This is a genomic window from Massilia sp. H6, from assembly GCF_024802625.1.
GTDB lineage: Bacteria > Pseudomonadota > Gammaproteobacteria > Burkholderiales > Burkholderiaceae_D > Telluria.
On the sequence record NZ_CP103371.1, the window covers coordinates 115,344 to 229,313 of the forward strand.

Annotated in this window: 102 protein-coding genes, 1 tRNA gene and 1 pseudogene (2 of these 104 running past the window's edge); 53 read left to right on the plus strand and 51 right to left on the minus strand. The window is 64.2% G+C overall.

From position 1 onward, the window contains the following. From NRS07_RS00505 to NRS07_RS00525, 5 genes are all read right to left on the minus strand, one after another. Window positions 1-540, minus strand: the start of a protein-coding gene (locus tag NRS07_RS00505) for a glutamate synthase subunit beta (RefSeq protein WP_259209951.1). 924 nt of this gene lie to the left of the window's left edge; only the first 540 of its 1,464 coding nucleotides appear in the window; it begins with the start codon at window positions 538-540; its stop codon lies beyond the left edge, outside the window. Window positions 541-569: 29 nt separating this feature from the next. After that, window positions 570-5,285, minus strand: a complete 4,716-nt coding sequence (locus tag NRS07_RS00510; RefSeq protein WP_259209952.1) for a glutamate synthase-related protein — start codon at window positions 5,283-5,285, stop codon at window positions 570-572. Between the two features lie 310 nt (window positions 5,286-5,595). Then, window positions 5,596-6,306 carry a transposase gene (locus NRS07_RS00515; RefSeq protein ID WP_259209955.1) on the minus strand — a complete coding sequence of 237 codons (711 nt, stop codon included), beginning with the start codon at window positions 6,304-6,306 and terminating at the stop codon, window positions 5,596-5,598. A gap of 284 nt (window positions 6,307-6,590) precedes the next feature. Beyond that, on the minus strand, window positions 6,591-7,271 hold the full coding sequence (locus NRS07_RS00520) for a response regulator transcription factor (RefSeq protein WP_259209957.1): 681 nt from the start codon (window positions 7,269-7,271) through the stop codon (window positions 6,591-6,593). 11 nt (window positions 7,272-7,282) lie between these two features. Further along, a complete protein-coding gene (locus NRS07_RS00525) occupies window positions 7,283-8,464 on the minus strand; it encodes a HAMP domain-containing sensor histidine kinase (RefSeq protein ID WP_259209959.1) in 1,182 nt (393 codons plus the stop codon). A gap of 152 nt (window positions 8,465-8,616) precedes the next feature. On the opposite strand from NRS07_RS00525, the gene NRS07_RS00530 reads away from it, so the two are divergent. Then, a complete protein-coding gene (locus tag NRS07_RS00530) occupies window positions 8,617-8,865 on the plus strand; it encodes a DUF3297 family protein (protein WP_259209961.1) in 249 nt (82 codons plus the stop codon). 96 nt (window positions 8,866-8,961) lie between these two features. Here the strand turns inward: NRS07_RS00530 and NRS07_RS00535 are convergent, their stop codons facing one another. After that, on the minus strand, window positions 8,962-12,075 hold the full coding sequence (locus NRS07_RS00535) for a DEAD/DEAH box helicase (RefSeq protein WP_259209963.1): 3,114 nt from the start codon (window positions 12,073-12,075) through the stop codon (window positions 8,962-8,964). 250 nt (window positions 12,076-12,325) lie between these two features. On the opposite strand from NRS07_RS00535, the gene NRS07_RS00540 reads away from it, so the two are divergent. Continuing rightward, the gene (locus tag NRS07_RS00540; protein WP_259209965.1) at window positions 12,326-14,677 is read left to right on the plus strand and encodes a Tex family protein; all 2,352 of its coding nucleotides are present in this window, start codon (window positions 12,326-12,328) and stop codon (window positions 14,675-14,677) included. Window positions 14,678-14,693: 16 nt separating this feature from the next. Here NRS07_RS00540 and NRS07_RS00545 read toward each other — a convergent pair whose 3' ends face one another. After that, on the minus strand, window positions 14,694-14,978 hold the full coding sequence (locus NRS07_RS00545) for a hypothetical protein (protein WP_259209968.1): 285 nt from the start codon (window positions 14,976-14,978) through the stop codon (window positions 14,694-14,696). Window positions 14,979-15,173: 195 nt separating this feature from the next. Here NRS07_RS00545 and grxD point away from each other — a divergent pair, with 195 nt between their 5' ends. Next, on the plus strand, window positions 15,174-15,488 hold the full coding sequence (gene grxD / locus NRS07_RS00550; protein WP_259209970.1) for a Grx4 family monothiol glutaredoxin: 315 nt from the start codon (window positions 15,174-15,176) through the stop codon (window positions 15,486-15,488). Window positions 15,489-15,502: 14 nt separating this feature from the next. After that, entirely contained in the window at window positions 15,503-16,111 is a 609-nt protein-coding gene (locus tag NRS07_RS00555) for a UbiX family flavin prenyltransferase (RefSeq protein WP_259209971.1), read from the plus strand. Between the two features lie 18 nt (window positions 16,112-16,129). Here NRS07_RS00555 and NRS07_RS00560 read toward each other — a convergent pair whose 3' ends face one another. The 3 genes from NRS07_RS00560 to NRS07_RS00570 form a co-directional block, all read right to left on the minus strand. Continuing rightward, the gene (locus NRS07_RS00560; protein WP_171087040.1) at window positions 16,130-16,303 is read right to left on the minus strand and encodes a hypothetical protein; all 174 of its coding nucleotides are present in this window, start codon (window positions 16,301-16,303) and stop codon (window positions 16,130-16,132) included. Window positions 16,304-16,420: 117 nt separating this feature from the next. Next, window positions 16,421-16,837 carry a hypothetical protein gene (locus NRS07_RS00565; RefSeq protein ID WP_259209977.1) on the minus strand — a complete coding sequence of 139 codons (417 nt, stop codon included), beginning with the start codon at window positions 16,835-16,837 and terminating at the stop codon, window positions 16,421-16,423. A gap of 256 nt (window positions 16,838-17,093) precedes the next feature. Continuing rightward, a complete protein-coding gene (locus NRS07_RS00570) occupies window positions 17,094-18,146 on the minus strand; it encodes an MBL fold metallo-hydrolase (protein WP_259209978.1) in 1,053 nt (350 codons plus the stop codon). Window positions 18,147-18,267: 121 nt separating this feature from the next. Between NRS07_RS00570 and NRS07_RS00575 the strand changes: the two genes are divergently transcribed. The 7 genes from NRS07_RS00575 to NRS07_RS00605 all read left to right on the plus strand — a co-directional run bounded on the left by NRS07_RS00575 (window position 18,268) and on the right by NRS07_RS00605 (window position 25,625). After that, on the plus strand, window positions 18,268-18,669 hold the full coding sequence (locus NRS07_RS00575) for a MerR family DNA-binding transcriptional regulator (protein WP_259209979.1): 402 nt from the start codon (window positions 18,268-18,270) through the stop codon (window positions 18,667-18,669). Between the two features lie 173 nt (window positions 18,670-18,842). Beyond that, a complete protein-coding gene (locus tag NRS07_RS00580; RefSeq protein ID WP_259209981.1) occupies window positions 18,843-20,027 on the plus strand; it encodes an isovaleryl-CoA dehydrogenase in 1,185 nt (394 codons plus the stop codon). 122 nt (window positions 20,028-20,149) lie between these two features. Then, window positions 20,150-21,985, plus strand: coding sequence for a bifunctional isocitrate dehydrogenase kinase/phosphatase (gene aceK / locus NRS07_RS00585; protein ID WP_259209983.1), 1,836 nt, complete (start codon window positions 20,150-20,152; stop codon window positions 21,983-21,985). Beyond that, a complete protein-coding gene (locus NRS07_RS00590) occupies window positions 21,978-23,177 on the plus strand; it encodes an acetyl-CoA C-acyltransferase (RefSeq protein ID WP_259209985.1) in 1,200 nt (399 codons plus the stop codon). Before aceK ends, NRS07_RS00590 begins: the two co-directional genes overlap by 8 nt. A gap of 81 nt (window positions 23,178-23,258) precedes the next feature. Further along, a complete protein-coding gene (locus NRS07_RS00595) occupies window positions 23,259-23,927 on the plus strand; it encodes an SDR family oxidoreductase (protein WP_259209986.1) in 669 nt (222 codons plus the stop codon). A 34-nt stretch (window positions 23,928-23,961) separates the two neighbouring features. Then, on the plus strand, window positions 23,962-25,089 hold the full coding sequence (locus tag NRS07_RS00600) for an acyl-CoA dehydrogenase family protein (RefSeq protein ID WP_259209987.1): 1,128 nt from the start codon (window positions 23,962-23,964) through the stop codon (window positions 25,087-25,089). Next, complete coding sequence (locus tag NRS07_RS00605; protein ID WP_259209991.1) at window positions 25,086-25,625, plus strand: GNAT family N-acetyltransferase; 540 nt, start codon at window positions 25,086-25,088, stop codon at window positions 25,623-25,625. The genes NRS07_RS00600 and NRS07_RS00605 overlap by 4 nt, the downstream gene beginning before the upstream one ends. Window positions 25,626-25,636: 11 nt before the next feature. Here NRS07_RS00605 and NRS07_RS00610 read toward each other — a convergent pair whose 3' ends face one another. The 3 genes from NRS07_RS00610 to NRS07_RS00620 all read right to left on the minus strand — a co-directional run bounded on the left by NRS07_RS00610 (window position 25,637) and on the right by NRS07_RS00620 (window position 31,609). After that, window positions 25,637-26,686, minus strand: coding sequence for an LD-carboxypeptidase (locus NRS07_RS00610; RefSeq protein WP_259209993.1), 1,050 nt, complete (start codon window positions 26,684-26,686; stop codon window positions 25,637-25,639). Between the two features lie 111 nt (window positions 26,687-26,797). Then, the gene (locus NRS07_RS00615) at window positions 26,798-29,647 is read right to left on the minus strand and encodes a TonB-dependent receptor domain-containing protein (RefSeq protein WP_259209994.1); all 2,850 of its coding nucleotides are present in this window, start codon (window positions 29,645-29,647) and stop codon (window positions 26,798-26,800) included. Window positions 29,648-29,830: 183 nt separating this feature from the next. Then, the gene (locus NRS07_RS00620) at window positions 29,831-31,609 is read right to left on the minus strand and encodes an ABC transporter substrate-binding protein (RefSeq protein WP_259209996.1); all 1,779 of its coding nucleotides are present in this window, start codon (window positions 31,607-31,609) and stop codon (window positions 29,831-29,833) included. A gap of 183 nt (window positions 31,610-31,792) precedes the next feature. Between NRS07_RS00620 and NRS07_RS00625 the strand changes: the two genes are divergently transcribed. Both NRS07_RS00625 and dacB read left to right on the plus strand, forming a co-directional pair. After that, a complete protein-coding gene (locus NRS07_RS00625; protein WP_259210015.1) occupies window positions 31,793-33,031 on the plus strand; it encodes a nucleoside recognition domain-containing protein in 1,239 nt (412 codons plus the stop codon). Between the two features lie 9 nt (window positions 33,032-33,040). Further along, the gene (dacB, locus tag NRS07_RS00630) at window positions 33,041-34,522 is read left to right on the plus strand and encodes a D-alanyl-D-alanine carboxypeptidase/D-alanyl-D-alanine-endopeptidase (RefSeq protein WP_259210042.1); all 1,482 of its coding nucleotides are present in this window, start codon (window positions 33,041-33,043) and stop codon (window positions 34,520-34,522) included. A gap of 170 nt (window positions 34,523-34,692) precedes the next feature. On the opposite strand, the gene NRS07_RS00635 is transcribed toward dacB, so the two are convergent. From NRS07_RS00635 to NRS07_RS00670, 8 genes and pseudogenes are all read right to left on the minus strand, one after another. Further along, entirely contained in the window at window positions 34,693-35,316 is a 624-nt protein-coding gene (locus NRS07_RS00635; protein ID WP_259210052.1) for a M15 family metallopeptidase, read from the minus strand. Continuing rightward, window positions 35,313-36,218, minus strand: coding sequence for a LysR family transcriptional regulator (locus NRS07_RS00640; protein ID WP_259210061.1), 906 nt, complete (start codon window positions 36,216-36,218; stop codon window positions 35,313-35,315). The genes NRS07_RS00635 and NRS07_RS00640 overlap by 4 nt, the downstream gene beginning before the upstream one ends. 291 nt (window positions 36,219-36,509) lie before the next feature. Further along, window positions 36,510-37,292 (minus strand): annotated as a pseudogene (locus tag NRS07_RS00645) (N-acetylmuramoyl-L-alanine amidase); the annotation flags it as partial. Window positions 37,293-37,311: 19 nt separating this feature from the next. Then, window positions 37,312-38,232 (minus strand): N-acetylglucosamine kinase, encoded by a 921-nt coding sequence (locus NRS07_RS00650; protein ID WP_259210066.1) that lies wholly within the window; start codon window positions 38,230-38,232, stop codon window positions 37,312-37,314. An 87-nt stretch (window positions 38,233-38,319) separates the two neighbouring features. Then, window positions 38,320-39,942, minus strand: coding sequence for a glycoside hydrolase family 10 protein (locus NRS07_RS00655; RefSeq protein ID WP_373889844.1), 1,623 nt, complete (start codon window positions 39,940-39,942; stop codon window positions 38,320-38,322). Window positions 39,943-40,032: 90 nt separating this feature from the next. Further along, the gene (locus tag NRS07_RS00660; RefSeq protein ID WP_259210068.1) at window positions 40,033-41,328 is read right to left on the minus strand and encodes an MFS transporter; all 1,296 of its coding nucleotides are present in this window, start codon (window positions 41,326-41,328) and stop codon (window positions 40,033-40,035) included. A 43-nt stretch (window positions 41,329-41,371) separates the two neighbouring features. Continuing rightward, window positions 41,372-42,256: an N-acetylmuramic acid 6-phosphate etherase gene (locus NRS07_RS00665; protein WP_259213411.1), complete on the minus strand. Its 885-nt coding sequence runs from the start codon at window positions 42,254-42,256 to the stop codon at window positions 41,372-41,374. 105 nt (window positions 42,257-42,361) lie between these two features. Then, window positions 42,362-43,102, minus strand: a complete 741-nt coding sequence (locus NRS07_RS00670) for a GntR family transcriptional regulator (RefSeq protein WP_259210081.1) — start codon at window positions 43,100-43,102, stop codon at window positions 42,362-42,364. Between the two features lie 202 nt (window positions 43,103-43,304). Between NRS07_RS00670 and NRS07_RS00675 the strand changes: the two genes are divergently transcribed. Together NRS07_RS00675 and NRS07_RS00680 are read left to right on the plus strand one after the other, a co-directional pair. Further along, window positions 43,305-44,645, plus strand: coding sequence for a serine hydrolase (locus tag NRS07_RS00675; protein ID WP_259210092.1), 1,341 nt, complete (start codon window positions 43,305-43,307; stop codon window positions 44,643-44,645). Between the two features lie 121 nt (window positions 44,646-44,766). Continuing rightward, complete coding sequence (locus NRS07_RS00680; protein WP_259210101.1) at window positions 44,767-46,017, plus strand: D-amino acid dehydrogenase; 1,251 nt, start codon at window positions 44,767-44,769, stop codon at window positions 46,015-46,017. A 57-nt stretch (window positions 46,018-46,074) separates the two neighbouring features. On the opposite strand, the gene NRS07_RS00685 is transcribed toward NRS07_RS00680, so the two are convergent. Next, window positions 46,075-47,349 (minus strand): YfaP family protein, encoded by a 1,275-nt coding sequence (locus tag NRS07_RS00685; protein WP_259210109.1) that lies wholly within the window; start codon window positions 47,347-47,349, stop codon window positions 46,075-46,077. Between the two features lie 13 nt (window positions 47,350-47,362). Then, window positions 47,363-48,748, minus strand: a complete 1,386-nt coding sequence (locus NRS07_RS00690; protein WP_259210119.1) for a PEP-CTERM sorting domain-containing protein — start codon at window positions 48,746-48,748, stop codon at window positions 47,363-47,365. 277 nt (window positions 48,749-49,025) lie between these two features. Between NRS07_RS00690 and NRS07_RS00695 the strand changes: the two genes are divergently transcribed. The 10 genes from NRS07_RS00695 to NRS07_RS00740 all read left to right on the plus strand — a co-directional run bounded on the left by NRS07_RS00695 (window position 49,026) and on the right by NRS07_RS00740 (window position 60,343). After that, on the plus strand, window positions 49,026-49,466 hold the full coding sequence (locus NRS07_RS00695) for a YchJ family protein (protein WP_259210132.1): 441 nt from the start codon (window positions 49,026-49,028) through the stop codon (window positions 49,464-49,466). Window positions 49,467-49,494: 28 nt separating this feature from the next. Next, window positions 49,495-51,117: a carboxyl transferase domain-containing protein gene (locus NRS07_RS00700; protein WP_259210133.1), complete on the plus strand. Its 1,623-nt coding sequence runs from the start codon at window positions 49,495-49,497 to the stop codon at window positions 51,115-51,117. A gap of 13 nt (window positions 51,118-51,130) precedes the next feature. Further along, entirely contained in the window at window positions 51,131-51,916 is a 786-nt protein-coding gene (locus NRS07_RS00705; protein ID WP_259210136.1) for an enoyl-CoA hydratase/isomerase family protein, read from the plus strand. Window positions 51,917-51,943: 27 nt separating this feature from the next. Further along, on the plus strand, window positions 51,944-53,284 hold the full coding sequence (gene bioA / locus NRS07_RS00710; RefSeq protein ID WP_259210147.1) for an adenosylmethionine--8-amino-7-oxononanoate transaminase: 1,341 nt from the start codon (window positions 51,944-51,946) through the stop codon (window positions 53,282-53,284). A 1-nt stretch (window position 53,285) separates the two neighbouring features. After that, complete coding sequence (gene bioF, locus NRS07_RS00715) at window positions 53,286-54,485, plus strand: 8-amino-7-oxononanoate synthase (protein ID WP_259210150.1); 1,200 nt, start codon at window positions 53,286-53,288, stop codon at window positions 54,483-54,485. Continuing rightward, on the plus strand, window positions 54,482-55,321 hold the full coding sequence (gene bioD / locus NRS07_RS00720; RefSeq protein WP_259210152.1) for a dethiobiotin synthase: 840 nt from the start codon (window positions 54,482-54,484) through the stop codon (window positions 55,319-55,321). Before bioF ends, bioD begins: the two co-directional genes overlap by 4 nt. A 17-nt stretch (window positions 55,322-55,338) precedes the next feature. Beyond that, the gene (gene bioB / locus NRS07_RS00725; protein ID WP_259210161.1) at window positions 55,339-56,373 is read left to right on the plus strand and encodes a biotin synthase BioB; all 1,035 of its coding nucleotides are present in this window, start codon (window positions 55,339-55,341) and stop codon (window positions 56,371-56,373) included. Between the two features lie 64 nt (window positions 56,374-56,437). Next, a complete protein-coding gene (locus NRS07_RS00730; protein ID WP_259210164.1) occupies window positions 56,438-58,462 on the plus strand; it encodes an acetyl/propionyl/methylcrotonyl-CoA carboxylase subunit alpha in 2,025 nt (674 codons plus the stop codon). Between the two features lie 25 nt (window positions 58,463-58,487). Beyond that, a complete protein-coding gene (locus NRS07_RS00735; RefSeq protein WP_259210177.1) occupies window positions 58,488-59,417 on the plus strand; it encodes a glyoxylate/hydroxypyruvate reductase A in 930 nt (309 codons plus the stop codon). A 5-nt stretch (window positions 59,418-59,422) separates the two neighbouring features. After that, the gene (locus NRS07_RS00740) at window positions 59,423-60,343 is read left to right on the plus strand and encodes a hydroxymethylglutaryl-CoA lyase (RefSeq protein WP_259210179.1); all 921 of its coding nucleotides are present in this window, start codon (window positions 59,423-59,425) and stop codon (window positions 60,341-60,343) included. Between the two features lie 98 nt (window positions 60,344-60,441). On the opposite strand, the gene NRS07_RS00745 is transcribed toward NRS07_RS00740, so the two are convergent. Beyond that, window positions 60,442-60,518: transfer RNA gene (locus NRS07_RS00745), tRNA-Pro, on the minus strand. A gap of 133 nt (window positions 60,519-60,651) precedes the next feature. Between NRS07_RS00745 and NRS07_RS00750 the strand changes: the two genes are divergently transcribed. Further along, the gene (locus NRS07_RS00750; protein ID WP_259210181.1) at window positions 60,652-61,251 is read left to right on the plus strand and encodes a hypothetical protein; all 600 of its coding nucleotides are present in this window, start codon (window positions 60,652-60,654) and stop codon (window positions 61,249-61,251) included. Window positions 61,252-61,272: 21 nt separating this feature from the next. Here the strand turns inward: NRS07_RS00750 and rsmI are convergent, their stop codons facing one another. Continuing rightward, window positions 61,273-62,184 carry a 16S rRNA (cytidine(1402)-2'-O)-methyltransferase gene (gene rsmI / locus NRS07_RS00755; protein ID WP_259210183.1) on the minus strand — a complete coding sequence of 304 codons (912 nt, stop codon included), beginning with the start codon at window positions 62,182-62,184 and terminating at the stop codon, window positions 61,273-61,275. Window positions 62,185-62,195: 11 nt separating this feature from the next. Here rsmI and NRS07_RS00760 point away from each other — a divergent pair, with 11 nt between their 5' ends. The 5 genes from NRS07_RS00760 (at window position 62,196) to NRS07_RS00780 (ending at window position 65,698) form a co-directional block, all read left to right on the plus strand. Next, window positions 62,196-63,482 carry a penicillin-binding protein activator gene (locus NRS07_RS00760; RefSeq protein WP_259210189.1) on the plus strand — a complete coding sequence of 429 codons (1,287 nt, stop codon included), beginning with the start codon at window positions 62,196-62,198 and terminating at the stop codon, window positions 63,480-63,482. Window position 63,483: 1 nt separating this feature from the next. Further along, window positions 63,484-63,840, plus strand: coding sequence for a YraN family protein (locus NRS07_RS00765; RefSeq protein WP_259210192.1), 357 nt, complete (start codon window positions 63,484-63,486; stop codon window positions 63,838-63,840). Between the two features lie 89 nt (window positions 63,841-63,929). Continuing rightward, window positions 63,930-64,526 (plus strand): phosphoheptose isomerase, encoded by a 597-nt coding sequence (locus tag NRS07_RS00770; RefSeq protein WP_259210208.1) that lies wholly within the window; start codon window positions 63,930-63,932, stop codon window positions 64,524-64,526. Next, window positions 64,519-65,136 (plus strand): BON domain-containing protein, encoded by a 618-nt coding sequence (locus tag NRS07_RS00775; protein ID WP_373889845.1) that lies wholly within the window; start codon window positions 64,519-64,521, stop codon window positions 65,134-65,136. Before NRS07_RS00770 ends, NRS07_RS00775 begins: the two co-directional genes overlap by 8 nt. Window positions 65,137-65,185: 49 nt before the next feature. Beyond that, entirely contained in the window at window positions 65,186-65,698 is a 513-nt protein-coding gene (locus NRS07_RS00780) for a TlpA disulfide reductase family protein (RefSeq protein WP_259210219.1), read from the plus strand. Window positions 65,699-65,701: 3 nt separating this feature from the next. Here the strand turns inward: NRS07_RS00780 and NRS07_RS00785 are convergent, their stop codons facing one another. Both NRS07_RS00785 and NRS07_RS00790 read right to left on the minus strand, forming a co-directional pair. Then, window positions 65,702-66,121: a PaaI family thioesterase gene (locus tag NRS07_RS00785; RefSeq protein WP_373889846.1), complete on the minus strand. Its 420-nt coding sequence runs from the start codon at window positions 66,119-66,121 to the stop codon at window positions 65,702-65,704. A gap of 78 nt (window positions 66,122-66,199) precedes the next feature. After that, window positions 66,200-68,179: a helicase-related protein gene (locus NRS07_RS00790; protein WP_259210226.1), complete on the minus strand. Its 1,980-nt coding sequence runs from the start codon at window positions 68,177-68,179 to the stop codon at window positions 66,200-66,202. A gap of 226 nt (window positions 68,180-68,405) precedes the next feature. On the opposite strand from NRS07_RS00790, the gene NRS07_RS00795 reads away from it, so the two are divergent. From NRS07_RS00795 to NRS07_RS00870, 16 genes are all read left to right on the plus strand, one after another. Continuing rightward, window positions 68,406-70,220 (plus strand): PAS domain-containing sensor histidine kinase, encoded by a 1,815-nt coding sequence (locus NRS07_RS00795; RefSeq protein ID WP_259210235.1) that lies wholly within the window; start codon window positions 68,406-68,408, stop codon window positions 70,218-70,220. Then, window positions 70,217-70,585 (plus strand): response regulator, encoded by a 369-nt coding sequence (locus NRS07_RS00800; protein WP_259210237.1) that lies wholly within the window; start codon window positions 70,217-70,219, stop codon window positions 70,583-70,585. Before NRS07_RS00795 ends, NRS07_RS00800 begins: the two co-directional genes overlap by 4 nt. Before the next feature lie 21 nt (window positions 70,586-70,606). Continuing rightward, a complete protein-coding gene (locus NRS07_RS00805; protein ID WP_259210238.1) occupies window positions 70,607-72,124 on the plus strand; it encodes an HD domain-containing phosphohydrolase in 1,518 nt (505 codons plus the stop codon). Continuing rightward, window positions 72,124-74,148, plus strand: a complete 2,025-nt coding sequence (locus NRS07_RS00810) for an ATPase, T2SS/T4P/T4SS family (RefSeq protein WP_259210240.1) — start codon at window positions 72,124-72,126, stop codon at window positions 74,146-74,148. Before NRS07_RS00805 ends, NRS07_RS00810 begins: the two co-directional genes overlap by 1 nt. 15 nt (window positions 74,149-74,163) lie before the next feature. After that, window positions 74,164-75,291, plus strand: a complete 1,128-nt coding sequence (locus NRS07_RS00815) for a type II secretion system F family protein (RefSeq protein WP_259210242.1) — start codon at window positions 74,164-74,166, stop codon at window positions 75,289-75,291. Between the two features lie 120 nt (window positions 75,292-75,411). Then, on the plus strand, window positions 75,412-76,005 hold the full coding sequence (locus tag NRS07_RS00820) for a prepilin-type N-terminal cleavage/methylation domain-containing protein (protein ID WP_259210246.1): 594 nt from the start codon (window positions 75,412-75,414) through the stop codon (window positions 76,003-76,005). A gap of 19 nt (window positions 76,006-76,024) precedes the next feature. Beyond that, window positions 76,025-76,585, plus strand: coding sequence for a Tfp pilus assembly protein FimT/FimU (locus NRS07_RS00825; RefSeq protein WP_259210248.1), 561 nt, complete (start codon window positions 76,025-76,027; stop codon window positions 76,583-76,585). After that, window positions 76,582-77,013, plus strand: a complete 432-nt coding sequence (locus NRS07_RS00830) for a type II secretion system protein (protein WP_259210250.1) — start codon at window positions 76,582-76,584, stop codon at window positions 77,011-77,013. Before NRS07_RS00825 ends, NRS07_RS00830 begins: the two co-directional genes overlap by 4 nt. Beyond that, a complete protein-coding gene (locus NRS07_RS00835; RefSeq protein ID WP_259210251.1) occupies window positions 77,010-77,480 on the plus strand; it encodes a prepilin-type N-terminal cleavage/methylation domain-containing protein in 471 nt (156 codons plus the stop codon). Before NRS07_RS00830 ends, NRS07_RS00835 begins: the two co-directional genes overlap by 4 nt. Further along, window positions 77,477-78,358 carry a DNRLRE domain-containing protein gene (locus NRS07_RS00840; protein ID WP_259210276.1) on the plus strand — a complete coding sequence of 294 codons (882 nt, stop codon included), beginning with the start codon at window positions 77,477-77,479 and terminating at the stop codon, window positions 78,356-78,358. Before NRS07_RS00835 ends, NRS07_RS00840 begins: the two co-directional genes overlap by 4 nt. 21 nt (window positions 78,359-78,379) lie before the next feature. Next, window positions 78,380-79,534, plus strand: a complete 1,155-nt coding sequence (locus tag NRS07_RS00845) for a GGDEF domain-containing protein (protein WP_259210278.1) — start codon at window positions 78,380-78,382, stop codon at window positions 79,532-79,534. Then, window positions 79,531-80,631 (plus strand): pilus assembly protein PilM, encoded by a 1,101-nt coding sequence (pilM, locus tag NRS07_RS00850; RefSeq protein WP_259210280.1) that lies wholly within the window; start codon window positions 79,531-79,533, stop codon window positions 80,629-80,631. The genes NRS07_RS00845 and pilM overlap by 4 nt, the downstream gene beginning before the upstream one ends. Further along, entirely contained in the window at window positions 80,624-81,286 is a 663-nt protein-coding gene (locus NRS07_RS00855; protein ID WP_259210282.1) for a hypothetical protein, read from the plus strand. Before pilM ends, NRS07_RS00855 begins: the two co-directional genes overlap by 8 nt. Next, a complete protein-coding gene (pilO, locus tag NRS07_RS00860) occupies window positions 81,279-81,845 on the plus strand; it encodes a type 4a pilus biogenesis protein PilO (RefSeq protein WP_259210284.1) in 567 nt (188 codons plus the stop codon). The genes NRS07_RS00855 and pilO overlap by 8 nt, the downstream gene beginning before the upstream one ends. Continuing rightward, window positions 81,842-82,171: a hypothetical protein gene (locus NRS07_RS00865; protein WP_259210291.1), complete on the plus strand. Its 330-nt coding sequence runs from the start codon at window positions 81,842-81,844 to the stop codon at window positions 82,169-82,171. The genes pilO and NRS07_RS00865 overlap by 4 nt, the downstream gene beginning before the upstream one ends. Window positions 82,172-82,182: 11 nt before the next feature. Then, complete coding sequence (locus tag NRS07_RS00870) at window positions 82,183-83,487, plus strand: type II secretion system protein GspD (protein WP_259210294.1); 1,305 nt, start codon at window positions 82,183-82,185, stop codon at window positions 83,485-83,487. 118 nt (window positions 83,488-83,605) lie between these two features. On the opposite strand, the gene NRS07_RS00875 is transcribed toward NRS07_RS00870, so the two are convergent. From NRS07_RS00875 to NRS07_RS00925, 11 genes are all read right to left on the minus strand, one after another. Next, complete coding sequence (locus NRS07_RS00875) at window positions 83,606-83,830, minus strand: PAAR domain-containing protein (RefSeq protein WP_373889847.1); 225 nt, start codon at window positions 83,828-83,830, stop codon at window positions 83,606-83,608. Between the two features lie 115 nt (window positions 83,831-83,945). After that, the gene (locus NRS07_RS00880; protein WP_259210299.1) at window positions 83,946-85,565 is read right to left on the minus strand and encodes a tetratricopeptide repeat protein; all 1,620 of its coding nucleotides are present in this window, start codon (window positions 85,563-85,565) and stop codon (window positions 83,946-83,948) included. A gap of 3 nt (window positions 85,566-85,568) precedes the next feature. Continuing rightward, complete coding sequence (locus NRS07_RS00885; RefSeq protein WP_259210301.1) at window positions 85,569-87,602, minus strand: phospholipase D-like domain-containing protein; 2,034 nt, start codon at window positions 87,600-87,602, stop codon at window positions 85,569-85,571. Window positions 87,603-87,628: 26 nt separating this feature from the next. After that, window positions 87,629-90,385 (minus strand): type VI secretion system Vgr family protein, encoded by a 2,757-nt coding sequence (locus NRS07_RS00890; protein WP_259210303.1) that lies wholly within the window; start codon window positions 90,383-90,385, stop codon window positions 87,629-87,631. A gap of 307 nt (window positions 90,386-90,692) precedes the next feature. Further along, window positions 90,693-91,685 carry a lipoyl synthase gene (gene lipA, locus NRS07_RS00895; protein WP_259210305.1) on the minus strand — a complete coding sequence of 331 codons (993 nt, stop codon included), beginning with the start codon at window positions 91,683-91,685 and terminating at the stop codon, window positions 90,693-90,695. Window positions 91,686-91,710: 25 nt separating this feature from the next. After that, window positions 91,711-92,409, minus strand: a complete 699-nt coding sequence (gene lipB / locus NRS07_RS00900; protein ID WP_259213423.1) for a lipoyl(octanoyl) transferase LipB — start codon at window positions 92,407-92,409, stop codon at window positions 91,711-91,713. Between the two features lie 85 nt (window positions 92,410-92,494). Beyond that, window positions 92,495-92,761 carry a DUF493 family protein gene (locus tag NRS07_RS00905; protein ID WP_259210308.1) on the minus strand — a complete coding sequence of 89 codons (267 nt, stop codon included), beginning with the start codon at window positions 92,759-92,761 and terminating at the stop codon, window positions 92,495-92,497. Between the two features lie 279 nt (window positions 92,762-93,040). After that, the gene (locus tag NRS07_RS00910) at window positions 93,041-94,921 is read right to left on the minus strand and encodes a DUF6600 domain-containing protein (RefSeq protein WP_259210310.1); all 1,881 of its coding nucleotides are present in this window, start codon (window positions 94,919-94,921) and stop codon (window positions 93,041-93,043) included. 149 nt (window positions 94,922-95,070) lie between these two features. Further along, window positions 95,071-95,712, minus strand: coding sequence for a LysE family transporter (locus tag NRS07_RS00915; protein WP_259210313.1), 642 nt, complete (start codon window positions 95,710-95,712; stop codon window positions 95,071-95,073). Between the two features lie 94 nt (window positions 95,713-95,806). Beyond that, window positions 95,807-96,091: an HU family DNA-binding protein gene (locus NRS07_RS00920; RefSeq protein WP_171087140.1), complete on the minus strand. Its 285-nt coding sequence runs from the start codon at window positions 96,089-96,091 to the stop codon at window positions 95,807-95,809. 77 nt (window positions 96,092-96,168) lie between these two features. Beyond that, complete coding sequence (locus NRS07_RS00925) at window positions 96,169-96,378, minus strand: BrnA antitoxin family protein (protein WP_259210317.1); 210 nt, start codon at window positions 96,376-96,378, stop codon at window positions 96,169-96,171. A 196-nt stretch (window positions 96,379-96,574) separates the two neighbouring features. Here NRS07_RS00925 and NRS07_RS00930 point away from each other — a divergent pair, with 196 nt between their 5' ends. Continuing rightward, window positions 96,575-97,510 carry a DUF808 domain-containing protein gene (locus NRS07_RS00930; RefSeq protein ID WP_259210320.1) on the plus strand — a complete coding sequence of 312 codons (936 nt, stop codon included), beginning with the start codon at window positions 96,575-96,577 and terminating at the stop codon, window positions 97,508-97,510. Window positions 97,511-97,566: 56 nt separating this feature from the next. Here the strand turns inward: NRS07_RS00930 and NRS07_RS00935 are convergent, their stop codons facing one another. Beyond that, window positions 97,567-98,049 carry a hypothetical protein gene (locus NRS07_RS00935; RefSeq protein WP_259210322.1) on the minus strand — a complete coding sequence of 161 codons (483 nt, stop codon included), beginning with the start codon at window positions 98,047-98,049 and terminating at the stop codon, window positions 97,567-97,569. A 275-nt stretch (window positions 98,050-98,324) separates the two neighbouring features. On the opposite strand from NRS07_RS00935, the gene NRS07_RS00940 reads away from it, so the two are divergent. Then, complete coding sequence (locus NRS07_RS00940; RefSeq protein WP_259210323.1) at window positions 98,325-99,344, plus strand: NAD(P)-dependent alcohol dehydrogenase; 1,020 nt, start codon at window positions 98,325-98,327, stop codon at window positions 99,342-99,344. Window positions 99,345-99,363: 19 nt separating this feature from the next. On the opposite strand, the gene NRS07_RS00945 is transcribed toward NRS07_RS00940, so the two are convergent. From NRS07_RS00945 to NRS07_RS00965, 5 genes are all read right to left on the minus strand, one after another. Further along, complete coding sequence (locus NRS07_RS00945; protein ID WP_259210324.1) at window positions 99,364-100,140, minus strand: glutaminyl-peptide cyclotransferase; 777 nt, start codon at window positions 100,138-100,140, stop codon at window positions 99,364-99,366. Between the two features lie 24 nt (window positions 100,141-100,164). Continuing rightward, window positions 100,165-100,857 (minus strand): SOS response-associated peptidase, encoded by a 693-nt coding sequence (locus tag NRS07_RS00950; RefSeq protein WP_259210328.1) that lies wholly within the window; start codon window positions 100,855-100,857, stop codon window positions 100,165-100,167. Between the two features lie 73 nt (window positions 100,858-100,930). Further along, entirely contained in the window at window positions 100,931-101,407 is a 477-nt protein-coding gene (locus tag NRS07_RS00955) for a hypothetical protein (protein WP_259210330.1), read from the minus strand. Between the two features lie 11 nt (window positions 101,408-101,418). Beyond that, a complete protein-coding gene (locus NRS07_RS00960) occupies window positions 101,419-101,757 on the minus strand; it encodes a DUF6152 family protein (RefSeq protein WP_259210333.1) in 339 nt (112 codons plus the stop codon). 60 nt (window positions 101,758-101,817) lie between these two features. Next, window positions 101,818-102,366 carry a histidine phosphatase family protein gene (locus NRS07_RS00965; protein ID WP_259210334.1) on the minus strand — a complete coding sequence of 183 codons (549 nt, stop codon included), beginning with the start codon at window positions 102,364-102,366 and terminating at the stop codon, window positions 101,818-101,820. Window positions 102,367-102,472: 106 nt separating this feature from the next. On the opposite strand from NRS07_RS00965, the gene NRS07_RS00970 reads away from it, so the two are divergent. Both NRS07_RS00970 and NRS07_RS00975 read left to right on the plus strand, forming a co-directional pair. After that, window positions 102,473-103,042, plus strand: coding sequence for a GNAT family N-acetyltransferase (locus NRS07_RS00970; RefSeq protein WP_259210342.1), 570 nt, complete (start codon window positions 102,473-102,475; stop codon window positions 103,040-103,042). Window positions 103,043-103,064: 22 nt separating this feature from the next. Beyond that, a complete protein-coding gene (locus NRS07_RS00975) occupies window positions 103,065-103,217 on the plus strand; it encodes a hypothetical protein (protein WP_259210343.1) in 153 nt (50 codons plus the stop codon). Window positions 103,218-103,254: 37 nt separating this feature from the next. On the opposite strand, the gene NRS07_RS00980 is transcribed toward NRS07_RS00975, so the two are convergent. From NRS07_RS00980 to NRS07_RS00990, 3 genes are all read right to left on the minus strand, one after another. Continuing rightward, entirely contained in the window at window positions 103,255-104,271 is a 1,017-nt protein-coding gene (locus NRS07_RS00980) for a zinc-binding alcohol dehydrogenase family protein (RefSeq protein WP_259210344.1), read from the minus strand. Between the two features lie 72 nt (window positions 104,272-104,343). After that, complete coding sequence (locus NRS07_RS00985; protein ID WP_259210346.1) at window positions 104,344-105,405, minus strand: nitronate monooxygenase family protein; 1,062 nt, start codon at window positions 105,403-105,405, stop codon at window positions 104,344-104,346. A 103-nt stretch (window positions 105,406-105,508) separates the two neighbouring features. Beyond that, window positions 105,509-107,761 (minus strand): PhoX family phosphatase, encoded by a 2,253-nt coding sequence (locus NRS07_RS00990; RefSeq protein ID WP_373889878.1) that lies wholly within the window; start codon window positions 107,759-107,761, stop codon window positions 105,509-105,511. A 260-nt stretch (window positions 107,762-108,021) separates the two neighbouring features. On the opposite strand from NRS07_RS00990, the gene NRS07_RS00995 reads away from it, so the two are divergent. Continuing rightward, window positions 108,022-108,426, plus strand: coding sequence for a DUF2750 domain-containing protein (locus tag NRS07_RS00995; protein WP_373889848.1), 405 nt, complete (start codon window positions 108,022-108,024; stop codon window positions 108,424-108,426). A 6-nt stretch (window positions 108,427-108,432) separates the two neighbouring features. Here NRS07_RS00995 and tssG read toward each other — a convergent pair whose 3' ends face one another. From tssG to tssE, 3 genes are read right to left on the minus strand one after another with little or no spacing between them, the layout of a single operon-like run. Continuing rightward, on the minus strand, window positions 108,433-109,512 hold the full coding sequence (gene tssG / locus NRS07_RS01000; RefSeq protein ID WP_259210350.1) for a type VI secretion system baseplate subunit TssG: 1,080 nt from the start codon (window positions 109,510-109,512) through the stop codon (window positions 108,433-108,435). Next, entirely contained in the window at window positions 109,476-111,314 is a 1,839-nt protein-coding gene (gene tssF, locus NRS07_RS01005; RefSeq protein WP_259210352.1) for a type VI secretion system baseplate subunit TssF, read from the minus strand. The genes tssG and tssF overlap by 37 nt, the downstream gene beginning before the upstream one ends. A gap of 3 nt (window positions 111,315-111,317) precedes the next feature. After that, window positions 111,318-111,815 (minus strand): type VI secretion system baseplate subunit TssE, encoded by a 498-nt coding sequence (gene tssE, locus NRS07_RS01010; protein ID WP_259210354.1) that lies wholly within the window; start codon window positions 111,813-111,815, stop codon window positions 111,318-111,320. A gap of 172 nt (window positions 111,816-111,987) precedes the next feature. Here tssE and tssK point away from each other — a divergent pair, with 172 nt between their 5' ends. Then, a complete protein-coding gene (gene tssK, locus NRS07_RS01015; RefSeq protein WP_259210355.1) occupies window positions 111,988-113,328 on the plus strand; it encodes a type VI secretion system baseplate subunit TssK in 1,341 nt (446 codons plus the stop codon). Window positions 113,329-113,427: 99 nt separating this feature from the next. On the opposite strand, the gene NRS07_RS01020 is transcribed toward tssK, so the two are convergent. Further along, window positions 113,428-113,970, minus strand: partial view of a hypothetical protein gene (locus NRS07_RS01020; RefSeq protein ID WP_259210356.1) — the final stretch only. 765 nt of this gene lie beyond the right edge of the window; 543 of the gene's 1,308 nt are visible here — the last part of the coding sequence; the start codon falls outside the window, past its right edge; it ends in the stop codon at window positions 113,428-113,430.

Genomic DNA, 113,970 nt, shown 5'->3' on the forward strand with positions numbered 1-113,970 from the left:
GCCGCCAAGACGGTCGCTCTTCTCGAACACGGTGACGTCGTGGCCGACGCGCGCCAGTTGCTGGGCGGCGGCCAGGCCGGCCGGACCGGAGCCGACCACGGCGACCTTCTTGCCGGTCTTGGTGCTGGGCGGCTGCGGCACGATCCAGCCGTGCTCCCAGCCGGCATCGGCGATCTTGCGCTCGATCGACTTGATGCCAACCGGCTCGTCGTTGATGCCCAGCGTGCAGGCCGATTCGCACGGCGCCGGGCAGATGCGGCCGGTGACTTCCGGGAAGTTGTTGGTCGAGTGGAGATTTTCCACCGCCGCCCGGTAATTGCCGTGGTAGACCAGGTCGTTCCAGTCCGGAATCTGGTTGTTGACCGGGCAGCCCGTGTTACAGAACGGAATGCCACAATCCATGCAGCGCGCGCCCTGTACCTTGGCCTGGCCATCGGTCAGGGTCAGCACGAATTCCTTGTAGTTCTTGACCCGATCGGTCGGTTCAAGGTGACCTTCTTCCTGCCGATCGAATTCCATGAAACCGGTAATTTTGCCCACGTTCTTGTCCTCTTTTTCTATGCTGCCGCTCAGGCAACCATCTCGATCTTGTCGTTTGCTTCTTCCATGCTCGAGTTGTGCATCTCCTCGAGCGCGCGCTTGTACTCGGTCGGGAAGACCTTGACGAATTTGGTGCGGCTGGTGCCCCAGTCGTCGAGCAGGTTGCGTGCGCGGGTCGAACCGGTGTGCTTGAAGTGGCGTTCGATCAGGCGGCGCAGGATGGCTTCGTCGGACTCGCGCTCGCCGTTGCGGGTCTGGCTGTGCCAGCCGGCGCGGTCGCCCTGCTGGCGGGTAGCCAGCACCGGCTCCAGGTTCACCATCGCGGTATTGCAGCGGGCCTCGAATTCGCCCTTCGGGTCATAGACAAAGGCCACGCCACCGGACATGCCCGCCGCGAAGTTGCGACCGGTCTCGCCCAGTACCACGACGGTTCCGCCGGTCATGTATTCGCAACCGTGGTCGCCGCAGCCTTCGACCACCGCTACCGCGCCGGAGTTACGCACGGCGAAGCGTTCGCCGGCCACGCCGTTGAAGAAGGCTTCACCCGCAATCGCGCCATACAGCACGGTGTTACCGACGATGATGTTGTCCACCGCCCAGCCGCGGAACTCGGTGTTCGGCCTGACGATGATGCGTCCGCCCGACAGGCCCTTGCCGACGTAGTCGTTGCCTTCGCCAACCAGGTCCATCGTGATGCCGGCGGCCAGGAAGGCCGCCGCCGACTGGCCGGCGGTGCCTTGCAACTGGATGTGAATGGTGTCGTCCGGCAGGCCGGCATGGCCGTAGCGCTTGGCCACTTCGCCCGACAGCATCGCACCGACCGTACGGTTGACGTTCTTTACCGGTGAAATGAACGAGACCCGCTCGCCCTTTTCCAGCGCGGCCTTGGCCTGGGCGATCAGCTTGTGGTCGAGCGCCTTGTCCAGGCCGTGGTCTTGCGTGTCGGTATGGAACAGGGCGCGCGGCGAATCGGCCTTGGGCTGGTAGAAGATGTTCGAGAAGTCCAGGCCCTGCGCCTTCCAGTGACCGACCGCCTTCGACTTGTCCAGCAGGTCGGCGCGGCCGATCAATTCGTCATACGTGCGGATGCCCAGCTGCGCCATGATCTGGCGCGCTTCTTCGGCGACAAAGAAGAAGTAGTTCACCACGTGTTCGGGTTTGCCCTGGAATTTCGCGCGCAGCAGGGGGTCTTGCGTGGCCACGCCCACCGGGCAGGTGTTCAGATGGCATTTGCGCATCATGATGCAGCCTTCCACCACCAGCGGCGCGGTGGCGAAACCGATTTCGTCGGCGCCCAGCATGGCCGCCACCACCACGTCGCGCCCGGTGCGCATCTGGCCATCGGCCTGGACGCGGATGCGACTGCGCAGCCCATTGAGCACCAGCGTCTGCTGGGTCTCGGCCAGGCCCAGCTCCCATGGCGTGCCGGCGTGCTTGACCGAAGACAGCGGCGACGCGCCGGTACCGCCGTCATGGCCAGCCACCACCACGTGATCGGCCTTGGCTTTCGAGACGCCCGCCGCCACGGTGCCGATACCGACTTCCGACACCAGCTTGACCGAAATCGACGCCGCCGGATTGGCGTTCTTGAGGTCGTGGATCAGCTGCGCCAGGTCCTCGATCGAATAGATGTCGTGGTGCGGCGGCGGCGAGATCAGGCCCACGCCCGGCACCGAAAAGCGCAGTGACGCGATGTATTCGGACACCTTATGGCCGGGCAGCTGACCGCCCTCGCCCGGCTTGGCGCCTTGCGCCATCTTGATCTGGATCTGGTCGGCCGAGTTCAGGTATTCGGCGGTGACGCCGAAGCGGCCCGAGGCCACTTGCTTGATCTTCGAGCGCAGCGAGTCGCCATCTTCGAGCGCAATATCGGCCGCCACCCGATCGGAGCCCAGGATCGAGGCCAGGGTTTCGCCCTTGCTGATCTTGATGCCCTTGAATTCATTGGCATAGCGGCGCGGATCTTCACCGCCTTCGCCGGTATTGCTCTTGCCACCGATGCGGTTCATGGCAATTGCCAGCGTGGCGTGGGCTTCGGTGCTGATCGAGCCGAGCGACATGGCGCCGGTCGCGAAGCGCTTGACGATCTCCTTGGCCGGCTCGACTTCTTCCAGGGGAATCGCCCTGGATGGATCGATCCGGAACTCGAACATGCCGCGCAAGGTGAGATGGCGGCGCGTCTGGTCGTTGATCAGCTGCGCATATTCCTTGTAGGTGCTGAAGCTGTTGGCACGGGTCGAGTGCTGCAGCTTGGCGATGGCGTCCGGCGTCCACAGGTGGTCTTCGCCGCGCACGCGGAAGGCGTATTCACCGCCGGCATCCAAGGCATTGGCCAATACCGGGTCGGCGCTGAAGGCCAGCGTGTGCAGGCGCAGCGCTTCCTCGGCCACTTCGAACAGGCCGATTCCCTCCACCGTCGACGAGGTGCCGCGGAAGTATTTGTCGACCAGTGACTTGTTCAGGCCCACCGCTTCGAAGATCTGTGCACCGCAATACGACATGTAGGTGGAAATGCCCATCTTCGACATCACCTTGAGCAGACCCTTGCCAATGGCCTTGGTGTAGTTGTAGATGGCCTTGTCGACATCCATCTCGTGCGGCAGGTTGTGCGCGAGTTCGGCCAGTGTTTCGAGCGCCAGGTAAGGGTGGACGGCTTCGGCGCCATAGCCGGCCAGCAGCGCGAAGTGGTGGGTCTCGCGCGCCGAGCCGGTTTCGACTACCAGGCCGGTAGAGGCGCGCAGCCCGCGACCAACCAGGTGCTGGTGGATGGTCGAGGTGGCGAGCAGCGCGGGAATCGCAACCTGTTCTTGCGAGAGGTTGCGGTCCGAGACGATCAGGATGTTGTGACCCGACTTGACCGCATCGACCGCTTCCGCGCAGAGCGAGGCCAGGCAGGCTTCGATGCCTTCCTTGCCCCAGGCGACCGGGTAGCAGATGTCCAGCTCATACGACTTGAACTTGCCGCCGGTGTGCAGGCTGATCGAGCGCAGGCGCGCCATGTCGTCGAAGCCGAGCACCGGCTGCGACACTTCCAGGCGCATCGGCGGATTGACGTTGTTGGTGTCGAGCAGGTTGGGCTTGGGACCGATGAACGACACCAGCGACATCACCATGCTCTCGCGGATCGGGTCGATCGGCGGGTTGGTCACCTGCGCAAATAGCTGCTTGAAGTAGTGATACAGCGGCTTGAGCTTGTTCGACATCACCGCCAGCGGCGAGTCGTTGCCCATGGAACCGGTGGCTTCTTCGCCTAGCACGGCCATTGGCGCCATCAGGAATTTCAGGTCTTCCTGGGTATAGCCGAAGGCTTGCTGGCGATCGAGCAGCGCGATCCCGGTTTTCTCTCCCTGGGCGTCCTTGGCACGGTGTTGCAGCAACTGGCTTTCGGAGAGCTTGATCTCGTTGAGTTTGATGCGCACCGATTTGATCCAGGCTTTATAGGGCTTGGCGTTCGAATAGGTGTCCTTGAGTTCCTTGTCGTCGATGATGCGGCCGGCTTCCAGGTCGATCAGGAACATCTTGCCCGGCTGGAGACGCCACTTCTTGACAATGCGCGATTCGGGGATCGGCAGCACGCCGGACTCGGAGGCCATCACCACCAGGTCGTCCTCGGTGACGACATAACGTGCCGGGCGCAGGCCGTTGCGGTCCAGGGTACCGCCAATGTGGCGGCCGTCGGTGAAGGCCATGGCGGCAGGGCCATCCCACGGTTCCATCATCGCCGCGTGGTATTCGTAGAAGGCACGGCGGTTGTCGTCCATCGCCGTATGATTTTCCCAGGCTTCCGGGATCATCATCATCATCGCCTGCGCGATCGGGTAGCCGGCCATGACCAGCAGTTCAAGCGCATTGTCGAAGCAGGCGGTATCGGACTGGCCTTCGTAAATCAAGGGGAAGAGCTTACCCAGGTCTTCGCCCAGCACCGCGGATTTGAGCATGCCCTCGCGCGCGCGGGTCCAGTTGAAGTTGCCCTTGACGGTGTTGATCTCGCCGTTGTGCGCGATCAGGCGATAGGGGTGGGCCAGCGGCCACTCGGGGAAGGTATTGGTCGAGAAGCGCTGGTGGACCAGCGACAGCGCCGAGATGCAGCGCGGGTCTTGCAGATCCTTGTAGTACACGCCCACTTGGTCGGCCAGCAGCAGGCCCTTATAGACAATGGTGCGGGCCGACATCGACGGCACGAAAAACTCCTTGCCATGCAGGAGTTTCAGGGCCTGGATCGCGTGGCCAGAGGATTTACGGATCACGTACAGTTTGCGCTCGAGCGCATCGGTGACCATGATGTCCGGGCCGCGGCCAATGAAGATCTGGCGAATGACAGGCTCTTTCGCTTTCACGAACGGCGACATCGGCATGGTCTCGTCGACCGGCACGTTGCGCCAGCCGAGCACCACCTGACCTTCGATGCGCACGGCACGCTCGATCTCCTGCTCGCAGGCGATGCGCGAGGCGTGCTCCTTCGGCAAGAACACCATCCCGACACCGTATTCGCCGACTGGCGGCAGCTCGACGCCCTGCCTGGCCATCTCGTCGCGGAAGTACTGATCGGGAATCTGGATCAGGATACCGGCGCCATCGCCCATCAGCGCGTCGGCGCCAACCGCACCGCGGTGGTCGAGGTTCTTCAGGATCAGCAGGCCTTGCTCGATGATCGAGTGGCTTTTGTTGCCCTTGATATGGGCAATAAAGCCGACACCACAGGCATCGTGCTCATTAGCGGGATCGTACAAACCTTGGGCAATCATGAGGCATTCTCCACAACATTATTCAGGGGTCGAAATCGAGAATAGTGCAACGCAGCAGAATCAGCAACCACATTAATTAGGGTCAGAGTCGAATTGTTTGACAACTTTTTGCTAGATCATTTAATTGGGGACAGAGTCATTCCCGGATATCAGGATGTGCTGATCCATGCATCACCCATTGACGCAACCAGGTAAAGTGGCATGGTCCTGAGGCGCTGGATTGGTGCGGCGCTTCGGACTACCGCATGCCTGCCGAGCGGCAGACAGATAAAACGGCACAGAGAACCGTACCGTTTTTTGCTTCGTGTGCTTAAGCTTGCGGATGAGGAGGCAGCGTGTCTCGGAATGGCCGCCCGCGCTTCGCTGGCAGGATCTGGCGCCGGGTTTTACGCTCCAGTTCGCTCTTGAATGCGTCTGAACCGAGCGGCTGATTCTTTAACACCGAGGCCGTGACAAAATCGACTTCTTCCTGCGCAATACCTTGCATTACCAACTCGGTATAGGCCGCTTCGCGCTGGAAGGGCGTATTGCCCATTCCCCAATACAACAGGTGATCGGTGACGATGCTGTCGGTGCGCAGGCCGGCGTGATGGGCATAGCTCGACCACGGATACTCCAGTGGCGCCGCTACAAGATTGGCGCGTACCGGATTGAGCTCGATATACCTACTGCATGCCAGGAAATAACGTTCCGTATCGATCAACGAAGTACGAAACCGACCTTCGAACAAGCCCCCGGTGCGCTCATATTTATGGTTGAACCATGGAACGTAGAAGCGGCCAAGCTTTTGCATCATCAGGGCCAGGCCGACATTGTCGGAAGGCGTGACCAGCAGGTGTATATGGTTGGGCATGAGCACATAGGCATGGATTGCCACCTGGTAGAAACGCGCTGCCTCTTTTAGCCAAGCGAGGAAACGGCCGTAGTCGGCCTCGTCGCGGAAAATGAGTTGCCGATCATTGCCACGTTGAATGACGTGGTGCGGTTGATCCGGAATAACGAGTCGGGGGAGGCGTGCCATGGAGTGCTCAAGGGTCGAGCAGCTCATTCTAGCCCAAAAGAGGACTCTGTCCCTTATTAGGCGCAAGCCTTGGCGTAAGTGGGGTGACTCTGTCCCCAATTAACAAGCGAACGACTAATGTTGGTGCTGAGTCGTTTGCTCTCGAGGAAAATTGCACAACAATTCGACTCTGACCCTATTTATATGCTGAACAATTGGCCAGTAATTGCACTCTGACCCTCATGAAAAATGCGCGATATTTGGGCAATTGCTCAACAATTTAACTCTGACCCTAATGGGGTGGGTCAGGCGAGGGTGAAGCCGGCGGACAGGCTGTAGCCTTCGCCGTAGGCGCTGCGCAGGGGCAGGTCTTGGCCGAGGCCGGAGCGCGCTTTTTTGCGCAGGCGGTAGACCAGCATGTCGACGCGGCGGCTGGCGTCGGGGTCTTCGCCGCCCATGCCGGCCACGATCACCTGGCGCGGGACCGGTCGGGTGTTGATGGTCAAGAGGTGCAAGAAGTTGCACTCCTTTTCGGTCAGGTCAACCACTTTGCCCGCCAGTTCCAGCTGGCGTGCGCTCACGCGCAGCATCCACTTGCTCGGGGCGGGGGCCTGGTCGGCCGGACGTACGCGGCGGTCCAGTGCTTCGATATGGGCGGCCAGCTCGGGGAACTTGATCGGCTTGGTCAGGTAATGGTCGGCGCCCAGGCGCAGCCCCAGAATGCGGTGGTCGAACGCAACCCGGCCCGTCAGCACCAGCAGCCCGATCTCGGGGTAGAGCTGGCGCATGCGGGGAATCACATTAAAGCCGTCTTCGTCCGGCAAGCCAAGGTCCAGCACGACAACCGCAGCCGGCGTACGGGTCAGGGCAGCCCACATTTCGCGCGCGGTCTTGGCAATTGCCACGTCATGATCGAGCTCCCTCAGGAACTCGGCCATGTCGTCTGCATATTCGCCATTGTCTTCAACAATCAGTATCTGCGTCATGAATGGGCCAGTTATTCGTCCGTCCGATTATCACTGCTGGGACTGGATGAGGCAAGTCGTTGTTGGCCCCCGTCATCCAGCGCCGGCAGCCAGAGCCGGAATTCGGCGCCGCTCTCGTGGGCGCCCAGGCGCAGCATGCCGCCGTGAACGTCGACGATCGAGCGCGCCAGGTAGAGTCCAAGGCCGCTGCCCGGCAGCCCTTGCGCATTGCGGCCGCGATAGCCCTTGTCGAAGATCCGCTCCACGTCGTCCGGCGGCACGCCGCCGCCTTCGTCGCGCACCGTGAATTCAACCCCGCCGCCGCTGCGCCGTGCGCCCAGCGCTACCTTGGTCGTGGGCGGCGAGAACAACAACGCATTGTCGACCAATACCTTCAGCGCCAGCCGCAATCCTTCTGGTTCACCGCGTAGTGCCTGCGGCAGCTCGCCGGCATCGAGCACGGCCTCGCGGCCCCCCTCGCGCACCTGGCGGGCGCCCGCCTCGAGCAGGTCGGCCGGTGCGATCGTGTTGGGCTGGCGCACCTTGCCGATGGCCGCCATGCGGTCGGGCGACAGGTATTCGTCGAGCATGGCGATGAGCCGGTCGGCCGCCACCGCGATCTTGCGGTAGCGCTGGCGGGTCGCGTCGTCGGCGCCGTGCGAGGTCGATTCCAGGCGCTGGATCGCGCCGTCGATGGTGGCCAGCGGCGTGCGGAATTCGTGGTTCAACATGCTCGCGAAGCGGCGCTGGTCGGCCAGGTGGGCGCGCTGCGGCGTCAGGTCGCGCAGCTGCCCAACGAGCGCGATGCTGCCGTCGCCATTGCGCATCGCAACCGAGATCACCTGCAGGCCAACGGGATGGCCGTGCGCGTTGCGCACGTCCACATCATGGACGCTGCGCGCACCCGGCGTATGCGGCCCGGATGCCAGGTGCGCGGCGAGCGCGCCGAGGTCTTCTTTTGCCCCACCACCAGTTAGTGCATCCTGCAGCGCGCCGGCAGGATGTCCGAGCAAATCCGAAAACGACGGACTGAGGTAACGCACGGTGCTGGAAGCCAGATCGATGCTGAAAGCGATGTCCCCCGCGAGTTCGGCGATGGTGCGAAACTGCTCGCCGGGGGCGGGCGCGCCGTCGGTGGCATAGTGCGGGCCACCGGGGACGGTCGTGGTATCAGGCGCGGCAACAGCATTGGCAAGCTTGGTGCTGGCGGTCATCGTGCGCTTTCTGTTATCGGGGAAACAATGAAACTTGTCGTTCAGTATATCCGGCCTTTTGCATACTTGTATAGCCGAACTCAAGAGGGCATGCAGGTCGCATAAACGAAAAATACGCCACACCGCGCGCGGTTGTTAGATAATTCGCCCCTATGAACGATACCGCTACCCTCCCCCCGCTCCCAGACCGGCTCTCGATTGACCCGAGCAGCCCTTTCCACAACCGCGACGTCTTCGAGCACGACGTCGGCATTCGCTTTAACGACAAGGATCGCACCGATGTCGAAGAGTATTGCATCAGCGAAGGCTGGATCAAGGTTGCCGCCGGCAAGACGCTCGACCGCAAGGGCAGGTCGATGCTGATCAAGCTCAAAGGCAAGGTCGAAGCGTTTTATAAGTAAGGCTGCAGCGCCTGAAAGCACAAGGGCTGCCGGTTGATACCGGCAGCCCTTGTTCGTCGCACAGGCGAAATAAGCGTGACCTGACGGTGCAGCAGTCTACTCTTCGAGCGGCGCGAAAATCGCCTGCAGGTCTTCTTGCGTGAGCGCCATCTTCTGCGACTCGCCTTCGGCCAGGATCGAAGCGGCCAGCTCTGATTTTTTCTGCTGCAGCAGCTGGATTTTTTCTTCCAGCGTGCCCTTGGCGATCAGCTTGTAGACGAACACCGGCTTGTCCTGCCCAATGCGCCAGGCGCGGTCGGTGGCCTGGTTCTCGGCCGCCGGGTTCCACCACGGGTCGTAGTGGATCACGGTGTCGGCCGCGGTCAGGTTCAGGCCCACGCCGCCGGCCTTCAGGCTGATCAGGAAGATCGGCACCGCACCCTGCTGGAAAGCGGCCACCTGGGCCGAACGGTCGCGGGTTTCACCGGTGAGCAGCGCGTAGCGGATGCCGCGTAGCTGCAGTTCTTCTTCGATCAGGGCCAGCATGCTGGTGAACTGCGAGAACACCAGGATCTTGCGGCCTTCGCCGAGCAGGTCTTCGACCATCTGCATCAGGTCAAGCAGCTTGGCCGAGATCGCGGCGGTATTCTTCTTGGCCGGCATGGATTTCACCAGGCGCGGATCGCAGCAGACCTGGCGCAGCTTGAGCAGCGCTTCCAGAATGACGATCTGGCTGCGCGCCACGCCCTTGCGATCGATCTCTTCGCGCACCTTCTTGTCCATCGCCAGGCGCACGGTTTCGTACAGGTCGCGCTGCGGACCCGACAGCTCGATGCGGCGCACCATCTCGGTTTTCTGCGGCAGCTCCTTGGCGACATTGTCTTTGGTTCGGCGCAGCAGGAAGGGCTTGATGCGGCGGTTCAGCAGCATGCGGCGCACCGGGTCGTCCTGGCGTTCGATCGGATGGCGGAACTGGCTGTTGAAGGTTTTCTCGTCGCCCAGCAGGCCAGGCAGCAGGAAGTGGAACTGCGACCACAACTCGCCCAGGTGATTCTCGAGCGGCGTGCCGGACAGGCACAGGCGGTGTTGGGCGTCGAGCGAGCCGGCCGTTTGCGCCGCCTTGGAGCGGGTGTTCTTGATGTAGTGCGATTCGTCCAGGATCACCAGGTGATAGTGGTGTTCGCGCAGCTTTTCCTCGTCGCGCGGCAGCAGCGCGTAGGTGGTCAGCACGATGTCGGCGCCGTCGATCTGGTCGAACAGATCGATGCGCTCCTTGCCCTGCAACAGCAGTACCTTCAGGCTCGGCGCGAAGCGCGCGGCTTCGTCGAACCAGTTGGCCATCAGGCTGGTCGGAGCGATCACCAGCGCCGGGCTGGTGAGGCGGCCGGCCTCTTTTTCGACCAGGATGTGGGCCAGGGTCTGCACGGTCTTGCCCAAGCCCATGTCGTCGGCCAGGATGCCGCCAAGGTCGTATTCGCGCAGGAACTGCATCCACGCCAGGCCATCGAGCTGGTAGTCGCGCAGCGTCGCTTGCAGGCCTTTTGGCGGCTCGACTTTCTTCACCGCCCCGAACTGGCTCAGCTTGCGGCCGGTCTCGCGCAGGCGCTCGCCGCCGGTCCAGTGCAGCTCGAGGCCGCGCGCCAGTTCTTCGAGGCGCGCCGCGTCCAGCGTCGACAGGCGGATGCGGCCCTTGATCTTGTCACTGAAATACAGCTCGCCGAGCGTGGCCAGGATGGGCTTGAGGCGGCCCCACGGCAGCGCCACGCGCACGCCGTCTGGCAAGGTGGCCAGCATCTGGTCAGCTTCGCCATGCGCGGCCAGCACGTTGGGATCGAAGTCGGCCGGGGCGCTGCGAATCAGCTGTGCCAGCACCGGCAGCAGTGGCACGCGCTGGCGCGCCACGATGATGCCCAGTTCCAGTTCGAACCAGGCATTGCCTGCCTCGAGCGGTTCGTCGATATGGGCATACCACTCTTCGACCGGGACCACGTCGTAGCGATATTTGCTCGATTTTTGCACATGCCAGCCGGCGTCGCTCAAGGCATCGAGGTCGGCTTCGGCAAAGCGCAGCCAGTGCGCCTGGCTATCCAGCGCCAGCGCGCCGGCCATCGCGTTGAAAGGCGCAATGAGCGGTTTACGGAAACCGGTGTCGTTCAGGGTATTGAGCGCCGCGGCTTCGGCCTTGGGGTCGCGTTCGATGATCTCGGTGACGTCGCCAATCTGGCGCACTACGCGCTGGGCTGGGTCGAAGGACACGCGCTGGCCGTCGTAGTCGTAGGCCAGCACGGCGAAATCGTGCCAGCGCGACGTGCCGCCGTCGGCCATCTGCACCGAATCGAGCAGCAGGTGCGGAATTGGTTTTACGTCATTGCGCAGACGCTGGGTGAGTGGCTGCGGCAGCGGCATCAAGCCCTGCAGGCCATGCGCCAGCAGCAGCTGCGAAACGCGCTTCTTGTCGGTGCCGGCGAGCGTCGGGGCTTGCGCGACCAGGGCCTGCAGTTCGGCCAGCGAAATGTCGATGCCGCCGCGATTGAGTTCGAGCGGTCCGATCGATAGATTGTCGATATACCACGGCGGGTCGGTCGGCAGCATGTAGTCGATCTGGTCGGCCGCGCTGTGGGTGGCACCCTTGGCTGGCTCCACCGACCATCCGAGCTTGACCACGCGGCCTTCGTCGCGCCAGGCCAGGCTGGCCAGGCGCTGCGGGCCGGCCTGCAGCGGATAGACCAGGCCTCCGGCCATGTCGGACCACGAATTCGCCCACAGCAGCTTGCCCTGCTCGAGCAGCATGTGCAGCAAGATGGCGCCGACCTTGCCTTTCGGTTCGGTGGCGCTGGTGCCCTGCGCCGAGCCGCTGCGCATGGCGATGAAAAACCGTACCAGGTCGATATCTTCGCCCTCGAGATAGCTCGGTGGCGCCGACAACAGCGAGAACACTTCGCTCACCGGGCTGGCCGCGGCGACCTCGCCGTTCGGGCGCAGGCGGGCCTTGCACAGGCAGATCGCGACATGACGGCCGCCGCTGGTGGGCGCCATCACATAGACGAATTTGTACTGCACCGCTTTCGGATCGGCGATCTCGTCGGTGAGTTTCGGCTGCGGATGCGCCGCCGCCTCGACCCGTTGCAGCCAACTCACCACCGGTGCAGGCAGGGCGGGAGCGCGGGCTGGAGCGCGAACGACTGGTGCGGCGTCGGCGGCGTTCTCGCGATGATCATCGACTGTGTGCATGGGTCTCGTGTCTGCAATAAAAACGACAATAAATACCATTATCCTTCATACGGGCACTTCCGTTTTGTTCGGAATCGCACGTTGCGGACAATTACTCATCCATACCAGCGCGCACGGCAAGCATCGCTGCGTATGCAATCGCTGCGCGTAGCCGACTGTTCTCGCATGATCGGATGCGGCTGTCAAGACTGGCGTATCGCCCGGGTTTGCGTATCATTGTTCGCTTGACCTTCTCGGATTCATGCGATTTATGCTGCCCTCCATCGAACAACGCCTTGCCCTTGAACTCTCCGCCAGACCGGCCCAGGTAGCTGCCGCCGTCGCCCTGCTCGACGAAGGCGCGACCGTGCCCTTCATCGCACGCTACCGCAAGGAAGCCACCGGGGGACTGGACGACATCCAGCTGCGCCTGCTCGAAGAACGGTTACGCTACCTGCGCGAACTCGAAGACCGGCGCGCCTCGATCATCGCCTCGATCACCGAGCAGAACAAGATGACGGCGGAGCTGATGCAAGCGATCGCGCTGGCCGAAGACAAGACCCGCCTCGAGGACTTGTACCTGCCGTACAAGCAGAAGCGCCGCACCAAGGCGCAGATCGCGATCGAAGCGGGGCTGGCGCCGCTGGCCGAGGCACTGCTGGGCGACCCGATGCGCAATCCCGACGACGCCGCTAGCGCCTATCTGCGCGACGCCTTCACCAATGCGGACGGCGGCGCCAACCCGGGGGTGCCCGATGCCAAGGCGGCCCTCGACGGCGCGCGCCAGATCCTGATGGAGCGCTTCGCCGAAGACGCGACGCTGCTGCAGTCGCTGCGCGACTACGTGCGCGAGCATGGCGTGGTCGAATCGAAAGTCGTGCCCGGCAAGCAGGACGAAGGCGAGAAATTCGCCGACTATTTCGACTACTCCGAAACCCTCTCGACGATTCCGTCGCACCGCGCGCTGGCCCTGATGCGCGGCCGCCGCGAAGGCATGCTGGACGTGGTGTTGCGCCTCGATTCGGAAGCGGAAAAACCGAAATGGGATGCCCCCCACAATCCGTGCGAAGGCCGCATCTGCGCCGCCTTCGGTATCAAGGCGCTGGGCCGCCCGGCCGACAAGTGGCTGCTCGATACCGCGCGCTGGACCTGGCGCGTAAAGAGTTTCATGTATATCGAAACCGAGTTGATGGGCGCGCTGCGCGAGAAGGCCGAACTCGATGCCATCCAGGTTTTCGCACGCAACCTGAAGGCGTTGCTGCTGGCCGCGCCAGCTGGCCCACGCGCGACCATGGGGCTGGACCCGGGCCTGCGCACCGGCGTCAAGGTGGCGGTGGTCGATGCCACCGGCAAGGTGGTCGATACCGCCACGATTTATCCACACCAGCCGCGCAACGACTGGGACGGCGCGCTGCACACCATCGGCCAGCTGGCGGCAAAGCACAATGTCTCGCTCATCTCGATTGGCAACGGTACCGCCTCGCGCGAAACCGACAAGCTGGCGCAGGACCTGATCAAGCAAAGGCCGGAGCTGAAGCTGACCAAGATCGTGGTGTCTGAAGCCGGCGCCTCGGTCTACTCGGCATCGGAATTCGCCTCGCGTGAATTGCCCGACCTGGACGTGTCGATCCGCGGTGCGGTCTCGATCGCGCGCCGCCTGCAGGACCCACTTGCCGAACTGGTGAAGATCGACCCGAAGTCGATCGGCGTGGGCCAGTACCAGCACGACGTGTCGCAGACCCAGCTCGCGCGCTCGCTCGATGCCGTGGTCGAGGATTGCGTCAACGCGGTGGGGGTGGACGTGAACACCGCGTCGGCGCCGCTGCTGGCGCGCGTGTCGGGCCTGTCGTCGAGCGTGGCGCAGAGCATCGTGTCCTACCGCGACATGAAGGGCGCGTTCGCCTCGCGCGCAGCGCTCAAGGCCGTGCCGCGACTGGGCGAGAAGACCTTCGAGCAGGCAGCGGGTTTCTTGCGTGTGATGAACGGCGAGAATCCGCTCGATGCGTCGGCGGTCCACCCGGAATCCTATCCGCTGGTGCAGAAAATCCTGCACGACCTCAAGCGCGACATGAAAGCGGTGATCGGCGACAGCGCGCTGGTCAAGTCGCTCAATCCGGCGCGGTACGCGGACGAGCGGTTCGGCGTGCCAACCGTGACCGACATCCTGAAGGAGCTGGAAAAGCCGGGCCGCGACCCGCGTCCGGAATTTACCACCGCCACCTTTAAAGAAGGCGTGGAAGCGATCTCGGACCTGCGTGCGGACATGATCCTGGAAGGCGTGGTCACCAACGTGGCCGCGTTCGGCGCATTCGTCGACATCGGCGTGCACCAGGACGGGCTGGTACACATCTCGGCGCTGTCGAATACGTTCGTGAAAGACCCGCACACGGTGGTCAAAGCCGGCCAGGTAGTGAAAGTAAAAGTGCTGGAAGTGGACCCCAAGCGCAAGCGCATTGCGCTCACCATGCGCCTGACCGACGCAGCGCCGCAGGCTGGCAGCAAGCCGGAACAGCGCGGCGACCGCAACGACAGCAAGCGCCTGGCGCAGCACCAGCGCCAGGAAAGGCCGGCACCGGCTGCCAGCGGCGCGATGGCGGACGCCTTCGCCAAGCTGCGCAAATAGGGCGCAGCCCTGGTCGTCAGCGGTATTTGATGAAGGTGCCGACCAGGTAGACGGCAAGGCAGGCGAAGCCGATCTTGAACATGCGCGCCTGCGGCATGCTCGGCTTGCCGGATTTACTCAGGCTGATGGCGTCGGCAAGCAACACCAGCCCGTAGGCCAGTGCGGCGAGGCCGCAGATGATGTCGCCAGCGGTGCCGCGCTTGACGCCGCCGACCAGGTTGAACACGCCCGGAACGGCCAGGACGAGGGCGAGAAGAAAGTTGGCGCTGGCGCTAGGACCGCGTCGGGGTGGCTGTTGCATGGCTGGGATGAGAGAGTCGATACAATCCGGGCGATCATATCACCGGCCATGCGCGGGTGTGGATCAAGCAAAGAAAGCTGGGCGCGCTTGCCCTGGATACAAGAATTGCGGCCCCCGGACAGGCTGCCAATGTCTACCCGCCCGAATTCTTATAAAATGGCGCCATCTCACCCATTCTCACTGAAGGTAAAACACATGAGCGACGTTCAAACCTGGATCAAAGACACCGTGACGAGCACCCCGGTGGTGCTGTTCATGAAGGGTACCGCCCAGTTCCCACAATGCGGCTTTTCGGGCCGTGCCATCCAGATCCTGAAAGCCTGCGGTGTCGAGAACATCGCCACCGTCAATGTGCTCGACGATGCGCAGGTCCGCCAGGGCATCAAGGATTACTCGAACTGGCCAACCATTCCGCAACTGTACGTGCGCGGCGAATTCATCGGCGGGTCCGACATCATGAACGAGATGTACGAGTCGGGCGAACTGAAAACGCTGCTGAATAACGGCTGATTGTCCGGCTGACAATGACTGATTGTCCGCGCCGCGGTGTCAACCGGCGGATTATCGTCGCCATCACTGGCGCGACCGGCGCAACCTATGGGGTGCAGCTACTCAAGCGCTTGCACCCCATGCCTGGCGTCGAGAGCCACCTGGTGATTTCCGACGCCGCCACCCTCACCCTGCACCAGGAACTCGGCCTGCAACGACGCGATGTCGAAAGCCTGGCCGACGTTGTCCATCGTAACCGCGATATCGGCGCTTCGATTGCTAGTGGCTCGTTCCAGAGCGATGGCATGGTGGTCGCTCCCTGTTCCATGAAAACCCTGGCTGCCGTCGCGCATGGCCTGTCGGACAATCTGGTCACGCGCGCCGCCGATGTGATGCTGAAAGAACGTCGGAGGCTGGTGTTGATGGTGCGCGAAACACCGTTTAACCTGGCGCACCTGCGCAATATGACGGCGGTAACGGAAATGGGCGGTATCGTGTTTCCGCCGCTACCGAGCTTTTATCATCGCCCGGCGACCATCGAAGAGATGGTCGACCATACAGTCGACCGGGTGATCGACCTGCTCGGGCTCGAAAACGCCCTCGCCCCGCGCTGGGGCGGGATGAAAAGTGCGCCGGACGCGTAAGCGCCCAGCACTTAGCACTTAGCGCTTGTCGCTGTCGAACGGGTCGTCGGCCTTCTTCGCCTCGCGCGCTTCCTCGATCATCCGCCGCTTGGCATTGCGTTGTCGCATCACTTCGGCATGGCGCGCTGCCGTCATCGGCGGCGCAGTCATGAGTTCCTTGAGCTGGGCGGTGTTGGCGTAATTGTTTCGCATACGGCAGCTGCTCCTTGACGTGACCAGTGGCGGCGGATCCGCTCGCCACTTGACTGATTATGACCCAGTCCCGTCCGTTTGTGCGTTCTGGAGCTTACGATAAGTGCAGCCGCGAAACTATTTTTGCTCTGGCTTCGGGTGATTCATGCGCACCAGCATGCGGATGAACTCGCGTGCGAGCTGGCGATGGTGTTCATCCAGGCGCTGCAAATCTGCAATCAGCTTGACATCGGCAGATTCGAAACGGGCGCCAGCGCTGGCCTCGGTACCGCTAGCGGCAAGGTCGGCACCGCCAAAGCGTAGCCAGTCGGCCGGCACGCCGAGCCATTGGGCAATCATGCGCAATTTTTCCTGGGTGGGAATGGCTTCGCCTACCAGCCACTTGCGCGCAGCATGGACAGTAATGGGACGGCCCTCGAAACGGATGTTGAATTCCCGGGCGAGGCGGGTCGGACTATCGGGTGAGTAATGCGCATTCTTGAGGGCCTGCTGCAGGCGCTCGCTGAAGCTCTCGCGTTCATTGGATGAATTCATGGTGATACTTAGGTTCGTGTGAAGATAGCCGCAAACACGGCCGGGTGCTTATTGCTGAGATGCCTCGCGAATGATGATACGCCCAAAAATTAACAAATCTGTGATTATTCAATAGAATTTGTCTTTGAGACAATATAATTATTTCCTAAAAACCACACAATCACGCAATAAAGTTACCCTAGGGGAAATTTTAACGGCATGTTACACCATTTTGGCCGAAAAACCCGCATGGCGGCTTTGTTCCCCAAGGCAATTGTTACAAAATCTGGAACCGAATCAGCCCCTGCGCATCGGTCGTGCGTCGCAGTACACCGTCGCGCCACAGTTTGTGCAGGTGGGCTAGTGCTTCGCCTAGTGCAAAGCTGAGCTGGTGAGCATCGAGCGTGCGCCGGAACATGATCGGTACGATCTCGGCGGCTGTTCGTGGCACGGCGCAGGCCGCCACCACCTCGGCCAGGCGTTCTACATGGTGCGCGCGCAATTGGGCGATGCGCGTATGCAGGCCGCGAAAAGGCTTGCCGTGCGATGGCAAGACCAAGGTATCGGCAGGTAGGTTGGCGAACTTGTCGAGCGAGTCGAGATACCATTGCAGCGGATTGCCTTCCGGCTCGATCGCAAACACCGATACATTGGTCGAAATACGCGGCAGCACCATGTCGCCGGATATCAGGACGTTCAATTGTTCTGAATACAAAGACGCGTGCTCGGGCGAATGGCCGAAACCCGTGATCACGCGCCAGCCAGTGCCGCCGATGGCGACCTGCTGGCCATCTTGCAAACGCGTATAGGCATGCGGCACGGCCGGCACCAGCGACGGATAGTAATTCTTGCGGCTACGCATTTGCTCGAGCATGGACGGAGCATTCAGGCCATGGCGTTCGAAATGCGGGATGGCCGACGGGCCATCGACGCCGGGCAAGGCTGCCGCCATCATGCGCGCAAAGGCGAACTCCCCGGTGGTGGTCCAGAACGGGGCGTCGAAGCGGGTGCTGAGCCAGCCGGACAAGCCAACGTGGTCGGGGTGGCAATGGGTGGCGAACACGCGCAGCAGCGGTGCGCCGTCGAGGCCCTCGGCAAGTACTTGCTCCCAGGCGGCGCGGGTAGCATCGGTGCCGGCACCGCAATCGACCACGCTCCAGCCGCTGCGGCCCTCTTGCTCATCTCGCAACAGCCATAAATTGATGTGATCCAGCGCAAACGGCAAGGGCATGCGGATCCACATCAGATCGGGGACGATCGGCTGCAGGCTGCCGGGCGCCGGGATGGTGTCGCCAAAAGGATAGGCCAGCTGGGCTTCGAGCGCGTTCATGGAAATCTTTCGTATTCGTGGGAGGACGGGCGCGCTACAATGTGTTTAACGTTAACGTAAACGGAAGTTCGCCGCACCATGATTTTAGGCGATTCCGTGCCTTGCTTCCCTTGCCCCCACCATGGTCACCTATACCATCGCCGAACTGGCGCGTGAATTCGACATCACTGCCCGCGCCATCCGCTTCTATGAAGACCAGGGGCTATTGAGCCCCTTGCGCGAAGGCGTCGGCGGGCGCAACCGCGTATACACCCCGCGCGACCGCACCCGCCTCAAGCTGACCTTGCGTGGCAAGCGCCTGGGCCTGACCCTGTCGGAAATCAAGAGCATCGTCGACATGTATGAGTCGCCGCGCGACACCGTGGCCCAGATCGACCGCTTCCTCGGCGTGCTGGCGCACCAGCGCGTCACGCTGGAACAGCAGCGTGCCGACATCGAGATGGCGCTGGAAGAAATCGCCGCGCACGAAGAAGAATGCCGCCGCCTGCTGCAGGACAATACCAACCGCCAGGACGCGGCCTGAACCACCGAGGGGGCTGGCAATGCCCTTTTTTCGCGTCTATTGGTTGACGTTTACGTTAACGTAAGAGGCGAGTATGATTCACGCTTGAATCGCTTGATAACACCTGAGGCAAGACGATGTAACGCGGCCATCAGGGCATTGCCAGGCGCCCAACCACCGTTCACGAGGACGACATGCTGCAACTCCCAGGCTTGACCTTTGACCATGGCGAAGACATCGCCGCGCTGCGCGAAGCAGTCCAACAGTTCGCCGCGGCCGAAATCGCGCCGCGCGCCGCGGAGATCGACCGTAGCGACCAGTTTCCGATGGATTTGTGGAAGAAAATGGGCGAGCTCGGCCTGCTGGGCATCACCGTTGGCGAGGAATACGGTGGCGCCAACATGGGCTATCTGGCGCACATCATCGCGATGGAAGAAATTTCGCGCGCTTCGGCCTCGGTCGGCCTGTCGTATGGCGCCCACTCGAACCTGTGCGTGAACCAGATCAAGCGCAACGGCACCGAAGAACAAAAGCAGAAATACCTGCCGAAGCTGATCTCGGGCGAGCACATTGGCGCACTGGCCATGTCCGAGCCGAACGCCGGTTCCGACGTCGTCAGCATGAAGCTGCGCGCCGAACTCAAGGGCGACCGCTATGTGCTCAACGGCACCAAGATGTGGATTACCAACGGTCCCGATGCCGACACCCTGGTAGTGTACGCCAAGACCGATATCGAGGCTGGTGCGCGCGGCATGACCGCCTTCCTGATCGAAAAAGGTTTCAAAGGTTTCTCGATCGCGCAAAAGCTCGACAAACTGGGCATGCGCGGCTCGCACACGGGCGAACTGGTGTTCCAGGACTGCGAAGTGCCGGTCGAGAACGTGCTCGGTGGCCTGGGCAAGGGCGTCAATGTGCTGATGTCGGGCCTGGACTTCGAGCGCACCGTGCTGTCGGGCGGTCCGCTGGGTATCATGTCGGCCTGCATGGATTCGGTCGTGCCGTACATCCACGAACGCAAGCAGTTCGGCCAGGCGATCGGCGAATTCCAGCTCATGCAAGGCAAGGTTGCCGACATGTATTCGACCATGATGGCTTGCCGCGCCTATGTCTACGCAGTGGGCCAGGCCTGCGACCGCGCAGCCAACCCTGCCGCCGTGCGCGCGCTGCGCAAGGACGCCGCCGGCGCGATCCTGTACTCGGCCGAGAAAGCAACCTGGATGGCGGGCGAAGCCATCCAGACCCTGGGCGGCAACGGCTACATCAACGAGTATCCGGTCGGTCGCCTGTGGCGCGATGCCAAGCTCTACGAAATCGGCGCGGGCACCAGCGAAATTCGCCGCATGCTGATCGGGCGTGAGTTGTTTGGCGAAACGATGTAAGACTGCGGTGCTCGCCCAGGCTTGAAGCAATCCGGCCCTCAGCCTGGAAACCGTCAATGCCCCCCATTCGGGGCATTGACGGGCGTGGTGTCCGCTCCCCCTGCCTGCGCGCGAGACAAACAATGACCGAGCAAGCCTTCCCCAAACTGCTGTCTTCCCAGATCGCCTTCGACATCGCGCGCACCATGCTCGATGGCTTCGACAAGCATTACCGCCTGTTTCGCCAGGCCAGCCAGCAGGCCAAGCGCTATTTCGAGACCGCCGACTGGCGCGCCGCGCAGCAGGCAGCGCGCGAGCGCATCGATTATTACGACCGGCGCGTGCAGGAATGCGTGCAGGTACTGGAAGCCGCGTACAGCCCCGAGCAACTGACCGATTTGGTGTGGCGCGAGACCAAGCTGCACTACATTGGCCTGCTGGCGGGCCACAAGCAGCCGGAACTGGCCGAAACGTTTTTCAACTCGGTCAGCTGCGTGATCTTGCATCGCAGCTATTACCATAACGATTATATTTTCGTGCGCCCGGTAATCTCTACCGAGTACATCGAGACCGACGACTCGCAGCCAACTTACCACGTGTACTATCCGGCGGCCGATGGGCTGCGCCTGGCGCTCAAGCGCGCCGTCGACAATGTCGGGCTGGCCGTGCCGTTCGCCGACCTCGAGCGCGACATCGAACAGGTCGAGGCACGCATGGTCGATGCCTTCGGGCTGAACCCGGCCGAGCCGAACCTGCAGCTGCATGTGCTGTCGAGCCCGTTCTTTCGCAACAAGGCTGCCTATCTCGTGGGGCGCGCAATCAATGGGCCGCGCGACTACCCCTTCGTGATTCCGGTGCTGCACGACTGCCAGGGCCACCTGGTACTCGATACGGTGCTGACCGAGGTCTATCACATTACCCTGCTGTTTAGCTTCACGCGGGCCTATTTTTTGGTAGACATGGAAGTGCCATCGGCGTTCGTGGGTTTCTTGCGCAGCCTGATGCCGCGCAAGCCGCGCAGTGAAATCTATACCGTACTGGGCCTGCAAAAGCAGGGCAAGACCCTGTTCTACCGCGACTACCTGCAACACCTGAAACACAGCTCGGACCGCTTCCAGATCGCGCCCGGCATCCGCGGGCTGGTGATGCTGGTGTTCGAGCTGCCTTCCTTCCCCTACGTGTTCAAGGTAATCAAGGATTTTTTTCCGCCCCCGAAAGACACCACGCGCGCGCAGGTCCAGCAAAAATACCTGCTGGTGAAGCACCATGACCGGGTCGGGCGCATGGCCGATACGCTCGAATATTCCGACGTTGCCTTTCCGCTGGCGCGCTTCTCGGAAGAGCTGCTGGCCGAGCTCAAGCAGTTCGCGCATTCGCTGGTCGAGATCGAGGGCGAGCGCATTATCGTGCGCCACCTATATATCGAGCGCCGCATGGTGCCGCTCAATATTTATCTCGGCAATGCGCAAGAACAAGAAAACGAAGAACGCCTCGAGCATGGCGTGAGCGAATATGGCAATGCGATCAAGGAGCTGGTGGCGGCAAATATCTTCCCGGGCGATATGCTGTACAAGAATTTCGGCGTGACCCGTCACGGCCGCGTCGTGTTTTATGATTACGATGAAATCGACTATCTCACCGACTGCCAGTTCCGCGATATTCCGCAGGCGCGCAACGAAGAAGACGAGATGTCGGCCGAGCCCTGGTATCCGATCGGCAAGCACGACGTGTTCCCGGAACAATTTGGTCGTTTCCTCCTTGGAAATCCGAGGATTCGTCACTACTTCATGAAACACCACGCCGATTTGCTCACTCGCACATACTGGCAATCCCAGAAAGACCGCATCCTGGCCGGCGTCGTCGACGACGTCTTCCCGTATCCCCAACAGATTCGATTCTGCAACCAGACAACCCCCATCCCGGCAATGCACAACCCAGCTGCGGCGCCACCCATTTTGGAGAACACACACCATGAATGATCCAGTCGTTATCGTTGGCGCCGCCCGTACCCCGATGGGGGCCTTCCAGGGCGATTTTGCGTCGCAATCGGCGAGCGACCTTGGCGCGGTGGCGATCAAGGCCGCGGTCGAGCGCGCTGGCGTCGCCCCTGACTCCGTCGAGCACGTCTATTTCGGCAACTGCCTGATGGCCGGCCAGGGCCAGGCCCCGGCGCGCCAGGCGCTGCTCAAGGCCGGCCTGCCCATGTCGGTCGGCGCCGTGACGCTCTCCAAGATGTGCGGCTCGGCCATGCAGGCCGCGATCTTCGCGCACGACCAGCTGCTGGCCGGCAGCGCCGACATCGTGGTGGCCGGCGGCATGGAGTCGATGACCAATGCCCCTTACCTGATCCCGAAAGCGCGCGGCGGCTATCGCATTGGCCATGCGCCGATGTTCGACCACATGATGCTCGACGGCCTGGAAGACGCCTATTCGCGCAACGAGAAGACCGGCGAAGGCCGTTCGATGGGCACCTTCGCCGAAGAGTGCGTGGCCACTTACCAGTTCTCGCGCGAAGAGCAGGACGCGTTTGCGATCGCATCGGTCAAGCGCGCCCAGGCCGCCAGCACTGAAGGCTGGTTCGACTGGGAAGTCGCGCCGGTGACGGTAACGACCCGCGCCGGCGAACTGGTGGTCGGAAAGGACGAAGGCCCGCTCAAGGCCAAGATCGACAAGATTCCATCGCTCAAACCCGCCTTCAAAAAGGACGGCACCGTGACCGCCGCCTCGTCGTCGTCGATCAACGATGGCGCCGCGGCCCTGGTGATGATGCGCGAATCGACCGCGAAAGAACTGGGCTTGAGCCCGATCGCCCGCGTGCTTGGCCACGCTACGCACGCGCAGGAACCAAACCTGTTTACCACCGCCCCGATCGGCGCGATGCACAAGCTGTTCAAGAAGACCGGCTGGGCAGCCAGCGACGTCGACCTGTTCGAGATCAACGAAGCGTTTGCCGCCGTGCCGATGGCCGCCATGCGCGAGCTGAACATCCCGCACGAGAAGGTCAATGTCCATGGCGGCGCCTGCGCCCTGGGACACCCGATCGGCGCCTCGGGCGCGCGCATCGTGGTCACGCTGCTGGGCGCACTCAAGCGCACCGGCGGCAAGCGCGGCGTGGCCGCGCTGTGCATCGGCGGCGGTGAAGCAACTGCTATGGCAATCGAGCTGGTCTGATTTACACAACGTGGTTAATGCGGCGCTTTTTGGTCGCATTAACCACGAATTGGAACGAATCGACAAAGGAAGGAAGTCATCATGCCTACTGCCCTGATCCTCGGCGCCTCGCGCGGCATCGGCCACGAAATGGTGCGCCAGTACCGCCTGGATGGCTGGCGCGTGATCGCCACCGCCCGCAAGCAAGAAGATTGCGACGAACTGGCGCAGCTGGGCGCTGTTGCGCATCGACTCGATGTGACCAGCGCCGACTCGATCGCCGCGCTGGCCTGGCGGCTCGACGACGAACAAGTCGACCTGGCCTGGCTGGTGGCCGGCGTCTACGGCCCATCGGGCTCGGGCTTTCCGACCGGCCCTGAATTCGACACCGTCATGCATACCAACGTGCTGGGGCCGATGCGCCTGATTCCGGTGCTTGGTCCGCTGCTGGCCGATACCCGCGGCAAGCTGGCGGTGCTGTCCTCGAAAATGGGCTCGATCGGCGCGCGCCACAGCACCGAAGGCACGCTCTACCGCGCCAGCAAGGCTGCGCTCAATTCGGTGCTGGCCGACGCCGCCATTACCTATGGCGCGCAAGGCGTGACCTGCATTGCTTTCCACCCGGGCTGGGTGCAGACCGACATGGGCGGCAGCAGCGCCCCCCTCACGGCCGAACACAGCGTGCGCGACCTGCGCGCCACCCTGGCCAGGCTCGATGCCTCAAGCAACGGCAGCTTCCTGAACCACGACGGCGAACCGATTCCCTGGTAAGCCCGCACACCACACAACAAGACAACGAGACACGATGATACTGAGCGAAGAACACCAGATGATCCGCGACGCCCTGCGCAGTTTTTCGCAGGAGCGCCTGGCCCCCGGCGCGGCGCAGCGCGACAAGGAGCACAGCTTTCCGACAGAAGAGCTCAAGGAGCTGGCCGCACTGGGCGCCTTTGGCGTGGCAGTGCCGGAACAGTATGGCGGCGCGGGTCTCGACTACGTGGCGCTGGCGCTGGTGCTCGAAGAAATCGCGGCCGGCGACGGTGGTACCTCGACCATCATCTCGGTCAATAACTGCCCGGTGTGCTCGATTGCCATGATGTATGCGAGCGAAGAGCAAAAGCAGCGATTCCTGGTTCCGCTGGCGCGAGGCGAGATGCTGGGCGCCTTTGCCCTGACCGAGCCGCATACCGGCAGCGACGCGTCGGCGCTGCGCACCACCGCCACGCGCGTCGGTGACGATTACGTCATCAACGGCACCAAGCAGTTCATCACCAGCGGCAAGTATGGCGACGTCGCCATCGTGCTGGCGGTTACCGACAAGGCAGCCGGCAAGAAGGGCATCAGCGCCTTCTGGGTACCGACCGCGACGCCCGGCTATATCGTCGCCGGCATCGAAGACAAGATGGGCCAGCACTCGTCGGACACCGCGCAGATCGTGTTCGACAACTGCCGCGTCCCAAGCGCGAACCTGATCGGCACCGAGGGCATGGGTTATAAAATCGCCCTGTCGGGCCTCGAGGGCGGCCGCATCGGCATCGCCTCGCAATCGGTGGGCATGGCGCGCGCCGCCTACGAGGCGGCCCTTGGCTATGCCAAAGAGCGCGAGAGCTTTGGCAAGGCCATCTTCGAACACCAGGCGGTGCAGTTCCGCCTGGCCGAAATGGCGATGCAGATCGAAGCGGCGCGCCAGCTGATCCTGCATGCGGCGGCGATGAAAGATGCCGGCCTGCCCTGCCTGAAAGAGGCCGCCATGGCCAAGCTGTTCGCTTCCGAGATGGCCGAGCGCGTGGTGTCCAATGCCATGCAGGTGTTCGGCGGCTACGGCTATGTGTCGGACTTCCCGGTCGAGCGCATCTACCGCGACGTGCGCGTGTGCCAGATCTACGAAGGCACCAGCGACATCCAGAAGATCCTGATCGCGCGCGCGCTGTGAGCATCGCGATCCGGGTCGCCGTGCCGGCAGACCTGCCGGCGCTGTTTGCCTATCTGGGCGAGCAGCTGGCCGAGAACGGCCGCGACGGCGCGCCGCTGTTCCAGGCCATGGAGCGCACCGATGCCGGCGTGCCGCCCGCGATGCGCGAACGTTTCGCCAGCGGCATGGCGACGCTGCCCGGCCAGCCGCTCTGGCGCCAGGTCTGGATCGCGCTCGACGAACTGGGCACCATCGCCGGCCACGTCGACCTGCGCGGCAGGACCGAACCGGCGGCGCGCCACCGCACGCTGCTGGGCATGGGCGTGCGCCACGATGCGCGCCGCGCGGGTGTGGGCACGCAGCTGGTGCAGACGGCGCTGGCATGGGCCCGCAGCACGGGCTTCGACTGGGTCGACCTCGAGGTCTTGTCTCAGAATCAGCAGGCGCGCGCCCTGTATGCGCGCACCGGTTTTCGCGTCACCGGCGAAGTAGCAGACCTGTACCGCATCGGCGGCGTGCAGATCGGCGCGGTGCAGATGAGCTTTCGGCTGGCCTGAATCGCCCCGGCTCAGGAAACCGCCGCCTCCAGCAGCGTTACGGTCTGCGCCGTGGTATCGAGCCGGGCCTGTATGCCCATCGGCAGCGTGAACTGGTGGCGGATATGGCCAATCGAATAGCCGCTCACCGCCGGAATCACCAAGGGTTTCAGATGCAGGCCAAGGGTGTCGTCGAGCGTGAGCGAGCGCTCTCCCGGTTCGGGCGCACAATTTTCGCAGATGCCGACCATGACCCCGGCGGCCCTGGCCAGGCCGACCGACAAATCGAGCTGGGTCATCCAGCGGTCGATCCGGTACGGTGCTTCGTCGATCTCTTCCAGGAACAGCAGGCTGTCGCGGAAGTCGGCCGCATAGGGCGTGCCGGCCAGCGCGGCGACCATCGACAGGTTGCCACCCATGAGCGCACCAGTGGCCACGCCCGCCGTCACCGTGCGAATCGCGTAGTGCGGCGCGACCAGCGCGCGCCGCGCGTTCTCCTGCGCCATCGAAATGGTGTAGGCCGGCTGTGGATCGGTCAGCACGGCCATCATGTGCGTGCGTGAATACTCCGATAGCGTCGACGCGGCCAGCGGGCCATGGAAACTCACCAGGCCGACCTTGCTGTAGATGGCCAGGTGCAACGCCGTGATGTCCGAGTAGCCAAGCAAGATCTTCGGATTGCGCCGGATTAGTCCATAGTCCAGGCCCGCCAACAGCGAGATGCAGCCCGAGCCGCCGCGGATCGGCCAGATCATTTTCACTTCCGGATCGGCAAACATCGCATGCAGGTCGGCCAGGCGCTGCTGTACCGAACCGGCATAGTTACCGTGCACGGCGCGCAAGTAAGTGCCCACTTTTACACGCAGCCCGAGTGCTTCGATGTTACCGACGGCCTTCTCGATGGCGCGCTCGGTGGTGTAGCCGCCGGGGGCAACCAGGCCGACCAGGTCGCCGGAGCGCAGGCGTGGGGGTTTGATGCGTTGCCGGGTGGCGTAGCGTGGCGCGCCGCTGGCCAGGCCCGGGAGCGCGCCAGCGATACCGGCGGCGCCTACCATGCCAAAGCTGCGGCGGCTCAGTGTCATGCGAAACGACGCGGTTGGTTGCGATGGGCCGTGTCGGTCACTGAAACGACAACGGCCCGCGCCGCGCAGGCATTCGCCTGCGTCGGCAGCGGGCCGCTGATGGCGATCAACTTAGAAGAACTTGTAAGTCGCCATCAGGGTGAACGAGCGGCCACGCGGGTCGGCCACGCGTGGCTCCCACGAGCTGCCGGCGCCGGTGTTGCTGTCGTAGGTGATCGCGAACGGTGGATCTTCGTCGAGCATGTTCTTGATACCTGCGGTCAGCGACACGTTCTTGAAGCCGACATAGGTCGCCGTCAGGTTGAAGATCGAATACGCATCGACTTTCGGGTTGTAGTTCGACGGCTTGACCAGGCCATTGGCCACGCCCGGCAGCACCTGGTCGGTGTAGCCCGCACGGTAGATGTTCTGCAGCATGCCGCTCCAGTTACCGTACTTGTAGGTCGCGTAGGCGCTGTGCTTCCATTTCAGGCCCAGGTCACCGGTGAAGATGAAGCGGCCCACTTCGCTCGCGCCGAACGGCGAGTTGGTGGTGGCGCGCGATTTCTTCTCCAGCAGGCGCGAACCGTCCATGCCCAGGCCCCACTGCGAACCGGTGCTGAACTTGCCGTTCAGGCGCGCACCCACTTCCAGGCCGCGCGTGATGCGCTCGCCGGCATTGACCCAGCGCTGGTCGATGCTGGTGATCTTGCCCGAGGCGTCGCGGATGAACTGTTCTTCGAACAGATTGTAGTTCGCCACCATCGTCGAGACCGGGAACGAGAAGATGGTGTTTTCCTTGCGCACTTCCCACAGGTCGGCGTTGGCCGAGAAGCCGCTGAAGGGCTCGATCACGATGCCGACCGTGCCCTGCTTCGCAGTCTCGGGGCCCAGGTTGGACTTGCCACCGGTGAGGATGGTCGGGGTGATCGATTCGCAGCCCGGCTTGGCAGCATCGACCAGACCGCCCGGGCACCTGGCCGGGTCGACCAGGTCCTTGCCCGCGTACGGCGACTCGGTCACACCATTGAAGAGTTGATTGAACGACGGTGCGCGGAAGCCTTCGTTGTACGAGCCACGGAACAGCATTTGCGGGATCGGCTGGTAGCGGAACGAGACTTTCGGGTTGGTGGTCGCGCCAATGCCACTGTAGTGGTCGCGCCGCACGGCCAGCGTGATGTCCAGGTCCTTGATGATCGGAACCAGCAATTCGGCATACACCGCCTTGATATCGCGGTGTACGTCATTGAGCGAATTGGCGTCGTCGAACGGCGCATTCAGAATTGCCGGACGGGCAGCAGCGGCGCGCTGATCGCCGTTGAATTTGTACTCTTCGCGGCGCAGGTCGGTGCCGATGGCGCCCATCACCATGCCGGCCGGTAGCGCGAACAGCTCGCCCGACAGTGCGGCATCGACCTGGCTCAGGATAGTCTTGCCGCCGTACAGCGTGACGCCGGCCGCCGAGGTACTCTTGATCAGGTCGATTGCTTCCTGCGACTGGGTCTGGCCTGGCAGCAGGAAGGGATTGATCTTGCCAGTGCCCAGCGCGTTAGCCAGCGCCACGGTGTAGTTGTAGCCGGTGCCCAGGCGCGATTCCGATTCGCTGTAGGCGCGCGAAGCGCCGACGCGGTAGTCGAAACGCTTGCCGAACAGGGCCAGCGGACCGTCGGCGCCGACCAGCAGGCGTGCTGCCTTGGTCTCGGTGACGATTTCACGGTTACCGCAGTCGATACAACGCCAGCGGTAGGCGATCGGCAGGCCGTAGTTGGCCGCCACGCTCGGGAATACCTTCACCAGCGCGTTATACACGGTGTCGTAGGCGGCGCCGGTGCGCGGATAGAACGAGCTCGGACCGAAGGTCGCGCCCGATGGCGAGATCTGGTTGGGCGAGAAGCGCTTGGCCACTTCGACGTTCGAGCCGACGCCTTCAATGTACATCTGGTGCTCGCCCGACTGGAAGGTGGCGCGCGCCAGCGCATTGCTGTTCTTGACCGGTTGCTGCAGCACGGCGGCGCGACCGGTGTCCCAGGCGCAGCCGAAAGCGGCGCTGGCGCTGCTCCACAGCTTCTCGTCGTAGGGGCCCATGCCGTCGATGCTGGCACAGCCGGCGCCGCCCGGCAGGTCGAGAATGCTGATACCGCTGTAGGCGGTGGTGCCGCCGCCGGGAATGGTCGGGCCGGTGCTGGTGCGCGACAGCAGGGTCGGGGCCAGGCCGGTGGCGAACACGTTGGCATGCGGGGCGCCGCGGGTATCGACCGACACGCCACGGTTCGGCTGGAAGGTGTTGACGAAGTCGCGCTGGTCGCCGCGCAGGGCCTTGTTCTGGCTGTGCGACACGGTGGCCAGCACGTTCCAGCCATTGGTATCGAGGTCGCCCCAGCCGCCGGTAAGCGATGCGCGGCCGATTTCGCCGCCGCTTTCCTGGGCGATGTCGGTAAACGCCTGGGCTTCCAGGCCCTTGTAGTTCTTGCGCAGGATGAAGTTGATCACGCCGCCGATGGCGTCGGTGCCGTAGATCGCGGATGCGCCGTCCTTGAGTATCTCGACGCGTTCCACCGCTGCCATCGGGATCGAGTTCAGGTCGACTGCCGAGCCCTTCATGCCATGGGTCGCCACCCGGCGGCCATTGAGCAGCACCAGGGTCGAATCCGCGCCCTGGCCGCGCAGGTTGGCCGACGAGGCGCCGTTGTTGCCGCGCTGGGCGCCAGAAGTGACGTCGGCGTTCGAGGCCAGGTTGTCCGAACCGTTGCCGTTGACGTTGAGGGTGGCGATCAGCTGCTCGGCGGTGACGATGCCCTGGTCTTCGAGCTGCTTGCGCGAGATGATCTCGACCGGCAGCGCGCCTTCCTTGGCGATGCGCTTGATGCTACTGCCGGTGATCTCGACACGCTCGATCTTGCCGTTGATGGGCAGGTCCTGGGCCATTGCGGGGCTGACAACACCGATGACGGCGATCAAATGGGCAAGCTTCTTTAACTTCACGCGTTTCTCCTTACGTTTTCCCTGGGCGGCCGCGGCAAGACCCCGGCACGTGGTGTGTAATGTCTTGGCATTACGTTATTTTTCTATTTCAGAGTACGCCTGCTTCGTCGGCGCTATCCAATGAAATATCTGGCGGCCAGTATAACTAACAGGAATGTTTTATTTAGGAAAAACTCACCAATTCTAGCGCCCAGCCCCGACAGAGCGTGCTCTTAGCGCAACATCGACATCGAGGTAACGCCACTGCGTCAATTCAACCGGATGACGTTTGTAGTTTTTCAACCACGGGTGACGCAGGTCGCCCGACAGCACGTGGGTCAAGGGTACCCAGGGATTCCACGCGTGGATCAGCTGGTTCATCTCGAAATACAGTTGCTGGCGCTGCGGGCCATGGCGCAGCAGGCGCGCCTGTTCGTAGCGCTGGTTGTAGGCCGGCAGGTCGAACCGTGCGTAATTGGCGCGGCCGGCATTCGGGCCATAGAGCAGCTGGTAGAAATTGTCACCGTCGGGAAAGTCGGCAATCCAGTTACTTTCGAACATCTGGACCGTGCCCAGGCGCGACGCCTTGATGATCTCGGTCTTCTTGTCCGATTTAAATACGATGCGCAGGCCGATCGCGGTCAGGCATTTGCGCCAGAACTCGTCGCGCAGGCGCCCGCCCACGGTCGCTTCGCTATGCATGGTGAGCGTCAGCGGGCGGTTATCCGGCGTGCGCCTGAATCCATCCGGGTCGCGCCGGGTATAGCCGTGACGGTCGAGCAGTGCGTTGGCAAGCAGGGGATCGTATGGCACCGGGCTGCGGTAATCCGGGTCGTAACCGAGCACGTTCGGCGGCAGCGGCGACTCGGCCTTGATCGCGAATCCCTTCTTGAGCAGCGCGATGTCCTCGGCATTGTTGTAGGCCAGCGCGATCGCACGGCGCAGCGCCAGCTTGTCCATGCCATAGCCGCCCACCACCGGGTCGGTCATGTTCATCCACATGTAATAGGTCTGCAGCACCGGGAAGCGCGACAGCACGATGCCGCGCGCCGCCAGCGCCGGTTTGAGCTGGCCATCGGCCACCACCATGCCGGTCATCGACTCGGGAATCTGCTCGAGGTAATCGTATTCGGCATTCAAAAAGCCCAGCATGCGGCCCTGGAATTCCTCGGCGATGCGCACCTCGACCCGGTCCACGCGCGGCAGGCGCTTGCCGTTCAAGGCCGCCGCGATGACCTGGTCCTCGGGGTTGGAACCTGGCGTGCCCTGGAACACGGCACTCGAATACGGATTGGCCAGCAAGGTGATACGGTCGCTGCGTTTCCACTGCTTGACCATGAACGGGCCGGTACCGACTGGATGGTTGCCGGCCTGGCCGGGATAGGCCTCGATCACTTCGCGCGCCACCACGCCGGTGGCCGGCGTAGCCAGATAGAACAAGAAATTGTTGTCCGGGGCGGTCAAGCGGATGCGCAGCAGGTAGCGCTGCGGCGCCTGCAGGCCGGCAATGGGCGTATCGATGTTGAAATTCTTGCGCAGCGCCTCGTCGCCGGCCAGCTTGCCCTCGAACATATAGGCCCAGGGCGACTTCAGCGCCGGGTCGTACAGGCGCTTGATGCTGTAGACGTAATCTTGCGCCGTCATCTCGCGTTTGCTCCCCTTGAAAGCCGGGTCGGGCGTGAAATAGATGCCAGGGCGCAGGCGGAAGGTGTAGGTCAAGCCATCGGCGCTGATCTCGGGCATGGCAAGCGCCGTGTTGGCGCGCAGCAGGGCCGGCCGCGCCAGGTAGTCGTAGCGCAGCAGCGGGTCGAACAGGTTTTCCAGCAGCGAGAGCGTCGCATTGTCGGATGCCGATGCCGGATCGAGGCCGGTTTCGCTGTTGGACAGGAACATGCGCAGGACTTTTTCCTGCGGCTGCGCGCTCACGCTGCCGGCGCACAGCAGGGACAACAGGAGGGCCGCGACGGCCAGGCGAAGTGTCATGACGGGGGAGGTAGGAGCAAAGCGTGACGATTATGCGCCGCATTTTATGCCACGTAAAAGAACAATCGCCACCGGCCTCATAACTTTTGAACATGGTGCCGACGCATTCTTTCATCTGTGCAGCTTGTTCCCGGCCTATACTCTCGCTGCACAATCGAACGGTATCTCAGCGGCAGCGAACTCATGGCACTCAATTACATCTGGTCCGGTTTTTTCCTCGTCGGCTTCATCGCGGCTCTCGCGCAGTGGCTGTTTTTGGGTGATAACGAAATCTTCAAGCGCGTCATCGACGGCACTTTTTCGTCGGCCAAGATGGCGGTGATGGACATCGCCCTGCCCCTGGCTGGCGTCATGACGCTGTGGCTGGGCATCATGAACGTGGGCGAAAAGGCCGGCGCCATCAACCTGTTTGCCCGCATCATCGGCCCCTTCTTTTCGCGCATCTTCCCTGAAGTACCCAAGGACCATCCGGCCAACGGCCACATGGTGATGAACTTCTCCGCCAACATGCTGGGCCTGGACAACGCGGCCACCCCCTTCGGCCTGAAGGCGATGGAAAGCCTGCAAACGCTCAACCCGCGCAAGGAAGAAGCCAGCAACGCCCAGATCATGTTCCTGGTGATCCAGACCTCGGGCCTGACCGTCATTCCGCTGGCGATCATGGCGCAGCGTGCGATCCTGGGCGCGGCCAACCCGGCCGACGTCTTCATCCCGACCCTGATCGCCACCTACTGCTCGACCATGACCGGCATCATCGCGGTGAGCCTGCGCCAGCGCATCAACCTGCTCCACCCGGTGGTGTTCGGCTGGATCGGCGGCATGACCGCGGCCATCGCCGCGCTGGTCTGGTATTTCACGGTATTCCTGGACAAGACCCAGATCGAACTGGTGTCGGTGGTCGCGGCCAACCTGATCCTGTTCTCGATCATCGCCGCCTTCATGGTCGCCGCGCTGGCGCAGAAAGTGAACGTGTACGAAGCCTTCATCGAAGGCGCCAAGGGCGGCATCGAGACCTCGATCAAGATCATTCCCTACCTGGTCGGCATGCTGGTCGCGATCAGCGTGGTACGCAATTCGGGCATCCTGGGCATCATCGTCAGCGGTTTTTCCTGGGTCTTCACCCAGCTCGGCATGCCGACCGACTTCGTCGGCGCGCTGCCGACGGCGCTCATGAAACCGCTGTCGGGCAGCGGCTCGCGCGCCATGATGATCGATGCCATGACCACCTATGGCGTCGATTCCTTCGTCGGCCGCCTGGCCAGCATCATGCAGGGCGCCGCCGATACCACCTTCTATATCGTGGCGCTGTATTTCGGCTCGGTTGGCATCCGCAAGACCCGCTATGCGATCGGCTACGGCCTGCTGGCCGACCTGGCCGGTGTCGTCGGCGCCATCTTTGTCGCCTACCTTTTCTTCGGTTAAAGGACCGCCATGTTCCGTCGGATCGCCCTCGCCACTGTCCTGGTTGCCGTCTTCGGCGGCGCCCATGCCCAGTTGCCGGCGCCGGTGGCGCAGGTGATGGCGCAGCAAGGTTTGCCGCAAGACGCACTCGGGGTACTGGTACTGAACGGCGACGCGGTGGTGCTGTCGCACCGGGCCGCCCAGCCGATGCAGCCGGCATCGACCATGAAGCTGGTGACCACGCTGGCCAGCCTGGAGCGCCTGGGCCCGGCCTTTCGCGGCCGCACCGAACTGCGCACCACGGGCGGCATCGACGGGGGCGTTTTGCGCGGCAACTTGATTCTGAAGGGCGGCGCCGATGCCGACCTGGCAGGCGACGACCTGGAGCACATGCTGCGCGCCCTGCACTACCAGGGCATCCGCCGCATCGAGGGCGACCTGGTGCTGGACCGCCAGCTGTTCCAGCCCGCGCGCATGGATGTCGGCGTCTCACCCTTCGACGAGTCGCCCGAGGCGTATTACAACGTGATTCCGGATGCGCTGCTGGTCAACAAGAACATGCTGCAGATCGACATGCGCTCGACCGGCAAGCGCTTGGCACTGGCAATGCAGCCGGCCCTGGACCGGGTGAGCATCGGCGCGGAGATGACGCTGGTCGATGCCGACTGCTCGGCATGGGAAGACGGCTGGAAGCTGCCGCAAGCGGTGCGCCAGAAAGATGGCCGCATCAAGGTCGTGCTGCACGGAACGTTCCCGAAAGACTGCGCCCGCAGCTACAGCATCAACGTGCTCGATCGCGACGATTACATCGACCGTCTGTTTCGCCAGAAATGGAAGGAACTGGGCGGCACATTCAGCGGCAAGGTGGTGGGCGGCGTAACCCCGCCAGGATCGACGCTGCTGGCCGAGCACACCTCGCGCATGCTGCCCGAACTGGTGCGCGACACCAACAAGCTCTCCGACAACCTGCTGGCACGCACCCTGTTTCTGAGCCTGGGCAGCCTGCTGCCGGATCCGGCGGCCGGTAGTTTTGCCATCCCCGCCAACGCCGCCAACGGCGAAACCACGGCGGCGCGCGCCGATGCCGCCGTGCGCGAATGGATGCGCGGCCACCGTGTCGACGATACCGGGTTCGTGATCGAGAATGGCTCGGGCCTGTCGCGCCTGGAGCGCATTACGGCGCAGCAGATGGCTACCCTGCTGCAGGCTGGCCTGCGCAGCACCTGGGCGCCCGAGTTCCAGGCCAGCATGCCGATCGCCGCCATCGACGGCACCTTGCGCCGCCGCCTGCACGGCAGCGCAGCCGCCGGCCGTGCACGCTTAAAGACCGGCACCCTGCGCAACGTCGTCGCGCTGGCCGGCTATGTACCCGATGCGAACGGGGTGCAGCACGTGTTCGTGGCGATGGTCAACAGCGAGCAGGCGGGCAACGGGCGCGGACGCGCGGTACTCGAAGCGCTGGTTGAATGGGTGGCAAGGTCGGGTATTGCGCCGGCGCTGGCGGCGCCGTGAAAAACGTTCAATGTGCGCCCTGGCTGCGCGTCGAACTTGGACGCCGGCCTTTGCCGCAGCGATGTCGATCATGCTTACTGGTGGCGATTCGGTAGCGATCTGCGCATAATCGATAAACACAGCTCCAGTTGCACCGTCAACGCGGCTTGAGGCGATGGCGGCGCACGCGCTCAAAGCACCCGGCGGTAGGTCGAGCGCACCAGCTCGCGGTCGCCGCAATCGAAATGCCACCACTCGGTGCGGATGCCGAGGAAGCCCGCCTGCAGCATCGCTGCGCGCAGCAGACGGCGGTTGGCCATCTGCTGCGCCGTCAGCCGGCCGGCGAGCACGAAACCTTCTTCGAGCGCCGGATGCGACAGTTCGGTCATGTCGTCGAAGCCGGTGCCCATGTCGAGCTCCAGGCCCGCTTCATCGAGCAGGGTGATGTCGAGCGCCATGCCATACGAATGGATCGAGCCGCGCACCGGGTCGGCCAGGTACATCTGCAGGCCGGTACCGGCCAGGGTGTCCCACAACTGTTGCTGCACCCGCTGCGGGCGCAGCGCGTCGAGCACCAGCGCGGTGGCGCCGGGACGTTCGCGCGCCAGCCAGGTCACGACCTGCTCGAGCGCGGCGGCGGCGTCGCGGTGCAGCCAGGCGCAATCAAAAGGCGAGTACAGGTCGCGCCCGACGAAATTGTTGGCGCTGGCATAGCGCAGGTCGACCGCGATCCCGGCGATGCTGGCCAGGTGGCGAAATTCGGGACTGCCGGCGACGTCTTCGCTGGCCACGCCCGGTTTTCCGTCGATGCTCATGCACCACCCTGGTCGAGGCAGGCGCGCGCGGTCGCGCCGATACAGTTGGCCAGCTCGCGCGCCCCGTGCGACAAGGGGGAATGGCTGGCGCTGAGCAGATACAGGTGCACCGGGATCGCCGGCGTCCATGCGCGGCACTGCACCTTGCCGGGCGTGGCCGAGGCCGCGGTGAACGGGTCGAGCACGGCCATGCCGGCGCCGGCTTCCACCAGCGAGCGGGCAATCTGGTAGGTCTGCACCACGGTGTGGTAGACCGGCTGCACGCCCTGCGCTTCGCAGGCCGCGACCACGATTTCGCCGAGCGGATCACCATCTTTGAGCCCGATGAGTTCACCGACCAGGCCTTCGGCCCCGAACGGCAGGGCCAGTTGTGCTTCGGTCCAGGTGCCGGCTGGCGCCATCACGGTGAGGTTGCCGTGAGCGATCGGTTCGGCCACGATGCCGGGGTGGCGCGGGTCTTGCAACGACAGCGCCAGATCGGCTTCGCCCAGGCGCAGCGCGTTGACGATCTCGCTGGTATGGTGGGTGGACAGCTCGCAGCGCGCACTCGGAAAGTCGCGGCGCCACGCCGACATCGCCTGCGGCAGCATGCTGATGGCAATGGTGGGCGTCGATACCAGGCGCACGGTTTCCACCGCACGGCCCTTGAGGCTGGCAGCCAGGCGGCGAATGCCCTGCAGGTCGCGGTTGAGCTTTTCGGTTTCCACGAACAGGCGGTGCGCCTCCGGCTTTGGATAGAGCTTGCCGCGCACGCGCTCGAACAGCGGCATCCCCAGCTGCAGCTCGGCGTGTTGCAGAACCTTGGTTACTGCAGGCTGCGAGATGTGGAGCACCTGGGCGGCGCCGCTGATGGTACCGACCTGCATGATGGCGTGGAAAACTTCGATATGACGCAGGCGCATCGCTTTATCCTTCAGTAGAGTCTCCGCGCGGCGGGCGCGGATCGGTCGAAGGATACAGGGAAATCCTGCTTGCGGCGACCGTCACGGGGTGACTGGCGCGACCGCTGCGGGAGCCGCCGGCATCGTTGTCGGGAGCGGCGGACTAACTGGCGTAGGCAGCGGCGGCGGCGGCAGCGCCGGGCTTGGCACTGGCGGTGGCGACGGTGGCGCAGCCGGCGGCAGCGGCGGCACCGGGTGCGTGATCACCGGCGGCGGCACCACCACCGGCAGCGGCGCATTGGCCGGCGTGGTCAGCACTTCCAGCAGCGTGGCGGTTTCGGCATCGGCGTTGCCGGCGATGTCCGTGGGCCGGTATTTCATCTGGAAGGCCGCCAGCACGGTGCGGGTCTGCTGGTCGAGCACGCCACTTTGCACAATGGCGTAGCCGTGGGTGGCCAGCTTGCGCTGGAACCAGGCGTAGTCTGGCAGCATCGCCTCGAACACCGGGCGCACGGCAGCCACGCGGTTGGCATCGGGCCACGCCACCAGGCCGGCCTGGGCCAGCTGCCGCCACGGGAACAGCGGCCCTGGATCCTGCTTGCGCTGCGGCGCGATGTCGCTGTGGCCGAGCACGTTTTCGGGAGCGATGCCATGGCGCTGGACGATGTCTTTTACCAGCGTGACAAGTGCATCTATCTGGGTTTGCGGAAACGGCGCGTATACCCTGCCGGCCGGCGTGTCTTTCCAGCCGGCGTTGACGATCTCGATGCCGATCGAACTGTTGTTCAGTTGCGTGAAGTTCTTCCAGCTCGAATGGCCGGCATGGTAAGCCGCGCGCGTCTCGTCGACCAGGCGGTAGATGACCGGCTGCGGCGCGTCGGTCAGCAGGTAATGGGAGCTGACCTGCTGCTCGGTCAGGATCTTGATCGAGGTCGGCGTATCGGCCACGGTGTAGTGCAGCACCAGGAAGCGCGCGCGGCTCGACTGGCCCTTGGCGGTCAAGCTGGTGTCGATCTGCGGGCCGATGGGTGCGATGGGACCGGTGGCGCAGCCTGCCAGCAGGGCGAGGATGACGGGGACGATCAGGGTTTTCATCTGGGACTATCCTGTACTGTTATCGGGTGGGTGTGGCCGCCAGCCTGGCCGCCGCGTAATGGGCGCGCAGACCGGTCTGGCTCAGCGTGGTATCAGGCGGCAGCGCCGCGCGCATGGTCTCGACGATGGCTGGGTGCAGCTCGGCGGCGCGGCCGGCCAGCGCCACCGGGCGCGGGCCGAAACGCCCGATCAATGCCAGCGCCAGGCGTGCCAGCTCGGTGCCGGCTTCGCGCAGGATAGCAGCGGCGGCCGGATCGCGCTCGGCGGTCGCGGCCACTGCGATCGCCAGCTTGCCGACCTCGCCACGTTCGCGGCCATAGATGAACTGGCGCGAGAACGACCAGTCCGCACCGCCCACGTGCTGGAACACGGCATGCGCCATGGGCGAGTCGCGCCAGGCGCCGGGGCGTTCGTCTTCCAGGCGCCAGATATGGCGCAGCGCTTCGCGCGCGATCCAGAAGCCGCCACCGCCGTCGTCGAGCACCACGCCGCGTCCGCCGGCGCGATGAAAGCCGCCCTGGTCGTCGATGAAGGCGCCGATCGAGCCGGTACCCGAATACACCAGATAGCCCTCGCCCGGCTTGAAGCTGGCGAGATAGGCGATGTCGATGTCGTTGCTGATGATGATCGCCGCCGGCGCCAGACCGAGCAGGCTGCCCAGCCACTGCCGGAGCTGTTCGCCGTCGCCGCCGAAGCCGGTCAGGCCGGCGCGCACCGCCAGCGGGCGGCCCTGGGCCAGTACCGCGCGCGCGATGCCGGCGAAGGCCGCGTGCACCGAATCGCGCCCTTCGGCGCTGCCCATCTGCAAGGCCGTCAGGCCGGGGGCGACGCCCTCGGCGACGATGCGTCCGCCCGGCGCCGCCAGCGCCCAGCGAGTTTGGGTGCCGCCGGCATCGATGCCGAGGCCGAGGCCATCGTGTTGCTGATCCGAGTTAGGCATGGTCCGCGAGTGTACGTTGTCGACCCGCCACCACGCGACACCATGCTGGCGGGGTTGGTATGAACAAGGCTGATAAGTCGTGCATGGTCAGTTCGGCGCGCGCCAGGCCTGTACCTGCGCGCCCTCGTTGCCAAGGCGGTCTACCGCGCTGACATAGACCAGGTTGGCCGTGCCCAGCTGGGCGTCGTCCGGCACGGTCCATTCCACGCGCGTGGCCGGAACCACCGCGAAGCGCCACTCGCCGCCGTGGCGCGCCCAGATCGCGTACAGCGCGGTCCCCTTGCCGGCCTTGAGTTTGAGCTTTACGCCATCCTGGCGCTGCATGGCCGCCACCTGCGGCGTGCCCGGGCGCTCGCTCAAGAGCCAGGGAGTGGCCGGCACCAGCGCCTGGCCGGTATACGTGGTGGCGCGCAAGCGGTCGCTGATGCCCTTGCGGTTCTGGCTCAAGGCGACCATGCTGAAGTGGACATGGCCGGTGGACAGCGGACGCGCGCGGGTGGCGGCAATCTGCTGCACGATTTCCTCCGGCTCGAACTGCTTGGTCGGCGCCGGCGCGCCGACGCGGCTGGTGAACAGGCCCGGCCACATGTGGCGTCCCTGGGTGTTCTGGCCGATCCAGTAATCGAGCAGCACCGGATAGGACTGGGCCGCCGGCGCGATCGACCAGTACAGCTGCGGCGTGAAATAGTCCACCCAGCCCTTCTGCAGCCACAGTTCGGCGTCGGCATACAGCTTGTCGTATTGCGAGAATCCCACGATGCCGGGCGGGCGGCGGTCCGGGCGGCCCAGGCCGAAGGGGCTGATGCCGAAGCGCACCCAGCTCTTTTCGCGGTGGATGCCCTGGTACATCGCCTCGATCAGGCGGTTGACGTTGTCGCGGCGCCAGGACGGGCGGTCGAGCTTGCCGCCGGCGAGCAGGTAGCGCTCCCAGGCCGGCGTATCGGGAAAATCGAGTTCCGTCCTGGGTCCGGCCTTTCCGTTGCCGGTGCCATCCAGGGCGGAAGCATTGCCGGCAACACCGGGCGCTTCGATCGGATATGGATAGAAATAGTCGTCGATGTGCACGCCGTCGATATCGTAGCGCCGCACCACGTCCAGGATCACGTCCATGGTCTGCTTCGATGCTGCCGCTTCTCCCGGGTCCATCCACATGAACTTGCCATAGCGCTTGACCGCCGACGGAATCGTGTTGGTGATGTGGTTGGGGGCTGCCGGCGAGCGCGCGTTGTCGTGGCGCGCCCGATAGGGATTGAACCAGGCGTGCAGTTCGAGTCCGCGTGCGTGGGCCTGGCTGACCCAGAATGCCAGCGGGTCGTAGAACGGCTGCGGCGGCTTGCCCTGGGCGCCGGTCAGGTATTCGGTCCACGGCTCGATGTTGGACGGGTAGATCGCATCGGCCGACGGGCGCACCTGCAGCACGATGGCATTGAGCCTGAGCGCGACGGCGCGATCGAGAATGGCGATGGCCTCGGCCTGTTGCTGCGCCGCGGGCAAGCCCGGCTTGCTCGGCCAATCGATATTGGCAACGGTCGAGACCCAGGCGGCGCGGAATTCGCGCGGGGCCGGCGGCGGAAGATCGGCCGCGGGCAAGCCGTCCGGCCTGGCCGGCTTGCCCGGCTGGGTGGTGCAGGCGGTCATCAAACCGCTCAGCGCCAGTGCGCCGGCAAGTCCTGCCAGCGTCAGCGCACGTTTTTTCACATCAGGTTTCAAGCTCACTCCACTATGTATTCAGACCTTGGCGCGCCCTTGCTCGCGCCTGCTGGCCAAGCAGCCGAACGCGGCCACGCTACGGGTTCGCGCCTATTTTTTACCGAACTCGGGATCGATCTTTACCAGCGCCGCCATGATAAAGGCCGGAATGGTCGACAGGCAGGCCCAGATGAAGAAGTTCTTGTAGCCGAGGTATTCCTGCAGGTCGCCGCTCCACATGCCTGGCACCATCATGCCCAGGGCCATCAGGCCAGTGCAGATCGCGTAATGCGCCGTCTTGTGCTCACCCTCGCAGACCATGATCATGTAGAGCATCATCGCGGTAAAGCCGAAGCCGTAGCCGAACTGCTCGACTGCGAGCGACGCGCACACCAGGGCGAAGCTGGTCGGCTGCACCTGCGACAGGTACACGAACACCAGGTCGGGCAGGTGCACGGCGAACACCATCAGCCACAGGCAGCGCTTGAGTCCAAGGCGCGAGATCAGGTAGCCGCCGGCCAGGCCGCCCATGGTCAGGAAGGCAATGCCGATGGTCCCGTAGGCGATGCCGTATTGCGCGGTGGTCAGTCCCAGTCCGCCTTCGACCAGCGGGTCTTTCAGGAACGGCGCCACGAGTTTGAGCAGCTGCGCTTCGCCGAGGCGGAAGGTCAGGATGAAGCCAAGGATCAGCCAGATGTCGCGCTTGCGGAAGAACAGGGCGAACGTGACGAAGAAGTCGCGCAGCGGGTTGTCGGTGCGGGCGACCTTGTGGTCGGCGTCCGGCCGCGGCAAGATAAAGCCATGCCACAGAAAGGCTGCCAGGAACAACCCGGCCAGTACGAAGAACACGATCGACCAGGCCTGGTGAACGTCGCCCAGGCGGGTGGCCAGGTAGCCAGCCAGTACCACCAGCGGGCCCTGCCCGGCCAGTGTCGCCAGCCGGTAGAAGGTGGAACGCACCCCGACGAACGCGGCCTGCTGCTTCTGGCGCAGGCCGAGCATGTAGAAGCCGTCGGCCGAAATGTCGTGGGTGGCCGAACTGAAGGCCATCAACCACATCACGGCCAGGCTGGCGACAAAGAAGTTCGGCAGGTGCAGCGACAGGCCTACCGCTACCAGCGCGGCCGCCACCGCGAGCTGCAGCAGCACCGTCCAGCCGCGCTTGGTGCCGAACATGTCGACCACGGGCGACCACAGGGGTTTGATCACCCACGGCAGGTAGAGCAGGCTGGTATAGAAGGCAATGTCGGAATTCGATATCCCCATGTCCTTGTACATGATCACCGACAGGCTCATGACCACCACATAGGGGATGGCCTGGGCGAAGTACAGCGACGGTATCCAGGCCCAGGGACTTGGCTGCGACGGGCTGGCGGGCGGGATGCTCTTGGCTTGCGAAGTCTGCATAGGTCTTTCGTGGTCGGCAGGTGCCGGCGCGGGTGTCGCGGTGTTACGCGATGGCTTCGCGCACGCTGCCGTGCGCCGACGCCAGCAGCGCCTGCGCCTGCTCGACGGTGGTTTGTTTGATCAAGGCCACGATCGCAGTCTTGACGTGGTAGCCGCATTCTTCCAGCACCGCCTGCGCGGACGCTTCGCCAACGCCGGTAGCGTACATGGTCAGGCGCACGGCGCGCCGCACCAGCTTGGCGTTGGTCGCCCGGAAGTCTACCATCAGGTTGCCGTAAACCTTGTTCAAACGCACCATCAGCGCGCTGGAAAAGGTGTTCAACGCGATCTTCTGCGAGGTGCCCGCCTTCAGGCGGGTGGAGCCGGAGATGACTTCCGGCCCGGTGTCGAGCGTGATGCCGATCTCGGCGCCATCCGCCACCGGGGCGTCGGCATTATTGGAAAAGCCAATGGTCAGCGCACCGGCTGCGCGCGCCGCGCGCAGGGCGCCCAGCACATATGGCGTATGGCCCGACGCGGCCAGCAGCAGCACCACGTCGTCCGGACCGACACCAACGCTCTCGAGGTCTGCCGCGCCCTGCTCCAGGTCGTCCTCGGCGCCCTCGACCGCGACGAACATCGCTTCGGCACCGCCTGCCAGCAGCGCCACCGCACGCCCATGCGGCCAGGAGAACGTCGGGTTCAGCTCCACGCTGTCGAGCAACCCAAGGCGGCCGGAGGTGCCGGCGCCGGCGTAGATCAGGCGCCCGCCCGCTTCCATCCGCGGCAGCGCCGCAGCGACGGCGGCGGCAATGCGCGGCGCCGCGGCGCGCACCGCATCGACCGCGCGGGTCTGGTCGTCGATGAACACGCTAACTAAGTCGAGCGTGGGGTATTGGTCGAGCCTCGCGTGGTCCTGGGCCGGGGTTTCGGTATTGAGCATGGACAGGTCTCTTGGTGCGCAGTGATCGATAAAACCAGTGTAATACCAATTAACCGGGGCATCCCATGAAAGCTCGGCCCGCGATCATGCCGAAAAGTTATGTTGGCCAGGCTAGGCCGGACGCCGCAGTTCGGCGACGAAATCGTAGTGCTCGCTCAGGCAGTAAGAATGCGTCAGCTCGACCGGTTCGCCCGACCCAAGGTAGCCGATGCGGGTAATGAACAGTACCGCGCGCCCCTCGGGCACGGCCAGACGCGCCGCCAGTTCGCTCGAGGCGTTCATCGCGCGCAGATGCTGCAGCGCGCGCACCGGCATGTGGCCGGTCTTGGCCAGATGGGCATACAGCGAGCCGCCAACTCCCTCGGGCCGCGGCAGCATGCTGGCCGGGATCACGCTGATCTCGTAGGCCATCACCACGTCATCGGCCAGGCGCAGCCGTTCAAGCCGGGCCACGCGGGTGTCGGGCAACAGCCCTAGCCAGCGCTGTTGGTCGGCATCGGCCAGCAGCACCTCGCGCCGCAGCCAGTGGCTGCCAGGCTTATAGCCGCGCTGTTGCAGCTGTTCTGAAAAGCTCGACAGGTCTGACAGCGGCTGCTCGATGCGCGGCGCGATGTAATTGCCCGAACCGCGCCGGCGCACCACCAGGCCCTGGTCGACCAGCTGGTCGATCGCCTTGCGCGCGGTCACGCGCGAGACGTCCAGCCGCTCGGACAGCGTGCGTTCGGACGGCAGCGCCTGCTCGGCCTGGTAGCGGCCATCGCGCACGTCCTGTGCGAGCTTGCGCGCCAGCTGCATGTACAGTGGCGAACTGTCGTTCAGGTCGATCTCGAAGGCGGGGCTGGTCGTGGTCATCGGCAGGTCGGAAGGTAGGCGCGAAGCGTCGGGACAACGGTCTGTCATATAACACCGCTTGCCGCATAAGCATACCACCTGGTACCGATATAAAACGGTTATGCCACCGTCACGGGTATTCATTAGGCAAGGCCCGTTGTCACTGCGTATGCTCATCGAACCACGCCACCATCAGCAGCCGCCAGGGCCAGAAGGAGACCGGATGAACGAGCACAGGCGATCCTTGCTGGGCATGATCCTGCCGGGCCCGGTCGAACCGCTGTTCCCGGCACCGGCGCGCCGCGCGCTCGATACCGAACTGGCCGCGCTGGTGAACGATCCGGCCATGCAGCTGGCCAGCCTGTCGGTGGTGGCGCTGCGCGCCGGCCAGCCGGTGTACGAACAATCTTTCGGCCGGCGTTTCATTGGCGGCGGCGCCCGGCCCGACCGTCCAGCCACGCCCGACACCCTGTACCGCGTCGCCTCGATTTCCAAATTGATGACCGCTCTGGGCCTGATGCGACTGGTGGAGGCAGGCCGCCTGCAGCTCGATGCCGACGTCTCCGGCTACCTGGGCTTTAGCCTGCGCAACCCGCATTTTCCCGGGCAGCCCATCACGCTGCGCGCGCTGCTGACCCATACCTCGTCATTGCGCGACGAGGGCGGCTATGCGTGGCCGCTGGCCACCACCCTGCAAGAGGTGCTGGTGCCGGGCGCGCCGCTCTACGGCGGCGGCCGGATGTGGTCGGGCGAGGCGGCGCCGGGCGCTTATTTCACTTATTGCAACCTCGGCTGGGGGGTGATCGGCACCGCCATGGAGCGCGTCTGCGGCGAACGCTTCGACCTGCTGATGGTGCGCCTGCTGCTGCAGCCGCTGGGCCTGGCTGCCGGCTACAACCCCTCGGCCTTGCCGCCGGCGGCGCTGGAACGGCTGGCAACGCTGTACCGCAAGCGCGCGACCGATACCGACACCTGGAACGCCGAGGGGCCCTGGATCGCGCAGGTGGACGACTACGACGCCGGCGCGCCGGCCGCGCCGGCGGGCATCGCCACCTATGTCCCCGGCACCAATGCGACGGCGTTCAGCCCGACCGGCGGCCTGCGCATCTCGGCGCGCGACCTGGGCGTGGTGATGCGCATGCTGCTCGGTGGCGGTATTCATGGAGGCGTGCAGGGCGCCAGCCGGCTGTTCGCGCGCGCCACGCTCGAACACATGTTCGCGCGCCACTGGAGCCTGGATGCCGCGGGCGGCAACGGCGACTCGATGCACGGCTTATTCCATGCCTGGGGCCTTGGCAACGCCCAGTTCCCCGACCGCGCCGGCATGGCGCTGGTCGATGGCGGCGGCTTCGATGCGGTCGGCCACCTTGGCGACGCCTACGGGCTGCGTTCGGTATTCGTGCTCGACCGCGCGCGCGGCAACGGCATGATCGTGCTGGCCGGCGGCAGCACGCACGACCCGGCCCGGCAGAAGGGCCGCTATTCGGCGCTGGCGCGCTTCGAGGAGCGCATTCTCACGGCGCTGTACCGCCACGCCATCGTCGGCCAACAGGCGCCGGCATGAGGCCAGGCTGGCGTTTATATACCCCGGTTATGGCGCCCGGCGCGAGTTTCATTGGCCCCGGTCCGGGCTAGCGCCTAAGCTCCATGCTCATGATTAACAATAAAAGTGCAGGATGCAGCAAATGAAGGAACACGTGCTGGTCATCGGTGGCGGCGTGGTTGGCCTGGCCTCGGCCTGGTGGCTGGCCGAAGCCGGCTATCGCGTCACCGTCCTCGAACGCGCGCCGGAAGTCGGCAGTGGCGCCAGCTACGGCAATGGCGGCCAGCTCAGCTATCGCTACGTCTCGCCGCTGGCCGACGAGGGGGTGCCGCTCAAAGCGTTGCAATGGATGTTCCAGGACACCGGTCCGCTGCATTTCCGGCCAGAAGCCGACCTGCGCCAGTACCGCTGGCTGGCAAGCTTCCTGGCCCACTGCCGCGCCGACGTCAACCGCAAGACCACGGCCAAGCTGCTGGCCCTGGGCGAACTGTCGCGCCAGGGCATGAAGCAGCTCGAAACGACGATCCCGTTCGATCAATTCGCATGGCGCGACGCCGGCAAGCTGGTGGTGTTCCGATCGCGCGACCAGTTCGTGAAAGCCGCCGGCAAGGCCGGCGCCGGAGAAGTCTGGTCACCTGCCGAATGCGCCGCGCGCGAACCGTCGCTGGCCGCAGCCGAGCCGCTGCTGGCCGGCGGCATCTTCAACAGCGGCGAAGCGGTGGCCGACTGCCATGCCTTTTGCCTGGCGCTGGCCGCACGCCTGCGCGCCCATCCGCACTTTCAGGGTTTCGTGGGCGGCGAGGCGCGGCGCCTGCTGGCCGACCGGGGCCGCATCACCGGCGTCGACATCGAGACCGGCACGGGGGTGCACACCATCGCCGCCGACAGCTATGTGCTGGCGGCCGGCATGCAGAGCCGCACCCTGTCCGATACGGTCGGCATTGCCCTGCCCTTGTACCCGCTCAAGGGCTATAGCCTGACTGCACCGATCCGGGCGGATGACGTGGCGCCCGAAATCAGCGTCACCGATTTCGAGCGCAAGGTGCTGTACGCGCGCATTGGCAGCAAGCTGCGCGTCGCGGCCATGGTCGACATGGTGGGCGAAGACCTGCGCCACAACCGCAAACGGGTGGACAGCCTGATCCGCCAGGTGCGCGAGACCATGCCGCGCGCGGCCGACTACTCGCAACTGTCGGTCTGGGCCGGCCTGCGCCCCGCCACCCCGAGCAGCGCCCCGATCATCGGTGCCACGCCGTATGCCAACCTGTGGCTGAACGTGGGCCACGGCCCGCTCGGCTTTACCTTCGCCTGCGGCAGCGCCAGCCTGCTGGCCGGCGCGATGCAGGGCGAGGCGCCGCCGTTCGCGCTCGACGGGCTGACCCTGCGAACTTGACGCTGCCAGGCAGGGCCGGGGGCGCCAGCCTGCGCCTGGCCCGCCTGTCTTGCTGGCTTACTGGCCTTCGATCGCGAACGAGAACTGCCCGGTTTCCGGATCCTTCGTCACCACCACGTCGGCCACGGGAACCGGACTATCGTTGCCGCTGCTGCCGCGCGCCGCCGGCAAGGCTTTGGTGAAGGTCCGTTCTTCGCTGGACGTCTTGACCGTGACCTTGGCCGTTTCACCACCCGATCCCGCATAGTAATTGACGCCGATGCGGTAGCGCCCGACCGCGCCGGCACGCTCGCGCAGCGCGCTACAGCTGAGCACATAGTGCTCCGGTCCGAACGACGAGGTGTCATCCAGGTCGAGTTCGCCGAACTGGCCGACCAGGGAGCGGTAAAAGACGTGGTAGTTGGTCGGTTCGTACACGTGCAGATCGACGTCCGGTTGCGCGCCCCAGGTCAGGGTCACGGTCACCGCGCCGGCGGCGGTATTGGACTGTGGCTGCTGCAAGCCCTCCGAGGTCTGGATTGCTCCGCTGACGATAAAATTCCTGGCCGATCCGTCTGCCAGGTAGGCCTCGACGAAGCCATGGGCAAGGGAATCGCTGCTGGCATCCACGCTGTCGTTGGCAGACATCGGCGGGGATAGGCCCGCCAGGCGCTTGGCCAGCTCGACCCCGCCGATTACGAGGTCTTGCGAGAAGCGCACATGGCCCACCAGGGACTTGCGGGAAGTGGACTCGGGGCTGGCCACCGGCACCATGGCGAAATAGGGCTGGTAGCGGCTGGCGTCGAGCCGTTGGTAGGCCAGGTTGGCGTAGATGTTGCCCTGCGAATGGCTGACCAGCACGACCTTCTTGCCTTCGTCGATGTCGGAGGAATACGACGCCACATGGGTGCCCACGTCGGCATTGCCCGCCGCTGTCCCCATCAGCTCCTGGATCGACTGGTTGGTCAGGAAGTCGTTGAAAGTGCGTACCACTTCAGGGGGCAGCAACGACAACAGGCGGGTATCGCGCAGCAGGAAGGCGGCCAGCAGGGTTGGCCACTCGTTGCTTAAGGTCTGGCGCGCCGCTTCGGTAATGTCGCCAAGGCGCCCGGCCGAGCTGTTGAATGCCAGCTTGGTCGAATACCGGTCGCGGTCGGGCTCGGACAGGGCCTGGTTGACGAGGAAGGCAATGCGCCGCTTGCCGTCTTCCGCATCGCCATGGGTCGGCTCGCCGCGGCCGACGCCGTTGCCGTAGTAGACCACCGTGCCCTGCGCAGTACAGACGTCCTGCGCCTGGAGCGACATGCTCACGCCCAGGCCCAGGGACAACAGAATGACATTCGCTAGTTTCATGGTCGTCCTCACCTTAGTTGGGCAGCGAATCGGGGGCGAAGCTGCAGCTGTTGCGCCACTGCGAAACAGGCCGTCCCGGGAAGACCTGCCCTGACAGGCGCCGGTCATGCGCGCGCCAAGCCGTGAAGCGTTCCGGCGTATTGGTGGTGATGGCGATGACGCTCTTCCACGCGTTGTCTTCCATGTCGATATAGCCCAGGCATTCCATGGCGCGGCTGAAGGCGCTGGCAGCACTCATCGACGCCCCCTGGTCGGTCGCCAGGATCCCGCGCTGTAGCGCAGCAGCGACATCGAGCAGTCCCAGCACCCGCTTTTCCGAATCGCCGAAGTTGGTGGCGATATAGATTTCGACGTCGTCGCGGATGCCGTTGCGGTTGCTATCCACGCCGGCCAGGCCGGCATTGCCTTCCGAACCTGGGTCGGGCGGCAACGCCGGGCCGGTATAGGCCAGCACCCGAAAGGTCGGGGTGAATTTGACCTGGGTCGGGTTATGGAAACGGATAACAAAATTTCCCGTTGCGGCGCCCGGGTTGACAGTGGCCGCAGCGGTGGGCAGCCTGACCATGGGTTTGCCGGCGGGAGACAGATTGCTGGCGTTATTGACGGAGACGGTGGCCGGCAAGCCGGTAATCTCGACGAAGACCGGAGTCGACATCGCACTGCTGCCGTTGTTGCGCACCGAGATGACGCTGTCAAAGGTGCCGGTCGCCCGGTTCAGCACCAGGGCGCTGCGCTGTACCGTGGCTTGTGCGCTCACGTCGTTGATGGCGGCCTGCGCGGAAGCGCCGGCAACCAGCAGGCACGCAAACACGGCACTGCGGCGCCGGCTCAACAGCACCGCGACCAGGCCTGCGCCCAGCAGCAGCAGGCTTGCCGGCTCGGGCACTGCCGTCGCTCCTTCCGGCGTGACCACGATCGACAGCTGGGCTGGTGCGTAATTCTCAGTCAAGCCGTTGCTCAATACGAACAGGGCGTTGGCGCCGCGTGGATCGCCAGTCTGGAACAGCGAAGTACCGGTGGCGTCGATGAAGGACAGCGAGAAGGAGTCGGGGAAGCCTCCCGCGCCTGAGGCGAGCAAGGTGGCGTCCAGGGTGAAGGCAAAGCCGCCGAAAATATTCGGCAGGTCGAACACCAGCGAGGAAATCAGGAAATTGTCAGTGATGGTGTACTGCCCGGCCGACTGGATCACCGCCCCTTCTACGGCGGTTGGGGCAGTCGACAGGTTGCGTATGAGGACACTGCTCCCATCGAGGCCATCGCCATCGATGAGGTCGAGGTAAAGCTTGCCTGCGAGAGGCGCGGGTGTCCCGTTTGCCTGGAGCTGGATGTTGATCGGCGCGGCCTGCACGCCACCGCTAAGCAAGACAAGTATCGAGAGACACCATAACAAGCGCTGCATCGTATTTCTCCATCAGATTGATCAAGGAACTGCTGAGCTGGCGCTAGCATTTTTTATGCCAAAACGTATTTACGTTTAAAAACAACTGGTTACATATTCCCACATAAACGTGGTGTAAATAAAACCGACAGTAACAAAATTTTCACGAAAAAAATTGAATGATGTACATCAAAGTTTGTTAAGGATCGGGCTGCCTTTGGCAAAAAGGCGTGGTACGGGCCAACGCCAGCAGCGACGTAATTTATGGGCTGGAAGGAAATCGCGGATAATCTGCCTTATGCCGAAACCAACCATCGCCCTGCCTTGTCCCTGCGGCGGCCCCTCCTTGCAGACATGTTGTGGCCCTTTTCTCTCGGGAACAGCGTTGCCGCCGACGGCCGAGGCCCTGATGCGCTCGCGCTACACCGCCTACGCCCAGAAGAACGAGGCATATTTAGTTGACACATGGCATCGAAGCACCCGGCCGGGCGAACCTGTCATCGACGAGAAAGAACCGATCCGCTGGCTCGGCCTCGAAATAAAATCTGCTTTACGTTTACGTCAACGTAAAGTAAATTCGACGGACGATCCAGACAGTGACACGGTCGAATTCGTCGCCCGCTTCAAGGTAGGGGGACGTGCGCACCGTCTGCACGAAGTGAGCCGTTTCCTGCGCGAGCCTGACCCTGACACCGGGGCGCCGCGCTGGTATTACGTGGACGGCAGTTTTCCCACATAAGCAAAACAAGATAGAGACAGAGGACGGTATGCCCCAGATCGAGAGCAAACTCAACCCGCGTGGCGAAGACTTCAAGTCCAACGCCGCCGCCATGCAGCTGATCGTCGACGACCTGCGCGCGAAAGTCGCGAAGATCGCGCTGGGCGGCGGCGAAGCGGCCAGCGCCAAGCACGTCGCGCGCGGCAAGCTGCTGCCGCGCGACCGCGTGCAGATGCTGCTCGACCCAGGCACGCCCTTCCTCGAATTTTCCCAGCTGGCCGCCTACGAGATGTACAAGGATAAGGATGGCGTCGGCGCAGCCCCGGCGGCCGGCATCATCACCGGCATCGGCCGGGTCAGCGGCCAGGAATGCGTGATCGTCTGTAACGACGCCACCGTCAAGGGCGGCACCTATTACCCGATGACGGTGAAAAAACACCTGCGCGCCCAGGAGATCGCCGAGCAGAACAACTTGCCCTGCATCTACCTGGTCGACTCGGGCGGCGCCAACCTGCCGAACCAGGACGATGTGTTCCCGGACCGCGACCATTTCGGCCGCATCTTCTATAACCAGGCCAATTTGTCGGCCAAGGGCATCCCGCAGATCGCGGTCGTGATGGGCTCGTGCACCGCCGGCGGCGCCTACGTGCCGGCCATGAGCGACGAGTCGATCATCGTCAAGGACCAGGGCACCATCTTCCTGGGCGGTCCGCCGCTGGTGAAGGCGGCGACCGGCGAAGTAGTGACGGCCGAAGACCTGGGCGGCGGCGACGTCCACACCCGCCTGTCGGGCGTGGTCGACCATCTGGCGCAAAACGACCTGCATGCACTGTCGCTGGCGCGCACCATCGTGGCGAACCTGAACCGCACCAAGCCGGTACAAGGCGCGCTGCGCGAGAGCTGCGAGCCGAAATTTTCGCCGCAAGAACTGTACGGCGTGATCCCGGTCGACACCCGCAAGCCCTTCGACGTGCGCGAAGTGATCGCCCGCGTGGTCGACGGCAGCGAATTCGACGAGTTCAAGGCGCGCTACGGCACCACGCTGGTGTGCGGCTTCGCCCATATTTTCGGCATGAAGGTCGGCATCATCGCCAACAACGGCATCCTGTTCTCGGAATCGGCGCTGAAAGGCACCCATTTCATCGAACTGTGCTGCCAGCGCAAGATCCCATTGGTCTTCTTGCAGAACATCACCGGCTTCATGGTCGGCCGCAAGTACGAAAACGAAGGCATCGCCCGCAACGGCGCCAAGATGGTCACTGCGGTCGCTACCGCCGCGGTGCCGAAGTTTACGGTCATCATCGGCGGCTCTTTCGGCGCCGGTAACTACGGCATGTGCGGCCGCGCCTTTTCTCCACGCTTCTTGTGGATGTGGCCGAACGCGCGCATCTCGGTGATGGGCGGCGACCAGGCCGCATCCGTGCTCGCTACCGTGAAACGCGACGGCATCGAGGGCAAGGGCGGCCAGTGGTCGCCAGACGAAGAAGCCGCCTTCAAGCAGCCGATCAAGGAGCAATACGAGCACCAGGGCCACCCGTACTACGCGTCGGCGCGCCTGTGGGACGACGGCATCATCGATCCGGCCGATACCCGCACCGTGCTGGGCCTGGGCTTATCAAGCGCGCTCAATGCGCCGATCGAAGACACGAAGTTCGGCGTGTTCCGGATGTAAGGACAACAACAATATGGAATACCAGACTCTCACCATCGCCATCGACGACAAGGTGGCCGCCGTTACCCTGAACCGTCCGGAGCTGCGCAACGCCTTCAATGAACACGCCATCGCCGAGCTGGCGCTGGCCTTCGACGAACTTGGCCGGAACGAAGCCGTGCGCGCCATCGTCTTGGGGGCGAACGGCCCGGCCTTCTGCGCCGGCGCGGACCTGAACTGGATGAAGAAGATGGCCGGCTACTCGCACAGCGAGAACCAGGAAGATGCTGCCCGCCTGGCCGACATGCTGCGCACCATCTACCTGTGCCCCAAGCCGACCGTGGCGAAGGTGCAGGGCGACTGCTACGCCGGCGGCATGGGCCTGGTCGCGGCCTGCGACATCGTGGTGACCAGCGACGTGGCCAATTTCTGCCTGTCTGAAGTGAAACTCGGCCTGATTCCGGCCACCATTTCGCCGTATGTCATCAAGGCCATGGGCGAACAGGCTGCGCGCCGCTACTTCCTGACCGCCGAGCGTTTCGATGCGAAAGAGGCCCATCGGATCGGCTTCGCGCACGAAGTGGTGGCGGCTGACGCGCTGGATGCGACGGTTGCCGGCATCGTCAAGTCGCTGGTGACCAACAGTCCGAACGCCGTCGCAGAGGCGAAAAAGCTGGTGCGCGACATCGTGGCCCAGCCGGTCAACGATGCGCTGCTGCAGGAAACCGCTAACCGCATCGCCGTCATCCGCGCCTCCATGGAAGGCCGCGAGGGCGTGGCGTCCTTCCTCGAGAAGCGCAAGCCGACCTGGCTGACCTAATCAACTAACAAGAAGTAGAGAACCAACGTGAAGCCGCACACCTCTTCCGACTGGATCGCCCGCAGCCTGCGCAGCGTGTGGCACCCGTGCACCCAGATGCAGCACCACGAAGAGGTGCCGTTGATCGCGGTCAGCCACGGCAAGGGCCCCTGGCTGTACGACCACGAAGGCCGGCGCTACCTGGACGCCATCAGCTCGTGGTGGGTTAACCTGTTTGGCCACGCCAATCCGCGCATCAACGCGGCCCTGAAAGACCAGCTCGACAAGCTCGAGCACGCGATGCTGGCCGGCTTCACGCACGAGCCGGTGGTCGAATTGTCAGAGCAGCTCGCTGCCCTCACCGGGCATGCGCTGGGCCATGCCTTCTATGCGTCCGACGGCGCCTCGGCGGTGGAAATCGCCATGAAGATGAGCTTTCATTCGTGGCGCAATGCCGGCCGCACCGACAAGCAGGAATTCGTCTGCCTGCAGGGCAGCTACCATGGCGAGACCATCGGTGCGCTGAGCGTCACCGACGTGGCGTTGTTCAAGGATGCCTACGGCCCGCTGCTGCGCGCCTCGCACGTGGTGCCCAGCCCGGACGAGCGCAACGCGCGCGATGGCGAATCGGCCCAGGACGTGGCGCGCCGCGCCATCGAAGACGTGCGCACCCTGTTCGAAGCGCGCGCCGAGCGCATCGCGGCCATCATCGTCGAGCCGCTGGTGCAATGCGCGACCGGCATGGCAATGTACGACCCGCTCTACCTGGAACTGTTGCGCGAGCTGTGCGACCAGTACCAGGTACACCTGATCGCCGACGAAATCGCGGTCGGCTGCGGGCGCACCGGTACCTTCTTCGCTTGCGAGCAAGCCGCCATCTGGCCCGACTTTCTATGCCTGTCGAAAGGCATCAGCGGCGGCTACCTGCCGCTGTCGCTGGTGCTCACCAGCGACGCCGTCTACCAGTCGTTCTACAGCCAGGACATCACGCGCGGCTTCTTGCACTCGCACTCCTACACCGGCAACCCGCTGGCATGCCGCGCGGCGCTGGCAACGCTGCAGATCTTCAAAGACGACGACGTCCTGGTGCGCAACCGCGAACTGGCCACCAGGCTGACCGTGGCGCTGGCGCCGTTGGCCGAGCACGACCGCGCACGCCATTTCCGCCGGCGCGGCATGATCTTCGCATTCGACGCGGTGGAACCAGACCCGAGCCGGGCCGCGAGCTTCGCGCGCCGCTTCTTCACCACCGCTACCGAAAACGAACTGCTGCTGCGCCCGATCGGCCGCACCGTTTACCTGATGCCGCCGTATATCCTGGACGACGAAGAAATCGCCGGCCTGGCCGAGCGCACCCAGCGGGTCTTCGAATCGGTGATCGCGACCTAGCATGGACGCATTTCCAGACATCGTCGCCGCCATCGACCGCAAGCTCGACCTGCTCGCCGCGCACAGCCTCACGCGCCGACTGCGCGTTGCCGACAGCGCCTGCGCGCCGCGCCAGCTCGTCGATGGCCGTTCCATGCTGGCCTTTTGCAGCAACGATTACCTCGGCCTGGCGGCGCACCCCGTGGTGATCGAGGCGCTGCGCGAAGGCGCCAGCCGCTACGGCGCCGGCAGCGGTGCCTCGCACCTGGTCAGTGGCCACAGCCGCGCGCATGCGCTGCTCGAAGGGCGCCTGGCCGACTGGCTAACACCGCACATCGAGAACGCCCGTGCGCTCTACCTGTGCACCGGCTACATGGCCAACCTGGCCATCCTCACCGCGCTTGGCGCGGATGCCGATTCCATGATCTTCTCGGAAGCGCTGAACCACGCCTCGCTGATCGACGGTGCGCGGCTGGCGAAAGCCGGCGTCACGGTCTATCCGCACGGCGACGTCGCCGCCCTCGAGCAGCAATTGCAACAAAGTACCGCAGGCACGAAGATCGTCGTCACCGACAGCGTGTTCAGCATGGACGGCGACCTGGCACCCCTGCCTGCACTGCTGGCGCTGTGCGAGCGCCACGGCGCCTGGCTGGTGGTGGACGATGCCCACGGCTTTGGCGTGCTGGGACAAAACGGCCGCGGCGCGCTCGAACATTTCGGTCTGCGCTCGCCCAACCTGGTCTACATGGGCACGCTGGGCAAGGCGGCCGGCGTGGGCGGCGCTTTTATCGCGGCGCATGCGAGCGTGATCGAACTGCTGGTGCAGCGTTCGCGCCCTTATATTTATACGACCGCCGCCCCGCCGGCGTTGGCGCATGCGCTGCAGGCCAGCCTGGACATCATCGGCGGCACCGAAGGCGCCCAGCGGCGCGCCCACCTGGCGGCGCTGGTGGCGCGCTTGCAGGGCGCGCTGCGCCTGGAACGCTGGCAGCTGGCGGCTTCAAGCACCGCAATCCAGCCAATCATCATCGGCAGCAACGACGACGCATTGCGCGCCGCAGCAAGCCTGCACCAGCAGGGCCTGTGGGTGCCGGCGATCCGTCCGCCGACCGTGGCGCCGGGCACCGCGCGCCTGCGCGTGACCCTGTCGGCTGCGCACACCTTCGACGAGGTGGCGCTGCTGGCGCAGGCGTTGAACCAACTGGAAAGGGCTACTGCATGAACACGCCAAACAACCTGAACGAGCCGATGGCACTGACCCCGGAAGTGATCGCCCCAGGACACGCGCAAGGCGTCGTGGTAACGACCGCCCCGGACCTCGAGACCGAGCCGGACACATTGGCGCTGGACGCCATTCCATCGCGCTTTTGCTGTTTCGTCACCGGCACCGATACCGAGATCGGCAAGACCCTGGTGTCGAGCGCCATCTTGTACAAGCTGGCCCACAGCGGCCGCCGTGCCTGCGGCATGAAGCCGGTCGCTGCCGGCGCCAGCATGGTCGACGGCGAACTGCGCAACGAAGATGCCGACATGCTGCGCGCCGCCGGCAACGTGCACCTTCCAAGCAGCATCACGACCCCGTTCATGCTCAGAGAAGCGGCCGCGCCCCACATCGCGGCCGCCCTCGAGGGCGTGACCATCGAAGCGGTGCCGATCCTGGCCGCCTATACCGAGATCCAGGCGGCGTCCGATGCCGTCGTGGTCGAGGGCGTAGGTGGCTTCCGGGTACCCTTCAACGACGACTTCGATAGCGCCGACCTGGCCGCGCAACTGAACTTGCCGGTGGTGCTGGTAGTGGGCATGCGCCTGGGCTGCATCAGCCACGCGCTGCTGACGGTCGAAGCGATCGTCGCGCGCGGGCTGGTGCTGGCCGGCTGGGTCGCCAACACCGTCGACCCGGACATGCGCTTCGCGCGCGAGAATATCGACGCCCTCGAACAGCGCATTCCGGCCCCCCTGTTGGGCCACCTGCCCCGCCTCGACCACCCGACGGCTGCGGCCGCCGCCGAATTCATCGACCTTGCGGGATTGCCGGGCTGGCATTCCCCGCGTGTCTAGCTAGAGAAGGAACCACCATGTCCCAATTCAATACCGTCGCCCTGCACCGTCCCGCCGCCGCCATCAAGCAGGCCGATAACGCCACCTGGCCGCTGCCTGACGTGCTGGCGCTGTTCGAGCTCCCGTTCACCGAACTGATGCACCGCGCCCAGACCGTGCACCGCGCCCACTTCCCGGACGGCGACGTCGAACTGGCCACGCTGCTGTCGATCAAGACCGGCGGTTGCGAGGAAGACTGCGGCTACTGCCCGCAGGCCGCACGCTACGACACCGGTGTCGAGGCCAAGAAGATCCTCGACCTCGACACCGTGCTCGATGCCGCGCGCCAGGCCAAGGCCAGCGGCGCCACGCGCTTTTGCATGGGCGCGGCCTGGCGCAGCCCGAAAGAGCGCGACATGGAAAAGGTCGAGACGATGGTGCGTGAAGTCAAGGCGCTCGGCATGGAAACCTGCGCCACGCTCGGCATGCTGGAAGCAGGCCAGGCCGAACAGCTCAAGCGCGCCGGCCTGGACTACTACAACCACAACATCGACACCGCGCCGGACTTCTACGACAACGTGATCTCGACCCGCGAGTACCAGGACCGCCTGGACACGCTGGGCCGTGTGCGCAGCGCCGGCCTGAAGGTCTGCTGCGGTGGCATCGTCGGCATGGGCGAGACGCGCGAGCAGCGCGCCGGCCTGCTCGCCCAGCTGGCCAACCTGAACCCGTATCCGGAGTCGGTGCCGGTCAATCACCTGGTGCAGGTCGAAGGCACGCCGCTGCACGGCATCGACAAGCTCGACCCGATCGAATTCGTGCGCACCATCGCGGTGGCGCGCATCACCATGCCGGAGGCGCGCGTGCGCCTGTCGGCCGGCCGCCGCGAGATGGGCGAGGCCGTGCAGGCGATGTGCTTCATGGCCGGCGCCAACTCGATCTTCTATGGCGACAAGCTGCTCACCACCGGTAACCCAGAGGCAGACGACGACCGCGTGCTGCTCGACAAGCTGGGCCTGAAGACACGCGCCGCCACGCTGGAATCGGCGCCGAAAGCGGCCTGCGCCTGCTGATCACACCCGCGGCCGGGGAGACACGGCTGCGATTGAACGAATAACCAGAAGCGAAAGACAACGCATGTTCACCAAAATCCTCATCGCCAACCGTGGCGAAATCGCCTGCCGTGTCGCCGCCACCGCGCGCCGCATGGGTATCCGTACCGTCGCCGTGTATTCGGAAGCCGACGCGGGCTCGAAGCATGTAGCGGTCTGCGATGAGGCAGTGCTGATCGGCCCGGCCGCGGCCAAGGAAAGCTACCTGGTCGGCCAGAAGATCATCGACGTGGCCAAGGCCACCGGCGCGCAGGCGATCCACCCGGGCTATGGCTTCCTGTCGGAGAACGCAGAATTCGCCGAAGCCGTGCATGCGGCTGGCATGGTGTTCATTGGTCCGCCAGGTTCGTCGATGCGCGCGATGGGGTCGAAGTCGGCCGCCAAGCAGCTGATGGAAGGGGCCAATGTTCCCCTGGTGCCGGGCTATCATGGCGACAACCAGGGTCCGGCATTTCTGCGCGAGCAGGCCGACAGCATCGGCTATCCGGTGCTGCTCAAAGCCAGCGCCGGCGGCGGCGGCAAGGGCATGCGCGTGGTCGAGCGTTCGGAAGACTTCGAAGCGGCGCTGGCCTCGTGCAAACGCGAGGCGATCAGCTCGTTTGGCGACGACAAGGTGCTGGTCGAGAAATACCTGATTCGCCCACGCCACATCGAGATCCAGGTCTTTGCCGACACTTTCGGCAACTGTGTCTATCTGCACGAGCGCGACTGCTCGGTGCAGCGCCGCCACCAGAAAGTGCTGGAAGAAGCCCCGGCACCGAACATGCCGCCAGAGCGCCGCGCCGCGATGGGCGAAGCGGCCGTGAATGCGGCGCGCGCCGTCGGTTATGTCGGTGCCGGTACCGTGGAATTCATCGCCAACCAGGACGGCTCGTTCTATTTCATGGAAATGAACACCCGCCTGCAGGTGGAGCACCCGGTTACCGAGATGATCACCGGGACCGACCTGGTCGAATGGCAGCTGCGCGTGGCCGCCGGCCAGCCGCTGCCAAAGAAGCAAAGTGAACTGGCCATTCACGGCCATTCGATCGAAGCGCGGATCTACGCCGAAAACCCCGAAAAAGGCTTTTTGCCGTCGATCGGCACCCTGCGCCACATGGACACCCCGGCCGCGGTCGAATTCGAGCTGGGTGGCTCAAGCCTGGTTCCAGCCGCCGTGCGCGTCGATTCGGGAGTGCGCGAGGGCGACGCCATTTCGCCCTTCTACGACCCGATGATCGCCAAGCTGATCGTCTGGGGCGCGGACCGCAACCAGGCGCTGGCCCGGCTGTCGCAGGCCCTGGCCGAGTTTCAGATCGTGGGCCTGGCCACCAATATCGCCTTCCTCAAGCGGCTGGTCGAGGGCGAGGCCTTCTCGGGGGCGGACCTGGACACCGGCCTGATCGAGCGTCACGGCGAAACGCTGTTTCCGGCGCCTGCCGCGGCCCCGCTGGGCGCGCTGGCCCTGGCCGCACTCGCCCTTGGTACCAGTGAAACCCAGCGCGGTTCGGCAAATCCCGCCGAGCCGTGGGCGCAGGCCAGCGGCTGGCGCCTGAACAGCGCCTATCGCCGCGTGCTGTCCTTTACCGACGAGTTCACGGGCAAGGAAGGCAGCTACCAGGTGGGTCTCACCTACACATCTCATGGCTGGGAGATCGATGCCAATGGCGAGCGCCAGCCGCTCGCGCTGGTGCGCCAGAGCGGGGCAGAATTGAGCATCCGCCTGGGCGACAGCTCCTTGCACGGCAGCGTGCGCCGCGACGGCGAGCAGTTCCACGTGTTCACGGGCGGCCGTCATTACACGCTGGCGTACAATGATCCGATGGCCCATGCCGGCGAACAGGAAGCCGCCGGCGGACGCCTGACCGCGCCGATGCCGGGCAAGGTAGTCGCGGTGCTGGTCGAGGCCGGCCAGCAAGTAAAAAAGGGCGATGCGCTGGTGATCATGGAAGCCATGAAGATGGAGCACACGATTGCCGCCCCAAGCGACGGCCTGGTCGAAGAAGTGCTGTACCAGGTCGGCGACCAGGTCGCCGATGGCGCGTCGCTGCTGGCGTTCAAGGCAGCCTGAACAACCACTAGAGAAGGGAGTCGTCATGCGCATACTCCTGTTTCGCGAAGACGGCGTGATCGAGCCCTGGGCGCGCGAATTTGCCGCCGTGATGCCACAGGCGCAAACCGTCGCGTGGTGCGAAGGCCAGGCCCTGCCGCCCTGCGACTATGCGGTGCTGTGGAGCCCGACCCCGGCCCTGCTGGACCAGCTCGCGCACGTGCGGGCGATCTTCTTGATGGGCGCCGGGGTCGATGCCCTGCTCAAGCTGGGCGACGCGCTGCCCCCGGTGCCGATCGTCCGCCTGGGCGACGCCGGCATGGGCGTGCAGATGGCCGAATACGTGGCGCATGCCGTGCTGCGTTATTTTCGCCGTTTCGATGAGTACGAACAGCAGGCCCGCCACGGCGCCTGGAACCCGCTGCCGCAGATCCCGAAACCGGACTTCTCGATCGGGATCATGGGGCTGGGCAAGCTGGGCCTGCCGGTAGTGGAGGCGATGCGCCTGTTCGGCTTTCCGGTGCGCGGCTGGAGCCGCACCCCCAAGGAAATTCCCGGCGTCGACTGCTTCCATGGTGCCGATGGGCTCGATGCTTTCTTGCGCGGCACCCGGGTATTGGTGTGCATGCTGCCGCTCACGCCCGACACCGCGAACCTGCTCGACCGCCACAACCTGGGTAAGCTGCTGCCCGGCGCTTACCTGATCAATGTCGCGCGCGGCCCGATTTTGGCCGAACCCGACCTGATGACCCTGATTCGCTCGGGCCATATCGCGGGCGCCACGCTCGACGTGTTCCGCCACGAGCCGCTGCCGGCGCCGCACCCGTTCTGGAACGAGCCGCGCATCGCCATCACACCCCATATCTCGGCGCTGACCGTGCGCCATGACGCCGTGCGCCAGATTGCCGACAAGATCGCGGCCCTGGAACTGGGCCAACCGGTCGACGACCTGGTCGACCGCCAATTAGGATACTGAACAGCATGAACCAAGCAACTGACTTGCCCAACAAGGTCAAGATTGTCGAAGTCGGCCCGCGCGACGGCCTGCAGAACGAAAAAGAGGCGCTGTCGGCCGCGGTAAAGATCGAGCTGGTGAACCGCCTCGCGCGCGCCGGCATCTCCAATGTCGAGGCGGCGTCGTTCGTGTCGCCGAAATGGGTGCCGCAGATGGCCACGAGTCTGGATGTCATGGCCGGCATCGAACGCCGGCCCGGCACCATCTACTCGGCGCTGACGCCGAACATGCAGGGCTTCGAGGCGGCGCTGCAAGCCAGGGCCGACGAGGTCGTGATCTTCGGTTCGGCCTCGGAAGCTTTCTCGCAAAAGAACATCAACTGCTCGATCGCGGAATCGATCGCGCGCTTCGAGCCGGTGGCCAAGGCCGCCAAGGCGCACAAGCTGCGCCTGCGCGCCTCGATCAGCACGGCGTTCGGTTGCCCCTACCAGGGTGAGGTCTCGCTCGATGCGGTGGCCGATGTGGTGCGCCGCATGCGCGACCTTGGCGCTGACGAGATCGACATCGCCGACACCATCGGCGTGGGCACCGCGCGCCAGACCCAGGCAGTCATGCTGGCGGCCAGCCGCGAATTCCCGCTGGCGCAGCTATCGGGCCACTTCCACGATACCTACGGCCAGGCATTGGCGAACATCTACGCGGCGCTGGAAGTCGGCGTGGCGATCTTCCACTCGTCGGTGTCGGGACTGGGCGGCTGTCCGTATGCCAAGGGTGCCACCGGCAACGTGGCCACCGAAGACGTGCTCTACCTGCTGCACGGGCTGGGAATCGAGACCGGTATCGACCTCGACCAGGTGGTCGATGCCGGCCAGTTCATTTCGCAGCAGCTGGGCCGCAAGGGCGCCAGCCGCGCGGGCAACGCGATCGCCGCCAAGCGGGCAGGATAAACGCGCTCACCGCCGGCCCTGGCTGGCGGTGATTCACGCTCATCGGACCGTTAACGAAAAAAGCCGACAGTATGTACTGTCGGCTTTTTTCTCAATGCTGGTCGGAGTACAAGGATTCGAACCTTGGACCCCCTGGTCCCAAACCAGGTGCGCTACCGGGCTGCGCTACACTCCGAAGACCAAGATCATAGCGGCTCGGCATGCTTCGGTCAAGGTTTAAGGGCAAAATAAGCCATTCACCGTATTCTCTGCAACATTATTCATCATGACATGTGGGCAATATTGTGATTCCGGCAGCGCAGGGCCACGTGGATGAGCGTAGAACGCCTGGCAACTTGCGCCTGTTTGCCGGTGTCGGCGTGTCGATCGCGCTGCATGCGCTCTTGATTGTCGCCTACCGCCATACCGGCACGGGCGTGCCCCCCGACGTGCCGGATGCGCAGCCACTCGTCGTGTTTATCCGGCCGGCGCCTGATCTTGCTGATCCTGCGCCAGCGCTGCCGCCACCGGTGCAAGCGGCGCCACCGAAACAAGCCGGGGCGCTGGCGCGGCGCAGTGCCCGCCAGGCTGCGCCAGCGCGCGTGCTTGCCCTACCGGCGCCGCCGCAACAAGCGCCTGCCGACCCGTTCATGGTGCAGCAATCCGAGGCCGCGCCAGCCGAGGGCGAGCGCACCTTCGACCTGGATGCGGCCAAGCAGACGGCGCGCCAGCTGGCGGGTCAGACCAGGCTCGGCCGGGAAGGCACGGCGCTGGCGCAGTTTCCGGACCCGCCACTGGAGACCGAGTCGAAGTATGCCAAGGCGATCAGCAAGGCCAAGCGGCCCAATTGCAAGGATGGGCTACCCGGTGGCTTGCTGGCGCCGCTGTTTCTCATGATGGACAAAAAGGATAGCGGGTGCAAATGGTGAGCCTGATAGGCCCTGAACGGGCTAGGCCTGCGCTTCCTTGATTTGCAGGGCGCGGTCATACAGCGCATTCTTCTTGCGCCCGGTAATCTGCGCGGCCAGGTTGGCTGCCTGCTTGACCGAACACTCCGCCAGCAGGATCTGCAAGATGCGTTCGGCTTCGGCATCTTGCGCGTCCGTTTCCAGCACCGCGCCCTCCATTAGCACGACGAATTCGCCGCGTTCGCGGTGCTGGTCGGCCTTGACCCAGGCCAGCGCTTCGCCCAAGGAGCAGCGGTGGATTTCTTCGAACATCTTGCTTAGCTCGCGAGCGAACACCACCTGGCGCGCCGGCTCGAATGCCGCTGCCAATGCTTCGACGCATTCGACGATCCGGTGCGGCGCTTCGTAGAAGACCAGGGTCGCACTTTCGCGGGCCAGCAGCGCCAGCGCCGACTCGCGCTGCTTCGGCTTGGCCGGCAGAAAGCCGACAAAGTAAAAGCGATCGTTCACCAGTCCGCTGGCCGACAGCGCCGTGATCGCCGCCGATGGTCCCGGCAGCGGCACCACGTTCAGCCCGGCCGCGCGGACCGCATCGACAATGCGCGCGCCGGGGTCGGACACGGCCGGGGTGCCGGCATCCGACACCAGCGCCACCCGCTGCCCGCCGCGCAGGCGCTCGACGATCTTGTCGGCCACTTCGCGCTCGTTATGCTGGTGCGCGGCGATGGTCTGCTTGGTCAAGCCGAAGCGCTGCAGCAGCGCGCCGGTCTTGCGGGTGTCTTCGCAGGCGACGACATCGCTCAGGGCCAGCAGGTGCAGCGCGCGCAGCGTAATATCGGTGACGTTGCCGATCGGTGTAGCCACGATATACAGCGTTGCGGTAGGATAGGACTGCTGGGCCGCCTCGCCCATGACGGGTAGCCGGGCGATGTCGATGGTCTGCTGTTCTGTCATAAGGGATTCCGATGCTGAAGAAAAATATCAAGGCGCTGCTTGCGACTACCGCATTCAGTTCACTGGCTGCATTACTGGCGGGATGCGGCAGTACGCCGCTACCACCCGATACCGGCTGTGGCGTACCGGGCGGATTGTGCGCGCCCGCCGCGCCAAGTGCAAGCCCGCCACTGGGCGAACCCGGCTATACGCCGCTTCCACCGCTGGAGCCTGCCCGTACCAGCCCGGTCGAGCTACCGCCCTCGCGCGACGCCCGCCCGCTCGCCGCCCAGGCAATGCCGGCAGCCGGCACCCGCATCGCCCTGCTGCTGCCACTGCAATCGGGTTCGCTGCGCGAGCCCGCCGAGGCGGTGCGTGCCGGCTTCATGGCCGGCTACGAGCGTGACCGCAGCGGCATCACGGTCGACGTGATTCCCACTGGCGACTCGGCCCAGGCCACGCTCGACGCCTATGCGATGGCCGCCGCCCGCCACGACATCGTGGTCGGGCCACTGGCGCGCCCGGCCGTGGCTGCGCTGGCCACCAGCGGCGCGGTCAGCAAGCCGACCATTGCACTGAACCATCCACAAATCGACGGTCCGCTGCCGCGCCAGATGCTGGTGGTCGGCCTGTCGCTCGAAGACGAAGCACGCCAGGTGGCTGACTGGGCCGCCGCCGAGCAGCCGGGCGGCCGCGCCCTGATACTGACCGGCCGCACTGCCTGGCAGCAGCGCCTGGCCGGCGCGTTTACCGCGCGCTGGTCGCAACTGGGCCTGAACAACTCCGTGGTCGAGCTGCCCAGTGCCGATGGCTATGTCGATGGCAACGCGCTGGCCGAACTGCGCGCGCGCATGCAGAACGATCCGCCACAGCTGGTCTTCGCGGCGCTCGACGCAGTGCAACTGCGCCAGGTACGCAGTGCCATCGGCACCTCGCTGCCGACCTATGGCACCGCCTCGGTCAACCCGGGACGCGATCCGGGCATGTCCACGCCCGAACTGGCCGGCGTGCGCATCCTCGACCTGCCCTGGACCGTGCAACCCGACCACCCGCTGGTAGCGAGCTATCCGCGCTGGGACGGCGCCACTGGCGGCTTCGACATGCAGCGCCTGTATGCGCTCGGCATCGACGCCTATCGCATTGCGCGCGAGCTGGCCCTGCGCCCGGACGGCACCTTCGAGCTCGATGGCGTGACCGGCCGCCTGTCGGTCGACATGAATCTCGGTAATGGCTCTGGTGCGCCGTCGTTCCGCCGCGTGGAGACCGGCACGGTCTACCGCGACGGCGGCACCTTCGACGCGGCCGACGTCCGGCGCTGACATGTGGCCGCTGCGCCTGTCATTACGGCAGGCCCAGGGCCGCAACTGGGAGCAGGCTGCCCTGCTCCACCTGAAGCGCCAGGGGTTGACGGCGGTCGAAGAGAATTTTCGCTGCAAGGGCGGCGAAATCGACCTGGTCATGCGCGACGGCGCCACCCTGGTGTTCGTCGAGGTACGCCAGCGCGCCGATACCGTCCACGGCGGCGCCGCCGCCAGCATTACCCCCGCCAAGATCCGGCGCCTGGTGCGGGCGGCGCAGGTCTACCTGCTGCGCTTTCCCGTCACCCCGCCCTGCCGCTTCGACGTGGTGGCCATCGACGGCAGCCATATTGAATGGCTGCGCGACGTCATCAATTGACTTCAACTGCGGGCAAAGACTGTTTTAATGTAAGCAATTTTTACCGTGCTTGCACGCCTATGGTTGCTACTACACTATAATCCCCGGCTATGAATACTCAACGCATCCTCGCTCACTTCCAGGAGAGCGCCGACCTGAAAATGCAGTCGGCTGCCGCCCTTGCCCAACCTATTTCGCAGGCGATCGAACTGATGTTCGGTGCCCTGTCCAACGGCAACAAGATCCTGGCCTGCGGCAATGGCGGTTCCGCCGCCGACTGCCAGCACTTTGCTGCCGAGCTCGTAGGCCGCTTCGAGCGCGAGCGCTTTCCCTTGCCGGCGATTGCGCTCACCTGCGATACCTCGATCCTGACGGCCGTGGGCAACGACTACAGCTTCCGCGAGATCTTCTCGAAACAGGTGCAGGCCTTCGGCCAGGCTGGCGACGTGCTGCTGGCGATTTCGACCTCGGGTAATTCGGCCAACGTCCTGGCCGCCGTCGAGGCGGCGCTGGAACGCGAAATGCGTATCGTGGCCTTCACCGGCAAGGATGGCGGCGCGCTGGCCAAGCTGCTCACCGATGCCGATGTCCATATCAACGTGCCGCATGCACGTACCGCTCGCATCCAGGAAGTCCATCTGGTTGCGATTCACTGCATTTGCGACGGCATCGATGTCGCATTGTTCGGAGGAGATGAGAATGAATAACAAGCGCCCGCTGGCCGGCCTGGTATCAAAAATCGTACTGGGCACCGCGCTGGCTGCCTCGCTGTCGGGCTGTATCGGCCTGGCCGTAGGTGGCGCTGTGATGACCGCTGTCTCTGCCAATGACCGCCGTACCATCGGCATGCAGACCGAAGACAAGTCGATCAACGTCAAGGCCGAGATCAAGATGCAGCAGCTCACCGGTGAGAACGGCCACGTCAACGTGACCAGCTATAACCGCAAGGTGCTGCTGACCGGCGAAGTCCGCGACGCAGCCATGAAGCAGGCCGCCGAGCGCGAAGTGCGCGACATCGCGAACGTGGTCTCGGTGATCAACGAACTCGACATCGCCGGTCCGTCGAGCTATACCTCGCGTTCGAGCGATGCCCTGATCACCACCAAGGTCAAGGCCAGCCTGGTCGACATGAAGACCATCTCGGCAAGCTCGGTGAAAGTCACCACCGAGCGCGGCGTGGTCTACCTGATGGGCCTCGTGACCCCGCGTGAAGGCAATATCGCAGCCAATGTCGCCAAGGGCGTCGCCGGCGTCACCCGCGTCGTCAAGATCTTCGAATACATCAGCGAAGAAGACGTCAAGACGCTCACCCCGTAAGCCATAGCGGCAGGACTTCGGTCCTGCCGTTTTTCCATCTGCTTTCACCATGACCGCTTCCCACTCTCCCCGCTCCTGGATCAAACCCGCCGCCATCGGCGCGCTCGTACTGGCGCTGGCCGGCATCGGCTACGCCTCGTTCGACACCGCCGCGCCCGACGTCACCTTCATCAGTATCAAAGGAGACAAGATCAGCACGCAGTCCATGCGTGGCAAGGTCGTGATGGTCAATTTCTGGGCCACTTCTTGCGTCACCTGCGTCAAGGAGATGCCGCAGATGGTCGAGACCTACGAGAAGTACAAGGGACAGGGGCTGGAATTCGTGGCAGTGGCGATGCAGTACGACCCGCCCAACTACGTGCTGAACTTTACCGAGACCCGCAAGCTGCCGTTCATCGTGGCGATCGATGCCGCCGGCGACATTGCCAAGCAGTTCGGCGACGTCACCCTGACACCGACCACCTTCCTGATCGACAAGGACGGCAAGATCATCAAGCGCTATGTCGGCGAGCCGGAATTCCCGGCCCTGCACAAGTTGATCGAAAAAGAGCTCGCCGGCTGAACCTTACTTCGGGTAGAGGATCATCTGGGTGCAGCGAAACAGCGCGATCGTCTTCGAGCTCGCCTGGTCAGTGACGACCGCATCCCACACCTGCGTGGTGCGGCCCAGGTGCACGCTGGTTGCCACCACGGCGATCGTGCCCGCGCGCGCGGTGCCCAGATGGTTCGATTTCAATTCAATGGTGGTGAAGCTGTGTGCGCCTTCCGGCAGGTTGGCGATGCAGGCATAGCCGGCCGCGGTATCGGCCAACGTGACCACGCTGCCGGCATGCAGGTAGCCGTTCGGGGCCAGCAGCTGCGGCGTGACCGGCAGTTCGGCGCAGACGCGGCCCGGGGCGACTTCGGTAATGCGGATGCCGAGATGGCCCGGCAAGAAGGATTTGCCGAACTCGTTAAAGGATTCTGGGGTGTATTTCGGGTTCACGATGGTCGCTCTGGGGTAAAAGGCGGGATCGTACACCGGGTCGGGATATCCTGCTTAATAGACTAAACGCCACATTGCCTAGCGCCTGCGCTTGCCCTGCCTGGGTCCCCCGCCCTTCTGCCTTGCTGCCGTATTTTGCTGCTGCAGCAGCGCATCCACCCGTTCCGATGCCTGGCGCGCCAGTTGCTGCGCCAGATCGATGCTCGGGAAGAATTCGGGTTCGCGATAGCCCAGCCAGGCATAGGCCGAATACAGGCGGCAGGTGTCCTCGACCTGTTGCAGGTTCATGTAGAACAGGTCTTGCGTGGGCGGGGCCAGCTTGAAGACCTTCTTTTTCGCCAGCGACAGCGCCCAGTGTTCCCAGGCGCTTTGCAGGGTCGGCACCCGGCTGGAGATCGGTACCAGCGAGAGCATGAACTTGTCGGCCACGCTCAGGGGCAGCGTATCGAGCCATTCGGCGCGCGCGTTCTGCTCTTCGGTGATGCGCGGATAGAAGAAGCCGTCCGGCACGTCGATGTTGTGCACGAAGCGGCGCAGCAGTTTGACCAGCGAGGTCTCGCCAGTCACCGACGAGATGCGGTGCAGCTGTTCCAGCGACGGCGCGACCGCGAATCCATTAGCCGCCAGCGGCGGGATTTTCTCTTTCATCAGCGAGCGCATGACCGAGTGCGTCTCGTCGTCGTAGCCGGCCACGAAACCTTCTTCGTGCACGCCGTAGCGCCCTGCCCGGCCGGCGATCTGCCTGGCCAGGGCCGCCGAGATTTCTTCTTCCTCGACGCCGTTGTACTTCACCGCCGTGGTCATGACGATGCGGGCGATCGGCATGTTCAGGCCCATTGCCAGCGCGTCGGTGCCGACCACGATGTCGGCCTGGCCTTCGCGGAAGCGCTCGGCCTGCGCGCGCCGCACTTCCGGCGACAGGTTGCCGTATACGGTGGCCACCGACAGGCCCTTCTCGGTGATCATGTCGCGCCACATCAGGACCTCGCGCCGCGAAAAGGCAATCACCGCATCGCCGCGCCGCAGGTTGCCCAGCTTGCGCACCGGCCCCGGCTCCATCGCGAGCGGCGCCATGCGTTTGAGCACGTGTACCTCCAGCGGTACCTCGAGCCGCTCGGCCAGCGCTTCGATCGCGCGCCGCGCTTCCGGAGCGCCAACCAGGAACACGGTCGCTGCCGGCGCGCCGCACACGGCGGCGGTCCAGGCGGCCCCGCGGTCGCGGTCGGCCAGCATCTGGATCTCGTCGATCACTGCCACTTCGACCGGCTCCTGGATATTCAACATCTCGACGGTGCTGGCGACGTGGGTCGCGCCGTCGGCCAGGCGCCGTTCCTCGCCGGTGACCAGGCTCACCTTGATCGGCTTGCCGTGCGGGCGGGCAGCTTGCAGGCGCTCGTAGTTTTCCAGCGCCAGCAGGCGCAGCGGCGCCAGATATACGCCGCTGGCGGCCTTGGCCAGCGCCTCCATCGCACGGTGGGTCTTGCCCGAGTTGGTCGGGCCGAGCAGGGCAATGAACTTGCGCTGCATGCGGCTGGCCACATCGAAAGACGCGGGGTACTCGGCCAGGTTGATGCTTTCCTTGGTGCGCGCGGCGTGGCGTTCTTCTTGCTCGCGCTCGACCGCGTGGGACAGGCGCTGCCGGATACGGTCGAACACGTAGCCGGCAGGCTCCGAGGTCTCCTGCTCGCTCAGGGCACCAAGGAAGACCCGGGGATCGAACCCGGCCTCGTCGGCTTGTTCGGCAATGTCGCGAACAAATTCTTCCGCCTCGAACTGCAGCTCAGCCAGGGCCGAGTCGGTGGTGCGTGCGGCAATCAGGTCACGGCGCGCGCCAGGATCGAGCTTGCGCCATTTGCTCGGCTTGGCCAGCACGCCCTGGGCCGGCACCAGGGTATAGGGCACGCGCAGCCCTTCGTAGCTGACCTCTCCGGAAAAGCGCAGGAATACCCGTCCTTCCATCTTGACCAGTTCGATATTGCGCGCAGTGAGCAGTGCATCCAGTTCGAGCACCGCGTCGTCAGGGTCAGGTCCGGGCAGCTCGTCACGGAAAGATGGCATATGCATTCATTGTTTGATCGGTTCGTCAACACTATAGCGTGGAGACCGGCAAGCACCGCTCCAGACCCATGGCAATTGTGACAAACCTGTGTTGCATTGCCTACATAAAAGCAAATTCATTGCATGCCTGGCTGAATGTTATTTTCCAGAAAGAAATTTTCACTTATAGTGACCTGTTTGCGAGATCCCGCATGTCGACTACCACCGCGCCTGAAAGACTGCCCACATGAAGAACAACCGGATCGGCCTGATTCTTGTCGTCTCGTCACTGGCGATCATCGCGCTGGTGGTGGCCCTGCTGCTGCAGCGCCAGCAGGCGGCGCAGGCCGACCAGGTCCGGATCCAGGGCCTGGGCATGGTGCGTTCGCTGGCTGCGCTGCCGGCCGCGATGCTGGTGCCAGGCGACGGCCCGGGCGTGCTCGATTCCGTGCTGGCCCACCGCGACAATCCCGATTTCGCCTACGCGGCGGTCAGCACTGACGAGGGCCGCAACCTGGCCGAATTTGCCAGCCCGGGCGCGCTGATTCCGGCTGCCGTGTCGCTGGCGCTGACGGGCTTTGACGAGCGCCGCATCGATGCCAGCGCCCGCCAGCGCGCGATCCGGGAGTTCCGCGGGCCGGTGGCCAATGCCGAAAACAGGCTGCAGGTCAGGATCGGCTACTTCGAGCCGGACACTTCGCTGAACATGAAGGATGTCTCCTTTTACGCCATCATCGCCCTGGCGATGTTTCTCTTGGTGCCGCTGATTTACTTTGTCATCAAGCGCGAGATGGCGCCATTGACCGCCCTGAGCGAACAGCTGCGCGCCATCGTGCCCAGCCAGGCGCTGGCGCCGGTTACTGTCAATGCCGACCAGGACGTGCGCGGCCTGGTCCAGAAGCTCAATGGTTACATCGACCAGGCCGGTTCGCGGATCCGGGCCCTGGAACAGGACAGCATGGCCAGCATGGCCAGCAGCCGCCTGCTTGAATATGGCAGCAACAAGATGCAGTCGGTGTTGCATTGCCTGCCCGATGGCCTGCTGGTGCTGGACCCGGCCGGCGAAGTCACTTTCGCCAATGGCAAGATCGAACCGCTGCTGGGCGTGCCCGTTCCCGACGTGCTGTCGCAGCCGGTCGATGTCTGGTGCCGCGATCCGGACCTGCGCGCCATGCTCGCGCGCTACCGCGGCACCGGGGCCGATACCCGCAGCCAGGCGACGATCGAATTCAGCCCGCTCGGGGTGCCTGGCAAGCGCCTGTGGGGAACGGCCCAGGCGCTGGTCGGCCATTCGATGGCCTACGGCACGCTGGTGGTCTTGCGGGACGCCACCCGCGAACACCTGGCGCGCCAGGCAGGCAACGATTTCGTCGCGCACGTGGCACACGAACTGAAGTCGCCGCTGAACGTGATCGGCATGTACGGCGAAATGCTGGGCGACGCCGGCGCCACCGACCCGGAAATCCGGGTCGAAGCGGTCAATGTGATCCAGGACGAGGTCGAGCGCATGAGCTCACTGGTAAACAACCTGCTCAATGTCAGCAAGCTCGAAACGGGCAGCATGCGTCCCGAGCGCCACCGTGTCAGGCTCGACGACCTGCTCAACGACGCCTGGACCCAGGCCATGTCGCGCGCCAGCAGCAAGGGCATCAAGCTCGACTTGCAGGTGCCACGCGAGATCAGCGCGGTATCGATCGACAAGGACCTGTTCCGCATCGCCCTGAACAACCTGCTCAACAACGCCATCAAATACAACCGTCCCGGCGGTAGCGTCGTACTGTCGGCCGAAGAAGGCGATAGCGATGTCGTGCTGTCGGTGCGCGACAGCGGCATCGGCATGTCGCCCGAAGACCGCCAGCGCGTGACCGAGAAGTTCTACCGCGCCCGCGAGACCAGCGCCGACCACGCCGGCGGGCACGGCCTGGGCCTGTACCTGGCCAACCAGATCATTGAACTGCACCACGCGCGCCTGACCATCGACAGCGAACTGGGACAGGGCAGTGTGTTCTCGATCCACCTGAAAAAGATGCCGGCACTCGTTGCTGGTGCCCAAGTATTATGAACAAACACATTTTGCTGGTCGACGACGAGCCCCACGTGACCCGCGTACTGCGCATGACGCTCGAGCGCGAAGGCTATCTGGTCACTTGTGCCTCGGACGGGGGCGAAGCGCTCGAGAAGATGGCCGCACGGCGTCCCGACGTCATGGTGAGCGACATCCAGATGGCCGGCATGGATGGACGCGAGCTGTGCCGTACGACGCGCGCGCGCTACCCCGACGAATCCTTCCTGATCATGGTCATGACTTCCATGACCGCCGCGAGCGAGCGGGAATGGGTGCGCGAACTGGCCAATATCGAATTCCTTGAAAAACCCCTGAGCCCGCGCCAGCTGGTAGCGCGCCTGGCGGCTCACTTTACGCAGTAAGAACCAGGCTGGAGAACGAGCATGCAAGCTGACCTCACGAGCGACATCGAATTTGCGCGGTATGCGCGCTGGCTGCGCCGCACCACGGGCAGCGACCACGATTTTGCGGTATGTAACCGCGCCGGTGCCGTCATCTGGGCCGCCGTGCCGGAAAACGGCATTGCCGACTGGCTGGCCGGGTTGCAGGCCGCCGGCTTCGGCTGGCCTTGCGTGGGCGAAGGCATGCAGCGCCACGATGACGAGGCCGATGCGCTGCTGTACCAGCCAATCCAGATCAAGGGGAGCACGGCCGGCTACCTGGCCGTGCGTACCGCCGCCAGCGCGCAGCCGCCGACGGCCTGGGATGCGCTGGCCGAAACGCTCGAGGACGTCGCCGCCGGCATCGCCGACGAATGCCGCCTCAAGAAAGAGCTCGACCAAATGGCGCTGGAGCTGTCCGAGCGCTACGAGGAATTGCACCTGGTGTATGCGATCGACCGTCAGGTGCAGCAGCTCGATCCCGGCGCGGACCTGTTCCAGCGCCTGCTCAAAAGCTGGGCCGAGCAAATGGATGCCGACGTTGCCGCTTTCGTCAAGCCGGGCGAGAACCTGTGCGTGCATGCGACCAACCTGTCGGCACCGATCCATAACCTGGATCTGGTGCTGGTCGAGATGCGGGGCGACCTGTACCGTTTTGCGCATTCGTCGCGCGCGCCGATCGTGATCAACGAGGTCGACGACCCGCGCCGCGCCTACATCTTTACCGACCTGCCCTACAAGCTGCTGTGCTGCCCGGTCGTGCACGAGCGCAGCGTGGTGGCGATCCTGGTGCTGGCCAATCACCTGGCCAAACCCGATTTCTCCAACAGCGACCGCAAGCTTGGCGAATTGCTGGCCAACCAGCTCTCGGGCCTGTCGCGCATGTACGGCATGCTGGCCGAAACCCAGAAGTTCAACGAACAGATGGCCGATGCCCTGATCGAGGCGGTCGAAGCCAAGGACCCATACACCCGCGGCCACTCCGAGCGGGTACACCATATCTCGATGCAGATCGGCGCAGCCATGAACCTGGGCACGCGCGAGACCGAAGACCTGTTCTGGGGTTCGCTCCTGCATGACGTGGGCAAGATCGGCATTCCCGATGCGGTGCTGTGCAAGCCCGGACGCCTGACGCGCGACGAGTACACCTTCATTATGGTGCATCCGGAACGCAGCTACGAGATCCTGCGCCACATCGAACGCCTCAAGGGCGCGGTACCGGGCGCCCGCCACCACCAGGAAAAATTCGACGGCACCGGCTATCCGCATGCGCTCAAGGGCGCCGATATTCCACTCAATGCGCGCATCATCGCGGTGGCCGATACCTACGACTCGATCACCAGTTCGCGCGCCTACCGCGCCGGTCGCAGCCACGAAGTGGCGATGGCCGAGATCGTACGCGTGGCGGGCAGTCAGCTCGATCCGGCCATCGTGCGCGTACTCGAAGAAGTCTGCGCGCTGGAGCCGGAATGGATTGCGCGCTTTAACATCCAGCGTGATCCGGTCGCCGCAGTCGCGTAATGAGTAACGCCGTCACCCGCAGCCGTATCGGCTCCATGACCTACCTGGCGCCCACCATGGCGCTGGTGGCGGCCGACGCCATCGAGACGCTGGAGACGGCGCTGGCCGAGTGCATCGCCCAGCACCAGGTCACGATCGTGCTCGACCTTGGCAAGGTGCCACTGCTGTCGGGGCGTGCGCTCGAACTGATGATGCGCAGCAGCGCGCGCCTGGGCGCGCTGGGCGGCTGGCTCAAGCTGGCCTATCCCAATCCGCTGCTGCTCGATGTGCTGACAGTAACCGGGGTGGCGGACCAGGTCGCGCTGTATGACGCGCCGCCCACGCCACCCAAGCCCGCGCTGGCGCCCGGCCAGTCCAAGCTGGGCGACATCCTGATCGCGCGTGGCCTGGTCACCGCGGCCCAGGTAACCGAAGCGGCGCGCCTGCAAGACCAGACCGGCAAGCGCATGGGCTTCATCATGGTCGAAAAGAAGTGGCTGTCGGAGACGGCGCTGTTCCAGACGCTGGCCGAGCAGCTCGACCTGCCCTTTGTCAGCCTGCGCGCCGGCCTGTACGATCCTACCGCCGTCAGCCTGCTCGAGCGCGACGTGGCGCGGCGCCTGAACGTGATTCCGCTGTTCATGGTCGACAATACGCTGACGGTCGCCACCGGCGAGCCGCAGGCAGTGCATGTCATCGATGAAATCCGCGCCCGTACCGGCTGCCGCGTGCGCGTGGCCATGGCCGCGCCCGAAGCGATCAAGCGGGTACGCGAGGACGCCTATGGCGGCACGATGCCATCGTTCATCCATAGCGAAGCCAATGATCTGGAACTGGTCGAGAACCAGATTCCGGACGACTATACCCAGATCGATGAAATGGCCGGCGCCAGCCCGGTCATCAACATGGTCAACGCCGTGATCCAGCGCGCGATCCATGACAACGCCAGCGATATCCACATCGAGGTCTCGCGCAACAAGGCGCGCATCCGCCTGCGCATCGATGGCATCCTGTACGAAATCATGACGCCCGCCGTTGAAACCCATCCGGCGATCGTGTCGCGCCTGAAGGTCATGGCCCACCTCGACATTGCCGAGCGCCGCCTGCCCCAGGATGGCCGCATCCAGGTCATGACCCAGGGCCGCACGATCGACCTGCGTTTTTCCTCGCTGCCGGGCATCTATGGCGAAAAGGTCGTGCTGCGCGTGCTCGACAAGAACCAGTCGATTCTCGATGTCGACAAACTCGGGATGAACACCGGAGCGGTCGAGAGCTTCAAGCGCCTGCTTGGGCGCAGCCACGGCCTGATCCTGGTCACCGGCCCAACCGGTAGCGGCAAGACCACCAGCCTGTATGCGGCGATTAACTACCTCAAGAGCATCGAGAAGAACATCGTCACCATCGAGGATCCGGTCGAATACCAGCTCGACATCATCAACCAGAACCAGGTGAACGACGCGGTCGGCCTGAGCTTTCCCAAGATCCTGAAACACGTGTTGCGCCAGGATCCGGACATCATCATGGTCGGCGAAGTACGCGATCGCCAGACCGCGGAAATCGCGGTGCAGGCCGCGCTGACCGGCCACCTGGTGCTGACCACGCTGCACACCAACGACACGCTCGGTGCGGTCGCGCGCCTGGTCGAGATGGGGGTCGAGCCCTACCTGCTGTCATCGGCCCTGATCGGCGTGATGGCCCAGCGCCTGGTGCGCCGCGTCTGCCCCGGATGCAAGACCGGCTACCTGGTCCCGCCCGAAGCCGCCCGTGCCTATGGCTGGAAGGGTGAAGGCAACCTCAAGCTGCTCAAGGGCCGCGGTTGCCCATCCTGCTACGACTCCGGCTACAAGGGGCGCCTGGGAATCTACGAGCTGCTTGAAATCGGTTCGGACCTGCAGCGCATGATCGTCAGCAATGCCAGCAAGGACGAGATGGCGCGCCAGGTTGCCAGTCTCGGCCACCGCGACCTGTATATCGACGGCATGGCGCGCGCCTTCGCCGGCGATACGACGCCCGAGGAAATCGCGCGTGTGGTGCACTCGCAGTAATGACAAGGAATCGCAATGGCGCTTGAATGGGATGAGGTACCGGCCGCCGGCGCCGCGAAAAAAGCGGCAGCGCCCGCATTTTCGCTGCAATGGCGCAGCAGCCAGGCGCGCATCGGTGGCGCCGACCGGGTCCAGTTTACCGAACGCCTGGCCCTGCTGCTGGAAACGGGTGTGGCCCTGCACGACGCACTGAGCACGCTGCGCCAGCAAACCGACAAGGCGCGCCTGGCGCAGATCATTGGACAGATGGCCGACGATATCGTCTCCGGCCTGCGCTTTTCTGACGCCCTGGCACGCCACCCCGAGTTGTTCCCGTCTACCTATGTGAATCTGGTGGGCGCCAGCGAAGCCGGCGGATTCCTGCCGCAGGTGCTGGAACAGCTTGTCGACATGGATGAAAAAGAACAACGCCTGCGCAGCACGATCGTCTCGTCGCTGTCCTATCCCGGCTTTTTAGTAGTCTTTTCGGTACTGGTGGTGGTATTCATCCTGGTGGTGGTATTTCCGAAGTTCTCGGTCATGTTTGGTGCGATCTACGACCAGTTGCCGGTAACTACGCGTTTTTTCATCTGGGCCAGCGACTTGCTGGTCAAGCACGGGATGGTGCTCGGCATTGGTGTGCTGGCCCTGGCCGGCGCTGGCATGGTGGCATTGCGCCAGCCCGCCATGCGCGAACGGCTCGATGCCCTGAAACTGCGCATCCCCGGCGTCAAGGGCATTTTTATCAAGATTTACCTGACCCGCCTGCTACGCGTGATGGGCATCTCGCTCGAGCGCGGCGTGACCATCCTGGCCACCCTCAGCGCTTGCCGCAACGTCATTCCCAATGCCGAGTTCCAGCGCTTTATCGCCACGCTCGAAGTTCAGGTGACCGAGGGACGCGGCATCGCGGCGGGTTTTCGCGACAGCCACTTGATTCCGGCCAGCGTCAAGCAGATGATCGAAACCGGTGAAGAAACCGGCGCATTGGGGCGGGTCATGGGCCGGGTTGCCGATTTTTACGAGCGCGACCTTACCCGCCAGCTGAGCCAACTCGCCAAGCTGGCCGAGCCAGTGATGCTGCTGGTAATGGGTGTGCTGGTTGGAACCATCGTGACCTCGATTATTCTGCCTATCTTCAAGATGTCGCGCGCCGTCCACTGATTCTCACGATTTTGTAACAAATATCAAACTGCATTGTCATCGAACGGAAACTTCCGTGCTAACCTTCTATTGCCTACGGTAAATTCTTATTCCGTCAATTTCTTCTACCCCAACGCCATAATGAAAACTACTTTCTTCCAGCGCGCCGCCGCCAAGGGCTTTACCCTGATCGAACTGTTGATCGTCGTGATCATCATTGCGATCCTGGCCGCGATCGCGATTCCACAATTTTCCAATACCTCGGGCGACGCACAGGAAGCTGCACTCGACGCCAATCTGAACACCGTGCGCTCGGCCATTGAACTGTACCGCGTGCAACACCGCAATTCCTATCCGACGGTGACGTCCGCCGCGCCGGTTGCTGCCTCGGCGTCCGCGTGCACTACCGCTGGCGGCGTCGCCGGCACGGGGGCAAAAGACAGTGCATTGGCATTTAAAGAACAATTGACCATGTTCTCGGACGCCAGTGGCGGCACCTGCACCGTCGCCGCACCAACAGCGGGCATCACGCTTGGGCCTTACCTGCGCGCGATCCCACAAGAGCAGCTGTCGAATCCGCCAACCGATGCGGTGGCTATCGTGATTACCGGCGTGCAGAATCCAGTTCCGGCAAATAGCACCACCGGCGGCTACCAGTTCGACAACCGCGGCGGCCAGTTCGTCAAGAACAGCAATGCCATGGGTCGCCGTGGCCAGGAATACTACAAGTACTGATCCGGTTTAGGCCGAGCCCATGTATCGTCCTGCTGCGCCGCACGCTGGCGGGACCTTGCTTGAGATGGTCATTGTCATTGCCGTGCTGGCCATTGTCATGACCATCGCCCGTCCCCGGGCCGAAGCGATCAGTCCGGCAGTTGCCGAGGCGGCCGCTTCCGAAGTCGCCTCGGCCATGCGCTTTGCCCGGCACGAGGCCATGCGCACGCGGGCCTACCACGCCGTCAGTTTCGATACGCAGCAACATAGCCTGCGCATCTATCGCCTGACCACCCTCCTACTTGCTGTCGAAGACACCAGTCAGCCCGTCATGTACCCCGTGGACAAGCGTGCCTACCGAATTGCATTCGGCGACAATCCGAATGCGCGGGTCACCATTATGGGCGCCTCGTTCCGGTACAAGGATGGCGCAACCAGGAAATACGCGTGTTTCGGTCCGGACGGCCGGCCGGCCGACGTGCATGGCCTGTTGCTCAAGGATGCAGAACCGCTGGAGCAGGACGGGCAGGTCACCATCAAGCATGGCAATCTCGAGCGTACCGTGCGGCTTGATTTCGTGACCGGCCGGGTGAGCCTGTGACCGCCCGGCGCTTGCAACGCGGCTTTTCTTACGTTGAACTGCTAGTGGCCGCCGTGGTGCTGGGATTGTGCGCGGCCCCGCTGATGGGCGCGATACAGACCGGCGTCAAGGCGTCCGAGATTGGCAGTGCCAAGGCAAACGAGCTGCGCTGCATCAAGAATGTCATGGAAACTGTCTTGGCCGAACCGTATCAGCACTTGTGGAACGCGGCGCGCGGTACCGCCATCGCATCAAGCTATTCGCGCCCGCAAGATGCCGCCTGTGTCGCGCGCGAGGTCTATATCGCGCTGTACGAACATGAATGGGGCAAGACGCCGCTGTTTCTCGACGCCACGGCCAGCGCCGCGCGCCGCGAAACTGCCATGCTCTACATTACCGTGTCCTCGCCCGCCAGCGGCTACGCCTTTACCACCCTGGTGGCCCGATGATGCGTCGATCGCACCGCCATGCACAGGGACTGAGCCTGATCGAGCTGCTGCTCGGGCTGGCTGTCGTGGCGCTGGTCATGGCGCCGCTGCTGCCGATGCTTGAAACCGCGCATGCCAGCGCGCGCATCAGCGCCGAGCGGCGCGACCTGGAGCGCGATGCCCAGTTCGCACTGGCCCGGATCAGCGCACGGGTACGCGCTGCCACCCCGTCTCCGACCCTGGCGTCGCAACTCCAGGGAGACTGGTTCGACCCGTATTCGTATCTCGTTGTGAATGGCAAGCTGGTCGAACGTGAAGATGACAAAGAATCCAGCGACCGGATCCTGGCCGAGTCGGTTACCGATTTCCGGCTCAATGCGCCGGCTGTCGATGCCGGCGCGCCCATGGTCGAGATCAGCCTGACGCTGGCGCGCGGCGACGCTGCGACCACCGTGAACGCCGCGGTGCGCATGGGGAGCGTGCAATGACGCCGGCCAAGCAGCGCGGCATCCTGCTGTTACCGGTGGCGCTGACGCTGGCCATCGCCGGTGCGCTGGCCTATACCATGACCCACAGCGCCAGCATGGAAATCGCCGCGTTCGATGCCCAGCACGATACCGATACCGCGCGCTACCTGGCCGAGGCTGGCGTGCAGTTGGCCAAGTGGCAGAACGAGCGCATCCTGTGCGGCAGCCAGCTCGGCTTCGGTACGGTCACGCTGCCGGGCGGGCAGATCGTCTCGAATAATGTGAAAGAAGGCAGTGGAAAGATCAAGGTGTCGCTGACCGCCACTACCACACGCGGCGCCGTCAACGTGCTGGTGGAGCGCGAAGTCAGGATGCACCGCACGATCCCGGTGTCACTGAGCATCAAGTTATCGGACATGAAAGACACGTATATCCAGGTTGGCAGTCCGCAACAGGGTAACAGCCTTTACCTGGAAATGACCGATGCCAATGCGCATGGATTGATGAGCTTTTCCTTCCCCGGTGCGCTGGACGACGCGGCCGTGCTCAGCGCCGAGCTGTCCCTGGTGCAGACCGACAGCAAGTCGACCATGCCAAACCGGTCGCTGGCTCTGCACCGGGTGCTGCGTGACTGGTCCGAGACTGGCGCGACCTGGACTTCGCCATGGAGCACCCCGGGCGGCGACTATGTCGCCACGCCTGCAGCAACTGTTGCCATCGATGGCAACGCCAGGTACGCCTGGCGCATCGATGCCCTGGTCGAAGGATGGGCAAACAAGACCTTGCCCAACAATGGCTTGCTGCTCAAGCCGAGCGGACTGCTCGAAGCGCGTTTTCACACCCGCGGAAGCCCGACCAATCAGCCCAAGCTGGATATACGCTACCTGCCGCGCTGCTAAGACAGGCATCACTGACACTCCATGAAAATTACCGCCTCGCTTGTTACCGAATTGTCCAGTACCTGGTCGTCGTCCGCCTTCGACGAGCCGGCCCTGCGCGCCTATGCAGCGCCCTTGATCACCGACGAAACCCGCAATGGCGTCGCCCTGCTCAGCCTGATGGCACTGCTGTTTTTGACAATGGCATCGGCGATCTCGGCCTGGTTCGAACTAGGCGCCTTGTACACCTACACCTATTGCCTGCTCAGTGCGCTGGCGCTGCATATCCGCCTGTCGAGCATGAAGGTGGGGCAGTTGCGCGAGCTGTACCTGCTCGCGGCGCTGCTGCTGGTTGCATGCGCGTCGTCGCTGGTGCTGCTGGCGCAGCACACAAGACAGCTCGACACCATGCTATTGCTCAGCGTGGCCGTGCTGATCATGCTGGTGCCGGTGGTGCCGTGGGGCCTGCGTGAAGCGGCACTGACCACCGGCGCCATCTATCTGGTCTTCACGGTTTCGACCTTCCTTGGCCGGCACCGTTTCGCCGCGCTCGACCTGTGGATCCTGCAATGCCTGATGCTGGTCGCGGCCACCATCTCGATGGCGCTGGTGGCGCGTGCACTGGCCCTGCGCAAGCATGACCTGACGCTGCGTTTCGACCTGGAACAGGCCAAGCGCGACCTGACCGAACTGGCCGAGCGCGATCCCCTGACCGGCTGCTGGAACCGGCGCCGGATCGAGCGCGACTTCGAGCACACCGTGGCGCGCCACCACCAGGCCGGCCAGGCCTGCTATTTCGGGCTGTTCGACATCGACCGTTTCAAGTCAGTCAACGACACGTTCGGCCACGACTGCGGCGACGCGGTGCTGCGCGCCGTGCACACAGCCTTTGGCCAGCTCGACGACGAGAATGACTACCTGGTGCGTCTTGGCGGCGACGAGTTCGCCGTGCTCATGTGCGGTGCCGATACGCCGCAGCGCGTGGGGCGCGCACTGCGCACGTTTGCCCTGGCCTCGGGCGCGCCGCTGCCGGCGGGCGGCATGCCCACCCTGAGCATGGGCCTGGTGCACATACCTGCCCCTTGCGCCCCCGGTTTCGGCCAGGCTTACCGGCTGGCCGACGAGTTGCTGTACGAGGCCAAGCGCGACGGTGGCGATACGCTGCGCCAGCGGGTCTTGCCGCAGGTGGCTGCATGAACATGCTGCGCACCCTGCTGACCCGAACGCCGGCCAGGCCGGCACCGATCGGGGTCGATTTTGCCGCTCAGCGCCTGAACATGCTGCAGGTAACGGCTTCGCCCGACGGCCCGCTGCTGCGCGCCGCGGTCTCCCGGCCTTATCCGGTCGAGCGCGGCCAGCTGCTGGCCGACCCGCGCATGCTGCGCAGTTTCGTGCGCGACGCGCTCGCCAGCGCGCCCTTTGCGGGACGCCGCATGGTATCGGCACTGGCACCGGGCGACGTGCGCATTTTGCCACTGACCGTGCATGTCCCGAGCGGGCAGAGCGAGCAAGGGGCGGTGGCAAAAGCGGTGCGCGACCAGCTTGGCGCCGCCGCCGCCGATTCGGTCGTCGACTATTACCAGGTACGCAGTGTCGATTCTTCCGGCCCGGAACGCCAGGTGCTGGCGGCCGTTGCTTCCACCGCCGGAGTGCTGGCCTACCTCGATGCGATGCGCGGCGCGGGCTTCGATCCGGTCGCGCTCGATATCGGACCGGCCGCGATCGCACGCCTGCTGGCCGCGATGCAAGAGGACGTCGACCAGGCAGTACTATTGATTAACTTTGGCGTCAGAAAAAGCTTTCTGACGGTGATCTGGGGCCGTCGCCTGATGCTCGACCGCGAGATCGACTTTGGCGAGGCCCAATTGGTCGAGCGCCTGTCGCGGGTGCTCGGACTCGATGCGGACGCGGCGCTTGGCCTGCTGCACGAACATGGCATCGGCATCCCGGCTGCCGCGCTGCATGTGCGCGGCCAGGACCAGCAGGGCATTGGCCGCACGATCCGCGAAATCCTGTACCAGGAGTTTGCCGCCATGGCCGAGGAACTGGTGCGCACCCAGGTCTATGTCGCTTCACGCACGCGCGGCAGTGCCCTGAGCCGGGTCTACCTCAACGGCAGCGTGGCGCGCTATGCGAACGTTTGCGAACGGATCGAGGAACTGGTCAACCTGCCGGTGGAAGTACTCGACCCGCTGCGTGCCTTCCGTCCGGCCGCCGGCTTTACCATCAATACCGACATGCAGGGCATTGCGCTGGCAGCCGGCCTGGCCCTGCGGAGAGACGTTCATGGCTGATATCGACATGATCCCGCGCAGCTACCGCGAATCGGTACGGGTGCGCCGCACGCTCACGGCCTACGGCGCGGCGCTGGCGCTGCTGGTGCTCGCTGGTGGCGGCACTGCAGCAGTGCTGCGCTGGCGCCTGGCGGTCGAGACCCCGCGCCTGGAACAGGCCCGCGCCAGTTCGGCGCAGCTCGCGGCGCTACGCGCGCAGCTGGACCTGGCCCAGCAGCGCAAGGACGCCCTGCTCGCCGATGTTGGCGTCCTGGCGGCCATGCGTGGCACCAAAGAGATTGCCACCCTCGCGCGCGTGCTGGAAGAAGCCCGCGACGACGACGTCTGGTTCGGGCGCATGCGGTTTTCGCGCACGCGCGAGCAACTGCCAGCGCTGCCCGGCGCCCCGGCACCCGATATCGTGCTGGCGCGCTCACCGGCCCAGGCTGGCGTTCCAGATACGCAGCAGGCCTGGCGCCTGGGCAGCCATATCGAGATCGACGGCGAAGCGCTGGACCATCCGGCGATGACGGCTTTCCTGGCCCGCGTCACGGCCAAGCCGGCGCTGCAGAACGTACGGTTCTTAAGCAGCAGTAGCGCCGCCACTGACACCGAGAGCAAGGTCGTGGCGTTCGGGATTGCCGCTTCGCTCGAGAAAGGAAAGCTCCATGAATGACGCTCTGATGCGCCGCGCCGCAGCCTTGCCCGCGCGGCAGTTGCACATGCTCGGTAGCGGCGTACTGCTGATTGTTTGCGCCGCCTTGTGGGCTTACGGCATGCGCGCGCCGCTGGCGGCGCTGCATACAGTGCGCGCCGAGCAGACGCGCCTGGATGGGCTTGGCGGCGATACGCGCGCGCCGGCAGCGCAACTGGCAGTGCTCGCCGCCGACACCGAGACCCTGGCGGCGCAACTCGGCGCGGCCAATACCCTTACCCCGTCGCAGCAACTGGTCGAACTGATCGGAGACCTTGGCAAACTGGCGCAAGTGCATGGCGTGAACCTGCGCACGGCGACCCCGGCGCCGCAGGAACCGGTAATGACGCTGGTCCAGGGCGGCGTCGATGCCGACGTCAGCGGCAGTTACGCGGCATTGATCGGATGGATGTCGGCCGTCGAGAATGCGCGCCCTCACCTGGGCATCGCCAGCTTCGAGATGACCCCTGCGAAGACGGCTGGAAAAGTCGAGATGAAGATCCGTATCGCGGCATATCGTCCGCAGGAGACAGCACCATGAGACAACAGGTTTTGGGCGCGCTGGCGCTACTGGCCCTGGCCTGCGCCGGGAGCGCGCAGGCACAGCTGCTGCGCGATCCGTTCGCCCGCCCTGCCCCGCCAGCGGACATCGAGGCTGGCGCAGCGCCGGAGCCGGAAGTCGCGCCACAATTGCGCGCGATCGTCTATGCGCCCGGCCGGTCGCTGGCCAATATCGGTGGCCGCATCCTGGCGGCCGGCGACTGGTTCGGCGACTACCGGCTGCTCGATATTCAGGAACGTAGCGTCACGCTGGTACGGCGTGGCGTCAAACAGGTACTTCGATTAGATCAGGCAAGCGTGAAATGACCCACCCCGTGATGAAAAAGATTGTTCTGGCGGCGCTATGCGCTGCAGCCTGCGGCAGCATCAGCGCGAGCACACCGGCGCAAGAAGCTGCACCGGCCGCTGCGGCGGCGGGCTCGCCGGTTCCTTCGTTCGTGTTTCGCGACACACCGATCGCCGAGCTGTTCGAGATGATTTCGCGGCATGAACGGGTCAACATCATGCTCGGCAAAGGCGTGACCGGCACCGTGGCGGTGAGCTTGTATGACATGACGCCGCACCAGGCCATCCATGCGATCGCGCATGCAGGGGGTTACGAAGTGATCACCCGCGACAATGGCTACCTGATTGTCAATCCGGCCCAGGCCGCGGCGGAAGTGCCGCCGCCAGCGCAGCTAGAAGTGCGCGCGCTCAAGGTTTTGTATTCAGACCCGCAGCTGGTCGGCGAGATTCTGGGCAAGCATGTCGGCCGCGGGGGCAAGGTTACCGTCATGGCCGCAAGGCGCATGGTAGTGGTAGAAGACTCGCCGGCAGGCGTGCGGCGCATCGAGCAACTGCTGCGCGAGATCGACTCGCAGCCGCAGCAGGTCATGATCGAAGCGAAAATCCTGGAAATCACGCTGGACGACAACGAGCAGTTCGGCATCGACTGGACCAAGGTGTTCAGCGCCAATGGCACCAACCGCATTGGCGTCGGTGGACTGGCCCAGCGTACCGGTTCAGGCCTGTTCTTCAACTATGTCAACCGCAACGTCGACATCTACCTTAATGCGCTGTCGACCAAGGGCCGGGTGCGTACCTTGGCCACGCCCAAGCTGATGACGCTGGAAAATCAGGAAGCGAGCACCAACATCGGCGACAAGCTGGGCTTTCGGCTGACCACCACCATCAATAACGTCACCAGCGAATCGATCCAGTTCCTGGAAACCGGCGTCATCCTGCGGGTGACGCCATCGGTCGACAACCAGGGACGCATCTCGCTGCGCATCAGGCCAGAAGTGAGCTCGGGCTCGGTACTGGGTGGAATTCCGTCGAAGAAGACCACCGAGGTAACGACCCAACTGGTGGCCGAAGACGGCCAATCGATCCTGATCGCGGGCCTGATCAAGACCAGTGCCGGCCAGCGCCGCCTTGGCGTACCGATCCTGGCCGACGTGCCGGTGATCGGCAAGCTGTTTTCCAACAATGAAGACACCGGCAGCTCGACCGAGACCATTGTATTGATCACGCCGCGCATCGTGCCGACCCGAGCGGCCGGGCCCGATGCCCAGGTGGTCGAGCGGGTCAACCAGGCCGAGTACGAGCTGCAGCAGAAATTCGCGCCCGCACCGAAGCCCTGAACGGGCGGCGCTCGGGGCTTCGGTTAACTTTCAGCAGTCAATGAAAGAACACAACCATTCGCCCTTGTTTGGGCAAGACTCAATGCGACTACAGTGAGCGGTTCCTCGAGAACACCCGTCATATCGAGGAAATCAGCTTGGCACCGCAAGCGGTGAGATCGTTATTGTAGGCATAAGGCCGACCGTCGCGTTTTGCACCGGTAGCGTCCGGCATGATGGAAAACTTCCCTTTGCATTGGGGACAAAACGTCAGATCGTCTGCAAGCGCAGCTTCTACACCCATTGCAACCGTCCCGGACGAGACCGAAATGACCTGGCCACCGTGGTCCGTCTTGTCATGCATGCGAATGACACCGCGCCCCTCGTGCTGCATCTGCAAATCCTCCAGCTGCTGATTGATGGGCCAAGCGCTGCGGTACGATGTCGGCGCGCGTGACGTTTCGCATTGCTAGCGTGTGCTACTTCTCGACTGGTGTTTTTGGCTCCAGCAAATGCCACTTCACGTCGGCACTCTCCAGCGGAAGCATCCAGTCGCGTTTCGGATCGGAAAATGCTTGGCCGGCAGTCAACCAGCGCTGCCGCCACGCCTGGTTGACCTCTTGTTCTAGTGGGTGCCCCGGCGCAAGCCATGGCTGCCAGGTGCCGGTGATCGGACAGACCTCGTTACCAGCGCACTCGACCGGCGGCGTCAGGCGTGGAACTTGCCGGGACAGCCTGAGCGCCGTCCGCGGCGCGACTGCGCCACCGTCGTTGTGCACGGTGAGCACACGCTGCCAGACGATACCGGCGATGGCTTTCGAGCCCATGCTGTCCGGGAAACGCGGCTGCTCGAACGCTTCTCCTTTGCCATAAAGGCCGGGGGCGATGCCAGCCACGAAGTCGCGCACCTCGGCCGCTTCGTGTGGCGCTGTCGCTTGCCAGTAGCCGGCAACCGGCGCCTGCAGGGCATTGGTCGTTTCCTTGGTCGGCCGAAACACGTAGGCGCTGTCGAGGAAGTAGCGGCCCTTTCTGAGCGAGGCTTCGGTCGGCGTTGGTGTTTCGGACGCGGGCACGACGGCCATGGCTGCGGCGAGCAGGCTTGCGCGTGTCCCGTCCCATGGCGGCAGCGGCGCCGGCGGCAATGGCAGGATTTTATCGAGGTTGGGGAAGCGGCGATCGGGATTGAAGCTCAGTGCGTTGCCAAGCATGTTGTAACGTTGGCCGCGTGCCTTGTCGATGAAAGGCACGAACGTGCTTGCCAAATCGTCAGGGTCATCGAACTCGAGGAACAATCTGTCCGCGCAATACCTGCAGCCACCCTTGACACCTTCGTGCAGCGCGCGCAGCACCCGGTCACGGGTTTCCGGGGTTTCCATACCGAGTTCCGTGCCGTCCGGCGCCCGGGGGACCTCATACATGGGTTTCATTTCCACCGCAGCCGGGCCGTAACCCTGTGCCAACGCACATTCAAACATCTTGATCGCAATCGGGATGTTGCCCCAGTAGCCGGGCTTGAGGTCGTCCCCGCCCGCATCCATTTTCTCTCCAAGAAAGGCCATGGCTTGCGGGTTGCCCATATGGGCTGCTTTCTGAAAATAAGCATAGGCGCGGTCGGGATCGCCACGCACGCCGGTACCGTTGAGGTAATAGGTGCCCATCCTGTCGTAGGCGCCGGGCACCCCAAGGTCAATGGCCGCTGACACCAACGCCACCGCCTCGTTCTCGCCATTGGGGGGATCGCGCCTTTCCACATACAGGCTGGCCAGGTTCAGCATAGCCTTCCAGTGATGCCGTTCGGCGGCCTGGCGGGTCAACTGGACGATTTTCTTGTAGTCGCGGTCTTCATAAAAGGTCGTACGATCTTCCAGCGCGCGCGCTTCAAGGAACCAGTCGTCGGCCTGGGCGTCGATTGGCGGCACCTTGCTCGCCTCGGTCTGGCAGTCGAACGAAGCGATGTGCGGATCGAAGGTCGGCAGTTCTTGCATGTATCCGGGAGGCTTGGTTTTGTCCATGTGGCAGGCCGTCAGAAAAGCAAGCGTGATCAGGAAAGTTGCCATATTGCGGCAACGCGGCGGGGCAGATGCGGCAAGACCATCCATGGTTCAACCAAAACGTATGGTCGAGCTTCGGCCATCATCCAGCGGGACGATGAAGCCTTCCATCTGTTTTTTCTTTGGATCGGCTGATGACGATTTCTGTCTATCCTTGTTTTCGTTCATGAGCTTTACCCATTCCTTGAGCGTTTTCTCGATTTCCTGCCGCGTAGCGTTGCCGCCATTATTCTTTTCAGTGGCGAGCTGCGTCCAAACGCGCTTGCGCAGGTCGGTCGCATGACGCGGATCATTTGTCGCCAGGTTGATCTCGCTATCTACCGCCATGCTGCGCTGGTTCAGGTTGGCACTGCCGAGCGTGAAGAAACCGTCGTCGACCAACAGCAGCTTGGAGTGAATGTAGATTTCGCGGTAGCGCCACTGGCGCCGCGCCTGGTTGAACTCGCAGGCGTTGAGCACGGCCACGCAGACCCGCAGGCCGTACATATCTTCGAGAATCAAGGTGGAAGGCTTCTCGATCCTGTTTGCTGCCGAGATCACATCTGGCAAGCTTTCCTGCGTCGCCCGCATGCCCGTCACACCCCTGAAAGCGTACTGCCTGGACGTTGCCTCGTCGCGCCTGGCCCTCTCATTTGCCTCGTCAATCATCTTGACCTGTCCGGTCATGCCGTCCTGCTGGCCCAGTGTGGCCAGGGTGTCGTAGGTGCGTGGAACCATCTGCGCCTTTTCGGGCGCCGGAATGACGACGAAGACATGCATTACCGGCAGGTCTTCGTTGGTTTTTCCGATCTTGGCGCAGTTGCGGTTCCAGCCGGCGATCACCTTTTTTCGAATTGCCAGCAAGTGCTCGGCCCAATCCTGATATTGGAAATACTGGTTTTCCATGTACAGGTAGCCCGTTCCCGCAGCGGCGACGCGGGTGGCATTGAAGTAGATGTCCCTGATCGTAAAGTCGTCTTCCTCCGGCTGCGTTCTGACGATCTGTACCGTCGAGTCGCCGGGAACGGCCTTACGCAGCAAGGCGGAAGGCGGCGCGCTGCATACGTAGGGCTTGGCTGAAGCAGCGTCACCCGCACGTTGCCAGGCGCGCTCGAAATTTTCGTGGACCGGGATCAAGGCCCGGCCGCCCTCGATGCGACAGGCGTAATCGCGGTAGGGCTTCAAGGTGTCGAAATCGAAGAAGTTCTTTACGCCCTCCGCGCGCTCCTGCTTTGTCTTGGCACCGCCTTGTTCGCGTAGAGAATTCTCAACGCAATGCTCCGGGGTATCCCAATAGTCGGTCAGCGAGTTCAGTCCCATGACGTAAGCCACCGCCTTCTGGCCATCTTTGTAGGCGAAATCGATCAGAATCGGCTTTTGATGATGGGTGCCGCCCAAGGTGAAGAGTTTGCGCTCTACCGCGTCGGGACTTCTCGCTTCCTGCTCAAGCGCCTCGCCAATGCTGCCGGAATCGCCATCGCGCTTGCGAATGCTGATGCCCTGCAGCCTTCTTGAAAATGCCGCCTTATACCAGCTACAGCAATACTCTTCCCTGGCCATCGCCGCCAATTTGTCGCCGGGAATATTCCACTCTTTCTTATGGCGGTTTTCCTGGGCATGTTCACGGATCAGTTGAAGGCTCCGTGCCGCGTTGAGTTGTTGGACTGCGATATCGCCATTCTGAATAGTCCAGGGATTCGTCCCATGGGTATGTCCCGGCATGTGCTTTTGCACTTTGCCGCCGCTGTAGCTGTACCAGACCAGCAGGCGCACTCGTACGCCGCGTCTGCCCGCTGCAATCAACAGGTCGCCATAGGTCTCGGCGCGCGGCCAGTTGTAGCCGTTACGCTCCAATTCCATGCCCGGATCGAAACCCCAGCACACCAGGTCGATGCTTTCCCTGGCTGCCGCGATGTCCCTGGCGATGGCCGCGAAACCGTCCTTCCCGCAGATAAGGACGCTGAGCTTGTTGTTGTGGGTAATGGGATGGGTGACGTTTCCCTTTTTGTTATTGTCTTCCACAAACCATTGGATGGTGGATGTCGCCTTGCAGCTGACTTCGTCGATATGAACCTGTTCGGTTCGCAGATATTTTTCAAAGCTCATGATGGTCCCTGTTCTGTTCACCGCTATCAGGAATAGGTGCGGCCTTGCGCCGATCCGTCGAGCGCGCGCGCGCCCTCGCTCGAGAGAAGCTGCTCGCTGTACAAGGTTTTGTCCGCGGAATCAAACTTCTCCCACGCTTTCAGGTCGAACTTGTCGCCATTCGCCAGCTCAACCGTGTATCCCTGGGTACCGCTCGCATGGTCGATGGCGATACGGCCAAGGTCATCCGAGATGCCCTCCTCCACTGGACTGCCGTTCTTGTAGAGGGTGTAAGCAACGTTCGCGAACGGACGTCCGCTTCCAGAATGCATTTGCAGCATGAAGAGCAGCTGCTTCGGATCCTCCGGCGTCTTCGGCTCCGCGATCGTGATCTTGTGTTCCGCTGACGGCTGGGGCCGGTTCTGAGGAGCGAGGGTCTCCAGGTTGCCGTGAAATAGCGCCGGCTTGGGCGCAAATACCTGCATGCGGTCGGTGATTTCAACCATGGCCCCGGGGCCATGCAGCCGCACCCCTTTCTTTCCCCTGATATCGACCCAGTCGGACTGGCTGATCAGGCACAAGACCTTGTTGGCGATGAGCTCGATATCGTCGTCATGCGTCCGCACGGTGATCTTGCCGGACGCCGCAATCAGCTTCATGCCAGCTTTGTGGACGAACAGGCGGAAGGTCTGCTTGATGCTTGCGAACAGACTCTCGCCCGCTGCGATCGAGAGACTGCGCCCAGCTGTCAGCGCCGTGTGCTCGGCGCTGGCGATGTGGGTCGACTGTGCGGACGTCGTTGCGATGCCAACTGGGCTGGCCAAAACCAGATGGGGTTGGGATAGCTCAGAAAAGGGTTCGCCAGCACCGCGCACGTCGTCATTCTGCGCTTTGAGCACATCGGCAACGTCGTGCTGCTGCCCACTTTCCTGGGCCAGGCCCTGCAGTGCGGCTGTGGATTGGTCATCGTGGAGCTTGTGCGCGGCGTCCAGGCGCTTCACCGTTTCGCCCATGTCCTTCATCGGGCCACGTGCTGCCTGCCGTGCCTCTGTTGTAATCAATAGGCCCTTGGCGGCGCGCGCTATACCGTGTCCATCGGTGCGCAACTCCCAGCCTTCGCCGCGTGCATCCTGGCGCCCGCTGGTGTTTTCGATCCGAGTAATGTGCCCGAGCGACAGCTGGCTGCACTGATGATCGCTTTTCAGCTGTGCCTGAAGCTTTTCCTTCGTGTCGTCGAGAACAAGGTGATTGCCCCGACTTCCGCCCCCAAGTTCCCGGCTGCGCAGGCCAGCCAGGCACTGCTGCTCTGGCAGCGACCACGGCGGCATGTGTGCCTGGTTGTAGAGCGCGCCGAGTACGAGCGGATGATCAATATTCCCGTTCGGGTAGACGACGGCGACTTCTTCGCCGACTCGGGGCAACCGGATCTGCCCGAATTCGCTGCCGGCCGCCGGGCTCAATACCCGGATCCAGGGTGAACTCCTTTCGTCGTAGTTGCCCAACCGGTCCCAGTGGAACTGCAGCTTGACGCGTCCGTAGCCGTCGGTGTGGATATCTGCGCCGGCCGGGCCAACGACGATGGCGGTGTGTAGTCCCGTATAGTTGACCGGCTCGCTGTTGAAGTTGCGGCCAGGACGCCAGCGGATGTCCTGGCGGATGCACGTAAAGCGGTTTTCGTAATGCGAGGCTGCGCCAGGACCGGCCTGGTAATTATTCGATACCTCATGGTCGGCCGACAGGATCAGGTAGTAGCGGTCCTTGATGCTGCTGCGTGATCTGGCATCGTATCGACGCGAACGCGGCGCGGCGCTGAAGTGGCCGCTGAGCTTGAATGTACGACCGGGCAGCACGCACCGTTCGTTGCCTGCCGCCTCGAAATATTGCGTGTCTTTTTCCGCCTCGTCCATGCGCCGCGCCGCCAGCTGCTCGCCGTCGCGGTGCAGGCGAAAGCCATAGGCACCAGTGTCTTCGTAGATTTCGTAAGGAAAGAAGTCGCCCTGCTGGTTGACTGAAGGGGCTTCAGCGCGTCGCGCTCTAGGATTCTTGTAATCGAACGAAGCGAGCGTGGTTCGGCCAGAGCCGAGCCGCCGGATGGCGGTCCACTCGTGAATGCCGTCGTCTTCGCGCGAGCCGCCCTTGTCGCGGAACGAAATCCAGTACGCTTTCTCGTCGATAGGCTTGGCCAGGAAGCTGATATCCGAGATCATGAGCTTGTGGCCGTCGAACCTGTGTTCGTACCAGTAATGCAATCCGAGCGCTTCCCAGCGCCGGTGCAGGTGGTTGTAGTCGGTCTCGTTGTACTGGTTCGCGACGGAAAGCTGCGGGTCGTCGCCCGTGAGTCTTATGTCCCAATCGGCCTGGAGATAATGCTTGAGGCTTAGCTCGGTAATCTCGCGCACGCTTTTATTGTGGAACGACCTGCTGTCCTTGCGTAGGCGGGCAAACGCGAGCCAGGGTTCGAGCAGCATCTGGTAAAACGCGAAGCCGCCGTCGCTACGCAGGAAGCGAAATTCAGTGATATGACCATTGAAGTAGCGCAGCGATCCGTCTTCGCGCACCAGGGAGATGGTCACCATCCGGCCCATCATTGTTTTTAGCGGAATACGCGGGTCGTCCGACAGTACCTCGACATCGAAGCGGAAACTGCGCGAGACTTCCTCATGAGCGACCAGCTTGTTCGGCAGGAGAATCGAGACTGGCCCATCCTTGAACGGGAAATCGAGCCGCATCAGCCGATTGTGCTGAGATGCGCCGCTGAACGCTGACAACGCGGCACCCATTGCGATTTCCTCGCTTTCGCCCATTGACACCCTCCAGATGGCCGCGTGGCCGTAGCGCGCAGAAAAGTTCAGCGGTCACCTTACTCTGGTGCTAGCAAGCAGAATTTGAACCGTATCAACACGTTTCTCTATGCCATGTCTCAGGTGTACTCACAGTGATCTTATGAATTTCAGTTGTTCCATTTGCATGTGCCAAATGTCTACGCACGGAGAGCGGATACAAAAAAGCCATCGAATTTCACCTCGATGGCTGATGCTGCCTGCACATAAATTTCGACATAACTCGTCGAACTATCTCGCTAGGTTATTTCCTGGATAGTCTTCATGTCTGTTATTCGTTTACAGCCAAACCCGCATTGTGCGCCTGCACGTCTGCGTGATACGAAGAACGCACCATCGCGCCCACTGCGGCGTGCACGAAGCCCATCTCGTAGGCGGCTTGCTCGAACTTCTTGAACTGGTCCGGGTGCACATAGCGGCGCACCGGCAGGTGCGAGTTCGACGGCGCCAGGTATTGGCCGATGGTCAGCATCTCGACGTTGTGTTCGCGCATGTCGCGCATGACTTGCAAAATTTCCTCGTCGGTCTCGCCCAGGCCGACCATGATGCCGGACTTGGTCACCGCGTTCGGGTACAGTGCCTTGAAGTCGCGCAGCAGTTCGAGCGAGTGCTTGTAGTCGGCGCCGGGACGGGCTTCCTTGTACAGGCGCGGCACGGTCTCCAGGTTGTGGTTCATGACGTCGGGCAGGCCGTCGGCGAAGATCGCCAGCGCCTTGGCCAGGCGGCCGCGGAAGTCGGGCACCAGCACTTCGATCTTGGTGCCTGGTGACTGGGCACGGGTCTTCTGGATGCACTCGACGAAATGCCCGGCGCCGCCATCGCGCAAATCGTCGCGGTCGACCGAGGTGATCACGACGTACGTCAGGCGCAGGTCGGCGATGGTCTTGGCCAGGTTGCCCGGCTCGTTGACGTCGAGCGGATCCGGGCGGCCGTGGCCGACGTCGCAGAACGGGCAGCGACGGGTGCACTTGTCACCCATGATCATGAAGGTCGCGGTACCCTTGCCGAAGCATTCGCCGATGTTCGGGCAACTGGCTTCTTCGCACACCGTCACCAGGTTGTTGGCGCGCAGGATGTCCTTGATCTCGTAGAAGCGCGACGACGCGGTTGCAGCCTTCACGCGGATCCAGTCAGGCTTTTTCAGGCGCTCGGCATCGGCGATCGGCACGATCTTGATCGGGATGCGCGACGTCTTGCTGGCGCCTTTCTGCTTGTCGGTGGCGTTGTAGACAGGGGCAGCGACGTTGCTGGTTTCGGTAGTCATAGGCTAGTGCCCTGGCGGGCTTCCATTAGAGGTTGTTCGTTGCCGGTTCGACCGCTTCGGTCGTTACCAGTTGGCGCGCCAACTCGCGCGCCAGCGCCTGCTGGACATCCTCCAGCGGGGCTTGCACTCCCATCGTGCGCATGTCGACCGTGGTCAGGCCAGAGTAACCGCACGGGTTGATCCAGGTGAACGGGGCCAGGTCCATCGCCACGTTCAGCGAGACCCCATGATAGGTGCAGCCGTTGCCGCGTACCTTGAGGCCGAGGGCGGCGATCTTCGCGCCCTTGCGCGGGCCCCCTGCCATGTAGATGCCCGGGGCCCCGGCAACGCGTTCTCCCGCAAGATTATACGCCGCCAGCACGTCGATGACCGCCTGTTCGATTTTCTGCACAAACTGGCGCGCATACAGCTTGCCGCCAGGTTTATTGCGGCGCAGGTCCATCAAAAGGTAGATCACGACCTGGCCGGGGCCGTGGTAGGTTACTTCGCCGCCGCGGTCGGTCTGGACCACCGGCACCCCCGATGTTTGCGCCTGTGCCAGCACGTGGCCCGGGTCGGCGCCGAGACCCAGCGTGAACACGGGCGGATGCTCGACGATCCACAGCTCGTCCCGCGATTCCGGGGTGCGCGCGTCGGTAAAGGCGCGCATCGCGGCGAAAGTGGGTTCGTAGTCGGCGCGGCCGAGCTCGCGGACGAGCGGCGTGGCAGAACGGGTCGGGAGCATAGGTAGGAAGCGCAAGAATGGACAGCCCTGCCATTATAAGTCAGCGCGATGTCCTGCGCCTGCCGGGCCTTCCCGCAGTGTGGGTTTACAGCACCATCTTGACCATGGGATGGGTCGACAGGGCGCGGTAGACGTCGTCGAGCATTTCACGGCTGGTGACCCAGACAGTAACGGTCAGGCCGGTGTAGTTGCCCTTCGACGAAGGCCGGGTCTCCAGCTTGCCGACATGGAAAGTCGGATCGAAACCGGTAACCACGTCGATGATCGTTGGCGCGAAGTCGATATGCGTCGGTCCCATCACCTTGATCGGGAAGTCGCTCGGGTAGTCGATGAGGGAGTCTTTCGGGTCCATGGCTTTTTCTTCCTGTGCAAAGCAGCATTGTATCTGCTTCAATATTGGGCTGCACAAGCGGAAAAAAAGAGGCCGGCGCTGGAGCCGGCCTGAACTATTTCTAATACCGGAAGAAATAGCGGGATATTCGGGCCGCTCGGAGCAGCGCTGCTGCCTCGAGCGAGTAAGGCCACTTTACCAGGACGCTGCCGGTGCCGCGAGCGCAGTGCGACAAACTGCAGTTTGCCGCGACAGGCGGCGTACACCATGCGATGGGTGGCGCCGCTTTGCCCGTCCGCGCTATTCCTCGCGCATGCCACGCTGCTCGGCTGGCGAGCGCGCTTCCGGCCTGCCACGTTCGGGCAGTGGCCGCGGCGGCGGCGCTTCCGGCATGGCGCGGGGCTGCGGCTGCGGCTGCGCTTGCATCTGTGGCTGTGGCTGCGCTTGCGCTTGCATCTGCGGCTGCGGCTGCGGTTGCGCTTGCATCTGTGGCTGCGCTTGCACCGGCATTGGGCGCTGCGCCGGCATGTGCGGCATGGCAGCCGGCTGCTGGCGCTCGCGGCGGTCCCCGAACCGATCACCGCGCTCGCCACGCTCGCGCCCGGTGCGTTCATCGCGTTCATCGCCGCGCTCGAAACGCTGCCATGCAGGCGGACGGGGTGGCACCGCCACAGCGGCCGAGGGCATCGGCACGGTGACAAGCACGCCCGGCTGGACCGGCTGCGGCGCCGGATCGGTCGTCAGCACCGGCGGCCGTTGGCGACGCTCGAAACGGTCGCGCTCGCGGCCGTCGCGATCGGCGCGGTCGACCATGCCGTCGTCGTCACGGTCGTGGCCGATGCGGTCTGGAATGCCGTCGCGGTCACGGTCGCGGCCACGCCAGCGCTGCGGCCCGGCCGGTGCCACGCCTGGCGTCGCAGGCACAGCCTGCGGGGACGGCGTTCCCTGCGGCAGGTTCGATACCACGACCGGTCCGCGCCCGCCGAAATTCGCCTGCGGGACCACGGTCAGGCCGCGCTGGCGGTAATCCGGCCTGCCGGCCCGGTCGCCACGGTCACGGCGCTCATGGTGACGGTCACGACGCCAGCCATCGCGCTCGCGCCAGTCATTGAGCCGGCGCAGGCGCTCGTCAGACAGGCGGTAGCCGGGCACGAAGTAGTCGTGCGGGCCGAGCGGATACCAGCCCGTGGCCGGTCGCGAGCCGTGCGTACTGAAGCTGGCACTCCAGCCGCTGCCAACCCAGCCGACCAGCGCCGGCGCCCAGACCGGACGGCGGCCGACGTGGCCCGGGGCCCAGGCCCAGCGGTTCCTGACCTGCACCCAGCGGCCATAATGGAAGGGCGCATAGCCCCAAGACGCGTTGTCGACCCAGGTCCAGCCCCAGGGGGCGATCCAGGTCCAGCGGCCGTCGCGGTAGGGCACCCAGCTCGACGCCACCCGCGGGGTCCATAGCGCGCCGTATTCGACGTCTTCGTGCCAGCTGCCATGGCGGTCGAGTTCTTCGTAGCCTGTCATGTCGGTGCTGACGTAGCGTGCCGAGCGCGCGCCGTCGACCGCCCTGTCGCGTGCCAGCGACCAGTCGTCGAAGTCGTCGCGCTGGGCCTGCAGGGTGCGCACATCGTCGTCGCGCAGTTCGGCGCTGCGGCCGGCGCGCACCGTCAGGCTGGCGCCGCCACCCGTGACCTGGGCCGCGCCATCAAATACGCTCACCACGCTGGTGTCGCGCACGCGCTCGGCATCCACCCGCAGGCGGCCGGGCTGGCGCATGCGCACCTGCGCATGCGGGGTGACCAGCTCGAATTCGGGCAGCACGTCTTCGCTCAGAATGCGAACGCTGGCGCTGCCGTAGTGCAGGCGCAGGCGCAGGCTGTCGTCGTCGAGTTCAGTGACTTCGAGCGAGCTGTCGCCATCGACGCGGATCGCGGTCGAGCCGATCCGCACCTCGGCGCGGCCGTTCGGTTCGGTGGTAATCAGGTTGCGGGTGGTGACCGGCCAGTTGACCAGCGCCGCGGTTGCGGTATCGCCCACGCCGCTACTGATGCTGACCTTGCCCTGTGCCAGCGCCACGCGCCCGACGCGGCCGGGCGGCTCGGTCTCGAGCAGCCTGCCCTGTGCCAGCGCGGTAGTCGATAGCGCCGTGAGCGCAAGCATCACGGCAGTCTTGGCGAATCGGTTATTCATGGTGTGCTCCGGCGGGCAGTGTGCAAAAGGCGTGGACGAAGTGCGGCTACCAGATTACAACGCACGAGCGCGCGTAGCGACCAGGGTACTTACACAAAGTTGCAACTGCTGGGTTGTGGCGACGCCGGGAAGTACGATGCGCTGGGCACTCAGGCGGCGCGGCGGCCCGGCTCGACCAGAAATAGCAGCGAACCCATGATCACCAGCACGGCCCCGAAGACGCGGTTCTGCAGCTTGACGGCGCGGGCATCGCGGAAGTAGCGCTGCATCATCGATGCCATCGCGGCATAGCCATGCATGACGATCGAGTCGATGGTCACCATCGTGATGCCCAGGATCGCCAGCTGCGGCAGCAGCGGCGCCTCCTTGGAGATAAATTGCGGCAGCACGGCGACCATGAAAATAATGCCTTTCGGGTTGGTCGAATTGGTCAGGAAACCAGTCATGACGCGCTTGCTGAAGCTCGGGTGCGCGGCCAGTCCAACGGTGTCGACCGAGGTCGTTTCGGCCTTGGCGCGCCAGGACTGGATGCCCAGCCAGATCAGGTACAGCGCGCCGATGGTCTTGACGATGGTAAACGCCAGCGAGGACGCCAGCAGCAGCGAACCGACGCCGGCGCCAGCGATAACCAGCACCAGGACCAGGCCGACCTGCAGGCCGAGCACGGTGGCGCTGGCTTTTTTCAGGCCATAGGCCAGTCCGTGCGACATCGACAGCACGGCGCCGGAACCGGGCGAAACGGCGATCAGGGTGCCGGCGATGACAAAGGCGATCCAGGTGGCGAAGCTCATGCAGCAGGGGAGAGGAATAGGGAAATGGAGGGACGCGACGAGCGGCTAGCGCGCGCTCCGGTGGCGGAGCGCAACGCGAGCTCTGGGTACTGCCTTACTTCTTCTTTGGATTGACGGCAGCCTTGAGGGTAGCGCCGGCGGCAAAGCGTGGGGACTTCGATGCAGCAATCTTGATGACGTCGCCGGTGGCCGGATTGCGGCCCTTGCGCGCAGCGCGCTTGGTGACCGAGAAAGTGCCGAAGCCGGTGATGCCGACGGTGTCACCCTTCTTCAGGCGCTCGGTGATGATCTCGAGGATCGTGTTCACGGCGCTATTGGCGGCAGCGCCAGACATCTCGGTGCGCTTCGCGAATTCCGCGATCAGTTCGCCTTTTTTCATAAGTCTCTCCGGGGTTAAAAGAGCGGGAAGATTAGCATAAATATTGCTACATGTAATCTCGCTCCCGGGAGGCGAATTCAGGCGAGTCCGGTTTCGCCGGCAGGTGCGGCCAGGCGGTGGCGCAGGGCGGCGTTGATCAGCGTCTGGTAGCCGGTACCGCAGCGCTCGGACAGGTTGCGGAATTCGTTCAACACTTCGTCGTCGAGGTAGATCGTGATGCGGGTCTTACGCTTGGGTGGCCGCACGCGGCGTACGGGTGCGGCTTGCAGGATCGGTTCGGTAGTCATGGCATCTCCTTCGGTGGCGAGGCTGCAGTACCGCAGCCGACAATGTGCACTATACGGTCGCCGCCGTGGCAACGCCCGCCAAAAGCGACGAGATGCGGATTTACGCGACTGGAACGCAGAAAGCCGCGCTGAACAGTGTGACTGCAATTCTTGCCTCGGGTAAGATGATGCAAACTTGACACGATTGGAGCAACCGATGGCTGGCAGTCTGCTGTTATTACTGGACGATATAGCAACCGTTCTCGACGATGTAGCGGTCATGAGCAAGGTCGCGGCAAAGAAAACCGCCGGCGTGCTGGGCGACGACCTCGCGCTCAATGCCGAGCAAGTGACCGGTGTAAAGGCCGAGCGTGAAATTCCGGTTGTATGGGAGGTTGCCAAGGGTTCGTTCAAGAACAAGGCCATCCTGGTGCCGGCCGGACTGGCCATTTCGCTCTTCATTCCCTGGCTGATTACCCCGCTGCTGGTGATCGGCGGCACCTACCTGTGCTTCGAGGGTGCCGAGAAGCTGGCCCATAAATTTCTGCACAAGGAAGAACACGTCGCGCACAAGGCCGAGCTGAGCGCGGCGCTGGTCAATCCGGAAGTCGACATGGTCGCACTGGAAAAAGACAAGATCAAGGGCGCGATCCGCACCGACTTTATCTTGTCGGCGGAAATCATCGTGATTGCCCTGGGTACCGTCGAAGCCGCGCCGTTCAGCCAGAAAGTCATGGTGCTTGTCACCATTGCGCTCGGAATAACGATCGGCGTATACGGCCTGGTGGCGGCCATCGTCAAGATGGACGATGCCGGCCTTCACCTGAGCAAGAAGGCCGGCGGTCTGGCGCGCAACACCGGCAAGCTGTTGCTGGCCACCGCGCCGCGCCTGATGAAATTTCTGTCGGTGGTCGGCACCGCGGCCATGTTCATGGTTGGCGGCGGCATCATTACCCACGCCTGGCCGCTACTGCACCATCTCTCGCAAGACGCGGCCGGCATTACGGCGGGCGTACCCGGCGTGGGCGGCGTACTGGCGGCGATCACGCCGACCCTGGTCGATGCGATTGCCGGCCTCATCGTCGGCGCCGTGGTGCTGATGGTCGTGACCCTGGTGCAGCGCATGCGCGGCAAGAAGGCCGACGCGCACTGATACGCCGGCTTCGGGCAAAAACGCGCCTCCGGCTCCGGACGGCGCGTTTTTTTGTTTCAGTCGGGCGGCGGCGCGTCCGGGCGGGTCAGGGCAGTGCCCGCAGCCAGTCCCAGTGCCAGCGCGGCATACACGATCGCCAGGCCAGGCGTGGAAATATGCTTCTCATAGCCCGGCTGCAGGCGCTTGGGCGTGAGCTTGTAGTCGGCAAAGGCGGCAAAGGCCGAGGTAGCCGCCGAGGCGGTCAGGATGCCGACCGGCGTCTTACGGTTAAGATATTTCCCTGCCACTTTTTCAAAGACGAGCGACCAGAAGGTGGCGCTCGCATGGTGGATCAGGTAGCCCGGCACGGTATAGCGCATCGACAGGCCGCCGCGATGCTTTGCCTTGTTGCCGTGCACGTAATGGCTGACCGCATTGGTGGGCGCGAAGGCGCTGCCGGTTTCTTTCTTGCCGACAATCGCCAGCGCCACCGTCGAGACAACGCTGGAAGCAGCGCCGGAGACGAGCCCGCGCCGAAGTGTGGTGGTCCAGTCTTGCATGGGATGTCCTAAGCAAATTAATCAAAGGAAGCATGACAACAGGCGGCGCTGACGGATGCCAAGCGCGGCCTTTCCGCGTCCGGGCGCCATCCATGCCGACATCGTCCACGATACCGAACATCCGGTGCGGCTGGCGCGCTTTTCCGCAGCCGGCAGCTGCAGCCATCTCAGAGCTTCTTTCTATATGATCTAGCTGTCCGGCGCCTGCCGGCTGCCAGTGGCCAGGACGGCGTGACCCGAACTAGCCCACGAAAAACTCTAGCAAGGAGAACCCCATGCGGGCTTACCAGATTCTTCCCGGCGCGAACATCGACGGGCTGCAGTGTGTGGATTACCCTGAGCGCGACCTGGCGCTGGGCGAGGTACGCATCCGCGTGCATGCGGTGTCGCTGAATTACCGCGACCTGATGGTCGCCAGCGGTAACTATCTGGTGACGGTGGACGACCCGATCATTCCGTGCTCGGACGGCGCCGGCGAAGTGCTGGCCACCGGCCCGGGCGTTACCCGCGTGCAGGTGGGCGACCGCGTGGCGGGCTCGTTTTTTCCGTACTGGGCCGACGGCCGGAGCTCGCCTGAAAAAATCCGCCGTTCGCTCGGCGGTGACACCGACGGCATGCTGGCCGAGGAAGTCGTGCTGCACGAAGATGCGCTGGCAAGAATCCCGGCCAGCCTGAGCTTTCGCGAGGCCGCGACCATGCCGTGTGCGGGCGTGACAGCCTGGAATGCCATTTTTGTCTCCAGCGACGGCGTCAAGCCGGGCGATACCGTGCTGCTGCTGGGGACCGGTGGCGTCTCGGTGCTGGGCCTGCAGCTGGCCAAGGCGGCCGGCCTGCGCACCATTATTACCTCGTCCAGCAACGACAAGCTGCAGCGCGCCCGCGAACTTGGCGCGCACCACACGATCAACTACCAGGAGATCCTGGAGTGGCACGAAGAAGTATTGGCCATCACGCAGGGCAAGGGCGCCAATGTCGTGCTGGAGGTGGGCGGCAAGGGCACGGTCAACCACTCGGTGTCGGCGGCGGCCATGGGGGGGACGGTGGCGATCATTGGCGGGGTCAGCGGCTTCGGCGGCGAAGTCAATCCGGCATCGCTGCTGGCCACGGCCAAGCGCATGGTGGGCATTTTCGTGGGCAGCCGCAGCATGCTAGAGGACGTGATGCGCTTTGTCGACGTGGCCGGCATCAGGCCGGTGATCGACCGTGTGTTCCCGTTCAGCCAGGCGAAAGAAGCTTACCGCTACATGGAATCGGCCTCGCACTTCGGCAAGGTGGTGATCGACGTGGCCGGCTAGGATCGCCAACCGCGGCTGATTACCTGTTCTTCGGCACCAGCTCGATTTCGAACACCTTTGGCCACAGCTTGCCGGTGACGAACAGCCGCCGGCGCTTGGCGTCCCAGGCGATGCCGTTCAAAACGGCGTCCGGGTCGGCGGTGCCGCGCTGTACCGGGGGCAGCAAGCCTTCCAGGTCGATCACGCCTTTAACCTTGCCGCTGGCCGGGTCGATACGCACAATCAGGTCGCTGCCCCAGACGTTGGCGAACAGTTCGCCGTCGACCATTTCGAGCTCGTTGAGCTGGCCGATCGGCCTGCCTTCGTGCGTGACCTGGATGCGCCGCAGCTCCTGGTAGCTGCCCGGGGCAAGAATGCGGATGAACGAACTGCCGTCGCTCATGTAGACCTGGCGCCTATCGCTGGCCAGGCCCCAGCCTTCGCCCGCGTACTTGAAAGTGTGTTTGAGCTTGAAGGTCTTCATGTCGAACACATAGCCGACCTGCGACGTCCAGGTTAGCGCCACGATGTCGCCGCCGACCGGCGTCGAGCCTTCGCCGAAGACATCGGCCGGCAAGTCGGCCTTCTGCACTACCTTGCCGCTGCCCAGCTCCACCTTGCGCAGCGACGAACTGCCGGCGCGGCCGGTGGTTTCGAACAGGTGGCCGTCGCGAAAGAACAGGCCCTGTGTAAAGGCCTTCTGGTCGTGCGGGTAGCTGTTCTTGACCACGAAGCCGTACAGCGGAACGGCAGCCTGGGCGGCGCTGGCGAGCGTGCAGGCGAGGGCGAGGGCGAAGGTGGCGAGGCGTCTGGGCATGGCGCGAACTGTAGCATGCCCGCATCAGAACAAGGACAGGTTGGGCGACTCCGGTGCCTTGCGCACCGTCTGCGGCGCCGGCCAGTCTTTCATGCGCGCGGCCGGATACGGCCGCAGGAAGCTGCGCGCCACCTCGATGTCGCGGCAGGCCAGCCAGTCCCCGACTTCGCTTGGGGCGATCACCACCAGCGAGCGCTTTTCGTCGCCCGGCTTGTGCATGCGCGACATCAGCGGGTGGTCGTCGGCATTGATCGTGATCTGGGTAAACGACGAAGCCAGGCTGCCGTCGGCTTCACTCCACTCGCGCCACAAGCCCGCCACGAAAAACAGGCTGTCGTCTTGCATCCCGATCGCATGGCGCTGCGCGCGGCCGCTTTCGTAGCAGGGTTCGTAGAACCAGGCCATCGGCACGGCGCACAGCTGCAGCCGGCGCCAGGCGGGCGCGAACGAGCGCCGCTCGCCCAGCGATTCGGCGCGCGCATTCATGGTGTCGAAGGGCTTGACGCCGGCCGGGATGTGCCGGCGCGGCACCATGCCGTAGCTGGCGAGGCAGGGTTCGAGCCGGCCATCGCTGCTACGGCGGATGATCGGGGCAAGGTAGTCTTTCCAGACTTCTTTGGGCCAGTGCCAATCGGCTGGCAAATCGGCTGGCAAGTCGCTGAAGGCGCCGAGCGTGCCGAACTGCTCGCGGGTGGGGGTGTGGTAGTTGACGCACATGGTCCAGCCAGCATAGTGCGGCGCACGCGCCTTGGCAACCGCGCCGGCCAGCGGCCGGGGATCCAGTCCAGGCTCAAACGTAGGCGATCAGCCGCCCGGACGCGATCACGCCGATCCACAAGCCCAGCGACAGCATCGCGTGCAGCAGCGCCCGCGGCGGGGCGCGCCTGGGCCAGGCGTCGGCCTGCCGGTAAGGCCCGGCATGAAAGGCCAGCGCGTTCAGGCCGGCCAGCAGGATCAGGCCGAGCTTGAGCACGAATGCGCTATTGGCCAGCAACGCCAGCGGATCGACGATGAACAACAGCAGCCCGCTAGGAAGGACCAGCAGCATGCTGCCGGCCGACCACGGCAACAGGTGGCGCGCCAGTGCTGTGACGGGAAGCTGGCGCCCGAAGCCGAGCACGCGCAGGTCGAACATCGCCACCGCCCCCACCAGCACGGCAAAGCCAAGGATGTGGAGCGTCTCGACGATCGGGTACAGCCAGGCATGCTCGCGCAAGACCAGCGCCAGCGGCAGGGACGCGGCCCAGGTAGCCGCTTCGTTCAGCACGCCCGGCGCGGTCAGCGCAGCTCCGTGGTGGCGTCCTTGATCGTGATGCGTTCGGCGCGCAGCTCATCGGCCTTGCTGCGGTGGGCATAGCCCACTACCGTGGCCTGGGTGCCGACCGCCAGGTTAGATTTGGGCAAGCCGCGGTTTTCCATGCGGCTTGGCGGCGCCAGCACGACCAGCCAGGTCTTTTCCGGCGTCTTGAGGCGGACGTAGCCGTGCGGTTGCATGTAGCCGGATTCGGCGATGGTACCGGCCAGCGTCAGCGGCTTGTCGGCGTTGTATTCGCTCCAGCCGTGGTGGGCGGAGGCGGTGGTGGCCACCAATGTGGCCAGCAGGGACCAGCGTTTCATGGGCACACTCCAGTGATGGAACGGACAGCCGATTCTACGCCGGGGTGGACCGTGGCGGCGTCAGTTTTCAGCGACAGGGGCGCGCAGGCGACCGACGACGTGCAGCTTTCCCTGGCCGGCGCGGGCCACCACGATCTCGCCCTGCGCCACCGATACGCCCGCCAGCGCGCGGATGTTGACGTCATGCGTGACCAGCACCAGGTTGCCCTGGCCGGTGTAGGCACCGACCTGGGCCAGGGTTTCCCGCAGCTTGGCGCGGGCGGCGGCCTCGCCGTCGGTGAACATGGAATCGAGCATCGGGGCGGGTTCCACCCGGCCGAAGGCAAGTTGGGCGGTGTCGAGGCAGCGGCACCAGCGGCTCGACCACACCGGCCCGAGCGCAATGCCGCGCTGGCGCCAGGCCGCGCCGATCGCGCGCGCATCGGCCTTGCCCGCTGCCGACAGGTTGCGCTGGGTGCTGCAGGCGGCGAGCCGGAAACCGGGCGGATCGCCAATGCCCGGAATGGTGGCGGCATGCCGGATCAGCAGAACATGGCCGCCAGCCTGCAGGCGCTGCCACAGGTCCTCATCGCCTTTGGCCGCGGCATGACCACTGCATGTGAGTGCCATCGTAAGCGCGGCAATGGCTGCCAGAAAGCGTCGTCGAAGCATGGGTTGGGCCAGGTAGAAGGGGCTGCGGGTTGGGCTGCGGCGATTATCCTGCCAGCCGCCGCCGATGAGCGCACGGCTGCCGGATCGGCTAAGCTGGGCGCTCTTGCACCGTGATCCAACCGCCATGCCGAACCAGCGCCCGGCCACCCAGGCCGACCTTGACACTATGTGGGCACTGCGCACGCGCGCCGTGCGTGCGTCGTGCGCGTCGCATTATCCGGCCGCCGTCATCGACACCTGGTGCGCCAGTCCGGCGCCGGACTCGCTCCTGGGGTTGGTGAACGCGGGTGGTGCGCTGGTGGCGCAAGAAGACAGCTGCATGCTCGGCTACGCCATCCTGGACCTGGACAGCGGCGAGGTCGATGCGGTGTTTGTCGACCCCGGCTGGCAGGGAAGCGGCATTGCCCTGCGGCTGCTGACGGCGCTCGAAGCGATGGCGATCGAACGCGGCATCGAGCGGCTGTTCCTGTCAGCCTCGCTCAATGCGGTGCCGTTCTACCAGCGCGCCGGTTTCAGCGCGCTGCGCGAAGAAATCTACCCGCACCGCAGTGGAGTCGAGTTGCGCTCGGTGTTCATGGAAAAGCGGCTTCCATGCGGCCCACATGGACCGGAGCAGGGCGGCTCGGAAGACTAGGCTAGATACTTCCGGAGACACCATGCACGACAAGTATTTACCTGCCTTGCTGCTGGCGGCCTGCCTGGACGTGTCCAGTCCCGCGCTGGCCGAGCTGGTCGACCGTATCAACACGCAGCGCGTGAAGGCCTTGGCCAGGGCGGCCAGGCGCCAGCTCGAACGACCGTCAACCTGAGCGCTTGCGGCAGGGCGCGGCTGCCGCAAGCGCTGTGTCAGAAATGTTCGAGCACGATCTTGCCGACTGCGCGGCCGCTCTCGATGTGCGCGTGCGCGCGGCGCAGGTTGTCGGCAGAGATACGGCCGTAGTGCTGGCCCAGGGTGGTGCGCAGGCTGCCGTCGTCGACCATCTGCGCCACGCGGTTCAGGAGCGCGTGCTGCTGGATCATGTCGGCAGTGCCGAACATCGAGCGCGTGAACATCAGTTCCCAGTGCAGCGAGATCGACTTGCGCTTGAGCGGCACGGCATCGAGCGTGGCCGGATCGTCGATCAGCGCCAGTTGCCCCTGCGGCGCCAGGACGTCGACGATGGCCGCGTAGTGCTGGTCGGTGTGGGTGAGGCTGATGACGATGTCCACCGCCGGGATATGCAGCAGCTCGAGCTGCTCGCGCAGCGGCTGGGTGTGGTCGATCACGTGATGGGCGCCGGCCGTGCGCACCCAGTCGCGGGTCTGCTCGCGCGACGCGGTGCCGATCACGTTCAAACCGGTGAGCTTGCGGGCCAGCTGGACCAAAATCGAACCGACACCGCCGGCCGCGCCAATGACCAGCAGCGACTTGCCGGCGCCGCCGCCCTCCTGGATTTTCAGGCGGTCGAACAGCAGCTCCCATGCGGTAATCGAGGTCAGCGGCAGGGCGGCTGCCTGGGCGAAGTCGAGCGTGGTTGGCTTGCGGCCCACGATGCGTTCGTCCACCAGCTGGAACTCGCTGTTCGAGCCCGGGCGCAGCAGCGAGCCGGCATAGAACACCTCGTCGCCTGGCGCGAACAGCGTCACCCCGGAGCCCACCGCGCGCACGATGCCGCTCGCGTCCCAGCCCAGCACACGCGGCTCGCTCGGATCGGCAAGCGGCACGCCCAGGCGGATCTTGGTGTCCACCGGATTGACCGACACCGCCCGCACTTCCACCAGCAGGTCGTGGGCGCCGGGCAGCGGCATCGGCAAATCGATTTCCTGCAGGGCGGCGGGGTCGCTGATGGGCAGGCCATGCTGTATATACGCTATCGCTTTCATGGTGATTCTCCGTTAGGTGTTGTTGCGCAGTATTAAGGCCGTCGCACGCTTCGAGCGGGCAACGGCGCCTGGCTAGGCAGTTTGCTTCATTTCCTCGACCAGAACCGCGACCAGTTCACGCGCTGGCAGGCTGCGCGCCTGCGCGAAGCCGGTCCCGCCCCAGTTGACGGAATAATCCTGGCAGCCCTGGCTGGAAGCCGCGGCATGCAGCGCCTTGGCGGCGTCGTAGGCAATCGGGTAGTCTGGCAGGGGTGGATGGCCGGGCGCACCGGCATCGAGGAACAGGCGGTTGACGATGCCGCGCGCGGGGCGCCCGGAAATGACGGACGTAAGCTCGGTGTGCAGCGCGGCGCCCTGTGCAATCAGGGCGCGGTGGTGCGGCGGCGCCGACGATTCCGGGCAGGCAATGAAGGCGCTGCCCATCTGCACCGCGCTGGCACCGTGCTCGAGCGCGCGGCGGATGGCCTGGCCGTCCATGATGCCGCCAGCGGCCACCAACGGCAGCTTCACTTTGCCAGAGAGCTGCCGCAGCAGCGCGAAGGTGGGCAGCGCCGCATCCGGCGCGCAAGGATCGAACATGCCGCGGTGGCCGCCGGCCTCGATGCCCTGGGCGACGATCACGTCGATGCCGGCCGCCTCGCTCTGCAGCGCTTCCTGCAGCGAAGTCGCGGTGGTGAACAGCACGATCCCGGCTGCCTTCAGCGCATCGATATGTACCTGCGCCGGCAGGCCGAAATGAAAGCTGACCACGGCGGGACGCTCGCTCAGCAGCAGTTCGAACATGGCGTCGTCGGCCAGGAAGCTGCGGTAGATCTCGCTCAAGGCGGCCGGCGGCTCGGCGCCGAAGCGGGCGAAATGCGGGCGCAGCCAGTCCAGCCAGGCCGCTTCGCGCGCCGGGTCGCTGCAGGCCGGCGCATGGGTGAACACATTGACGTTGAACGGCCGGCCGGTGTGTTGGCGCACGGCGGCAATGGCCGCCCGCGCCTGCTGCGGCGTGCTGGTTCCCACCGCGATCGAGCCGAGAGCGCCCGCTTCCGAGACTGCGGCCGCCAGGGCCGGGGTCGAGACGCCCGCCATCGGGGCCTGGATGATGGGGTGGAGGATGTTCAGCATTGCCAGCAGGTTGGGGCGCATGATTAGATTCCGGCAAGGAAGGTAAAAAAACGAGTATAACCAGGCTCCGCCAACGCCGTGCGCTACGCAGGTCGCGGGTGGACGGAAAACTGCGACGCACCAATCAGGTTCCGATACGGCCCCCGTCGTTTTTGGTAATGACGATGGTTGCCGAGCGTGGGCGCTTGCCGGCGCCATAGCCGGCATTCGACGGCCACTGGCTGGTGTATTTATTCGGATCGCCGATGTGGGCGGCGGACGTATTCTCGCCCGGGTGCTGGATATTGACGAACAACGCCTTGCCATCCGGAGTTTCGGCGATACCGGTAATTTCCGAGTTGACCGGGCCGACCAGGAAGCGTTTGAGCGTATCGGGCGTAGCGGCCAGGCCGAGATAGGTGTCCACATTCAGGGTGGTTCCGTCAGCGCGCGGATGGCTCAAGGTGATTTTTTTGCCGTCGCCAACCTGGCCCGGTACGCCGGCCAGCATCATGCAGTTGGTAACATCGGTATAGGCGCCATCGTCGGTCTGGAACCAGCAGATGCCGGTAGCGGCGCTGAAGGCTAGGCCGTCCGGGCTGGAGAAATCCTGGTCAGCCGAGAGGCCCGACAGATTGACCGTCGCGGCGGCGGCAGCTTCGGCGCCAAACAGATAGACGTCCCAACGAAAGCTGGTGGCTGCCGAACCGGCAGCGCCTTCGCGCACGCGGATGATGTGGCCGTTGGGATTGCCGATTTGCGCAGTGGTGCCCTTCATGTCGGTATACACCCGCGGGTTGGCCGCATCCGGCGCGGCCTGGCTTGCACCGCTCGGTTCGACGCGGCGGTTGCTGTTGTTGGTCAGCGTGAAATAAATCTCGCCGTTGACCGGGTTCACCGCGCACCATTCCGGACGGTCCATTCTGGTGGCACCCACGGCGTCGCCGGCCAGCCTGGCGTTGACCAGCACGTCGGCCTGGTCTGCGAACGGGTAGACGGCAAAGTTGGCGATGGAGGGGTTGGCGATCGACAGCTCGATCCACTGTCCGGTACCATCGGCCAGGAACCGGGCCACGTACAGCTTGCCGCTGTCGAGGTATTTGTCGCCGGTGGCGATACGGTCCGGAGCAGTCGCATCGGCGGCGACCCAGGGCGCGTTCGATACATACTTGAAGATGTATTCGTTGCGCGAATCATCGCCCATGTACACGGCCAGCGGCTGGCCAGCGAGCACTTTTCCGAAGGCCGCGCTCTCGTGCGCATAGCGGCCCAGCGCGGTGCGCTTCTTGATGGCGCGGGTCTTGTCGTAAGGGTCCATCTCGACGATATATCCCATGCCGTTCATCTCGTGGCGATAGTCATCGCTGCCGTCTGCCGACGCGCCCTTCTTGTCCAGGTTCCAGCGTGCATACTTGTCGTCCACGCCGCCGCTCTCCCAGCCGTGGCGCGACGCTGCGCCGGCGGCGCGCCCATAGCGCTTGAGCGAGACCACGCTCTTGTCGGCGCGCGCGGCATCGTCGCTCGCGCCGCGGGTGAAATAGCCCGACCAGTTCTCTTCGCCCGACAGGTAGGTATTCCACGGCGTCCGGCCGGTGCCACAGTTGTTCAGGGTGCCGCGGATAGTCGTGCCCTTGGTCGAATACTTGGTCACCACCAGCGCATTGCCGCGCACTGGCCCCGCGATCTCGATCTCGGTCTGCTGGTGCACGCGGCGGTTGGAAGGCGAATCCTGCAGGGTTTTCCATTCAGACCCGCTGCGGCGCACTTCGACTACCGACAGGCCATGCAGCGCCATCTCCTTGTCCACCTCGGATGCTGGACGCGGCAGGCTCATGGTGCCGCCATTCGGATGCAAAAAAAAGGCGGACAATTTCTCGTCGATGGTGGCTTCATGGTTCATTGCCAGCAGGCCGCGGTCATTGACGCTGGTGGAGGCGGTGCCAAGCCCGGACAGGGGGAAGAACTCCATGCCGTCGTGCTGGTCGCCGGCCCGATTTTCGTGATCGAGATCGGTGCCGTCGTTCTTGAACGCCGGGGTGGACGCGGTCAGCGGATCGCCCATTGCATACAGGACGCTGGCCGTGTAGCCGGCCGGAACCACGACCGCGTCGATCAGACTCTTGGATACCGCGGTAAAGCCGAGCAGCTTGTCGCCCGGGAGCGTGCCCACCACCGGCGGGGTCCCGGTGACCGGGACATCGTCGCCGGAACCGCCGCAGCCGCCCAATCCCAGGGCGCCGAGCATTGCGGTCGCGGCCGAAGCGGCGCCGCCACGAAGCAGGCTGCGCCGGCTAAGGCGCGCATCCAGCACGCTGCTAAAATGTTGATTCGACGAAAGATTGGTGTCGATATCGTCATGCTCGCGCGCAGCGCGGATGTGGTCGGGCAGCTTGTTCACGGTGATCCTGTCGAGAGTAGCGGAAGTCCACGCATGGTAGAGAGCGAAAATGACCACATTGTGACGATTCGATAACAGTTCCATGACACGCCAGGTCGATCCGGCTCAGCGCCGGCAGCGAACGCTAGCAATCACACGTGGTCGATGTGCATGCGGCACGGCACGCACTGCCCGCGCCGCCGCAGCGCGAACTGGCGTATTCTGATGCCGACGGCATGTACCTATTGCCATGGCCCCAGTGACGCATTACGGTGGATATCTTGAGCGAGCAAGCACTTTCAGCAATCAAGCTCGACGCGCAACGACTGGCCGATGTGGTCACCCTGAGCGCGCCCCAGCGCTATGCGCATTTCTTGCGCCAGGTGGCCGAGACCGGCGAAGTGTGGGGACTGTACCGCGACGGCTGGGCGCTGGCCAAGACCGATGACGGCAGCCTGGTGTTCGCCATGTGGCCGGCGAGCCAGTTCGCCGACCTGTGCGCGGAGTTCGAATGGGATGGCTATGAGCCGCTATCGTTCCCGCTCGACGACCTGGTGCAGGACTTGCTGCCGCAACTCGAAGAAGACGGCGTGTTGCCCGGCATCTTCTATACCCCGGGCGAGCGCGGCCTGACGCCGACAATTTATATGCTGCGCGTCGACCTGGAACGCGCATTGCGCCCTTAGCAAGCTCTACAGGGCGTGCAGTTCGTAGCGCACGTCGCGCCGGTCTTGGGTCTGCAGGTCTTGCACCAGATAGGCGTCCCAGCCGAGCCGGCCTTCATCGCCGGCCAGCCGGACGTTGCGCACGCCCGCCGCCAGCAGTACCAGCTCCACTTCGTATTCGAGACAGACGCCGGTGAACATCGACAGCAGGCTTTTCAAGGCCCGTGCGGCTTGTCCACCCGGCAAAAATTGGTTGAATCCTGCGCGGTCGAGCGGCCCCACTACCAGCCGCAGCCGCAGGTCGCGCTGCCAGACGCGCGCGCCGGCAATGGTCCCGACCCCAAGCACCGCATGGTCGCTGCCCAGGATAGTCTGCTGGCCGGGCGGCACATCGTACCAGCAGCCGACGAATTGCTCGGCCACCACCTGCTGGCCAAAGTATTCCGACAGCACCCGCGCCAACTGGACGCTCGAGGCGGGACGGTGCCGGATCGAGGCTGCGAAATACCCGATCGATTCGTCCAGCACCGCGCCGTCTTCGCTATTTGCCAGGCGCCGCCGCAGCGCCGGGTCGCCCAGTCCGGCCAGGCTGAGCAGCAGCGGCAGGAAACGGTCCTGGCCATCGAGCTGGTATTGCAGCGCCAGCCGGTACTTGCGCCAGGCTTCGTAGAACAGCGCCAGCGAGCGATTGGAGAAGGTATCGAGGAAGGCGCGCGCGCCTTCGTCTTTTTCTTGCCACTGGTGTTCGGCGATGCGCTCGGTGTAATGCAGCGGCAGCACGCCCTGCCCACCGAGCAGTCCCATGAACGATGGCGTCAGGCGAATGTATTTCAGGCTGCCGTCTTTCAAGGCCGCACCAAGTGCCGCAGCCGTGGCCTCGATCTGGCGCGGCTCGGGGTGGATCGCCTCAACCTGGCTGGCCGGAAAGCCGAGCGAGAGCGAATTCTGGAAACGCAGGAAAGTGGCCACCCATTGCTTGCGCGGCAAGCCGCGCCGGCGCGCCCACAATTCGAGCATGCGCACCGCCTGGAAATACTCGAAGCGGTAGGGCTCGTGGAACAGGCGGTCGATTACAGCAGGCTCAAATCGCCGCTGCGGGGCTGGCATGTCAATAATGCTTCTCCGGTTTTGTTCGACACGATTACCAGCTGGGTGAAGCTGTTGGCATGCACATAAAGGGCGAGGAAGCGCTCGACAATCTGGGCGAACGCGTGGATGCCGCTGCCCACGAAGGCTTCCTCGTCGATGCTCAGGCGTACTTCGACCCCGCGCACCAGGCAGGTGAATGGATTGCCAGCGAGCCAGGTGGTCGCCGGGCGCTGGGAAATCGCCTTGATGCCGCCGATCTGGCGCTGCGAAGAGGGCGAGCGCGGCAGATCGTACAGCGCCAGCATTTCGCGAAAGGCCTCGACCCCGCCGTCGGCCAGCGACAGATGGTTCAGGGCCAGGTGCGAGATCAGGCGCCAGTGCGCACCGCGCCCGCTGGCAAAGCGGTACGAGGCCGTCGGTTTGCGCAGCAGGGCGATCGAGCGCTCGCCGGAGCCGCCTTCGAAAAACAGATCGCCGCCGGCCTGGCCATAGCTCAAGGTCGCTGGCAGGTCGCGGTTGGTGCAGGTCAGTTCGATATTGAGCGTGTCGGTTTCGACCTCGGCCGGGTCGAAATCGATGTCGACGATCGACACCTGGGTCTCGAAGCCGGGACTGTGCTCGGCCAGCGATTCGTCGCGCCGCACGGCGTAATAATGGCCCGCGTCTTCCGGCGTCTGCGCGTGGCGCAGCGAATAGAAGGGACGAAACTGCACCAGCGTCTCGCCCTGCGGCGTCTGGCGTACCAGGCTGAGCGACTCGATTGCATATACCTCGTAGGCAAAGGGGCGGCGTGCATCGGCCACTACCGGATAGCTGGTGCTGGTATGCGTCACCCTGATCGGCTCGCCGCACTGGCGGAACAGGTTGATCACCGGTGTGCAGCCCAGCAAGACATTGTTGGTGGACAGGGTGCCGAGCATGCGCGCCGTATTCGAGTCCGACCGCAGGCCTGACAGTGCCAGGTGCAGCGTGAGCGTGCGCGTCCCCGGCGGCGCGGCCGCGGCCAGCGCCGCCAGGTCGATGTCGAAGAAGTTGAATTTTTCGGGAAAGCAGAAGTATTCGGTGAGCAGCCGGTAGGCGGCATGCGAGCGCGCCGGGAAATCGATCAGCGCTTCGTCCTCGCCGAAACCGCTGGGGCGCACCGGCACCGGCAGCGCCGTCCAGCGTGCGCTGGTCCCGGCTTCGACGTAGGCGCTGACCGTGCGCATGAACAGCGCGTCGCGCAAGGCGGCGCAGAACGACGGTTCGCCATCGATGAAGACCCGCAGGCTGGGCAGCGCCAACCCGGCCAGCGAACCCTGTGCGGCGGTGCAGGCCAGGGCCAGGCTGATGCAGGACGACGCCGTCCCCGGCAAGCGTACGGCCTCGGGCGCATCGATGACGGCGGAGAAGCTGGCGTCAGTGAGCGCGACCGGCGCCACGACGACCGGGTAGACGGTGCGGAAGATGCAGGCGGCGCCGCGTACCGGCCGCGTGGTGAACTGGGTGCCGCGCGCGATCATGCCGGCGTCGCCCAGCTTTGCCGCGCTACTGATATCGAAGCGCGCGATCGAACACGAGGGGAAGGGGCGCAGGTAATGCGGATACAGTACCTCGAACAATGCTTCGGTGAATTCTGGATAGTCGTCGTCGAGGCGCCGCGCGATGCGCGCATTGAGCAGCGCGAACGATTCGATCATGCGCTCGGTGTGCGGGTCTTCGCAGACCTCGCCGCTCATCAAGAGGCGCCCCGCAATGCGCGGATAGCGCTCGGCGAATTCGCGCAGGTTGCGGCGCAGGAAAGTCAGCTCGCTTTCATAATAGGGCAGCAGCTGTTCCATGGTTCAAGCTCCGACCGGGGCCAAGCGCGCGGCCTTGCCGGCCTTGCTGATACTGTATTGCAGTGTCGACGGCGTCAACACCGCGTCGAAGTTGACCGGTTCCTGCGACACGCTTGCCACCAGCACGGCCGTGATCGAGAAATCCAGGCGATTGACCGAATCGTTGCGCAGTTCCAGCAGCGCACGTACCTCGCGCAGGCGCGGTTCATGGCAACCAATGGCCTGTTCGATACTGGCGCAGATCGCCGCGCGATCCGTCGGGCTGGACAGGCAAAGGTCGGCGAAATCGTTCAAGCCATAAGTCACCATCGAGCGGCCGCATTCCGGATACGCCTTGAGCGCACCGTCGGGGATGCTGGAACGGGTGTTGAGCAGCGACTCCAGGTCGCGCGCTACCGTATCTTTCAATTCCTCGATCGTGAGGCGCACCGCCGCCTGGCCCGGCCCCCGGTTCGGCACACCGAGCAGGCGGTCGAACAAGCCTGGTGTATATCCCTTCATGGGGCTCCCCCTTCATGTGTCTCAGTGGCAAATGACTGCAAAAACCAAACCCCATGCTGCCATGCCGTGCAGCACCAAGGTTTGATCAAGTTCACATGGGCAACCCTTTCAAGTTGTTATGGTTTCCGGAGAGTTATTCGATCAATCCAGACACATTGAAGGGAAGGCAGCGATGACCAGCAAGGTTCTCTGGGGCGAAGGCCTGCTATTGCGTCCGCAGCACTTTCAGCGGCAAGACCACTATCACGAACAATGTCTGCACAAGAGCATCAAGGCGGTGCATCCCTACGCCTGGGGTGTCGAGACCATACAGGTCGACCGCGAGGCCCTTGCCAACAACGTGCTGCGGCTGCTGGCGCTGTCGGCGCGCTTCCAGGACGGTGAACTGGTCGACGCGCCGGAGATCGACGCCCTGCCCGAAGCGGTGGACCTGAGCCTGCTGCCGCAGGCGCAGCAAACGCTCACCTATTACATCGCCCTGCCCGGGCTGAAACCGTTCAGCGGCAATTTCACGCCTCCCGGGCAAGCCAGCAACACGGCGCGCTACGTCCAGGCCAACGGCGAGACGCCCGACCTGTACACGCAAGCTGCGCCAGTGCAGCTGGCCACCCTGAACAAGTCGCTGCGGCTGGTGTCGGAAGAAGAGCCGCGCGATTCGTATGTTCATTTTCCACTGCTACGGCTGCGCCGCGCGGCAACCGGCGGCTTCGAGATCGACGATGGTTTCGTACCACCCTCGCTGTCGCTGGGCGCCGCGCCGGTCTTGTTCCAGGGCTTGCGCCGCCTGCTCGATGCGCTGCAGGCCAAGGTGGCCGCGCTGTACGGGCACCAGCGCGAACCGAGCCGCAACGTGGTCGAGTTCCGCTCCGGCGACATGGCCTCGTTCTGGCTGCTGCACACCGCCAGTTCCGCCTATGCCAGCCTGAGCCACCATTTCCATCATCCGGCGCTGCATCCTGAACGCCTGTACGAGGGCTTGCTCGACGTGGCGGGCGGCCTGATGACCTTTTCCAAGAGCTGGACCCTGGCCGATTTGCCGCCCTACCAGCACGGCGACCCGGGACCGGCCTTCGCCAAGCTGCACACGATCATTCGAGAATTACTCGATACCGTGATCTCGTCGAAGTATTTCGCGATCGCACTCAACGAAGTGCGGCCTTCGTATTACATCGGCATGCTCGACTCGGGCAAGATCGACGAAAAGACCACCTTCTATATTGCGGTATCGGCCTCGATTGCGGCGCTAGAACTGGTGGACGTGGTGCCGCTGCGCTTCAAGATCGGCGCGCCGGACGATGTCGAGAAATTCGTGCTGTCGGCGCTGCCCGGGGTGCGCCTGCAACACGCACCGCAACTGCCGGCGGCGGTCCCGGTGCGGCCCGAGACTTGCTATTTCAGCATGGAAGCGAAAGGCCCGATGTACGAGCGCATGCTCAAAGCGCAATCGATCTCGATCTATGTTCCAGCCGGCATGAAAGAGCTGCGCCTGGAACTGCTGGCCGTGGCCGCATGACCAATCTCCCGCCCCTGTCGACTCCTAACCGACCTGTGCCACGCGCAATGGCTTGCAGGCGCGCCGATGGCATTGCTGGGTCAGCGCTGCAGAAAACGCCTAAACGCCGAGCGAGCTGACCACCAGCTGGCGTTTACCGTTCGGCGCCAGCGGTATATCGTGTTCTTCTTGCAATGCAATGTCGAAGAAGCCGCCCCAGCGCCGTAGCTGGGCGTCGAGCACGAAGGCGCGCTGTGCCGGGGTCAGGCTGCCATGGCGCGCCACCACGGCCAGCGTGATGGCGCCGGCGCGAGCCTGCCGCACCTGGTACAGGCGCACAAAATCCCAGGTCAGCTCGTCGATGACGATGGCAAGGCCCGGAATGCGCTGGCCGGCCCGGTCGATCAAAAATTCATGGCCGCGGCCGTCGATCACGGCACAATGGCCATTCGTGCCGATGCGGCCGTAGTCGCCGGTGCGGTAACGGATCAAGGGCATGACCTCGTTCCACAGCGAGGTGCCGACGATTTCGGCGCGCTCGCCATCGAGGCGGTTTTCATTGAAGCCATAGAGCGGCTCAAACCGGTAAGCGCTGGTTCCCGCGTCGTCGACTTGCAGGAAAGCCAGGTTGGTACGTTCCGACAAACCATAGTTGAGCGACAC

Coding starts and splice junctions, on each gene's coding strand:
- NRS07_RS00835 (WP_259210251.1), top strand. CDS start 77,010: ATGATGCGTCGATCGCACCGCCATGCACAGGGACTGAGCCTGATCGAG.
- NRS07_RS00575 (WP_259209979.1), top strand. CDS start 18,268: ATGGTCACCTATACCATCGCCGAACTGGCGCGTGAATTCGACATCACT.
- lipB (WP_259213423.1), bottom strand. CDS start 92,409: ATGCTCCCGACCCGTTCTGCCACGCCGCTCGTCCGCGAGCTCGGCCGC.
- NRS07_RS00965 (WP_259210334.1), bottom strand. CDS start 102,366: ATGGCACTCACATGCAGTGGTCATGCCGCGGCCAAAGGCGATGAGGAC.
- NRS07_RS00780 (WP_259210219.1), top strand. CDS start 65,186: ATGACCGCTTCCCACTCTCCCCGCTCCTGGATCAAACCCGCCGCCATC.
- NRS07_RS00510 (WP_259209952.1), bottom strand. CDS start 5,285: ATGATTGCCCAAGGTTTGTACGATCCCGCTAATGAGCACGATGCCTGT.
- NRS07_RS00640 (WP_259210061.1), bottom strand. CDS start 36,218: ATGCGCCTGCGTCATATCGAAGTTTTCCACGCCATCATGCAGGTCGGT.
- NRS07_RS00760 (WP_259210189.1), top strand. CDS start 62,196: ATGCTGAAGAAAAATATCAAGGCGCTGCTTGCGACTACCGCATTCAGT.
- NRS07_RS00535 (WP_259209963.1), bottom strand. CDS start 12,075: ATGCACACAGTCGATGATCATCGCGAGAACGCCGCCGACGCCGCACCA.
- NRS07_RS00580 (WP_259209981.1), top strand. CDS start 18,843: ATGCTGCAACTCCCAGGCTTGACCTTTGACCATGGCGAAGACATCGCC.
- NRS07_RS00570 (WP_259209978.1), bottom strand. CDS start 18,146: ATGAACGCGCTCGAAGCCCAGCTGGCCTATCCTTTTGGCGACACCATC.
- lipA (WP_259210305.1), bottom strand. CDS start 91,685: ATGACTACCGAAACCAGCAACGTCGCTGCCCCTGTCTACAACGCCACC.
- rsmI (WP_259210183.1), bottom strand. CDS start 62,184: ATGACAGAACAGCAGACCATCGACATCGCCCGGCTACCCGTCATGGGC.
- aceK (WP_259209983.1), top strand. CDS start 20,150: ATGACCGAGCAAGCCTTCCCCAAACTGCTGTCTTCCCAGATCGCCTTC.
- tssE (WP_259210354.1), bottom strand. CDS start 111,815: ATGAAGGGATATACACCAGGCTTGTTCGACCGCCTGCTCGGTGTGCCG.
- bioB (WP_259210161.1), top strand. CDS start 55,339: ATGTCCCAATTCAATACCGTCGCCCTGCACCGTCCCGCCGCCGCCATC.
- NRS07_RS00910 (WP_259210310.1), bottom strand. CDS start 94,921: ATGAATAACCGATTCGCCAAGACTGCCGTGATGCTTGCGCTCACGGCG.
- NRS07_RS00920 (WP_171087140.1), bottom strand. CDS start 96,091: ATGAAAAAAGGCGAACTGATCGCGGAATTCGCGAAGCGCACCGAGATG.
- pilM (WP_259210280.1), top strand. CDS start 79,531: ATGAACATGCTGCGCACCCTGCTGACCCGAACGCCGGCCAGGCCGGCA.
- NRS07_RS00635 (WP_259210052.1), bottom strand. CDS start 35,316: ATGAGCATCGACGGAAAACCGGGCGTGGCCAGCGAAGACGTCGCCGGC.
- NRS07_RS00670 (WP_259210081.1), bottom strand. CDS start 43,102: ATGACCACGACCAGCCCCGCCTTCGAGATCGACCTGAACGACAGTTCG.
- tssK (WP_259210355.1), top strand. CDS start 111,988: ATGACCAGCAAGGTTCTCTGGGGCGAAGGCCTGCTATTGCGTCCGCAG.
- pilO (WP_259210284.1), top strand. CDS start 81,279: ATGAATGACGCTCTGATGCGCCGCGCCGCAGCCTTGCCCGCGCGGCAG.
- NRS07_RS00940 (WP_259210323.1), top strand. CDS start 98,325: ATGCGGGCTTACCAGATTCTTCCCGGCGCGAACATCGACGGGCTGCAG.
- NRS07_RS00915 (WP_259210313.1), bottom strand. CDS start 95,712: ATGAGCTTCGCCACCTGGATCGCCTTTGTCATCGCCGGCACCCTGATC.
- NRS07_RS00675 (WP_259210092.1), top strand. CDS start 43,305: ATGAACGAGCACAGGCGATCCTTGCTGGGCATGATCCTGCCGGGCCCG.
- NRS07_RS00660 (WP_259210068.1), bottom strand. CDS start 41,328: ATGCAGACTTCGCAAGCCAAGAGCATCCCGCCCGCCAGCCCGTCGCAG.
- grxD (WP_259209970.1), top strand. CDS start 15,174: ATGAGCGACGTTCAAACCTGGATCAAAGACACCGTGACGAGCACCCCG.
- NRS07_RS00610 (WP_259209993.1), bottom strand. CDS start 26,686: ATGACACTGAGCCGCCGCAGCTTTGGCATGGTAGGCGCCGCCGGTATC.
- NRS07_RS00840 (WP_259210276.1), top strand. CDS start 77,477: ATGACGCCGGCCAAGCAGCGCGGCATCCTGCTGTTACCGGTGGCGCTG.
- NRS07_RS00795 (WP_259210235.1), top strand. CDS start 68,406: ATGAAGAACAACCGGATCGGCCTGATTCTTGTCGTCTCGTCACTGGCG.
- NRS07_RS00935 (WP_259210322.1), bottom strand. CDS start 98,049: ATGCAAGACTGGACCACCACACTTCGGCGCGGGCTCGTCTCCGGCGCT.
- NRS07_RS00865 (WP_259210291.1), top strand. CDS start 81,842: ATGAGACAACAGGTTTTGGGCGCGCTGGCGCTACTGGCCCTGGCCTGC.
- NRS07_RS00770 (WP_259210208.1), top strand. CDS start 63,930: ATGAATACTCAACGCATCCTCGCTCACTTCCAGGAGAGCGCCGACCTG.
- NRS07_RS00790 (WP_259210226.1), bottom strand. CDS start 68,179: ATGCCATCTTTCCGTGACGAGCTGCCCGGACCTGACCCTGACGACGCG.
- NRS07_RS00545 (WP_259209968.1), bottom strand. CDS start 14,978: ATGCAACAGCCACCCCGACGCGGTCCTAGCGCCAGCGCCAACTTTCTT.
- NRS07_RS00695 (WP_259210132.1), top strand. CDS start 49,026: ATGCCGAAACCAACCATCGCCCTGCCTTGTCCCTGCGGCGGCCCCTCC.
- NRS07_RS00825 (WP_259210248.1), top strand. CDS start 76,025: ATGTATCGTCCTGCTGCGCCGCACGCTGGCGGGACCTTGCTTGAGATG.
- NRS07_RS00810 (WP_259210240.1), top strand. CDS start 72,124: ATGAGTAACGCCGTCACCCGCAGCCGTATCGGCTCCATGACCTACCTG.
- NRS07_RS00600 (WP_259209987.1), top strand. CDS start 23,962: ATGATACTGAGCGAAGAACACCAGATGATCCGCGACGCCCTGCGCAGT.
- NRS07_RS00890 (WP_259210303.1), bottom strand. CDS start 90,385: ATGGGCGAAAGCGAGGAAATCGCAATGGGTGCCGCGTTGTCAGCGTTC.
- tssG (WP_259210350.1), bottom strand. CDS start 109,512: ATGCCAGCCCCGCAGCGGCGATTTGAGCCTGCTGTAATCGACCGCCTG.
- NRS07_RS00845 (WP_259210278.1), top strand. CDS start 78,380: ATGAAAATTACCGCCTCGCTTGTTACCGAATTGTCCAGTACCTGGTCG.
- NRS07_RS00775 (WP_373889845.1), top strand. CDS start 64,519: ATGAATAACAAGCGCCCGCTGGCCGGCCTGGTATCAAAAATCGTACTG.
- NRS07_RS00530 (WP_259209961.1), top strand. CDS start 8,617: ATGAACGATACCGCTACCCTCCCCCCGCTCCCAGACCGGCTCTCGATT.
- NRS07_RS00540 (WP_259209965.1), top strand. CDS start 12,326: ATGCTGCCCTCCATCGAACAACGCCTTGCCCTTGAACTCTCCGCCAGA.
- NRS07_RS00555 (WP_259209971.1), top strand. CDS start 15,503: ATGACTGATTGTCCGCGCCGCGGTGTCAACCGGCGGATTATCGTCGCC.
- NRS07_RS00685 (WP_259210109.1), bottom strand. CDS start 47,349: ATGAAACTAGCGAATGTCATTCTGTTGTCCCTGGGCCTGGGCGTGAGC.
- dacB (WP_259210042.1), top strand. CDS start 33,041: ATGTTCCGTCGGATCGCCCTCGCCACTGTCCTGGTTGCCGTCTTCGGC.
- bioD (WP_259210152.1), top strand. CDS start 54,482: ATGAACACGCCAAACAACCTGAACGAGCCGATGGCACTGACCCCGGAA.
- tssF (WP_259210352.1), bottom strand. CDS start 111,314: ATGGAACAGCTGCTGCCCTATTATGAAAGCGAGCTGACTTTCCTGCGC.
- NRS07_RS00950 (WP_259210328.1), bottom strand. CDS start 100,857: ATGTGCGTCAACTACCACACCCCCACCCGCGAGCAGTTCGGCACGCTC.
- NRS07_RS00650 (WP_259210066.1), bottom strand. CDS start 38,232: ATGCCTAACTCGGATCAGCAACACGATGGCCTCGGCCTCGGCATCGAT.
- NRS07_RS00885 (WP_259210301.1), bottom strand. CDS start 87,602: ATGAGCTTTGAAAAATATCTGCGAACCGAACAGGTTCATATCGACGAA.
- NRS07_RS00815 (WP_259210242.1), top strand. CDS start 74,164: ATGGCGCTTGAATGGGATGAGGTACCGGCCGCCGGCGCCGCGAAAAAA.
- NRS07_RS00970 (WP_259210342.1), top strand. CDS start 102,473: ATGAGCGCACGGCTGCCGGATCGGCTAAGCTGGGCGCTCTTGCACCGT.
- NRS07_RS00875 (WP_373889847.1), bottom strand. CDS start 83,830: ATGCATGACAAGACGGACCACGGTGGCCAGGTCATTTCGGTCTCGTCC.
- NRS07_RS00800 (WP_259210237.1), top strand. CDS start 70,217: ATGAACAAACACATTTTGCTGGTCGACGACGAGCCCCACGTGACCCGC.
- NRS07_RS00930 (WP_259210320.1), top strand. CDS start 96,575: ATGGCTGGCAGTCTGCTGTTATTACTGGACGATATAGCAACCGTTCTC.
- NRS07_RS00525 (WP_259209959.1), bottom strand. CDS start 8,464: ATGACCGCCAGCACCAAGCTTGCCAATGCTGTTGCCGCGCCTGATACC.
- NRS07_RS00820 (WP_259210246.1), top strand. CDS start 75,412: ATGAAAACTACTTTCTTCCAGCGCGCCGCCGCCAAGGGCTTTACCCTG.
- NRS07_RS00680 (WP_259210101.1), top strand. CDS start 44,767: ATGAAGGAACACGTGCTGGTCATCGGTGGCGGCGTGGTTGGCCTGGCC.
- NRS07_RS00625 (WP_259210015.1), top strand. CDS start 31,793: ATGGCACTCAATTACATCTGGTCCGGTTTTTTCCTCGTCGGCTTCATC.
- NRS07_RS00905 (WP_259210308.1), bottom strand. CDS start 92,761: ATGGACCCGAAAGACTCCCTCATCGACTACCCGAGCGACTTCCCGATC.
- NRS07_RS00705 (WP_259210136.1), top strand. CDS start 51,131: ATGGAATACCAGACTCTCACCATCGCCATCGACGACAAGGTGGCCGCC.
- NRS07_RS00980 (WP_259210344.1), bottom strand. CDS start 104,271: ATGAAAGCGATAGCGTATATACAGCATGGCCTGCCCATCAGCGACCCC.
- NRS07_RS00880 (WP_259210299.1), bottom strand. CDS start 85,565: ATGGATGGTCTTGCCGCATCTGCCCCGCCGCGTTGCCGCAATATGGCA.
- NRS07_RS00975 (WP_259210343.1), top strand. CDS start 103,065: ATGCACGACAAGTATTTACCTGCCTTGCTGCTGGCGGCCTGCCTGGAC.
- NRS07_RS00700 (WP_259210133.1), top strand. CDS start 49,495: ATGCCCCAGATCGAGAGCAAACTCAACCCGCGTGGCGAAGACTTCAAG.
- NRS07_RS00620 (WP_259209996.1), bottom strand. CDS start 31,609: ATGACACTTCGCCTGGCCGTCGCGGCCCTCCTGTTGTCCCTGCTGTGC.
- NRS07_RS00735 (WP_259210177.1), top strand. CDS start 58,488: ATGCGCATACTCCTGTTTCGCGAAGACGGCGTGATCGAGCCCTGGGCG.
- NRS07_RS00515 (WP_259209955.1), bottom strand. CDS start 6,306: ATGGCACGCCTCCCCCGACTCGTTATTCCGGATCAACCGCACCACGTC.
- NRS07_RS00945 (WP_259210324.1), bottom strand. CDS start 100,140: ATGCCCAGACGCCTCGCCACCTTCGCCCTCGCCCTCGCCTGCACGCTC.
- NRS07_RS00690 (WP_259210119.1), bottom strand. CDS start 48,748: ATGCAGCGCTTGTTATGGTGTCTCTCGATACTTGTCTTGCTTAGCGGT.
- NRS07_RS00985 (WP_259210346.1), bottom strand. CDS start 105,405: ATGCGCCCCAACCTGCTGGCAATGCTGAACATCCTCCACCCCATCATC.
- NRS07_RS00855 (WP_259210282.1), top strand. CDS start 80,624: ATGGCTGATATCGACATGATCCCGCGCAGCTACCGCGAATCGGTACGG.
- NRS07_RS00565 (WP_259209977.1), bottom strand. CDS start 16,837: ATGAATTCATCCAATGAACGCGAGAGCTTCAGCGAGCGCCTGCAGCAG.
- NRS07_RS00595 (WP_259209986.1), top strand. CDS start 23,259: ATGCCTACTGCCCTGATCCTCGGCGCCTCGCGCGGCATCGGCCACGAA.
- NRS07_RS00740 (WP_259210179.1), top strand. CDS start 59,423: ATGAACCAAGCAACTGACTTGCCCAACAAGGTCAAGATTGTCGAAGTC.
- bioF (WP_259210150.1), top strand. CDS start 53,286: ATGGACGCATTTCCAGACATCGTCGCCGCCATCGACCGCAAGCTCGAC.
- NRS07_RS00765 (WP_259210192.1), top strand. CDS start 63,484: ATGTGGCCGCTGCGCCTGTCATTACGGCAGGCCCAGGGCCGCAACTGG.
- NRS07_RS00590 (WP_259209985.1), top strand. CDS start 21,978: ATGAATGATCCAGTCGTTATCGTTGGCGCCGCCCGTACCCCGATGGGG.
- NRS07_RS00520 (WP_259209957.1), bottom strand. CDS start 7,271: ATGACGCAGATACTGATTGTTGAAGACAATGGCGAATATGCAGACGAC.
- NRS07_RS00805 (WP_259210238.1), top strand. CDS start 70,607: ATGCAAGCTGACCTCACGAGCGACATCGAATTTGCGCGGTATGCGCGC.
- NRS07_RS00870 (WP_259210294.1), top strand. CDS start 82,183: ATGAAAAAGATTGTTCTGGCGGCGCTATGCGCTGCAGCCTGCGGCAGC.
- NRS07_RS00960 (WP_259210333.1), bottom strand. CDS start 101,757: ATGAAACGCTGGTCCCTGCTGGCCACATTGGTGGCCACCACCGCCTCC.
- NRS07_RS00560 (WP_171087040.1), bottom strand. CDS start 16,303: ATGCGAAACAATTACGCCAACACCGCCCAGCTCAAGGAACTCATGACT.
- NRS07_RS00730 (WP_259210164.1), top strand. CDS start 56,438: ATGTTCACCAAAATCCTCATCGCCAACCGTGGCGAAATCGCCTGCCGT.
- NRS07_RS00925 (WP_259210317.1), bottom strand. CDS start 96,378: ATGACTACCGAACCGATCCTGCAAGCCGCACCCGTACGCCGCGTGCGG.